Source organism: Stenotrophomonas sp. YJH_SMC_119 (genome assembly GCF_059368315.1).
In genome coordinates this window covers 171,461-277,404 of sequence record NZ_JCAFRP010000006.1, presented here as the reverse complement: position 1 = coordinate 277,404, position 105,944 = coordinate 171,461, and the positions used below count along the sequence as shown (strand labels likewise).

The window sequence follows — 105,944 nt, the reverse complement described above, 5'->3', positions numbered from 1 at the left end:
ATAATAGCACCTGATAAGGTCGCCATGCCTCCGACCCGCCTTGACCCCTTTGCGGGGCAAGGGGCTCTGACCGGGTTGCCGGGTAGTGCCGGCCGCTGGCCGCCACCCTCGCCTGCCGGCCAGCGCCCGCCATTACCGGCTCATGCGCCCTTGGCATTACGCCGCCATCGGCAAACCCGGCGGCGGCATAATGCGCGTCCACCCGTGTGGACCATCGTATTGGCCAGCCACTCGCTGCTGTTTCCCGCCCTGCCGCTGCACAGCGCGCGGTTGGTGCTGAGCCCGATCCGCCGTGACGACGCGGCCGCGCTGTTCGCGCTGCAATCCAATCCGGACGTGATGCGCTGGTGGAACCATCCGGCCTGGACACGACCGGCCGAAGCCCGCGAACAGATCGACGACGACCTTGCCGCGCACGCGATCGGCACCCAGTTGAAGCTGGCCTTGCGCGAATCACCCAACGGCCCACTGCTGGGCGTCTGCGTCGCATTCGCCATTGATCGTGAGGCCATGCGGGCCGAGATCGGCTATCTGCTGGCGCCCGACCGCCAGGGCCAGGGCTACATGCATGAGGCCCTGCAGCAGATGCTGGGCTATCTGTTCCACACCCTGCACCTGCACCGCATCGAAGCCGAGATCGATCCACGCAACGTACCCTCGGCACATGTGCTTGACCGCCTCGGCTTCCACCGCGAGGGGGTGCTGCGCCAGCGCTGGCGCATCCAGGGCGAGCTTTCGGACTCGGCCGTCTATGGCCTGCTGGCCAACGACGAAGCGGCAGCCACCCTGCCCGTTTGATCCAATCTGGCCGCAAGCCGCTGCAGAACGTGGCCATGCCTTTGGACACATACGGCATGGCACTCCACCGGCCTAGCATCGGAACCCCCTTCCGCTGCCGATCCGGTGCCATGAAGTCCCTGCTGCACACTGCCGCGCTCTGCGTCGGCCTGCTCATCGCCCCCACCAGCGTGCTGGCCGCGCCCGCCGCTGACACCAAGCCCGATTCGAAAGACGACAGGACCGACGCGCCTGCGCTGCCCGCCGATGCGTCGGCGCGCCAGAGCATGCGCCTGGCCGGCCGCACCCTGGACTACACCGCCACCGTCGGCACCCTGCCGGTGCGCGATGAGAAGGGCAAGGTCATCGCCGATGTGGTGTTCACTGCGTACACGATGCCGGGCAAGGACCGGCCGGTGACGTTCGCGCTCAATGGCGGCCCTGGTGCCTCGTCGGTGTACCTCAACATGGGCGCGATCGGGCCCAAGGTGGTCACCTTCGGTTCGGAAGGCGACAGCGCCTCGGCGCCCGCGACCCTGCATGACAACCCGGGCACCTGGCTGGATTTCACCGACCTGGTATTCATCGACCCGGTCGGCACCGGTTTCAGCCGCGCGCGCATCGGCGATGACGAGGCGAAGAAGCAGCTGTACAACCCCGGCGCCGACATCGAGTACCTGTCGCGCTCGATCTACGACTGGCTGCTGCGCAACCAGCGCATGGCGTCACGCAAGTACCTGACCGGCGAGAGCTACGGCGGCTATCGCGGCCCGCGCATCACCCATTTCCTGCAGACCCGGCTGGGCGTGGCGATGAACGGCCTGGTACTGGTCTCGCCGTACCTGAGCCCGACGCTGGAAGACAACGCCGACGTCTCGCCGATGGCATGGATGCAGACGCTGCCGTCGATCGCCGCGGCGCACCTGGAGCGCCAGGGCAGGCTCACCGACGCGGCAATGCGCGAGGTGGTGGAGTACACCCGTGGCGATTACGCCACCGCGTTGATGAAGGGCCGCAGCGATCCGCAGGCCACCGAGGCGATGCTGCGCCGGGTGACCGAGCTGACCGGGCTTGACCCGCAGTTCGTGCGCCGTGCCGGTGGCCGTCTTGAAACCCAGGCCTACCTGCGCGAAGTATTCCGCGACAAGGGCACGCTGGGCAGCCGCTACGACTCCAATGTGACCGCGTTCGATCCATTCCCGAATGACCCGGAGCAGCGCGCCAATGATCCGCTGCTGGACAGCATCATCGCGCCAACCACCACGGCGATGGTCGACTTCGTGACGCGCGTGGTTGGCTGGAAGGTGGATGCACGCTACCAGGCGCTGAACTACGACGTGAATCGTATGTGGGACCGCAACGGCGAGCTGCGCCAGGGTGCGGTGACCCAGCTGCGCCAGGCGGTGGCGATCGATCCGCATCTGCAGGTGCTGATCGTGCATGGCTGGAACGACCTGTCGTGCCCGTTCATGGGCTCGATCCTGACGGTGGACCAGATGCCGGCGATGGGCAGCAACCCGGACCGGGTGCAGGTGCGGAGCTATCCGGGCGGGCACATGTTCTACAGCCGGACGGACAGCCAGGCGGCGTTCCGCAAGGATGTGCAGGCGCTGTTCCAGCGTAATTGAGGGGTTCGGCCGGGCCTGCGGCCCGGCACCCGCTGACTGCCACGGCCACTGCCACTGCAAAAGCGGGCTTCCTGGGGGCTGGCAAGGTGGGGTGGATATGCAGGACACGCCGTAAACCCGTCCATGGGGGCTCGATGGCGCCATCCATGGCGCCAACGGTCCTGCATATCCACCCCACCCCGCCGCTGACAGGTTCCTGCTGCTGTTGGTGGGTGCCGACCGTTGGTCGGCACGGGATCGGATCCCTGCTTCTGCTCTGGTAGGTGTCGACCTTGGTCGACACGATGTGTGCGGAAAATTCTTTGCCCATGAAAAAAGCCCGCCGGATACCGGCGGGCTTTTTCGTTTGCAACCCTGGCGTGGCGATCAGGTCCAGCCGAACAGCTCGAACAGCTTCAGGATCAGGTACGCACAGCCGCCGGCTGCCGGGATGGTCAGGATCCAGGCCCAGACGATGCGTTCGATCACGCCGAACTTCAGCGAGCGCGGGTTCTTGGCGAAGCCGACGCCCATGATCGCGGTGGAGATGCTGTGCGTGGTCGAGACCGGCATGCCGAAGTGGGCGGCCAGGGTCAGGATGGTGGCCGAGCTGGTCTCCGCGGCGAAGCCGTGGATCGGGTGCAGCTTGACCATCTTGTGGCCCAGGGTCTTGATGATCTTCCAGCCGCCCGAGGCGGTACCGGCAGCCATCACTACCGCACAGGTCAGCACGATCCACATCGCGATGCCGTCACCGGCGTGCGCGTCCGGGTGCATGAAGGCCAGCCAGGACGGCAGGTCATCCAGTGCGCCGGTGGCCTCGGCACCGATCAGGGTCATGGCGATGATGCCCATGGTCTTCTGCGCATCATTGTGGCCGTGGGCGAAGCCCATGTAGGCCGCCGAGGCGATCTGGGCCTTGCCGAAGAAGGCATTGACGATGCGCGGGCGGGCCAGGCGACCGATGGCGCCACCGATCCTGGCCAGGCCGGCGATCAGGCCCCACAGCAGCACCATCACCACGATGCCGAGCAGGAAACCGGCGATCGGCGAGGTGATCATCGGCACGAACACCTTCCACAGCAGGCCCTTGTTCTGCGCCCAGCTGCCCAGGCGCTCGGACCAGATCAGCGCGTCCCAGTTGTTGTGGGCGGCCGCCAGGCCGGCGCCGCAGAGGCCACCGATCAGCGCATGCGAGGACGAGGACGGCAGGCCCTTCCACCAGGTGATCAGGTTCCAGATGATGCCGCCCAGCAGCGCGCACAGGATCACCTGCGGGGTGACCTCGACCACGTTGGTGTTGAGCAGGCCCGAAGCGATGGTCAGCGCCACCGCGGTGCCGGTCAGCGCACCGATGAGGTTCATGAAGGCGGCCAGCATCACCGCCCAGCCGGGCGAGAGCACCTTGGTCGCGACCACGGTGGCAATGGAATTGGCGGTGTCGTGGAAGCCGTTGATGAACTCGAAGACGAGTGCGGCCAGGATCACCACCAGGACAAGGGTCAACATGCGGCGGCGTCCGTCAGCTGTTCTTCAACACGATCTGATACGCAACCACGCCGGCCTCGCGGCAACGGTCGATGGCCTTTTCCAGGATCTCGAAGAATTCCTTCAGCAGGAACATCTGCAGGTTGTCCAGGCGGCCGGAATAGATGTCGCGGTACAGCTCGAGCATCAGGCGGTCGGCCTCGTTTTCCAGCGAGCGCAGCTTCTCGTTCAGCGCGGTCATCCGGTCCAGGTTCATGTGGCGCAGGTCGGCCACCATCTCCACCACCACGCCGGCGGCCTGTTCCAGCATCGCCGCGCGCGGCGCGAAGTCGATGTGCTCCAGGTGGGTCGTGGCCAGCGAATAGCGATCGGCGAACTTCTCGATCTGCTTGGGGATCTTGTACAGGGCCGAGCCCAGCGCTTCGATGTCTTCGCGCTCGATCGGGGTCATGAAGCTGTCCACCAGCGCCTGGCTGATCTTGTCCGAGGCCGCGCGCTCGCGCAGGCGGGCCAGCTTGAAGGCGTCCAGCGCGGGCTGGCGGTCGGCCTCGCGCAGCATGGAATGCAGCGCCTTGGCGGCGTCGGAGGCCGCGACGGCGGCCTCATCGAGCAGGGTGTAGAACTGTTTGCCGGAACCGAAAATGGTCTGCAGAGAGAACATTGAGAAACCTGTCAGCCGTCGCGGGAAGGACGGCACCAGACGGAATTATGACGGCTAGATGACCATCTCGGGTATCCCCGCCCCCTTTCCGGGGCTTGGAACCCCGAACCTGAACAGGCGGTTGCCACCCTGCCACGCCCCTTTGCTAAGATGCCAGCGCGCCTTCGGGCGCATCCTATGGACGACGACCCTTATCCCCCAGCGCCGCGCCGGACCCCGTTCCTGAGCGCCTGCCGCCATCGCAAGCACCCGCCCTCCCTGCCACCAACCGGGGACGACGCCCGTGTTTGAAATGATCCTGATTGTCTTCGCGCTTGTTCTGCTGAACGGCTTCTTCGCCATGTCCGAGATGTCGGTCATGACCTCGCGCAAGAGCCGCCTGAAGCAGATGGCCGCCACCTCCAAGCGCGCGGCCAAGGCGCTGGAGCTGTCCGAGAAGCCGGAGAGCTTCCTGTCCACCGTGCAGATCGGCATCACTGTGATCGGCGTGCTGACCGGCTACCTCGGCGGCGAAGCGCTGGGCGAAGCCTTCGCCGGCTGGATCCAGGGCCTGATGCCGGGCTTCGCCTATGCCGGCAACATCGGTACCGCGCTGGCGGTCAGCCTGATCACCTTCATTACGCTGATCTTCGGCGAACTGGTGCCCAAGCGCCTGGCGCTGACCCGTTCGGAGGCCATTGCGGGCCTGGTCGCGATGCCGATGAGCTGGCTGGCCAAGCTCGCCCTGCCCTTCGTCTGGCTGCTGTCCAGGACCACCCAGCTGGTGCTGCGCCTGTTCGGCCTGGGCAAGGATGAAGTCGCCTCGGTGACCGAAGAAGAGATCCGCATGCTGGTCGCCGAAAGCCACGAGGCCGGCGTGATCGATGCCCACGAGCGCGACATGATGAACCGCGTCATGCGCCTGGGCGACCGCACCGCCGACAGCCTGATGACCCCGCGCAACCGCATCGCGTGGCTGGATACCCAGGCCGGGCTGGAGCGCAACCTGGAAATCATGGCCGAACACGAGTTCTCCCGGTACCCAGTGTACCGCGACAACGACATGGACGTGGTCGGCGTGCTCGAACTGAAATCGCTGGCCACGCGCATGGCGCGCGGTGACAACGCGCTGTTCCAGACCCTGCGCGAACCCCTGTACGTCTCCGAATCGACCCACGCGATGAAGCTGCTGGAAATCTTCCGCGAGGAACAGCAGTCGATGGCACTGGTGGTGGACGAGTACGGCGAGATCCAGGGCCTGGTGACCATCAGCGACCTGATGGGCGCGGTGGTCGGCCGCCTGCAGGCGGTGGAGAACGCCGACGAGGACGCGCTGGTGGTGACCCGCGAAGACGGCTCGCTGCTGGTGGACGGCTCGCTGCCGATCGAAGACGTGCGCGAACTGATCGGCAGCAACGACCTGCCCGACGCCGAGGACGGCGACTACTACACGCTGGCCGGCATGTGCATCCATTACTTCGGCCGCATTCCGCACGCAGGCGAGTACTTCGACTGGGCGGGCTGGCGCTTCGAAGTGGTTGACCTGGATGGTGCGCGCGTGGACAAGCTGCTGCTGCGCACGTTGTCAGACGAGCAGGCCGATGAGCTCACCGCCTGAGCCCGGCAAGGGTCCGGGCGACGAGCGCCCGGCCTACCGTAACGAGGGCATCCGTACCCTGCTGGAGATGTTCGCCTCTGGCGATCCCGCCGAGCACATGCCGCTGGGCCAGATCCTCGGCAACCTGCAGCAGAGCGCGTTCGGCGTGTTCCTGTTCGTGGCGATCCTGCCGTCGTTCATCCCGATCCCGGGCATGGGCGGCGCGGTCAGCGGCCCACTGGTGGTCCTGATCGGCCTGCAGATGCTGTTCTGCCTGCGCCGGCCCTGGCTGCCCGGCTTCATTGCCCGCCGCGGGCCGAAGCGCGGCACCATGCATCGTTTCCTGGACCGCATCGACCGCCCGCTGCGGCGCCTGGACAAGATGCTGAAACCCCGCCTGCCGCAACTGCTGACACCGCTGATGGCGCACGCCTTCACCGGCCTGCTGCTGGTGCTGCTGGGCCTGCTGCTGTCGTTGCCGATTCCCTTCACCAATTTCCTGTTCGGCTTCCAGCTGCTGCTGTTCTCGCTGGCGCTGCTGGAACGCGATGGCGCGCTGATGCTGTTCAACTGGATTGCCGCCGTGGCAGCGATCGCGTTCTTCGGTTTCAGTTCGGGGCAGCTGGTGGGTTATACGGTGGAGCTGTTCCAGCGCTGGTTCTGATCCGGAATCCGGTAGAGCCGGCCGCTGGCCGGCTGCCACGTTTCCAGGGCTGCCGGCCAGCGGCCGGCACTACCAATACCGGACATCGGTCATCACCGAAGATCAATGAAACCGTTGTCGGCCAGCGCCGCCGGTTCGTCCTGCACCGCCGACAGCACGAACGTCAACGCCTTGCCCAGCAGCGTGCCCGGACCGTCCCAGTACTCGGCACTGTCGGCGCGCACATGGATCAGGCGAAGGTTGGGGTCATCCTTGCCACCGGGGAAGAACAGCTTCATCGCCGGTGACCACAGCTCCTCGATCTTCGCGCGATCATCGACCACGCGTGCCCGCCCCGCCACCGACACATAGGTGTTCTTCGAGGGCGAGGCATACGCCACGTTGACCCGCGGGTCGAGCGCGATCTCGGCCACCTTGGGGCTGTCGCCGGTGATCACGAACCACAGGTCACCGTCGAAGGCGACCTGCTGGGTGGCCAACGGCCGGCTGTAGAGGCGGCCATCGACGCCGGTGGTGGTGAACATCGCCACCTCCACGTCCTTGATCAGTTCGGCCAGCTGGGCGATGTGTTCGGCACGGGTGTCGGCCATGTGGGGGCTCCTTCGATATGAGCCCCCATCAGACGCGGTTCGGCCGCAATGGGCCGTGACGCAATTGTTCAGCCCGCGTGGCGGGCGTGCCAGGCCTGCATGGTCAGTTCGAACGAGCGCAGGCGCGCGCGGTGGTCGTACAGGTTGGCGGTGAGCATCAGCTCGTCGGGCTTGTGCCGTTCGACGAACGCGGCGATGCCCTCCGCCACCTGCTGCGGATCGCCCAGCACGGTGCAGGCCAGCGCCCGCTCCACGCCCGGTTTTTCGTGCGGCTCCCAGAAGGACTCGATGTCGTCGATCGGTGCCGGAATCTTGCCCGGTCGGCCGCGACGCAGGTTCACGAAACTCTGCTGCTGGCTGGTGAACAGGCGCCGCGATTCGGTTTCGCTGTCGCTGGCAACGACGTTCAGGGCCAGCATCGCGTGCGGCTGCTTCAGCGTGGCCGAGGGGCGGAACTCGCGCCGGTATACAGCAACGGCTTCATCCATCGCGTCGGGTGCGAAGTGCGAGGCGAACGCATACGGCAGGCCCATCGAGGCGGCCATGCGCGCACCGAACAGGCTCGAACCGAGGATCCAGGTCGGCACCCGCAGGCCGCCACCCGGAACCGCCTGCACCGCCTGTCCGGGTTGTACCGGCTCGAAGTAATGCAGCAGCTCGCGCACGTCCTGCGGGAACTGGTCGGCGCTGTCGAAGTAGCGGCGCAGCGCACGCGCGGTCGGCTGGTCGGTACCGGGTGCACGGCCCAGGCCGAGGTCGATGCGGTCCGGATACAGCGAAGCCAGCGTGCCGAACTGCTCGGCCACCTGCAGCGGGGCATGGTTGGGCAGCATGATGCCGCCGGCACCAACGCGGATGCGCTTTGTGCCACCCGCCACGTGGCCGATCAGCACGGCGGTGGCCGCGCTGGCAATGCCCGGCATGTTGTGGTGTTCGGCCAGCCAGTAGCGGCGGTAGCCCAGCGCATCGGCGTGCTGGGCCAGTTCCAGCATGTTGGCGAAAGCGGCGGTGGTGTCACTGCCCTCGCAGACCGGGGCCAGGTCAAGGATCGACAACGGGATCATCAGGCGTTTTTCCGTCACAGGATCCCCCATGCATGGGGTCGGCCAGGCGCCGCGGCCAGTGACGGTGGCGGGATGCTGATTCCCGTGTGGCGGGTTCAGGGCTGACCGGGCCGATCCGGGGTGCCCTGGTCCGCGCCAAGCGCGATTGGTAGTGCCGGCCGCTGGCCGGCATACAGGTAGATGGCTTCGCAGCCGGCCAGCGGCCGGCTCTACCGCGGAAGCGTCAGAACGCGCTGGGGCGCGGCTCCGGCAGCGGCTGGTCGACCATCGGCTTCAGCTCGGCATCCAGCGCCACGCGCTCATCGAACACGAAGCAGCGGCCTTCGTAGCCTTCGCCGCCCACCTCCTCGAAGTAGCCGAGGATGCCACCGTCCAGCTGCAGCACGTTGTCCATGCCGTCGTTGACCATCCACAGCGCCGCCTTCTCGCAGCGGATGCCGCCGGTGCAGAAACTGACCACGGTGCTGTCTTTCAGCGCCTCGCGGTGCGGCGCCAGCGCCTCGGGCAGGTCGGTGAACTTGTGAATCGGCAGCACCAGCGCATCCTTGAAGGTGCCGTACTCCACTTCCTGCAGGTTGCGGGTATCGAGCATCACCACCGGCTTGCCGGCGTCGTCATGCCCCTGCCGCAACCAGCGTTGCACCGTGGCCGGATCGACCGCCGGCGCGCGCGGATAGTCCAGCGGCTGACCGTCGTCACGGCGGAAGCTGATGATCTCGTCCTTCACCTTGGCCTTCAGCCGCGCGAACGGCTGATGTTCACTGAAGCTGGTTTTGACCCGCATATCGGCAAACCGCACGTCAGAACGCAGCGCCGCGTAGAAACCCTCGACCGCCTCCGGCGCACCCGCCAGGAACAGGTTCAGCCCCTCGCCCGCCACCAGGATCGTGCCCCGCAACTGCGCCGCCTCGGCACGCGCCAGCAACTGGTCGCACAGGGCCTGGGGAGCGTCGATGACGGCGAAATGATAGGCAGCGGTATTGGCGATCATCCTGGCATTTTAGCGCCTCCCGCCCCTCCGGGCAGATTCAGGGGTCAGAGCCCTCTGCACGGCAGAGGGACCCGACCCCAAGCCCGGCAAACAACCGGAATCTGTCATGGGTGGGGCGGTGTGGGCAGGCGGGGGCGCAGAGCGCCATGGATGGCGCTCTACGAGGCACGCAGGAGCAGCTTTTGCCGTCCCCCGCCTGTCCACACCGCCCCGCCCTCCCACTGAAGCCCGGCTTTTGACGTTGCTGTTGCCGTTGCGTCTGCGGGTGCCGGGTGCAACCCGGCCAGAAGCCCCATTACCCCCGCAACAGCACGAACGGCAGCAGCACCAGCGCCGCCGCACCGGCCATCCCCAGCAGCACCAGCACCACGTAGACCGGCCGCCGCCGGAACAGGCTGCCGAAGGTCTCCGCCGTGCCATCACGCAATGCCTGCTCACGCTCGGCACGGATGCGCGGCCCGCGTTCGGCCTGGTATTCCGCCATCAGCGCCTTCGCTCGTGGATGATCAGCGTCCTCGCGCAGCCACAGGCCACCATTGGAGATGCCCCAGGGGCTGGGTTCGGTGCGATACCAGGCGATGTCGTGCTGGTCGAGCAGCGTGCAGACATCGGCATATTCGTCGTCGCCGACATTGCGCAGATTGAGCAGGAGTTTTGCCATGCCCCCATGATACCCGGCGCCGATGCGCTACCCTTGCCGCCCTCGCCCTGCGCCCTTCCGGAGACGCCCGATGCGCCGCCTGCTGCTTCCCCTGCTGCTGTCCCTCGCCGCCGCTGGCTGCACAACCGAACCGTCCGGCCCACCGCCCGGCGGCACCCTGACCACCTTCGAGCGCATCGATACCGTGCCCGGCACCGGCACCGAAGCCGTTGCCGGCAGCAAGGTCACCGTGCACTACACCGGCTGGATCTACGACAACCGCACCGAAACCAAGCACGGCAAGACCTTCGACAGCTCCTTCAAGCACGGCGAACCGTTCACCTTCGCACTCGGCGCCGGCCAGGTCATCCGCGGCTGGGATGAGGGCGTGGCCGGCATGAAGGTCGGCGGCAAGCGCACCCTGATGATCCCGCCGGATTACGGCTACGGCGACCACCGGGTTGGCCCGATTCCGGCCGGCTCGTCGCTGGTGTTCGATGTCGAGCTGCTCGATGTCAAACCGTAATGCCGCACCGCTTCCGCGGGTCGCCGTCATCGGCGGCGGCCCGGCCGGCCTGTTCGCCGCCGAGCGCCTGCGCGCCGCCGGTCTGGAGGTGGACCTGTACGAGGCCAAAGGTTCGCCCGGCCGCAAGTTCCTGATCGCCGGCAAGGGCGGGCTCAACCTCACCCATTCCGATCCGCGTCCGCTGTTCGACAGCCGCTACCGCGAGCAGTCCACGACCGTGGGCCGCTGGCTGGATGGCTTCGATGCGCAGGCATTGCGCGACTGGGCCGGCGGTTTTGGCGTGGAGACCTATGTGGGCAGCTCCGGCCGCGTGTTCCCGGTCGACCGCAAGGCCGCGCCGCTGCTGCGTGGCTGGGTGCGCCGGCTGAAGGAACAGGGCGTGCGCCTGCATGCCAACCACCGTTGGATCGGCTGGAGCAACGACGGCGCGCTGCGCTTCGCCACCGAAGCCGGCGAGATCGATGTCCACGCCGATGCCACCGTGTTGGCGATGGGCGGCGGCAGCTGGCCGCAGCTGGGCAGCGACGGCGCCTGGGTTGCCCCGCTGCAGGCCCGTGGCGTGGACATCACGCCACTGCAGTCAGCCAACTGCGGCTTCGACGTGGACTGGACCCCGTTCTTCGCCCAGCGCAATGCCGGTGCACCGTTGAAGCCGGTGGTCGCGCACTGGATCGACCTGGCCGGACAGCCACAGTCGCTGCAGGGCGAATGCGTGGCCAGCGAGTACGGCATCGAAGGCAGCCTGATCTATGCGTTGGCGGCGGACCTGCGCGAGACCATCAACCGCGATGGCCACGCGATGCTGTGGCTGGATCTGGTGCCGGGCCGCGACGAAGCGCGCCTGCTGGCCGATCTGTCACGCCCGCGCAAGGGCCGCAGCTTCGGCGAGCACCTGCGTCGCCAGGCGGGCCTTGATGCGGTGAAGGCCGCACTGGTGTTCGAGATTCTGGGTAAGGAAGCCGGCAACGACCTGCCTGCCGTGGCGGCTACGCTCAAGCGCCTGCCGCTGCGCCTGCTGCGTCCCCGGCCGATGGCCGAGGTGATCAGCACCGCCGGTGGCGTGCGCCTGGATGCGCTGGATGATGGCCTGATGCTGCGGGCCGTGCCCGGCGTGTTCTGCGCCGGCGAGATGCTGGACTGGGAGGCGCCAACAGGTGGCTACCTGTTGACCGCGTGCTACGCCAGTGGCCTGCGCGCCGCCGAGGGCGTGATCAGGTGGCTGGCCGGGCGGTGACGCCTGCATTGTAGAGTCGAGCCATCCTCGACTGCCTTACAGTCCCCGGGCGCTCACCATGGCCTGCGCATGCTCACCGAAGCCAGCGCCACGCCGCTGGGATGCGGGTAGACCTCTTCGCGCACGCTGATGAATCCCTGCCGTTGGTAGAACGGCACCGCGTTGAGCGAGGCCGACAGCACCACCTCGCGCTCACGATCGGCCATTGCCAGCAGGCGCTGCATCAGCGCCTGGCCAATTCCCTGGCCGCCACGATCAGGATCAACGAACAACGCGTCGACTTCATTGGCATCGGCATCGAACACACCGAAGCCAAGAAGGCCACCCCGCCCATCCTCGGCCACCACGCAGCCGCCCTGCCCCAGCAACCGCGCGTACTGCGACGGCGGCGGCGAGGCCGACCAGGGCGCAATCACTTCGGGCGGATAATGGCTGCTGCAGGTCTCGCGCACGCAACGCGTGCGCAACGCCCACAGCGTGGCCACGTCATCCGTGGTGCCGATCCGGAACCGCATGGCATCTCCTTGCAGCGTCGAGCCATGCTCGACGGTTCTTCGTTCCAACATCGCGATGAGAGAAGCAGCCGAGCATGGGCTCGGTTCTACAGCAACACGTTATCGCGACTTGCTGGCCCGCAGCGCCTGGATCTTCGGCGGCGGCTGGAAGGAATCGCTGCGCGCATCGGCCCAGAACGCATGGAACACGGCGTGGTCCGGCACCTTGTGCAGCAGCTCGCCCGGTTCCAGGTAGCGGTACAGCGAGGCCAGCGAACGGATCTCAACAGGCGAAACCCGACGCAGGATATGCTCCGGACCCAGTTCCGCCGGGTCGTTCAGGCCCGCGGCACACAGCAGTTCCTTCAAGGCATGCAGCGTGTGCTCGTGGTAGCTGTACACACGGGTGGCCTTGTCCGGTGCATCCAGATGCTTCCAGCGCGCCGGGTCCTGGGTCGCGATGCCGGTGGGGCACTTGTCGGTATGGCAGCTCAACGACTGGATGCAGCCCAGCGCGAACATGAAGCCGCGGCCGGCATTGCACCAGTCGGCACCCAGCGCGATGGTGCGCGCGATGTCGAACGCACTGGTGATCTTGCCGGCTGCACCGATGCGGATGCGCTCGCGCAGATCGAGGCCGACCAGGGTGTTGTGCACCAGCAGCAGCGCTTCGTGCATCGGCACGCCGACATGATCGACGAACTCGGCCGGCGCCGCGCCGGTGCCCCCTTCGGCACCATCCACCACGATGAAATCCGGCAGCAACCCGGTTTCCTGCATCGCCTTGGCAATGCCGAACCACTCCCACGGGTGGCCGATCGCCAGCTTGAAACCGACCGGCTTGCCCCCGGACAGCTCGCGCAGGCGGGCGACGAACTGCAGCAGCTCGACCGGTGTCGAGAACGCCGAGTGACGCGACGGCGACACGCAGTCCACGCCCATCGGCACGCCCCGGGTCACCGAGATCTCGGCAGTCACCTTCGGCGCTGGCAGCACGCCGCCATGACCCGGCTTGGCACCCTGCGACAGCTTGATCTCGATCATCCTGACCTGTTCATGGGTGGCATTGGCAACGAAGCGTTCCTCGCTGAAACCACCCTTCTCGTCGCGGCAACCGAAGTAGCCCGAGCCGATCTCCCAGACCAGATCGCCGCCCATCTCACGGTGATAGGGCGAGATCGAGCCTTCGCCGGTGTCGTGGTAGAAACCACCACGCCGCGCGCCTTCGTTCAGTGCGCGGATGGCATTGGCCGACAGTGAACCGAAGCTCATCGCCGAGATGTTGAACACGCTGGCCGAATAGGGCTTGGCACAGTTCGGGCCGATCAACACGCGGAAGTCATGCTTGGCGATGGCGGTTGGCGCCAGCGAATGGTTGATCCACTCGTAGTCCACCGCATAGGTGCTGCGCAGGGTACCGAACGGCACCGTGTCCATCTCGTTCTTGGCGCGCTGGTAGATCAGTGCACGTTGCTGGCGCGAGAACGGCACATCCTCCAGGTCACTCTGCACGAAGTACTGGCGGATCTCCGGGCCGATCGATTCCAGCCCGTAGCGGAAGTGCGCCATCACCGGATAGTTGCGGCGCAGCGTGCTGCGTTTCTGCAGCAGGTCCCAGGTCCCCAATGCCACCATCGCGGCAGTCAGGCCGACGCCCCAGTACCAGGCCGGCCAGATCGTGGCCAGCCACAGGCATATCGGGAACATCAGGATGGCGAGCAGGTAGACGATGTACCGGTGCATGGCTTTCCTCGGTTGCAACTGTTCCCGAGTCTACCGCGCCGCTCGCTGCCAAGGCTTACAAACGATCGTCAACCACGTTGCGCGGCCAGGCCGATTTGACGTCGTAGACCAGGCCGCCTGGCGCCAGCAGCGCCCGGATTGCGTCTTCATCCATTGCCTTGAAACGGGCGTGGGCCACCGCCAGCACCACCGCGTCATAGCGCCCTGCCCCGGGTTCGGCCAGCCAATCCAGGCCCTCGCCGGTCAATGCCGCCGGGCCGACCCACGGGTCGCTCACCTCCACCTGCGCACCCGCATCGCGCAGGCGCTGGGCCAGTTCCAGCGCGCGGCTGTTGCGCAGGTCGGGGCAATCCTCCTTGAAGGTCACGCCCAGCACCAGGATGCGTGCCTCCGCCGGTGCACGGCCACGCTCGGCCAGCATCGCCAGCACGCGCGCCGCCACGTGCTCGCCGACGCGGTTGTTGACCTGCCGCGCGGTGTGGATCAGGTCCGGGTGGTAGCCCACGCTTTCGGACTTGTGCAGCAGATAGTACGGATCGACGCCGATGCAGTGACCGCCAACCAGGCCTGGCCGGAACGGCAGGAAATTCCACTTGCTGCCGGCGGCGTCCAGTACGTCCTGGGTATCAATGCCGAGCCGGTCGAAGATCAGCGCCAGCTCGTTGACCAGCGCGATGTTGACGTCGCGCTGGATGTTCTCGACCACCTTGGCTGCTTCGGCCACGCGCATCGACGGCGCCGGGAACGTACCGGCGTCGATGATGCGCTGGTAGAGACCATCGATCACCGCAGCGACTTCCGGGGTCGAACCAGACGTGATCTTGCGGATGTCGGCCAGGCGCCGCTGGCGGTCACCGGGACTGACCCGTTCCGGGCTGTAGCCGCAATAGAAGTCTTCGTTGAAGCCCAGGCCCGAACCCTGTTCCAGCAGCGGCACGCACACTTCCTCGGTGGTGCCGGGGTACACCGTGGACTCGTAGATCACCAGATCGCCGGCGCGAAGATGACTGGCAATCAGCCGTGTCGCCGAACGCAGGGGCTCCAGGTCGGGCTGCTCGTATGCATCGATCGGGGTCGGCACGGTGACGATATAGACGTTGCAGGCATCGAGCAGCGAAGGATCGCTGCCGTACTGCAGATGCGTGGCTTCGGCCAGCTCGTCGGCCTCCATCTCCAGCGTGTGATCGCGGCCACCGCGCAGCTCCGCGATGCGGCCGGCATCGATGTCAAAGCCCAGTGTCGGCCAGTGCCGGCCAAACGCCACCGCCAATGGCAGGCCGACGTAACCCAGGCCGATCACGGCGAAACGCGGCGTCACCGCCGCCGCAACGGGCACGCTCATCGGCATATCCCGTGCGCCGGGTGAAACCGGATGCGTGCCGCCATGGCTTGGGCCAACCCACTCATTCGCTGTACCACTCCGGGAAACCCGCACCAGAAAGGCTACAGCCTACCGGCCCCGATACCCCGCCGCCAAGGCGGGCTCAGGAACCCAGCGCGACCGCGGCGGGTTCCAGCTCGCCGTCGGCACCGGTCCAGGCCTGCAGCAGGCGCTCGAAACCACCGCTGCCAAGCAGGAAACCCGGCCACGCCGCGTCAACGATCTGGGTCAGCAGGTCCGCATCGATCCGCCGCGTCCCCATCGACCAGCGCGGGAACGCACGCTGCACCACCGGCGCGCGGCACAACAGCCTCATCTGCGCGTGGCTGCGTGCATTGAAGATGCGCTGGAACACCGAATCGATGCCATCTTCGGGGCCTTCCAGATACTGCAGGAAGCGGCTGCCGTCGAACATCAGGACACCGGTGACACCGGCTACACGATTGAATGCCGTGGCGTCGGCCAGCAGGCGATCAAGATCGGTTGTCCGCAGATCGGCGCGGGCCTCACTGGCATAGGCAATCGCGTGCAGCGACATCGGGTGGCTCCCCCCCTGGGAACGGTGGCTGGGACTATGACATGAACAGGGATAACAGTTAAGCACGTCGCTCCCGCGCAATCCGGCTGCAGCGACACGGGTAGGCTACAATCGGCGCCGCGCTGCAGGCCCGGATGGCGAAACTGGTAGACGCATCGGACTTAAAATCCGCCGGGGGCAACCCCATGCCGGTTCGATTCCGGCTCCGGGCACCACACGCACGCAGCACATCCCGCTTTCAGATCGCCCGCGAGTAACGTGGCTGCTCATGTGCGGCACGCAGATACGGGTCGAAGCACATTGCCAGCAACCGCAGCAACGGTCGCCCGGGCTCGCTCGCACGCACCACGCCATCGCGGTATTCGGCCAGGCCATCTTCCTGCAGCCGCTGTACCGAACGCAGGTCCTCGGCGAAGTACTGCTGGAAATCCACGCCGTGGCGCTGCCCCAGCACCGCACCATCCACCTCGCCCTGGCACATCAGCTGCTGGATCAGCTCCGCGCGCAGCTGGTCGTCGGCACTCAGCGCGACACCGCGCCAGACCGGCAACTGCCCCTGGTCCACCGCGTCCTCCCAGGACGCCAGGTCACGTGGATTCTGGCTGTAGGTGGCGCCGATATGGCTGATCGCACTTACACCCAGGCCGAGCAGATCGGTATCGGCGTGGGTGGTGTAACCCATGAAGTTGCGATGCAGCTGGCCGGCACGCTGCGCGCGTGACAGATCCTCTTCCGGCAATGCGAAATGATCCATGCCGATGTACTGGTAGCCAGCCGCGGAGAGCTTCTCCACCGCCAGGCCCAGCAGCGCCAGCTTGTCTTCCGGCGACGGCAACCGGCTTTCGTCGATCTGCTTCTGTGCCCGGAACAGATGCGGCAGGTGCGCGTAGCCATACACCGCCAGGCGGTCCGGGCGCAGCGCCAGCACCCGTTCGAGGGTGCGGCCGAATCCTTCCAGGCTCTGCCCGGGCAGGCCGTAGATCAGGTCGACGTTGACCGAACGCATGCCGCTGTCGCGGCAGGCGCGCAGGATGTCCAGTGTCTGCTGCACGCCCTGTATGCGGTTGATCGATTCCTGCACCTGCGGGTCGAAATCCTGCACGCCCAGGCTGGCCCGGTTGAAGCCCAGGCGCGCCAGCATGGCGACGTCACGGGTGTCGATGAAGCGTGGATCGAGTTCGATCGAGAAATCGCGCTGCGGTGAATCGCTGAAATCGAAGCGCCGGCGCAACCCTTCCACCAGTGTGGTCATCGCCTCGGCATCGAGGAAGTTCGGCGTACCACCGCCCAGATGCAGCTGGATGACCTCGCGACCGTCCTCGAACTGTGGTGCCAGCAGATCGGCCTCGGCCAGCACGCGCGACACATAGCTGTGGCCACGGCCGCGATCGCGGGTGATCACCCGGTTGCAGCCGCAGTAGAAGCACGGGCTGGAACAGAACGGCACATGCACGTACAGCGACAGCGCGCGGGCCAGCTGGTTGCTGTCGGCGATCGCCTGGCGCAGCGCCGGCGCGTCGAACCCATCATGGAAATGCGGCGCGGTCGGGTACGAGGTGTAGCGCGGGCCCGGCCGGTCGTGCCGGCGCAGAAGGTCGGGGTCGAAGGTCCAGGCCAGGCCACCAGCGGCGGGAGAGAACGTGTCCATGGCGCCAGCATCGCGCCGGGCGGCCTGCGCCGCCTTGACCCAGATCAATCCTTGGCGGGCATCCCCAGCACCGGCAGGCCGACCTGCGGCCATCGCAGCATCTGGTAGCGCTTCCAGAAGGTGTCACCGATGCGCGCAGCCACGTCGTTGGCCAGCTCCTGCATCGGCGGGTTGTCGCATTCGGCGGTGGTGATCCGGAACAGCACCAGCCAGCGGTCGAACAGATCCTTGTCCAGCTCGATGGCCATGTGCTTGGACATCGGCGAACCCTTGAAGCGCCGGGTGCCGCGCAGCATCGCCGACCAGAAGTCGACCAGCTGGGCCAGATGCTCCGGCCAGTCGTGGACGTGGGCCTCGAACACCGGCCCCAATCGCTCCTCCCCGCGCACGCGGGCGTAGAAGTCGTGCACCAGGCGGGTCACTTCCTGCTCGGTGCACAGCTCGGGCGAGGCGACAGGAAGGACAGGCGGCGTTGCGTTCATCGGGGTACCCAAAGCGTGCCGGCAGTGTGCCGCAGCCGGCCGGCACCACCGTTGATCCAGATCAATGTCGGCGCAGTCCGCTGCACCTAGGCTGGCACGCTTGCAGGAAGCATGCCCTGCGGATGCCGCGCCAACCCAGGCGAGTATACGCGCCGCCCACTTTTCGATCCGGGACAGCATGAACAGACCCTCTCCCAACCGTCGCCAGCAGTTGATCCAGCAATGGGGCGCGATCCTCTGGCCCAGCTTCATCGCTGCCGGCCTGGCCAGCGTGGTGTTCTTCGCCTTCGTCGACCCGCTGCGGTTGCAGGCCATCAGTTTCCCGGGCACGCAGATCAGCCGTGAAATGGGCTACACGGCCGGCTTCTTCATGTTCTGGACGGTGACGGCGCTGTCCAGCGCGATCACCTGGTACCTGCAGCGACCGATGCCCAGCGGTGACGACGACGAGTTGCCGCTGGGATGAGTACGACCTGCACACCGAGACCACGGCACTGGCGCGGCACGCTCAGCGCCGCCTTGCTGGTGCTGTTCTACGCATTGCCATGGCTGCGCTGGGATGGCCGCCAGGCCTTGCTGCTGGATATCAACGCCCGCCGCTTCGATCTGTTCGGCTGGACGCTGTGGCCGGGAGACATCGGGGTGCTGGTCGGCCTGCTGGCGGTGCTCGCGGTGGGGCTGGCACTGCTCACCCACCTCGCCGGGCGCATCTGGTGCGGCCACGCCTGCCCGCAGACACTGTGGCGCCGTGCCTTCGACTGGATCGCCGACGGCATGGCCCGCACGCTTCCGGCACGCGTTGCGCGCGCGGCCACACAGCTGGCCTGGGGGCTGCTCTCGCTGTGGACTGGCATCACCTTCGTGGGCCTGTTCAGCCCGATCGCCGAGCTGGTGATCGCAGCGCCGCGTGCCGGCTGGAGCGGCTGGGAAACGTTCTGGGTGCTGTTCTATGCCGCCGCCACCTGGGCAAACGCCGGCTTCCTGCGCGAGCAGGTCTGCCGTTCGCTGTGCCCGTTCGCACGCATGCAGCCGCTGCTGACCGATCCACATACGCCGCGCATGCTGTACGACGCCCGCCGCGGCGAGCCACGCGGACCTCGCCCATCTGGCCTGGGCGGCGTGCTGGGCCGTGGCCGCGGCCTGCTCGACCCGACTACTGCACAGGACTACGTGTTCCGCGCCGCGCATCCGCTGCTGGCCGGACCAATGCCGACCTTCAGCGCCGACCGTCTTGGCGACTGCACCGATTGCGCGGCCTGCATCAGCGCCTGCCCGATGCAGTTGGACATCCGCCAAGGGCCGCAGGCAGACTGCCTGGCCTGCGGCGCCTGTCTGGAAGCCTGCGCACGGCAACAGCACCGGGCCGGGTTCGGTCCGGGGCTGGTGCGCTACTGCAGTCCGCAGGCGATGGCCGGGCAACCGAAGCGCTGGTGGCGACCCCGGACCCTGGCCCTGCTGTCTTTGCTGCTGGCGCTGCTTGCCTGCGGCGCCTGGCGCCTGCTCTGAATCAACGCGGCCCGTCGGCGTGCGGTGGTACCAGCTGCGCGCGTCGGACAATGCCCAGCTGCTCGATGATCAGCGCCATTTCGTTGGTGAACTCGGTACGCTCGGTCCCCTGCGGGACGAGCCGGTCCAGCACCTGCTGGTAGGTATCCCAGAACGCCGGACCGCATCCGTGTTTGTGATAGCTGGCTTCCAGTTCGCGGCGTACCCGTTCAGCCAAGCCATGCATGCCGTATTCCATACGACCTCCGTTGGACTTGTTCTGCATCGTTGACGGTCTACCGACTCACTTGCGTGCTACTGAAAGACTCCCAGGCTTCACGCCCGGTTGATCCAAATTAGTCACAGATTTCACGACAGGTCAATTACATGCAGCGACTTTCACGATTGAAATTATTAATCGTTCACGAAACCACATACGGGACCCCGCCCCTCCCGGATGGGGTGAAGCCGACAACGCGCCCCAGCCATCTGTCCGACAGCCGGTAGGCCTCGACAATAGGTACTGCCAGAACGATCAGTTTTTCCTATTTTGCTAAGTGTACTTAACAGAATGCGCTTAGCACGCTAAATGCGACAAAAGGCGGCGTAATTCAGGCGGATTCAACTTCGGCGGCGCCCGTTGCGGGGAACAGGTTCGGGTAGCGCTGATGCAGGATGTACTGCCGCAGAGCGGGGATCGGGAAGTCTTTCGGCCATTGCGATACCGCGGAACGGCTGATGCCGAAGAAGCGCGCCAGCTCCGCATCGGTCTGGAACCCCAGCCGCGCACGCACCTGCCGCTTGTTCCAGAATTCGGTCATGGTCTGCCCTTTTGTTAACCAGACTTATTCTTGCGGCAAGGATTCTTCGCATTCCACGCGTTAAGCTGGCTTGCATAGATGAATACTCTCGGCCAACGACTCGCCGCCGCCATGAAGAAAGCCGGGCACCCCCGCCCGGCCGATCTGGCCCGCGCCGCCAAATCCACCACGGCAACCATCAGCAACTGGCTCAACGACCATGTCAGTGCGTCCCATGTGAAAGCCGAGCAGCTGTTCCGCATCGCCGATGCGGCCAAGCTGGACGCACGCGAGCTGCTGTATGGAGTGAACGGGCGCGGCGTCGGGGAGCCGGGTAACGCCTACATTCCCAGTCAGGCCCACCTTGACGTCTGGCAGGACGCCTATGAGCTGGTCAGTCACCTGGTGGCCGAGAATGGCCTGGAGATCGACCACCGCCGCCACGCGGCGCTGGACCTGCTCGCATTCGAACTGCTGATGGATGGCTTCAGCCGCAGCAAGGTGGCCCGCGTGCTGACCACCTCGATGACGTGAATGCACCGCCGCTGGTAGCATGGACCGCGATGGGGATGGGGCTCCCCCGATAACCGCCTGAGAAGGCTGATGGCTCCTGCCAGGACGAACCCGGTGTTCGTCGACGGCAGGTCTTGCCTGCCCTCGGCGTTCGCCATTGACCCTGCGAACCCGCATTCGAGGCACGCCATGCAAGCATTGAACAACTATTTCCTGGTCTTCGTCGGCGGCGGCATCGGTGCCTGCCTGCGCCACGCCTGCAACCTGATCGGCGCCCGAGTGGCCGTCGGCAGCCCCTGGCCGTGGTCGACCTTCCTGATCAACATCAGTGGCGCCCTGCTGATGGGCGTGGTGGTCGAGGTCTTCGCGATGCGCAATGGTGCCTCGCCGCAGCTTCGCCTGTTGCTCGCCACCGGCATCCTTGGTGGCTACACCACGTTCTCTACCTATGCGCTGGAGATCGGCCTGCTGCTGCAGCGCGGGCAGCACGGACTGGCCGCGCTGTATGCCGGTGGCTCGGTGGCGCTGGGCCTGGCCGGCCTGTTCGGTGGCATGAAGCTGGCCCGGCTGGTGCTGGGCTGAGGCTCAGGCCGCGCCAGCACGCGCCTGTCCGCGCCATTCGCGTGGTGACTGCCCCGTGTGCGCCTTGAACGCGCGCGAGAGTGCCGCCTCGCTGCCATAGCCCACCTCGTCGGCAATCCGCTTCAGCGGCCGGCCCTGGCGCAGCGCCTGCTGTGCCAACCCGACCCGCCAGCCTTGCAGGTACTGGCCCGGGGTGGTCCCCATCGCTTCGCGGAAGCTGGCGGCGAACACGCTGCGTGACATGCCGGCCACCTCGGCCAGATCCTCCAGCGTCCACCCCTGCGCCGGGGCTTCGTGCATCGCCACCAGCGCCAGCCGCAATCGCGGGTGGCCAAGCCCAGCGAACAGACCGCCGCGCATTTCGCCACCTTCCATCAGCTGGCGCAGCACCTGGATCATCACCACCTCGAACAGGCGGTTGACCATCGCCGCGCGCCCGCAACGCTGCTCGAACGCTTCTTCGAACAACAACTCCAGCGCTGCGTTGCCGCCATACAGCCCAGCCAGCGGCAGGCAGATGAAATCCGGCAACGCGGCGCTGATCGGATTGAGCCGGCCGCCTTCGAAATGCAGGTTCGCGCAGGCCATGTCGGCGCCCTGCTGTGGGTCGGTACTGAAGCGGTGCGGCATCGGCCGCGGATACAGCAGCAGGCTGGGCACATCCACCTGTACGGTCTGCTGGGCATGACTGACCTGCAGCGGGCCACGTCGCACCAGGTGCAGCTGCCCGGCTTCATCCTCACCCTCCAGCGTGTTGATGCCGCACAGCGCACCGGCATGGAACACCGAGGCGGTGACCGCGAAGCGTTCAAGCAGAATGGCGAGACGGTCGACCATGACGGGACTCCGGGTCAAGCGAGACAAGCTCAATGTGACAGATCGTATCGGAATCGGCACTGGAAAGGACGGCACTGGCCGCATGATCTGGCGGGCGCTATACAGGCCGCACATTCCCGCGCATGGAGGCACCGATGTCACTCCGCATCGCCCTGGCCCTGTTGCCGCTGCTGCTCGCGGCCCCGCACGCGCTATCCGCCTCACCCTCGAAGATCGAACACCTGGCCTGGCTGGCCGGTTGCTGGCAGCTTGATGGGCAGCCACCCGGTGCCGGCGAGCAATGGACCAGCCTGGCTGGAAACACCCTGTTCGGCAGCAGCCGCAGCCTGCGCGACGGGCGAACCGTCGGCTTCGAGTTCATGCAACTGCGCCAGCACGATGATGGGCGCCTGGTGCTGACTGCCCTGCCCTCTGGCCAGAACGCCACGGACTTCAACGCCACCCGGGTCGATGCCAACGAGGCGGTCTTCGAGAATCCTGCCAACGACTTCCCACAACGTATCCACTACCGGCGCCTCGACGACCAGCGCGCACATGCGCGCATCGAGATCGCGCAGGACAATCCGAAGCAGGCAATGGACTTTCCCATGCATCGCGTCGCCTGCGGTGCACCGACGCCCGCACCCTGACACGCAGACGCCCCGGACCGGCCGGGGCGCCTGCATGCGGTCAACGCCACACGGGCATTCACCCGGCCAGCGTGGTTTCCAGGGCCTTCAGGCCATCGCGATAGATGCCCTCGAACAGCGCGGACGCTTCTTCGTTGCTGACGCCCACCGGAGTGAACTCACCGGACCAGTCGATCCGCGAACCGTCGCCCTGCTCGACCACACGCAGGGTGGATCGATAGCCGCTGACCGGGAACGGGGCCTGCAGGATCGAGTAGGTGTAGCTGCGATCGGCCTGGTCGAAGGCTTCCAGGCGCTCGACGATGGCATCGCCATCGGGATTGGCCAGATGGCGCACGCGACCGCCTTCGCTGAGCGTGCTCTGGGGAATGTACGGAAGCCAGTCGGGCAATGAATCGAAGCCGCCGATGAGGTTCCAGACCTGGTCGGCCGGGGTCGGCACGGTGATGGATACAGAAGCAGTTGCCATGGGAATGTCTCCTTCGGGACTCAGATGTTGTCAATCGGCAGCGGGGCGTTGGCCGCGACCAGGCCCTGGGCGCGCAGCGCCTGCCAGAACCCGGCCGGGATGATTTCCTTCAGTGCGGCGTAGTCTTCGGCGATGCGCTCGGGACGGCTGGCGCCCGGGATCACCGCAGCCACTGCCGGGTTGGCCAGCGAGAACTGCAACGCGGCCGCCTTGATGCTGATGCCGTACTCGGCCGCGATGGCCTTGATGCGCTCGACCTTGGCCAGGATCTCCGGCGACGCCTTCTGGTACTCGAAGTGGCTGCCACCGGCCAGCACGCCGGAGCTGTACGGACCGCCGACCACGATGCCGGTGTTGCGCTCGGCCGCCTTGGGCATCACCCGCTGCAGCGCACGCTCGTGGTCGAGCAGCGAGTAGCGGCCTGCCAGCAGGAAGCCATCCGGACGGGCTTCGTCCAGGTCCAGGGTCAGCTCGATCGGCTCGACACGGTTGACGCCCAGGCCCCAGGCCTTGATCACGCCCTCCTCGCGCAGGCGGGTCAGCACCTTGAAGGCACCGCGGCGTGCGGTCTCGAAGTACGACAGCCACTCATCGCCATAGAAGTCCTGTGCGATGTCGTGCACCCAGACGATATCCAGGCGATCGGTCTTCAGGCGCTTGAGGCTGTCGTCGATCGAACGCAGGGTGGCATCGGCCGAGTAGTCGTTGACCAGCTTGTTGGGGCGGCCGGCGACGAACAGGCCGCCCTTCTCGCCAAGGTCGCGGGCGCTGGTGTCTTCCACTTCGTCCAGGATCAGGCGGCCGACCTTGGTGCTGAGCACGAAGTCATCGCGGTTGCGCTTGGCCAGCGCGTCGCCAAGGCGGATCTCGGCCAGGCCTGCGCCATAGAACGGGGCGGTATCGAAGTAGCGGGTGCCCTGTTCCCAGGCCGCGTCCACCGTGGCCTGGGCCTCGGCTTCCGGGATGTCACGGAACATGTTGCCCAGCGGCGCGGTACCGAAGCCGAGGGTCTTGCCAGCCAGCAGCGTGTTGATGCTCATGGATTCCCCCTTGGGGAGGTTGTTAAAGTTGAGGCACAGGCTAGGCTTGCCCGATAAGACTGTCCAAGACATAATTTAATTATCTTGAGTCCTACAAGGTCTTATGCTCGACCTCCGCCAACTGCGCTACTTCGTGGCCGTCGCCGAAGATGAACACGTCGGCCGCGCTGCCGAGCGCCTTCACATCTCCCAATCCCCGCTCAGCCGGCAGATCGCCCAGCTGGAGGAACGGCTGGAACTGCAGCTGTTCGAACGCTCGCAGCAGCGCATCCGGCTGACCGCCGATGGCCGTACCTTCCTGGCCGAGGCGCGGGCCCTGCTGACCCATGCCAACCGGCTGGAATCGCTGGCACGCCGGCTCGGCCGCGGCGACGAAGGCGGCCTGTGCATCGGCTATCTGGAGTACGCGATGCACTCCGGCGTATTGCCCACCGCCCTGCGCGAACTGCGCGGCGATCGCCCGGCGGTGCATATCGCGCTCTACAACCAGCAGTCGGACGTGCAGCTGGAAGGCCTGCGACAACGCAGCCTGGACATCGCCCTGGTCTGCGAACCACCGGCGTTCGACGATCCGGACCTGGAGGCCACGCAGGTGCTGAACGACCCAATGCTGCTGGCCGTGCCGGCAGCGCACGCACTGGCCAGCGCAGAACTCATCACGCCCGCGGATCTGGCCAGCCAGCAGTGGATCGGCGTGATGCACAGGGAAAACGCACTGCGCCACGACACCTTCATCGCCGCGTGTGCGAAAGCCGGGTTCACCCCGACCATCGCCATGGAAGCGACCGAGCCACTGGCCGCGCTTGGCCTGGTTGCCGCCGGCCTGGGCCTGACCACCGTCCAGCAGAGCCTGGATCACCAGGCGCCGGACGGCGTGGTGCTGCGCGAGCTGCCGTGGTTCAGCTACCGCACACCGCTGTGGGCGGCCTGGCACCGCATCAACCTGCGCCCCCTGGTCGAGACCTTCCGCAGGACGCTCGTGCGCACCGCCACCGAAGGCAAGCCGGCATTCGGCGACTGAGCCGACCGCGCTATGCCGGGCCTGCCTCGGTGTAGCGCATCACCATGAAACCCTCTTCTGCGGCCGGTGCAACGAAGTGGCGGGTGATCTGCTTGAATTCCTCATCGCTGGCCTGGAAGGGATGCTCGCCGCATGCATTGCGTGCACGCAGCCGCGCCTTGCAGACCTCGTCGGCGATATCGAGGAAGTGCAGTTGATGCGCGGCGCCCACTGGCGAGAACACCTCACGTGCCCACCCGCGGGTGGCGGGCGTGTTGAAGGGGAAATCGAGCACCACCGAGACGCCGGCCCGCAGCAGCGTACGCAGATGATCGGTCAGCACGCTGCGCAGCGTGGCTGCGCGCTGCAGATAATCGGCGACGGAGTGGATTTCGCCCGGGTGCAGCGTGGCCAACCAGGCATCTTCGCTGATCAATACGTGGCGAGGCTTGGCCGCCAGCTGTTGCGACAACGTCGATTTTCCTGCGCCGATCTTGCCGCACAGCAGGTGCAGGGTTGCGCCGCCATCGGCGGATGAAGGGTGTTGCATCTGCGATCTCCTCGGTGGATTCCAGTTCCCGGGAGAGCGCTGCATGCAATCCGCCTTCCCGGGCGGGTTGCAGGGCCGTGACGACCGCGCGCTACCCCGCCTTCCCGTGGGGAATGCGGATAATCAACGCGGTGACGTGCGGGACCATGTCGCCAGCGTAGAGCGCCGCCTGTTCGGCCCGCAATCCCCTGCGGCAGTGCAGCGCGCGCAACATTCCGCTGGCATCTATGCTCTGCGCCATTCCCGCATGGAATGACCACGATGCGCCCCTTGCTTCGATGTGCCCTCGCCCTTGGCCTGCTGCATGCTTCGACGGCATCGCTGGCAGCACCAACCACGGCACCACGCACGCTCAGCGGCGAGCTGCAGGGCGCCCCCTGGCGGCTGGATGTACCGGCAGACTGGAACGGCGACCTGGTGATGCTGGCCCATGGCTATGAGCCCGTGGGCGTGCCACGCACCACGCCGATGGCCGCCGGTGACAGCACCGCAGCACTGCTGGGCGCGGGCTACGCCGTCGCGCAGAGCGCGTATTCCAGCCAAGGCTGGGCGGTGGCCGAGGCGATCACCGACATGGAACACCTGCGACAGCATGCCCTGGGTGAACTCAAGCGCGTGCGACACACCTGGATGCTGGGCTTCTCGATGGGTGGTGCCGTAACCATTGGCAGCCTCGAGCGTTTCCCGCAGCACTATGCCGGTGGTGTGTCGCTGTGCGGCGCCAATCTCAGTGGCGAACAGATCGCGGCCGACCTGCTGACCACACTGGTCGCGTTCGATTATTTCTTCCCCAAAGCTGAGGGGCTGCCGGTCACCGGGTTGGCGTCGCGCGAAGCAGCCATGCTGCCCCAGAGCGAGCTTTACCAGGGCATCGTCACCGCGCTGCAACGCGACCCGGCGCATGCCGCGTTGCTGGCGCAGCGGCTGCAGGTTTCCCCCGATGAAGTGGCCGGCACGATCAGCCTGCACGCCCTGGTCCTGCACGAGCTGGCCACACGCAGCGGTGGCATGCCGGTCGGCAACAGGGGCATGGTCTACAGCGGCTTCGGCGATGACGCCGCATTCAACGCCGGGGTGCGGCGCATCGATGCTGTACCTGCCGCGCAGGCCAGGGTGCGCGCGACGCTGGCGCTGACCGGCGCACTGCAGCGCCCGCTGGTGATCCAGTTCAACCACAACGACCCGACCATCGTGCCGCACATGCAGACGGTGTATCCGCAGTTGGCCGCACACGCAGGTGCGCGGCCAGCGCCACGGGTACTGCCATCGGTGGGCGAAGGACATTGTGGCTTCTCTGAAGCACAGGTTGTCGATGCCTTGAAGACAGTGCAACGCTGAGTCCATCGCGTAGCGAAACGCGTCCGCCACGCTGGTAACGCTTACGGTGCAGGGACCCGCGCAGCATGTGCCGCCTCCCCTCGATCTGACCGCGCACCTGTTCGGCATGCCCGAAGGCGAGTGGCTGGGCTTCGACATGTCGGTGCCGTTTGGCCACCCGGGTGTCGGCCGACCAGCACAGTGCCGTTCGATGCGCGCGGTCAGATCGGCGCGCTCGGCCAGGTCTTGGCCGTGCGCCCGTGGCCGCGGCAGGCGGGGATCAGCCGCCCAGCGTGCCCATCGTGAAGGTGTAGCCCGAGCTCATCAGGAATTCGCGCATGCGCATTTCCGCGCGCCGCGGTGAGGCCAGGTTGGCCGGCGCATACAGGGCATACACCAGGCCCGATCCCTCGATATGTTCGCGGCGGACCTCGCAGCGGGCGGTTTCCGAGGCTATCACCCATCCGTCCTTCAGCCGCTCCGGCCCGATGGATTGCCCGTTCTTCAACCGAAAGGTCAGCCAACGCACATCTGCCATGATTTTGCTCATTTCCGATTCGCTCCGTGCCCGAAGCGACCCGTGATGTCCTTGCTCGCCATTGCAGCTCCCTGAGACGTGGAACTCGACCATAACGCCTTGCCATGTCGCGGGTGACTGAGACTGGCCGCGCCGCTCAGGTCGCCAGGTTGAAGAGCCGCCACAACGCCTCGCGCCCGGGTGGCGTCAGCCGTAGTTCGCGCCGGCCCTCGACGCGCCGCAGCCAATCGTTGTTCACGAAACTATCCAGCATCGCCTCACCGACCAGCCCTGCCAGGTGTGGCCGCCGTTCGGTGCAGTCCAGGCAGCCACGGCAGTAGCGCGCCGGGTTGGCCGCCACCGGCTGCTGCAGGAGCTCGCGCAACGGCAGGCCCAGTCCGGCAAGGAATGCGGCGCCTCCAGCGCTGATCTGCCAATGCCCTTCGCATGGCAGTACATGCCCCGCCTGCAGCAGGCGATCGGTGATGGCGACCGCGTGCACGCCGGCCAGGTGCCGATAGCAGGAACGCGCCTCGCGCAGTGCAGGCATGCTGCGCGTGGCCGCAGCGGTACACGAAGGGGTACGGTCGGCCACGCGCAGGATGCCTTCGAGCATCTCTGCCACCTCGCTCGATGCCAGCCGGTGGTAGCGATGACGCCCCTGCGCCACCGCCACCAGCAGGTCGCCCTCGACCAGCCTGCGCAGGTGCGTGCTCGCCGTCTGCGGCGTTACCCCGGCCACGCGCGCCAGCTCCATCGCGGTGTAGGCCCGTCCATCCATCAACTGCAGCAGCATGGCGGCACGCGCCTGGTCCCCGACCAGGGCACCGACACTGACAAGGGAACCGGAGGTGTGGACCATGCCCCATTGTGGCATGCCGTCATCTGCCAACAGTTCGATGCAGGCCGAAGCGTCAGCAGCCGACTGCGCGGCACAGTGCTCGCCCGCAACCGCGAGACCTGCCGTGAAGACCGCTTCGATCCATCGCCGCCGCATCACCCCTTCGGTCCTGTACCCAGGCACGCCCGTGCTGCTGATGACCACGTTGAATGACGACGGCAGCAGCAACATCAGCCCGCTTTCTTCGTTCTGGGCGCTGGGCAACCGGGTAGTGCTGGGTCTCGGTACGCAGGGCCAGGGCTATCGCAACCTGCAGCTGCGCAGCGAGTGCGTGCTGAACTTCCCCTCATCCGCGCAGGCCGCACAGGTCGAGGCGATCGCGCGGGCAACCGGCTGTAACCCGGTGCCGACCGCCAAGCAGGCGATGGGCTACGTGCACGTGCGCGACAAGTTCGCACTGGGCGGATTCACTGCCGCCGTGTCGACGCATGTTGCTCCGATGGCCATTGCCGAGTGCCCGCTGCAGGTGGAGGCCACCGTCATGGCGATGCATCCACCCGGCGAGGATGATGGCCAGGGCTTCGTGATCGTCGAAGGCCGCATCCGCTGCGTGCATGCGCACGAAGACATCACTGTGGGCGGCACCCAGCACATCGATGTGGCGCGCTGGAAACCGCTGATCTACCTGTTCCGGCACTACCTGGGCGTGAGCGCGCCGGTTGGGCGCAACTTCCGTGCGGAGACACCCATGCGCCTTCCCGCCTAGCGGGAACGACTCATGGCGTACCCGCGGGTACGTTGCTGAACTTGTCGCGCACCGAGCGCTCGCGTTCACGCCGGGTCGAGGCGCACTGTTCGCGCGCACTCGCCATCTGTGTATCCGCCGCCATCCGCTCGGCACTCAACGATTGCTGCAGGCTGGCAATCTGCGTGCGGATGCCCGAGTCACGGGTTGCGCCGGCCAGATTGTTGCTCGACGCGGCCATCTGCCGGTTCAACTCGGCGATCTGCCGACCGATCTGCTGGCTGCGCGACTCCAGCGGACCGTAGATGCGCGAGCGCTCGCCCTGCACGCAGTTGCGCTCGGCGATACCGGCGTCGGCCAGTTCGGTGTTCTGGTACACCGCCGCGCGGTTCGATGCCTCCCCCGCCGTTTCCGTGGAGGAACGGCTGGAACGCAGCTTCATGGGTTCAGCGCCGGCAGCACAGGGATTCTGGCTGTATACCGTTTCACCGGAAGCGCCCTTGCACTTGTAGACCTGGGCCGATGCCAGCGGGAAACACCCCAGCAGCAGCATCGCCATCACTACCTTCCCCTTCATCCTGCACCGCTCCCTGGTTCATTGGACAACCGCCACGATACGGTGGTTTGGTGGTGACTGCACGCTGGCGCCGTTCAGACCGTTTCGCCCTGCAGATCGAGCAAGACCGTGGCCCAGCGGCGCGCTCCCAGCGTGGCCACCATGCCGCCGCGGTAGACGAACCTGCGTACGTGGCCGTCTTCAATGAAGCAGGTCTCGTTCTGCATCGGCACATAGCCCACAGAGGCATAGTGCCGATGATCCAGGGCGAACAGCACGGCGAAATCGATACCGTGCCGGCGCAGCTCTGCATGGGCCGCTTCAATCAACCGCGAGGCAACGCCCTGCCGGCGAACGTCGGCACGCACCACCACGCCGCCAATCAAGCCCATGCGTTCCGGCTCGCCGTCCAGCAGTACGTTGCGTTCGTACAGCGCGAGATGTGCGACAACGTGATCACCTCCCATCGCCAGGACCAGAGCGACCGGCCCCGGGATGGCGTAGCCCTCGCCCTGCATGTCCGGGAAAGCCTGGCGGAGCAGATCCACCGCCTGCTGACGGTGTTGCGGCGCTACGCTTTGCCAGCGGCATACCTGAACGCGCATTGCCCTATCTTCGTCGAATGAATGTGTGTCCAGGCCCATCGTGCCACGGAAACATGACCGGGCTCGCAGTAACGTTTCACTGTCAGTGCAATGTGATCCAGTACGAGACGATATCCGTGTAGATGCCCTCGCGCTTGACTGCGCGCGGCTCCCTGCCGAGTACGCTGAAACCCAGCGATTCATACAGCCCGCGCGCAGCAGCATTGTCCTCCAGCACCGTGAGGGTGAGCGATTCAATGCCCTCGGCGCGCGCAGATGCAAACGCAGCAAGAAGAAGCTGGCGGGCGATACCCTGGCCACGGTGGCCGGTGCCCACGTGGACACTGTGCACTTCCGCCGTATGCCGTCGCGCCATCCGCATCGGGCGTACGTAGCGCAGGAAGCCCGCAAGCTTGCCGTCGATGAAAGCGCCGAAATAGCGCGTGCCGGGATCAGCAAGCTGGGCGCGCATCACGTCTGCTGTCTCATTCTGCGCCTCGGCCAGCGTGGACAGGAACGCAGCGGGCGACTCGCGAAGCGCCTGCAACCGCGCCTGCCAGAGACTGTCGGCGTCGTCAGCACCAAGTTGCCGGATGACCATGCGACACACCCGCGAGGTTGTTGATGCACAGGTGCCCAGCCTAGCGCGAGTTCGCCCGGTGCGGCGTGCATGCAAGAATGAAAACCGTCCCTTCTTCATTCACCGCCATGACTGAACTACAGATTCCCCGCGTTGGATGCGGCGCCGTCGTCCGTGATGCCGACGGCCGCATCCTGCTGATCCAGCGCGGACGCGATCCGGAGCGCGGGCATTGGGGCCTGCCCGGCGGCAAAGTCGACTGGATGGAAACGGTGGAGGCTGCCGTGGTCCGCGAAGTCCGCGAGGAGACCGCCTTGGAAGTGCAGCTGCTGCGCCTGCTGTGCGTGGCCGATCATTTCGAGCCGGCGCTTGTGCAGCACTGGGTCGCGCCCATCTACGAGGCACGGGCACTTGCGGGTGCCGAGGCTTCCATCCAGGAGCCGGGCGTGCAGACCGGGCTGGGCTGGTTTGCCGTGGATGCTCTGCCCCAGCCGCTGACGCAGGCCACGGTGCAGGCGCTGGCCAGGCTGTAGCCCATCAGGCCACGACCAAGGCGGCACGGATGCCGCCCGGCCTTGCGGCTCACTCGATCGGAAGACCGTGCATCTTCAGGAACGAGAGTTTGTCCCAGTAGCCGCGCTGGAACGTGATCAATCCTCCGTCAACCGTGAAGAAGCCGCATCCACGCAGGCCAAGAGGGTCGCGCCATTCCAGCGCAGCGACATTGCCGGCCTCATGGATGACTTCGGGAATGCAGACCATTTCAGCAGTGCTGAATTCACGCTCGAAGGTGGCACGGATCGCATCGCGGCCCTTGATCGGGTCCTGGGTGACCTGGTGATTGATCGCGTCGGGGTGATACAGCTCCGCCAGGCCAGCAGCATCGCCTGCGTTGAAGCGCTCGATCCAGGTTTCCACGATGTGTCGGGGAGTCATCCGCATGAAGTCCGCTAAGGTCCAGACCCGATCATAGCGCTCGAGCGACCCATTCCAGACCGCAAAAAAAGCCCTGGCCGGAGTCAGGGCTCTTCAAATGGAGGCCTCAAGCGGAATCGAACCGCTGTAAACGGATTTGCAATCCGCACCTTATCTTTTCATTTCAAATGATTACTCAATCCCTCCACCCGGACTGCCACCTTGGATGAGCTTGCGCAAGAGCAACATGTTCGACCCGACTACCGCGTGCCAGCCGGTCCGAACTGCGAGGGAGACCGAAGCAAACAGCACGGCCGCCATCGCGCCTTCCACCGGCGCCCGTGTCTGGCAGGGAAGCAAGTACGGCAAATTCAGTAGAGGGACACACCAAGCGGAGATGACGGAAATGTTGATAAGAATGCACAACTGAAACGTGTAAACATACTCCAGCGGCCCACCCTTCTCGTTCAAGAATTTCTGCACCTCTTCGGTCTGCATGATCGAATTAACGTTACCGGCCCAAGAAAAGGTCAGGCCGACCAGAATCGCCATCAGAGGTAGCAGTGCACCCTTCGCAAGCTCCTGGAAGTCAACTTCGACCACGAACGCGACAATGCCCCCCAAGGCAAGATGAAGAAATCCCCAAGCATTAGCCACGCGCCTATAGCCAGGCCTTTTGGCAACACCGTGGAAGAACCAATGCCAGAACGTGGGGATGGGCTCGTCACTCATGTCTTATCTTTAAGTACTCTTCTCTCATACGTCGTACTATGAGGTCCGCAATTCTCAGTGGCTGAGATTGTTCGACGTACGCCACATCCTGCCCTGAGACAGACGAGTCCTCTGTGACGATATCCTGCTCAAGGATCACAGGATTGTTCTTCTGCTTGACGGTCACAACTCTATCGCCGGCAGACTTCTTCACCCAAGCGACAGCTGCCTTGCCAATTGCGGACGATGCCTTTGCGAGGCGAACTAGCGGCCCTCTTCGAAGATCATCACCCTTGAAGACCGCAGCTCCCTCATCGGCACCCAGAATGCGAGTTGTTTCCTGCATTGGCTTCTGGAAATCATCGGCGTCCCAAACGTTCGGCAGCCCGTAGGTGACCTTGAACTTCACCACCGCCTGAGCCGTCTCCAAGACCCGAATGAAATCTGTAGGGTCATTAACGGCTGCTACAGAAACTTTGCATTCCGTCTCACGGACACTCTGACTTGACGCAAGCAAAGTGCGAATCCTGCTCGCGACCGCGTAAACACTCTGAGAGAGCTGCACCCGGTGAGCAATGGCTAAAAGCTGATATTTGAGATCCACAACAACCAGAGTATTCGGAGCCACTACTGCCTCCGCTTCATGGAAATCGCCATCCGCGCCGACTGTGCCAAACGTCGTCGGCTGCTCTTTTCCTATGAAGAAAACCATCGCATCGCCGGAGACCTCGCTGACATTGCCAACTCTCCAAATGTGCCCTCGGACCTCGTCCCAAGGCTTTTCGAGCAATGCAGCTCTGAGGATTTGCGCTTCTGTCGCCTCCACCCCAAGCAGAGGCATCTGTTGAGGCTTGTGTAGCTGAACGCGAAAAAGAGTAAATGAATGGGTAAGTCTCTGCATGCGCCTCCCCCTGAGGCTTCCTTGCCAATCTTGGAGCTTCGCACGGAGGGACGACGAGAGCTATAGGGAGGAACCTTACCTACTGCTTCGCGTTACTTCGGTGCGCCCAGCTCTCACCCATGCCTTCATCGGGTCCTTCGCCCTGGGCTTGGTCTCCTCCGGCGATCGGCGCGGCTCCAGTGCCTCCCTGACCCTCGCTGTGGCAGCTGACGTGGCCTCGGCCAGCCGCCGGGCCTGTTGCTGCTGCTCTCGGGTCGGCGGCAGGCCGGGCACCGGCGGCTCGGGCTGAATCGGGGTGCTGTCGGTCAGCCGGGCAACCGCTTGGCGCAGAGGCAGATCGGGATAGAGCCTGGCAGCACACCATCGCTCGGCGTATCGCTTCGCCTGCCGGACGTTTGCCGCGCGCACTTCCTTCACCTGCCACATCTTCTGGCCTTCCATCCATAGCCGGCCCCTGGGACCACCATCGGGCGTGACGCCAGCCGTCTCGCGGCCGTTATACCAGAGCGCCCAGCGCTCACCGGTCTGGGCCCAACCAGAGGGAATTGGCGCGGTGCGGAAGCCTTGGTAGGTGGAGGAGATCATGGCCGGAAGGATACGACCGGCCGTCTCAATCGCTGCGATTCGCTCAACCGCAAGTCTTAACCGCTCAGGACGCCCTGCTACACCTCTATCAGCGCCGCCCCCTAGGCTTTTCCCTACATGCCAGTGAGCGGTTTTCCTATTGCGAGCATCCAAGTCCGTTGAGACCTTCCAGTTGCCCACCGGGCATTCATCAACTTGACAACCATAGGACCACCTTCCATTCAGACCTAGAGAGCGATAGCTCTACTGCCTAAGGAGAAGCGCTTGTGAAAGCAATACTCGTATCTCTGTTGCTTGCGACCCTTACCGCGATTAGCTTCGGCGCCAGTGCCGCTCGAAACAGCTCGGTCAACTACGTTTACTTTGATGTCAATGGCACGCCTGTCGGTCAACGCGCATACTTCTGCAACGGCAGAAGGCTGGAGGGCGGCGACACCACCACCCCGTACTACCTGAAGGTCACTGATGGCTGCGATGGGAGAGTAATCTGCACCCCTAAGGGTCAATGCCATATCGGCGACGACCCATCGCACGCAGTCCTCCTGCTCGGTAACCCGCCGTTCACCAAGGAAGAAGCTTGTCAATTGGCGGGCGAGATGGTCTGCCTGTCCATGGAACCATGGATCTTGTACGAGTTCGGTTGGACACCTAGCTGATTCCTAGCACTGCCGGTGCAGCCCGTTCGCGGGCCGCACCTGCGCTTCACTTCACTTTGCTGGAGGGGTCTGTTTCGGCCTTCTGATCGTTTTGATCTGCATCGCTTGCCGGTATCGTATCCGCAGCTGGGCGGGCCACGAACTCATCCCCATGGAGCGCATTTTGCATTGCGCCGAAGGTTTGGCGGTTGGCCTGCGCGCGGTACTCGCGGTCAACCCGCCCCATTTCCGCTACGGCTAGGACAACGCCGACGATAATCACGACGGCAATGGTGCTCTTCCAAGGGAAGCCGTCTTTGCGGCTGGGCTTCTTATTCCGCTTTGGCAATTCTTCCATGATCCAGTCCGGCCATATCGGTCAAGGGCTTCAGGGCCATGCTAGCGTCATGGCCCCCCATTGGCACCAGCTACGCGGCAACAGCATAAAATTCGACCGGCCAGGCAGGAGATACGTTGCCATATTGAGCCGACGAGGCGCTGCTCACGCGCCCCCCGGGTTGGCTGCCTGCGGCCCCGGATCCGGCATTACATTACTTACTCGCGAGTCACACCGATCTCAAGTCCTTGCTTAGAAACACACGACGCGTCCCAGGGGGATCACACGGCACTTCGCCGAATACTATCCAGCCCCGCTTCCGGACCGAATCGACACCCTACCAGCGCATAGCGGTACATTTGTAGGGGTCGCGTGCAGAAGCGCTGCACACCTTGTGGTTCCCGCATCTCGGATGCACCGCGCTTAGCTCTTCCTCGATGCGCAGGAGGGTTCAGCCGCGGACCTCCAGCCGTGACCACACCGAACGATTGACCCTGCACCTTCCCTCCTAAGGCCAGCTTCTGCAGGTAGTAGAAGCGCGCAGCACGCTGAATGTCGGTCAACGTCTCCGGCCGCTCCATCTGCGCCCACTCGAACATCTGCCGCGATACCAGAGACCAGCGGAACATGCGTACGAACTCGTCCAGGTGATGCCGCACGCAGCGGTACAGGGAGACCAGCTCACCGTTGATGTCGTTGAGCACTTCCATCTGGGCTGGATACGGCCGCATCAGCAGTGAGGCGGCGCCACCAGCAAACGCCTCGACGTAGCAATCGTGGATCGGGAAGTGGGGATACAGGTGCTTCAGCAGGCGGCGCTTGCCGCCCGGCCACGAAATGATGGGCTTGGACATGGTTTCTCAGTATTTGCGATAGAGGAAGCCGACAATCCCGTCGCTCTCGCGAGGGCGACGGGGCCACGGCCAATGCCAGGTGCTGAGATCACCTGTGTTGCGGCGCTGTCTGGATGCTTGCAGGCATCTAGGCAGCGCCCTGTCTTGCTAGATGGTGACTTCCATCACCGGAAGGTTGGGAGCCGCCTCGACCAAGCGAGCACCACGAACCCAGACGTTGTATGGGATGGCCTGCTGCAGCTGGCCGAACGCCCGCATCTGTACACCGTCATACGTCGTCAGCGTGCTGCTGCCATCACTGTTGTGCGCGGTGACGGTCGCCAGCAATCGAGGATTGCTGCTGACCAGTTCGCCGAATTGATCCCGAAGGTCAGTTCGCATCGTTGTAGTGCCTTTCGAGGGCTGCGGCGTGCTCGATCACAACTGCCTGTTGATCGATCACAACATCAACGCGCAGCGACTCGCACTGCCCATGCCATCTCCCCGCAGCGCCAACCACTTCCACCAGGTCCAATGGCATGACTGGGCCGACCTCACCTGGCTTAATCGGCTTGGGGAACAGCGGCATAGTGAGGTCGACGGCGGCTTGCTCACTTCGTTTACCAAGGATGTTCCGCCCGCGCTCGGCGCCGACGGCAGCAACATGAATCAGTGGGCTGCTGACCTGCTGTGCGAAAAGCTGACCTGCCTGACCGTCCTTGCGTACTTTGCAGGTGATGCCCTTCCCCGGCAGCTCACCAGTGACCACCACCGCATCGTGCGGCGGTTCGCTACGCATCTGGAGGCTCTCGGCAAGGACGATGTCCTCCTGCACAACGTGATCAGGAGGTGATTCCCGCCAAAGCTACGGGCTGACCGGATAGCTGGCCCGAACCCGCAACACCGGCTGCGCCGGGTCGGACTGCACACCACCGCGACACTTGCCCCGGCCAAGCCGCTGATGGCATCGAGAGGCGTGTTCGCGTCGCAGATTCTTCGCTGCCGCCTCGGTGTTGGCTAGCTCCTCCGGCACCACGCCGCGATCAAGCAGCACGTCCAGACGACGTACATACTCGTTCCTCGGCTTCATAGGACCTGCTGACAACGGGTGGCAAACAGATGATTTCATGGCCGAATCAAGAGATTCTGCACAAAGGCGTCGAACGCCAGGCAAACAAAAAGCCCTGACCGGAGTCAGGGCTTTTCAATTGGAGGCCTCAAGCGGAATCGAACCGCTGTAAACGGATTTGCAATCCGGTGCATAGCCACTCTGCCATGAGGCCAACGTACTGCGCGCCAGGAACTGGGCCCTGACAAGACAAAACCCCATGATGGGGCCTGTCGGAACATGGAGCGGGAAACGAGACTCGAACTCGCGACCTCAACCTTGGCAAGGTTGCGCTCTACCAACTGAGCTATTCCCGCGTAAGCCGACATGCTACCGGAAATCCGGAAAACACACCAGCGATTTCACATTTCTGACTGCGCGCAAAGCCTTGTGGCCCAACGTGCCCCGCCTTGCCGTGGCGGGAGAAAAACAAGGCCCCTGCCGGGGCCCTGTAGAATCTGGAGCGGGAAACGAGACTCGAACTCGCGACCTCAACCTTGGCAAGGTTGCGCTCTACCAACTGAGCTATTCCCGCAGATTCCGTTCGACCTGCGTCGAAGGAGCGCTATTGTGTCCAAATTCCTTCACGCCGTCAACAGTCTTCACATCATGCAGTCACGGGCGTCCGCAGTGGGGTACGCTGCCCCGCCCGGCCCCGTTCGCCCATGCTCCTTCGCGGCACGCCTCTGTTGATCGCCCTGCTGCTGCATCTGCTGGTGGCCCTGCTGTACTGGGCGCTGATGCCGATGGGAATGAACTGGTATCGCGACCATTTCGGCTTTGCTTCACATCGTGACATCGGCCTGGGCATCGCCCAGTTCTATCTGTTCTGGATGTTCATTGGCGCCCAGCCGCTGATCGCGGTGCTGCGGCCACTGTTTGCCAAGCTGCTGGTGCTGGCGATTCCCCTGGCGTTCGCGAGTTGGACACTGATGCACAACCATCCGCTGCGCCTGCTGTACTTCACCCTCGGGCCCGGCCTGCTGGCACTGGCCGCGATCGTCACAACCGCGTGGTATGCATCACGCAAGCGCCTGCCTGCCACCACGGACACCGCCGATGCCTAGACGCTACGTCCGCCTGTTCTGGTTGCTGGTTGCGTTGACCTGGCTGGCGCTGATCGCCGCACTGGTCAATGCCGGCTTCACCCCAGACTACTGGCTGCTGCATCACCTGGAAGGCGCCGAGTCGCCCTACCCGACCAGCACTGTCATCGTGTTCGCGTTGCTGGGCACCGTCGAACTGGTGGTAGCCGCCTTGATCGTGCGGCCGTGGCGACTGAAACGACTGTGGCTGCGCCTGCTGATCGCCTTCGCCCTGCTGCTGGCATGGTCGGTGCCGTGGATGCTGTCAGCCATGCACCAGCCGCCGGTACACGGCATGCATCTGCTGTGGTTGTTGATGCTGGACGTGGGACTACTGCTGGCGCTGTGCTTGGTGTCGGCGGTGAGCGCGTGGCGGGCTTTCATAAGCTCACCGCATGGCTTCCGCAGGGAGAAGACGCGCAGAGATGGCCTACGCATTTCAGAATAGTTGCATGGACCCGCAGCGGACCGGCGAAGGACAGTACCTGACCCGAGGCCCACAGAGCCGGCAATACTTTCACTGTCGCTGCTCTGCATATGCCTCTGCCAAACCGGGATAATTCATGCAGCAGTCGAGCCAGCAGGCATCACAGCTCCCCGACGACGCGGATCCGCTTGAGGCAGCGTTACCAGCGATGGCTGGAGACCGGCCGATTACTCCCCTGGAACTTGCCACGCGACTTTCCGCAGCCTGCCCCTTTCAGGTCGTCCGATACGCCGACATCAAGGGTGAGGTACCGCAGGACTCAACATACGCACCAGAGCACTACGTCTGGGGTGATCCCGATGAGTTAGTTCTCTTGGTTGATGGCGACCTCAAGCTCGACACGCTGGACCTGGACGACCCGCTGGCCCCGTGGCGGGAAGAAGATCTTGGTGCGTACATCCGTTTCATCCTGGTTCGCGGCAATGCAGAGATAGCGCGCCATGTTCACAGCCTTGAAACCGACGGCGCATGCGGATTGCTTGTCTCGGGCGACCTGACGACAACCAATGCCATCGCCGGCGGACAGGAAATCCGCGTAGGCGGCAACCTGCTGATACGCGAGCTGTTCTGGGGCGACTACAACCACGGGGAACTGCACGTGGTCGGGAACACCCAGGCAGCGCTTCTCATTCAGACCGACTACTCCATGCAATTCGATGGCTCGGTTCACTGCATTCGCAGGATGGACGACGAAGCCATCATTGACGACGGAATTGAGCAGATCATCGAGCCCGATTGCCTCTCACGCGAATCCGAGGGTCCGGACAGCTTCTGGTCACTGGATGCAGGAGCCATGCTGCAAAGGCTCACTGCCGGGAAGAGCGTCATCCGTGCGGAGGGTCTGTCAGCGCCGGACCCGACGCTATGCACAGTGAACCTGTTTGGCGATGCAACTGTCAGCCCAGAAAGTCTGCTACGCGCCTGTGGAGAAGACATGCTTCCCATGGATACCCGGACCTATGAATTCCACCGCAGCGGCATCTCACTTCTAGCAAGTGCGGACAACACCGACGCCGACGCCCGCGCATACACCGTGCAGATGGAAGATCCATCGAAGAACATCGCTGCACGCCTCGTAATGCGGCGCACTGAAGCGACCGCCAGCACCACAGCCTCTCACATGGGAGGTGCTGGATCTGGTTGGAGCCTATTGAAATACGTCTGCAGCGATGCTGGACAAGTTCAGCCCGAATGGGACGAGGTGGAGTCACACGACATCCAGCCCCCCTTCATCGCACTTATCCTCGACGGGTGGCGATTTCTTAAGGAAGGCGCATCGAACCGCCAAAGGACCACGGAGACAATTTCAGCGGCCGAGATACGCGATCTCCTGGCGCTTCCGATCTGCCAGCCATACGACGACTACGGCGATGGTGAACGTTGCGGATTCTGGGTGGGTCACTGTCATGCTGCATTTCGCCAAGAGAAACGCGGGCCTGGCCGCGAGGAGCCCATGCTCCGCCTTTCACGGGAACTTCAACAGGTCGACGGTAGCAGCGTCATCGAAAGCTACTACTACTGCATTGAGACATGCATGGATGGAGGGGAGCGCGTTCACATTCGTTACAAGGCAGACCTGCGCACTGAAGACTCGCCGGTTCAGATAGATCCCGTCGGAGGGGAGGCGCTGGCCGACGCACTACACCTGTTCAAGCGTGGCGCAAGGGAAATGCGCGGCACAAATTCGGGCTTACTGAAAGGAAGAACACCCTACCTCGCGAAAGACCATGCGTTCGCGATGAACTTCTGGAAGCAGCAGGGATACCTGCCCGAGTAGATGCCAAACCTCTTTCAGAAACCGACGGCAATCCAGGTCTTCTGGCTATCCGCATCCGTTGTATGGCTGCTACTGGCGTTCGCACTCATCCATGCCGGCTTCAAGCCAGACTACTGGCAACTGCGTCACACCGAGTCTGGAACACTGCCTTACCCCACAAGTTCAGTCGTCACCTTAACGCTGATCATTCTGGTGGAGATTGTTGCCCTGGGCCTGATCGTGCAGCCATGGCGATTTCACCGTCTGTGGCTGCGAATGCTTGTCTGCGCCTTCCCCTGGCTGGGCTGGACAACACTCTGGGGCGTGACCGCCATGCATCAGTCTCCCGTGCGCGATGTGCACCTGTTCTGGTTGCTTGCAACCAGCGGCATCCTTCTTCTGGCGCTGCTGGTCGTGGTCCCGGCCTCCGTCTGCCCGCGCCTACGCCGCTGGCTCAACGGCTGACCGGACCTACTTCCGGAACTCCACCCGCACATGCTGGCCGAAGCGCGCCTTGGCCTCGCCATCGAACTCCAGTACACACTCCACTACCTTGGCCACGCCACGCCCTGCATCTTCAGGCAGGCGTGCCTGCGCGAACACAGGGCTGATGCGCACCACGCGTGCGGACGGCAGCGTGCCGGTGTTCTCGGCACCATCGCTGTCCGGCACCACGGTAGCCTTCATGCCCACCTGCACGGCATCGGCATAGGCGGCGCTGAGTTCGGCACGTACCTGCAGCGGGCGCGCGGGCAGCAGGGAGATCGCCGGCTTGCCCGCCTGCACGAAAGCTCCGAGGCCAGGCACCTGGCCGACCACGGTGCCGGCTTCCGGCGCGCTCAGCGACATCTGCTGCAGTTTCAGCCTGGCGTGTTCCAGCTTGTGCTGGGCCAGGTCGACCTGCGCACCGGCCACGTCAACATCGGCGCGCACACCCGCCAGCTGCTGCTTGGCCGCATCGGCCTGCTGGTTGGACGACACGCCTTCGCTGGCCCCCGTGGAAAGGCGAGTAGCGTTGCGCTCCAGTTCGCGCAGCTGCGCCTGACTGCCCTTCAGGCGGTCATTGGCCAGGGCGAGATCGGCGCTGGCCATCGCCACCTCCTGCTGCAGCAAGGCACCATCCAGCGACAGCAGCAGCTGCCCCTTCTTCACCGTGGCGCCTTCCTTCACCGGTGCGGCGGTGATCGAGCCATCCACCGGCGGTGCCAGCGCGATCAGGCCACCCTCGACGTCGATGATGCCGCGCGCCACCGCGACCTTGCCGACGGCGGTTGCACCGGCCTTGCCCGAAGGCGACTGTGCAGGCGCAGGCGCGTCCCTGGAACAGGCGCCGAGCAGCAGTGCCGCGGACAGGGCCAGGCTGAGGGGAAGCAGGTGCGACGTCTTGGTCATGGGGCGGACTCTACAGTTTCGTTCTGGCGGCGGTCATCACGGACCATGCCGTCTTCCATGGCGATCACCCGATCGGCATGCCGGATCAGGCGCGGATCGTGGCTCACGCACAGCACGGTGGCGCCATGCGCACGTGCGTAGCGATGCAGGATGTCGATCACGCGCTGGCCGTTCTCGGCGTCCAGCGCGCTGGTGGGTTCGTCTGCGAAGATCAGCGTCGGCGACTTGGCGAAGGCGCGGGCAACGGCCACACGCTGCTTCTCGCCGCCGGACAGCTGCGCCGGGCGCATGTGACTGCGGTGGCTGAGGCCCACTTCTTCCAGCGCCTTGCGCGCCAGCGGTTCGCTTTCGCGATTGCGCATGCCGCGGTAGCCCAGCGGCAGCTGCACCTGCTCCAGCGCAGTCAGTGCCGGGAACAGATTGAAGCCCTGGAACACGAAACCGACATGGTGCAGGCGGAAGCGCTCCACCTCGCTTCGGGTCATGTGCCCCACATCCTGGCCAAGTGCGTGCACGCGGCCACCATCGGGCGCGGACAGGCCGGACAGCAGCGACAACAGCGTGCTCTTGCCGCAACCCGACGGGCCCGATACCAGGGTCAGCTCGCCAGGATAGATGTCCAGCGACAGGCCGCGCAGCACCGGCACCTGCACGTCGCCGGACATGAAGCCCTTTTCAAGTGCATCGGCCCGCAGGGTCGGGGCGACGGCGCGTGTGGAAGTCATCGGCCGGTCCTCAACGCAGCAGCAACGATGGATCGGAGCGGACGACACTGCGCACCGCCATGATGCTGGAGAGCATGGCCATCACCGCAACCAGTGCGACGCAGCCGAGGATCACCATCGGTGTCAGCTGCACCGGCACGCGCTGGGTCTGCGCGATCAACAGCACCACGGTGCTGAAGGCCGCCGCCAGCAACATGCCCACGCCACCGATCAGCAACGCCTGCTCGAACACCACCCGTGCCAGCGCATAGCGGCCTGCACCGAGTGCATTGAGCGTGGCGTACTCGCGAACCGAGCCAGCCACCACCGACGCGAACGACTGGTTGGTGATCACCGCGCCGACGAAGCAGACGATGACGGCCATGAACAACACCGCGATGCCGGCACCGGTGTCGAACAGCCAGTACTGCTGCGAGCGGCTGGCGAACTCCGGCGCGGTCCAGAACTCGACCGGCGTAGCTTGGCCCATCGACGCGGCCAGGCGATCGCGCACGCGGTCGGCCAGGTCCGGCGAGCGCAGGCCCGCCACGAAGTAGGTACTGCCCTCATGTGGGTCGGTACCGGCGATGGCGCGCGCGGTATCCAGCGAAGCCAGTACGTTGACACCACCAAGGCCACGCAGGCCCGGCTGCGCGGCAACCACGCGCACGGCCTTGCCATTGATCCAGGCACGGTTGTTCTGCAGGTCCACGCCCAGCGTATCCAGGTCAGCGCTGTCGACGATCACCGCACCCGGTTCGCGCAACTGCGCGCGCAGGTCGATGGGCAGGATGCGCGCGAACATCATCGCGTCGTCCTGGGTGGAGATGCCGGACAGATACACCGACACGTTGCCGGTGCCCTGCGCGCTGGAGCGCCATTCGCCATCCACCCACTCGTAAGGTTCGACGCGGGTGACATCCGGATCCATGCGCAGGTGGCTTTCCACATCGGCGCTGATCGCGTGGCCGTAGTTGACGCTCTGGGTGCCGGGGAAACCGGCCCAGATATCGGCCGAGGATGCCTTCACATAGATCGCGGCGGTGCCGAAGATGCCCAGCACCAGTGCGGCCTGCACGATCAACAGCACGCCGGCGAAACACATCGCCAGCACCACCGGCAGGAACCGGCGCCACTCATAGGCCAGGGTCTTGCGGGCCAGCGCGATCATTGCGGTTCGCCCTCAGCCTCGACCGGCAGCGGTGCGCCACCAAGGGCGCGGTACAGCGACGCAAACGCCAGCACGCGCGCGCCCTGCGCACCGATCAGGTCGGCCTGCGAGGCCAATGCGGCACGCTGCGTATCCAGCCCATCGAACTCGCTGGACAGGCCCAGCTGCACCTGCCGCACCTGGCGCTTGACCTGCTGGTTGGCGGCATCATTGGCCGCACGGAGCGATTGGATGCTGCTGTCCTGGCGCGCCAGGCTGCCCAGTGCGCCTTCCACTTCGCTCACGCCTTCCAGCACGGCCTTGCGATACCCGAGCAGCGCGGCGTCCAGTTGCTTCTCATCGGCATGGAAACGCGCACGGCGTTGGCCCCAGTCCCACAGCGGAATATCGACGTATGGACCGATCGACGGACTGGAGTCGGAATTGGAGCGCGCGTTCTGGGTGAGGTTGTAGGCATACAGAATGGAGCCGCCGAGGCTGATCCGCGGGTACATCGCGGCGCGCGCCGAGCCCTTGCTGGCGGCGGCCTGCATCACCTCCGATTCGGCCAGCAGGATCTGCGGACGATGGCGCAACAGGTCCGCTGGGACCTGCTGCAACGAGAACGTGCCCAGCTTCGGCGGCGTGCGATAGGCGCGCCAGGCCGGGTCCGGGCCGTCACGGCCCAGCAGCAATGCCAGCGCGCGGGCCGCGTTGTCAGCATTTTCGCGGGCCTGCGCCGTGGCTGCGCGGGTCGCCGCCTGGCGCGCACGCAGGCGGTCCAGCTCGCCGGGTTCATCCAGGCGCAGGCGCTGGCGGACCAGGGCCAACTGTTCACCGCGGTCGTCCACAGTCTGCTGCCGGGCCAGCAGGTCCTGCTGGGCCTGTGCCACGGTGAGGTCAAGATAGCTACGCACCACGTCGGCGATCACCGCGACCTGCGCGGCATTGCGCAGCGCCTCGGCATTGCCAGCCGAAGCCTGCGCGCTCAGCTGCACACTCTCGGCGGCGCCGAACAGGCCCAGGTCCCAGATCGCTTCAATGCCGGCATGGAAGTAGGTATCGACAGCGGCGGCGTCCTGCACCTGCTTGGCGCTGGCGGAGATTTCCGGCAGGAAACGCGAGTCGGACGTGCCAGCGACGATCCGAACGGCCTGCAGGCGCAAGGTGGCCTGCTGCAGGTCGAGATTGCCGGCGACCGCCTGATCGACCAGGCCATCCAGCGCCGGGTCGGCCAGCACCTTCCACCACTGCCTGGCGTCCACCGCCACGCCCTGGCCCTGCGGTACCTGGGTCCAGGCGCTGGGTGTGCGATCAGGCAGGTCCGGGACGGGCACCGACATGCAGCCGGCAAGGGCCAGGGTTGCCAACAACGCACCGGGGCGCAGCACTGCCTGCAGGGAGAGTCCGCGCCCTGTCCTGGGCACTGCCACTGAAGTGATACGCCTGACCACCAGCCCGCCAACGTGTAGAAGGAGCATGAAGGCTACCGTGCGATTGTGGAGCGAACATGGAGAAATGGTCCGAAAAAGGTCACAGCACGCATGCGGTTCAGGCAACGATGGCGTTGGCCTTTCGCCAGCCTTTCACTGCATGCGACGCACGGAACGCTGGTGCGACATCCGGGCCATTGCGTCTTGTTGCCACCTTCCCCGAGCCCCGCCCCTGCGGTCATCCCCACGACCGATACGCCCCGCCATTCCGATTGCGACACTAACGCTGGAATCGTCCCGCCAGGCCGCCGATATCACGCCCGCCATGACAATGCCATGGCGCGAATGTAGCGCCCCGTGCCGCCAACGTCATGACAAACGAAAAACGCCCCCTTTCGGGAGCGTTCTTCTTGAATCTGGAGCGGGAAACGAGACTCGAACTCGCGACCTCAACCTTGGCAAGGTTGCGCTCTACCAACTGAGCTATTCCCGCAGATTTCGTTCGACCTGCGTCGAAGGAGCGCTATTGTGTCGATATTGCTGCACGGCGTCAACAGGAATTTTCGCCTGCATTGCGGGGAGGCGTTCAGGCCCCCAGGACCGATACCTCAGGTTCGCAGGCCACGGCGGTGGAAGTAGACCTGCTCGGCGATGCGCCGCGTGGCCGCCGTGTGCAGCAGTGCATTGAGCGGCCAGTCGGCCTGCAGATGGTCCATCGCCCAGCGCAGCAGGCGCTTGCCATGGAATGCCGGCGCCACCCGCCGCGCCACCCGTTCCGCTTCCGGCCCTTGCCCACGCAGATGGCGGGCAATCGCCTCGCCGACCGCCCAGCCATGCCGCCACGAGGAGTGGATGCCCCCGGCGGACAGCGGCGAGACGATGCCTGCCGCGTCGCCGGTCAGGATCACGCGTTGGCCGGTGAACGGCCCATCCGGCCGGCCGCACGGGACCAAGCCGGCGCGGGTGGCCGAGGGACGCGCCGAAGGCGGAATGCCGACCACATCGCGCACGTGGTCGAGGAAGCCATCGATATCCGGCGGCCGCACCTGTTGCGGGTCATGACGCAGCGCCAATCCCACCTGCAGCCCGGTCGGATTCTGTGCGACCCAGCCGATGTAGCCCGGCGCGTAGCGCTTGCTGACAAAGCAATGCAGCGCATTGCCTTGCGCCACCTGCAGGCCGGCGAACTCGCGCTCGACGCCGTAGAGGGTGTCGCGCACCTGGCCAAGGCCGGTGCGCTGGGCCACGCGTGAGCGTGCGCCATCAGCACCAACCAGATAGGCGCATCGCCCTGCCCCATCCACCTGCCAGCCATCACCACTGCGATGGGCATCGGTGAAAGACCGTTGCAGGCGCAGGTCGACACCATTCGCGCGCAGCTCGCTGGCCAGCCAGCGCATCAGGTTCGGTGTATCGGTGGTGAGGAAGTAATAGCCCGGCGCGGCCAGCAACACGTTGCGCAGGTTCGGCGCATACAGGCGCACGTTTGCGACCCGCTGCACCAGATGCTCGGGCATGCGCCCCAGCCAGGTCTGCTCCATCGCTTCCTTCACCACGATGCCGGTGGTGTGCAGGCGCTCGCCGGGGTCGGCCTTGCGTTCAAGCACGCAGACGCGCAGACCGTACTGGGCGGCAGCCAGTGCGCAGGCGGCACCGGCGAAGCTGGCGCCGACGATGACGACGTCGTGGTCGTAGGCGGAGAGAGTGTGAGGCATTGCGGCATCGCCGTGGAGAGTCGGAGATGCAGCTTCGAACTGCCGCGTGGTGAGGCGAAGGAGTGGCGGTGAAGTGAGGATGAAGCGTGGAACACGCAAACGAAAAACGCTCCCTTGCGGGAGCGTTTCTCTTGAATCTGGAGCGGGAAACGAGACTCGAACTCGCGACCTCAACCTTGGCAAGGTTGCGCTCTACCAACTGAGCTATTCCCGCTTGGGAGGCGAAATTTTACCTATTCCAAGGATGGCGTCAAGCGCTTTTTTCAGGGTCTGTGAGGCGCCTTGCACCGCCTATCCACGCATGGCGTGGATCTACTACAGCGTCTCCGCAAACTGATGGATCCGCCCCCTCCGTGGATGCGGCATTTCCAATAGATCCACGCCATGCGTGGATGGCAGCAACCGTGGGGTCAGAGCCCTTTCCTGCAGAAAGGGATCCGACCCCGGGCTCAGTTGCCCAGCTTCTTCTGCCGCGCACGCTCGCGCGCAGCGCGCTCGTCATCGCGCAGGCTCGGCCAGGCGGCGTGCAGGTACTGCAGTCCCGACCACAGGGTCAGCACCGCGGCAATCGCCAGGGTCCAGTCGCCGATATGGAACACCGGCCAGCCCATCCAGATGTCTTCCACCGGCACGTTCGGGGCCACCGAGTACAGCAGGCACAGCAGCGCGACCATCTGCGCGGTGGTCTTGACCTTGCCGATCATCGCCACGCGCACCTTCGCACGCTGGCCCAGCTCGGCCATCCATTCGCGCAGCGCCGATACCGCGATCTCGCGGCCGACGATCACCGCCGCCCAGAACGCCATCCACGGCGTCGGATGGCCCTGCACGATCAGGAACAGTGCCACTGCCACCATCAGCTTGTCCGCGACCGGGTCGAGGAAGGCACCGAAGGCCGACTCCAGCTGGTAACGGCGTGCGATCCAGCCATCGAGCCAGTCGGTGATCGCGGCCAGGCCGAAGATCGCCGCCGAAGCGAAGTTGGTCCAGGTGTAGGGCAGGTAGAACACCAGCACCAGCACCGGGATCATCACGATCCGCAACAACGTCAGCCAGGTGGGCAGGGTCAACTTCATGCTTGCGTGCTTCTCTCTCTACTCGGCCGCATCAGGCGTGGCCAACCCGTGCAGGTTAGCGTAGATACGTGCCGCGAGGGCGTCATTGATGCCTTCCACCTTGGCGATTTCCGCTTCGCCAGCGGCTTTCAGCCCCACCAGGCCCCCGAAATGCTTGAGCAGGCTGGCGCGGCGGCGCGGCCCGATACCGGGAATGTCCTCCAGCTTGCTGGTCATCCGCGCCTTCTGCCGGCGGCCGCGGTGGCCGGTGATGGCGAAGCGGTGCGCCTCGTCGCGCACCTGCTGGATGAACTGCAGCGCCGGGTTGGCCGCGCCGGGGCGCAGCTCGCGGCCGTCGGGCATCACCAGCGCTTCATGGCCGGCGCGGCGCTCCACGCCCTTGGCCACACCCACCAGCAGCACGCCTTCCACGCCCAGGTCGGCCAGTGCGGCCTGGGCCTGCGCCAGCTGCCCGGCGCCGCCGTCGATCAGCAGCACGTCCGGCAGCACGCCCTGCTCTTCCACCGCACGGCGGAAGCGGCGGTCGATGGCCTGGCGCATGGCGGCGTAGTCATCGCCCGGCTCGATGCCGCTGATGTTGAAGCGGCGATACTGCGCGCGCACCGGACCGGCAGCGTCGAACACCACGCACGAGGCCACGGTAGCCTCGCCCAGGGTGTGGCTGATATCGAAACACTCGACCCGCTTGACCGGCTCGGCCAGACCCAGCATCTCGCGCAGTGCGTCGCTGCGCGCATGCTGCGCGTTGCGGCTGTTGAGTTCGGTGGCCAGGGTCAGCTGCGCGTTGCGGCTGGCCAGTTCCACGTAGCCGGCGCGCTCGCCGCGCACGTTCCACTTCAGCTGCACCTTGCGCTCGGCCGAGGCCGACAGCGCGGCGACCAGCAGGTCGGCATCGGGGATCTCGCGGTCCAGCAGGATCTCGCGCGGCGGCTCGAATTCGATGTAGTACTGCGAGACGAACGCGGCCAGCACTTCCTCCGGGCTTTCTTCACCATTGGTGCGCGGGAAGAACGGGCGGGTGCCGAGGTTGCGGCCATCGCGGAACGCCAGCAGCAGCACGCAGGCCTGCGAGCCCTGCATGGCCACCGCCAGCACGTCCAGGTCGGCAGCACGGCCATCCACGTACTGGCGGGTCTGCATGCTGCGCAGCGAGGAAATCAGGTCACGCAGGCGCGCGGCCTGCTCGAATTCCAGTGCCTCGCTGGCGGCCTGCATCTGCTCGCCCAGCTCGCGGGTCAGTTCGTCGCTCTTGCCTTCCAGGAACAATGCAGCGCGACGCACCGATTCGGCGTACTCGGCAGGCGCCACCAGCTCCACGCAGGGCGCGCTGCAACGCCCGATCTGGTATTGCAGGCACGGCCGCGAGCGGTTGCGGAACACGCTGTCCTCGCAGCTGCGCAGCTTGAACAGCTTGTGCATCAGGTTCAGCGTTTCGCGCACCGCAGTGACGCCGGGATACGGCCCGAAATAGCGGCCGGGAATGGCGCGCGGGCCGCGATGCAGCGCGATGCGCGGCCAGTCCTCGCGGGTCAGCAGCACATGCGGATAGGTCTTGTCGTCGCGCAGCGAGACGTTGTAACGCGGCGACAGCGACTTGATCAGCTGGTTTTCCAGCAGCAGCGCCTCGGCTTCCGAGCGCGTCACCGTCACGTCCATGCGCACGATCTGCGAGATCATCGACATGATCCGCGCATTCTTCGGGCTGCCGTTGAAATAGCTGCCGACTCGGTTACGCAGCGCACGCGCCTTGCCGACATACAGCAGGGTGTCGTCGGCCGCGTACATGCGGTACACACCGGGGGCGGTACTGAGCTGGGCCGCGAAGGCCTTGCCGTCGAAGGCCGGGGCGGGAACGTCGGTCATTCGCTGATCGGCACTTCGCTGAGCACGCCGCTTTCGGGGTCGAATCGCAGCACGGCGTGGGCATCGGTCTCGGCGATCCACACCGCACCGGCACCCACGGCCAACCCGGCCGGGCCGTGCAGGCGGCGCGGCAGCGGCTGGGTGGTCAGTTCGCCACCGCCCAGCCGCAGCGTGCGCAGGCGACCATTGCCAGTATCGGCAATCCACAGCAGCGGCGCATCCGGACTCAGCGCGATCGCCTGTGGGAACTGCAGGCTGGCCTGCGCGCGCGGGCCATCTTCGTCACCGAAACGCCAGGGGCCCTGCCCGACCAGCGTCTGCACCAGATCCCCGCGCAGCTGCAGTGCACGGATCGAGGAGCCCAGCGCATCGGCCACGTACAGCACCTGCTGCACCACGGCCAGCGCAGTCGGTTGGGCAAAGGCAGCCAGGTGGCCGCTGCCGTCACGCTCGTCGATGGCACCGCTGCCGGCGCGCCACTGCAGGCTGCGCTGACCCAGGTGGTAGCTCCAGATGCGGTTGTCGCCGGCCATGGCGATGTGCAGCTGGTTATCGGCGATGGCGAGGCCGACCGGGTGGTCCAGCGAGACCTGCCGCGCCTGTGCTACCGGGCCCTCCACCGGCGCACCGGGGCGGCCATTGCCGCACAGCGTGTCGACGATGCCGGTCAGCAGGTTGATGCGGCGCACGGCATGGTTGCCGGTGTCGGCCACGTACAGCGCGTCGCGCTCCAGCACCAGCGCCTGCGGGCGATGGAACGCCGCTTCGGCGAGGTTGCCGTCCATGAAATCGGCCGTCCCCAGCCCGAACTGGCGCAGGATGCGGCCGCCGTGGCTGCATTCGAGGATGCGGTGATGGCCACTGTCGGCGATGTACAGGCGTTCGGTGCTGACCGCCAGGCCCAGCGGAAAACGCAGGGCCTGCCGCGGCTCCGGATGCAGCTCGGTACCGCCGCGCGGCGGTGCCGACGGCGCACCGTGGCACAGCGCATTCAACGCACGCTCAAGCTCTCCCGGAGCCCCCAGCCCGACCAGCCGCTGCTGCTCGCGACCCTGCGCGTCCAGCAGCACCACGGTCGGCCACGATGTGATGCCGAAGCGACGCCAGCCATCCCAGTCGGCATCGAGCAGGACCGGCATTGACAGCCCCTGGCGGCGCAGCAGTTTGAGTGCGGCGCCGGCGTCACGCTCGAAATCGAAGCGGGGTACCTGCAGGACCAGCGGCTGCAGCATGCCAGGGTGACGCGACAGCCATTGACTGAATTCGGCCAGGCGCTGCGCGCTCCAGGCAGAAGCGGCGTTGACGAACAACAGCGCCACCGGCCGACCGCGCAGTTCGGTCAGGGTACAGGGAGCGGCATTGAGCCAGGTGGCGAACTCGGGCAGGTCCGGGACGGGCTGGACGTTCATGGCCCGATTATGCCGGAGTCGGCGTCATGCAACAGTCGTGCCACTGCACGTTTTGCAGCATTGTCGACCAGCGTCCAGACCTGTTCGAAGTGATCGCTGCCGCCGGTGTAAGGATCCGGGATGGCCGCCTGCCCCTCCCCGCCCGACCAGGGCAGGTACAGCGCCAGCCGCTCACGCTGGGCGGGTGCCACCAAGCGTCCCGCGTCCCGCAGGTTCGCCTCGTCGGCGCAGAGGATCCAGTCGAAGCGGTCGAAATCAGCGGCGTGCAGCTGGCGCGCACGCAGGCCGCCGATGTCCACGCCGTGCCCGGCCGCGCAGGCGATCGCACGCCGGCCCGGCGGCTCGCCCACATGCCAGTCGCCGGTGCCGGCCGAATCCACCTGCACCCGCCCCGCCAGCGGTGAAGCGTCCAGGCGTGCGCGGAGCGCACCTTCGGCCATCGGCGAACGGCAGATGTTGCCGAGGCAGACGACCAGCAGCCTCATCGCGCGGCCAGCGTCTGCAGCAGCGCTTCAGCGCGTTCCAGATCCTCGGGCGTATCGATGCCGGGCGGGAACGGCTCCGGCGAGATCGCCACGCTGATCGGGTAGCCGGCCTCGAGCACGCGCAGCTGCTCAAGCGATTCGACCTGCTCCAGCCGGCCCGGGGGCATCGCCGCGAACTGCTGCAGGAAACCGGCGCGGTAGCCATAGATGCCGATGTGGCGCAGCCAGGCATGCCCTTCCGGCAGCGTGTCGCGGCTGCGCGCGAAACCATCGCGGTGCCAGGCGATCGGCGCGCGGCTGAAGTACATCGCCTCGTTGCGCACGTTGCGCACCAGCTTGACCACGTTCGGATCGAACAGGGTTTCTGCATCCTCCACGGCGGTCGCCAGGGTCGACATCGGCGCATTGCCTTCAACCAGCGCCTGGGCCACCGCACGGATTCCCGCAGCCGGCGCGAACGGTTCATCACCCTGCAGGTTGACCACCACGGTGTCGTCGGCCCAGCCGGCGATGCGCGCGCACTCGGCCAGGCGGTCGGTACCGGAGGCATGCGAGGTGGCGGTCATCGCCACCTTCACCTCGGCCAGCCCGGACAGCGCGTCGGCAATGCGTTGATCGTCGGTAGCGACCCAGACCTCGCCAGCGCCGGCCTGCAGCGCGCGGCGCGCCACGTGCAGCACCAGCGGCTCAGCGCCCAGCAGGCGCAGCGGCTTGCCCGGCAGCCGCGAGGCGGCATAGCGGGCCGGAATGGCGACGACGAATTCGGTCATGGGGCAATACTCGGCAGGCTCGTTACAACGGGGATGCGGCCGGCGGCACGTGAATGCAAGCGCCGCCGCGCCGCTCAGTTCGGTCGCAGCTTGTCCAGGCGGTCGGTCAGCGCCACCCAGAACGCGGCAGGCAACTCGGCACGCAACGGCACCGCGTAATGCCAATCGTTGCCGAACGCGCGGCATTTCACCGCATCCTTCTCGGTCATCAGCACCGGCAGCTGGCTGCCGAACGACAGGTCCTGCGGCTGGTAGGCCTGGTGGTCGGCAAAGGCGTGCGGCACCACGCCGATGCCACGCGCGCGCAGCATGTCGAAGAAGCGCTGCGGATGGGCGATGCCGGCCACCGCATGAACACGCTGGCCCTTGAAGTACGACAACGGGCGCGCGCGGCCACCGGCCAGCGGCTGCGCACTGTCGATGTGCAGGGCCATCGGCCACTGGCCGAAACCGCAGGCCTGTGCCGCGCTTTCCTCATCGGCCTGGCCCAGGTTGACCACGCGGAAATCGCATTCGCCGGCACGGCTGACCGGCTCGCGCAGCGGTCCGGCGGGAATCATGCGGCCGTTGCCGTAGCGCCGCTGGGCATCGACCACTTCGATCTCGATGTCGCGCGCCAGCCGGTAGTGCTGCAGGCCGTCATCGCAGACGATCACATCGCAGCCGGCCTGGACCAGTGCCCTGCCTGCGGCCACGCGGTCAGCGTCCACGCGCACCGGTACGCCGGTCTTCCAGGCGATCAGCACCGGTTCGTCACCGCCCTTGGCGGTCGGCGTGTCGGCCTGCACCCACAGCGGCTTGTCAGCGTCTTCACGGCCATAGCCACGGCTGGCGACGCCCGGCTTCCAGCCGGCCGCACGCAGGCGCTCGACCAGGGCGATGGTCAGCGGCGTCTTGCCGGTGCCGCCGGCGGTGATGTTGCCAACCACGATGACCGGCACCGGCAGCGCGTAGCGCTTGCGCCATCCACGCCGGTAGGCACGGCGGCGCAGCGCGGTGATGCCGGCATACAGCGGCGCCAGCAGGCGCATCGCCCACGGAACCGGGCTGCCGTCGTACCAGTACGGCGGGGTCTGGGTACCCTTGCCAGCCATCAGTCCTGCCTTTCGCGGAACTGCATGCTGTGCAGATGCTGGTACAGGCCACCCATGGCAAGCAGCTCCTTGTGGGTACCCCGTTCAACGATGCGGCCGTGGTCCATCACCAGCACCTGATCGGCATGCTCGATGGTCGACAGGCGGTGCGCGATGACCAGCGTGGTGCGTTCGGGCATCAGGCGCTGCAGCGCATCCTGCACCAGTCGCTCGGATTCGTTGTCCAGCGCGGCAGTGGCTTCGTCGAGGATCAGGATCGGGGCGTCACGCAGGATCGCGCGGGCGATCGCCAGGCGCTGGCGCTGGCCGCCGGACAGCAGCGCGCCGTTCTCGCCGACCGGGGTCTGCAGCTGCTGCGGCATGCGCGCGATGAACTCCCACGCATTGGCTGCTTCGGCCGCCGCACGGATCTGCTCCTCGCTCGCTTCCATGCCATAGGCGATGTTGGCCGCGATGGTGTCATCGAACAGCATGACCTTCTGCCCGACCATCGCCACCTGCCGACGCAGGTCGGCCAACGGATAGTCATCCAGCGCGACGCCATCGAGGGTGATGACACCACCGCTGGGCTCGTAGAAGCGCGGCACCAGCCGGATCAGGCTGGTCTTGCCACTGCCGGAACGACCCACGATGGCGGTGACCGTGCCGGGCTTGGCAACGAAACTGATGTCGTCCAAGGCAATGCCGCTGTCCTCGCGGTAGCGCAGCATGACGTGGTCGAAGGCCAGTTCGCCGCGTACGCGCTGCACGCTGTTGCGGCCCTCGTCACGCTCGACCTGCATGTCGAGGATGCCGAACAGGCGCTCTGCGGCGGCCACGCCGCGCGAGATCGAGGTCTGCACGCTGGTCAGGCGGCGCAGCGAAGGAATGATGGCCATCATCGAGGTCATCAGGCCCATGAACTGGCCGGCGTTGAGGCGGCCGGCCAGCGCTTCGCGGGTCGATACCCAGACGATCACCGCCAGCGCCAGTGCGGCCAGGAACTGCACCACGCTGGAGGCGGCAGCACGGGTGACTTCCACCTTCATGTTCAGCGACAGCATGCGGTTGGCCAGGCGCGAGTAGCGCGAGATCTCATGCTGCTGGGTGCCGTGCACCTTCACTTCCTGCTGCGCCGCCAGCGACTGTTCGGCGGTCTGCGCCATCGAACCCATACCATCCTGGATGCCACGGCTGATGCGGCGGTAGCGCTTGCCCACGTAGGACACGATCACGCCGATCAGCGGTACCACCACCAGCATCGCCACGGTGACCTTCACGCTCATCTGCAGCATTACCGCCAGCATGGCGATGATGGTCAGGGTGTCGGCCACCACGGTCTTGAGTGCGTCGGCACTGGCCTGAGTGACCTGTTCGGTATCGAAGTTCAGGCGGCTGACCATCACCGGCGTCGCTTCGGTATCAAAATGCGAGGACGGCAGGTGCAGGTACTTGGCCAGCACCTGTTCGCGCAGGTCGCGCACCACGCTGCGACCAGTCTTGGCCAGCGCGTAGTCGCTCACCCAGGTGGCGACGCTGCGCATCAGGAACAGGCCCAGGATGGTCAGCGGCAGGATCACCGCCATGCGCGGTTCCGGGTTGACGAAACCGCGGTTGACCAGCGGCTCCATCAACTTGGTGAAGTGGTAGCCCGCCAGGGCTTCGACCACCATGGCGATGACCGCGGCCACCATGAACACCCAATAGGCGCGGGTGTACCCCAGCAGACGTTTGTAGATCGGCCACACCGGCGCGTGATTGGAACTCATGGACGCACCTCGGGTGCTGTTGCAATGGCAATACGGCGGAAGCCGAGCTGACCCAGCGCGTCCTGCGCGGTCACCACGGCCTGGTAGGGAGTGCGTGCGTCGGCACGCAGCAGCACGGTCTGCTCGCGATCGCTGCCGGCCACGGCGGCGATGGTCTGCTTGACCGACTCTACGTCGCTGCGCAGCACTTCCTGGTCGTTGATGAAGTAACGGCCTTCGGCGTTGATCAGAACGCTGAGCGAGCGCGGCGGCTCGTTGGTCTGCTGCTGGCTGGCGGTCGGCAACTGCACCTGCAGCGTCGAACGCGCGTCGAAGGTGGTGGTGACCACGAAGAAGATGATCAGCACCAGGATGACGTCGATCAGCGGCACCAGGTCGATATGCGGCTCATCCTGGGATCGGTCGTTGCCGATACGCATCGATCAGGCCTTCGCCGTGGCGGCGCCGGACTGGCGCGCGGCCGGGGCCGGGTTCATCACCCCGGGGCGGCCGTCGAGCGTATCCAGCAGGGCGCTGGCTTCCTGCTCCATCTCCACCACGTAGCCGTGGATGCGGCCCTTGAAGTAGCGATGGAACATCAGCGCCGGAATCGCCACGATCATGCCGGTGGCGGTGCACACCAGCGCCTTGCCGATGCCGCCGGCCAGCTGGTTCACGTCGCCCACGCCGTGGTCGAGGATGCCCAGGAACATCTGGATCATGCCGATCACCGTGCCGAGCAGGCCCAGCAGCGGGCCCGCCGAGGCAATGGTGCCCAGTGCGTTCAGGAATCGCTCCATGCGGTGCACCAGGTGGCGGCCGGTGTCTTCGATGCGCTCGCGGATCTGGTCGCGCGGGCGGTTGCGGGCTTCCAGTGCGGCAGCCAGCAGCGCGCCCAGCGGCGAATTCGCCCGCAGGGTCTGCAGGTGGGCCGGGTCGAGCTTGCCGCGAGCGGCCCAGTTGCGCACTTCCTGGCCGAGGCCGGGCGGCAGCACTTCAGTCCGCCGAAGGGACCAGAAACGCTCCAGGATGATCGCCAAAGCCAGTACGCCCAACAGCAGCAGCGGCACCATCGGCCAGCCACCGGCCTTGACCAGTTCCCACACGTTTCAACCCTCCGGCCCAACGGCCGCTTGTTCGATCGGCGATAGGATAGCAGCCGACCGCGCCCGCCCAGCGGCATCCCACCACCGGGATGCATGGATGCGCTGTTCACGCAGCTGCAGGCCTTGTGCGCCAAGCCATACGCGGATCGCCCCGGAGTCGGCCGTGGCCAGCACCTCCGCGCCTTGCGCCTGCCAGCGCTGGACCACCTCCCGGCGCGGGTGGCCGAAGCGGTTCCGGTGCCCGGCCGAGACCACCGCCAGCCGCGGCGCCACCGCCGCAACCCACGGCGCACTGGAGCTGCCGCCGCTGCCATGGTGCGGCACCAGTACCACGTCCGCCCTCAGCGCGTGCGGGTACGCCTGCAGCAGCGCCCCCTCGGCCGGTCGACCGATGTCACCCGGCAGCAGGACCACGCCGTGACGGCTGGCAATGCGCAGCACGCAGCTGTCCTCGTTTTCGGCTTGCCGGCCGCCCGGCGCCGGGTGCAGGACCTGGAAATCAACCCCGTCCCACTCCCAGCGCATCCCCTGCTGGCAGGGCGTGGCGCCGCCGATGGTGCTGCCCGGTGGCGCCAGCAGCTGCAGCCCGGGCAACTGCCGTCGCAGGCTGGGCAGGCTGCCGGTGTGATCCAGGTGGTCATGGCTGAGCATCACCTGCCGGGGCGGCCCCTGGCCGAGCGCGCGCAGGGCGGGGACCAGGATGCGTTCGTTGCCCTCGCCGCCAGTCGGCGGCCCCACGTCGTACCAGAGCGCGTGCCGCGCCGTGCGCACCAGCACCGCCGTGCCCTGGCCGACATCGTGCACCAGCAGCTCCAGCTCCCCCGCGGCCGGTGCATGCCGGGCCGGCCACAGCAGCGGCAGGCACAGCAGCAGGCCCGCCAGGCCACCGCCGGCGCCGCGCGGCAGCAGCCACCAGAACACGCCCAGCAAGGCCACGGGTAGCGCCCAGCGCGGCGCCTCGGCCAGCCACCACATCGCCTGCGGATGCAGCGCCAACGGTTGCAGGGCCCCCCAGCTGAGCTCGAACAGCCAGGCCGCGGCACGCCAGGCCCAACGCCCCGCGCCGTCATGCAGCACGTGCAGGCCGGTACCGAGCAGCGACAGCGGAACAACCAGCATTGTCCACCACGGGATGACCGGCAGGTTAACCAGCGGCCCCAGCCGCGCGGTCCCGCCGAACAAGGCGATGCACATCGGCAGCAGCCCAAGGCTGGCAACACCCTGCGCGGCAAGGAACCCGCGCAGCCCGCCACCGATTCCCTCCGGCCCCGTCCTCGGCAGGCACCAGAGCAGCCACAGCACGCCACCGAAGCTCAGCCAGAATCCAGCCGAGAGCACCGACAGCGGCGCAGGCAACAGCATCACCATCGCGGCCAACGCCAGCCCCTGCCCTGCGCCCACCGGGCGACGCCCGGCCCTGGCCAGTGCGACCAGCCCGATCATCAGCGCTGCGCGCACCGTCGGCAGCGCACCACCCGCCGCCACGGCATAGGTGGCTGCGGCCAGCGCCGCTCCCCATGCGGCGGCCTGCGGCCGTGGCCAGTACCGTCCCAGCAACGGGCACAGCCACCACCACAAGCGGCACAGCAGTACACCGAAGCCAGCCACCACGCCCACGTGGAAACCGGAGATGGCGACCAGATGGGTCAGGCCCAGCGCGCGCAGGTGTTCCCAGTCGGCATCGGACAGGCCACGGGTATCGCCCAGTGCCAGCGCCTGCACGAACCGCGCGGCAGGATGTGCCACCTGCACGGCGATCGCCGCACTGCTGCGTTCCCGCCAGGCCTGCAGGCCCTGCGCCGGCAGCCACTCCCGCGCACGGGCCGGATCACGCACCGAGGCATTGCCGGAGATGCCCCGCAGCACGGCGTGGCGCTCGCCATCGAAGCCGCCGGGATTGATCCGCGAGCGTGGCGCGCGCACGCGCAACGACAACTGCCAATGCGATCCTGCGCGAACCGCATGGCGCCCGCCCTCCGCCTCGTGCGCCGGCGATCCGCGCCACGGGTCGCTCCAGGTCACCTGCAGGCGCTTGCCACGCAGCGATGGCAGCGCGCCGGCATCTTCGACATGCAGCACGAAACGCGTGTAGCCGGGCCCCTGCCGGGGAAGGTCGGCCACCCGGCCCCGCACCTGCACATCCTGCGGTGGCGCGCCGGGTGGCAGCTGGCCATGCAGGACCCAGTGCCCGTGCACCGTTGCCCAGGCCAGGCCGAGCAGGGACGCAGACCAGGCACGGCCGCGCCAGGGCAACAGCCAGCCGCCGGCGCCGGCGATCGCCATCGGCACACTCAGCCACAGCGGCAGCAACATCGGCATCTGCACGCAGGCCAGCGCCCCCAGCACCAGGCCTGCAGCGCAGCCAAAGCCAAACAGGGCCGGGGCGGATCGATCGGGAACCATTTCCCCAGCCTGCCGCTGGAGGCCGCAGGCTGCCTATCGGGCCTTTCCCCGTGCGCCTGTCAGCGCCGTACGGTACCGCGGTGGAAATTGACTCTGAAGCTGGCGCCGCCGCCAGCCGCTTCGCCAACGCTGACCGAGCCACCGTGGTGCTGCACGATTTCCTTCACCAGGTGCAGGCCCAGGCCACTGCCGCTGCCGGCTGCACGCAGGCGGTGGAAGGGCTCGAAGATCGCTTCGCGGTCGCCGACCGGAATGCCGGCGCCCTGGTCGCTGACCTCCAGCAGGCCGCGTGCATCGAGGCGCACGCAGATCGTGCCGCGCCCGCCGCCATGGACGATGGCGTTGTGCACCAGGTTGGCGATCACCCGCCCCAGCGCCAGGCTGTCGCCATGGATCCACACGGGCGACTCCGGCGCATCCACCTCGAAGCCATAACCGGCGCCGACCACCAGCGGCGCCAGATCGGCGGCCGCCTCGCGCACCAGCAACGCCAGGTCCAGCCGCTGCAGCGCGCCGACATTGCGATCGAGACGCTGCAGGTCGAGCAGGTGCTCAGCCACGTTGCCGAGGCGGGCGACGTCGGTCAGCAACTGCGATTTCAGTTCACCCTGCGGCAGCTGCGACAGGCGCGCCTGCACCACCGCGATCGGTACGCGCAGCTCATGCGCGGCATCGGCGAGGAACTTGTCGCGCGCTGCATAGCCCTGCTGCACCTTGTCGATCGCATCGTTGAACGCTTCCACCAGTGGTGCGACCTCGGTGGACACCAGCTGCGCATCCAGGCGCGCGCCCGGCTGGCCGATGTCCAGTTCCTTGGCCTGCTGCGCGGAGCGGCGCACGCCGCGCATCGCGCGATGGATCACCGTCGGCATCACCAGCAGCGTGACCACGATCAACGGCAGGAAGAACCACAGGCCGATCAGGCGCAGCACCATCAGCGCGCCATCCAGCAACCCACCCTTTGGAGCACCACCGACCATCACCGTGATGCGGCGTCCATCCTCGTTGCGGATCATCACCCGCGCCACGTCCAGATAGGGTGGCACCAGTGAACCCAGTTCGGTGGCGCCCACTGTCGGCAAGCGTGCCAGCAATGGCGCGTGGACCGCAGGAATCGTGCCGCGCTCCAGCCACGTGCCCCTGTCATCAACCGCCGCGAACCAGAGGTTGCCGCCGGCCCCGGCATTGAGCTTGTCCCAGCGCGCCTGGTCCAGTTCCAGCCGGCCGCCTTCGCTGTGCACGGCTTTGGCCACCGCCTCGGCCGTGACATGTCCATGCCCCAGGAGTCCTTGTCACCCCAGGTCAGGATCAGCGCGACCACCGCGAACAGCACGGTGAACGCCTGCGCAAGGAACAGGCGCCAGGCCAGGCCCAGGGTGATGGAACGGATCGGGCGTGCCATCTCAGGCCTCCGCCAGCAGGTAGCCGACGCCGCGGATCACATGGATCTCCACGCCGGCCCCGGCCTGTTGCAGCGCCTTGCGCAGCTTGGAGATGTGCGCGTCCAGTGCATTGGACTGGATCTCGTCATCGAAGCCGTACACCGCCGCCTCCAGTGCACTGCGGGTGACGGTGCGCCCCTGCCGCATCGCCAGCGCCTGCAGCACCAGCACCTGGCGCCGGGGCAGCGCCAGCAGCTGGCCATCGACCTGCGCCTGCAGCGATTCGAAATCGAACTCCAGCCGGCCCAGTCGCAAGCGTGGTGTCACCATTGCCGAGGGCCGTCGCGAGACCGCACGGATGCGCGCCATCAGTTCCTCGATCGCCACCGGCTTGACCAGATAGTCATCGGCGCCGACATCCAGGCCCTCGACCTTGTCCGACAGCGTGCCCTTGGCCGTCAGCATGATCACCGCCAGGTTCGGACGCAGGGCCCGCGCAACGGCAACGAAGCCAGCGCCATCGCCATCAGGCAACTGGCGGTCGAGCAGCATCAGCTGGTGCACCGGTTCGCGCAGCGCGATGGCCGCTTCGGCCAGGCAACCAACCACATCGGCGACCACGCCCTGCCGCTCCAGCCCCGATTGCAGGGCACGGGACAGGTCAGGATCGTCTTCGACCAGGAGGATGCGCATCGGGGGCTCGGCTACCGGAAACGGTGCCGATCATAGTGCCTGGCGCCCACTTTTTCCGCTTCGGCCTGGCGGATGCGCCGACGCAATGTTCTGACAATGTTGCGCCCCCATCATGCGCAGCCATCCTCCGCAACGTCGTTGACCGATGCCGCCACTGCCCTCGACCCTGCTGCGCCCGCTGCTGTTCTCCGCTGCCTTTGGCCTGCCGGTGTTCGCGCAGGCCGCCGACAGCAACCCGGGCATACAGGCCGGCATCAGTGCTGGCGCGACCTCGGGCGCGTATGCGCACTACGACGTCAAGCCACTGGTGGTCCCGTCCATTGCCTGGCAGGGCCAGCGCTTCTTCGCCAGCCCGGGCTCGCTGGGCATGTACCTGTACAAGCGCGAGGGCCTGCGCCTGTCGGCGGCGGTCACGCCCTACACGCTGCGCTTCAAGACCGACGACGTGAACGATCCTCAGCTGCGCCGCCTGCACAGCCGGCAGATGTCCGCCATGGCCGGCATCAATGGTGAATACAGCGCCGACTGGGGCATCGTCGAGGCCAGCGTGATGCGCGAGGTCACCGGGCACGGAGGTGGCATGGAGTCGCGCCTGCACTACAGCTATCCGATCCAGGCTGGTCGCTTCACCTGGGTCCCGAAGGTCGGCGTGGTCCACTCCAGCGCACGCTTGCTGGATTACTACTACGGCATCAGCGATGAGGAAGCGCTGCGCTCGGGACTTGCCGCCTACAACCCGGGCAGCGCGACATCACCGAGCCTGCAGATCGCGGTCAGCACGCCCCTGGGCACGAAGTGGCGCGCGACCGGCGTGGTCGCCAACCAGTGGCTCGGCGATGCAGTAAAGGACAGCCCGATGGCACGACGCGGCACTCAGTCATCGGCCTTCATTTCCCTGATGCGCTCGTTCTGAACGAGCACCCGCTACGGACAAGGACTCCCCATGGCCTCCGTCTCCCCCACCTCCGAAGCACACGCGATCCTGCGAGCCCCCGATCTGGACAGCGCCGAACGCGTCTACCTTGGCCTGATGCCCGACCTTGAGCACGTAAGCGCGCTTGCACGTCGCGCGCTCGGCCAGTCGCGCGTTGCCGACGCAGCCCGGGGATACGCGCTTTCGATGACCCTGGTCGGGCTGCGCCTGCAGGAACTGGAAATGGGCGAGGCCAGCGCGAAAGAGCACCGGCAGGCCACCCTGCGCAGCCTGCGCCAGGCCTTCAGCGCCTGAGCACCGGCCTGCCGCAACGCGGCGGCAGTGCCGCGCCCCCGCTCAGCGGAACGTGGTCCAGGCCAGCACAGCGGACAACAGGGCGACCCAGATCACTGCCTTGAACGTACCTTCCAGCATGTTGCCGCCGAACAGCAGTTCAAAGAACGGATTGGGCCTGGAAACCGGCACATGATCGCTCATCGTTGAAAGATCCTGGGGATGGGTGGAGGGCATGCACGCATGCCTGCGCGGGCACAACTCTAGTACATGCGCTCCGTCGGAGGATGTGCCGGGAACATCCGCTTAACAACCTGCGCGCCAGTTCGGGTATGTTCGACCCAACGCTGTGTTCAAGGATGATCGATGCTCAAGCGCGTCCTGTTCCCCGTTGTCGCCCTGCTGCTGTCCGTGCTGGTCATCGCGCTCGGATGGCAGAACCGCCAGCTGCGGCAGATCAATGAGCAGATGGCCACGCAGCTGCAGGACATGCGTCTTGCAGCACATGGCCTCGAACTGGGTAGTCGCCCGGATGCGCTGGCGCTGCGCACCACGCAGCAGACCTTCGTCGATATCGGCGGTGCCCGCGAGGTTCCGCAGATCCTCTATTTCTTCTCCACCGCATGCCGCTACTGCCTGGCCTCGGTACCGCAGCTGCAACAGATCGCTGCGGCCCGCGGCAACAGCGAACTGGTCGGTGTCGGCATGCCGCCATACGACCAGCTGGCGGACTACGCCGGCAAACATGCACTGCGCTTCCCGATCGCCATCGACAACGAAGCCGCCGCGTCCACGCGCTATCGCGCCACCGTCACGCCGATGCTGATGGTGCTGGCTGCCGATGGCCGCGTTGCCTACAAGCATGTCGGCCAGCTCGACGCCCAGGTCGTGCAGGCTGCCGTCGCGTCGCTCGCACCGAAGCCGGCGCTGCCCTGATCCCGCGTGCCGCGCATTGCGTCGCGGCCCCCTGTTACCGCATTCGCGCCACAACCGGCACTCCCGTGCCTTCGGCAACTGCAACTCCACAACGCCAACCAAGGAGATACACATGATCGGAAAGAAAGTGCTTTCGTCCGTCGCCGGTATCGTCGTTGTCGCGGCCATGGCCTTCGGCGCCAGCCAGGCCTTCGCCGTCTCGCCCAAGACCGGATATGCACCGGGCTGCGAACCACACCCGCAGTGCCCGTTCGGCAACGCGGGCAAGCACGGCCAGCTGCTGTGCTGCGATCCGTTGTAACCGGATCCGTGCATGGGGTCGGCATCGCTGACCTGCCACACCCGCCGCGGAGCTGAGCCAGCGCCGCGGCCATGACCGGGCCACCCCGCAGTGGCCCACCACGCCGGGCCGCCTTGAAGCGCGGCCCGGCACTTCCTGGCCCGGATTCATCCTTCCCGCAGCGACTTGGCGGGCGCTTTTCCGGCTTTCGTCGCATACCGGTTTCACAGCGCAGGGGGCAGTGCCACGCTGGACTCCCTTCTCCGGAGCACCGTGCCATGCCGATGCTTGCCCTGCTGCTGTTGTGCGCTGGCCTGTTCGGCCGCGATGCCGACGCCGGGGATGCCTCCCTGCGCAGCCAGATCCTGCAGGCCGACGCCGGGCATGCGGGCGTGCCCCCGGCACATGACCAGACACCGGAGCCGACGGCCCTGCAGTTGTACCGGCTACGCCAGGACCGCGTGCTGCGCGTGGGCAACCAGCGCCTGCCTGCAGGCGGCCAGCAGCATCAGGCCGGTTCAGCACGTTTCGCGCAGGTCTGGGAACGCGTGGACGGGCACTGGCGGCTGCAGCGCATGATCAGCATCGACGAATGGGTTGCCCAGCGCTGACGCTCGGCACCGGCACCGGCACCGGCACCGGCACCGGCAACCGTCGTAAACGAAAAAGCCGGCCCAGGGCCGGCTTTCATCGTGATCCACCGCTGCACCGGCAATGCCGGGAGCCAGGTGGTGGGCGGTACAGGGTTCGAACCTGTGACCCCTACCATGTCAAGGTAGTGCTCTACCGCTGAGCTAACCGCCCATCTTGTTCCTGCCGCCCGAAAGCTGGCCTTGCTACGTAAAAACCCGGCGCCAGGGCCGGGCTCTTCAGTTCACGACAGCCTCCTTCCGGAGACTTCGTGGTGGGCGGTACAGGGTTCGAACCTGTGACCCCTACCATGTCAAGGTAGTGCTCTACCGCTGAGCTAACCGCCCGTTTTTGCTTCTGAACGTCCGCGATTGCGTCGGTGCAGGCCGCGTATATTACGGATGCCGGCCGTGAAGCGCAACACTTTTGTGAAGAAGATGCTGCACCGCCGCGTTCAGCCCAGACTCGCTTCCTTCAGCTGCCGGATCTGGTCACGCACCCGTGCGGCATCCTCGAATTCCAGGTCCTTGGCGTGCTGGTACATCTGCTGTTCCAGCGCCTTGAGACGCGCCGCCAGCTGCGCCGGACCGAGCGAACGGTAATCGGCTCCGTCCTCGGCAACACCCGCCCTGCCCTTGCCCTTGCCCTTCTTGGCTTCCTTCTCCGCCGCATCCGAACGCGCACCTTCGAGGACGTCGACGATCGGGCGCGCCACCGAGCGCGGCACGATGCCATGTTCTTCGTTGTACTCGACCTGCTTGGCGCGGCGGCGGTCGGTCTCGTCGATCGCTGCCTGCATCGAGCGGGTCACCTTGTCCGCATACAGGATCGCCTTGCCGCGCACATTGCGGGCGGCGCGGCCGATGGTCTGGATCAGCGAACCGGTGGAGCGCAGGAAGCCTTCCTTGTCGGCGTCGAGGATCGCCACCAGCGACACCTCGGGCATGTCCAGGCCTTCGCGCAGCAGGTTGATGCCCACCAGCACATCGAACTTGCCCAGGCGCAGGTCGCGGATGATCTCCACGCGCTCGACCGTATCCACGTCCGAGTGCAGGTAACGCACGCGGATACCGTGTTCGGTCAGGTATTCGGTGAGGTTCTCGGCCATGCGCTTGGTCAGCGTGGTGACCAGCACTCGGTCACCGGCCTTGATGCGCGCGTTGGCCTCACTCATCAGGTCGTCGACCTGGGTGCCCACCGGGCGGATCTCCACCACCGGATCGATCAGGCCTGTCGGGCGCACCACCAGCTCGGTGATCTCGTCGCCGGCCTCGCGGTACTCATACGGGCCCGGCGTGGCGGACACGTAGATCGCGCGCGGGCAACGCGCCTCCCATTCCTCGAAACGCAGCGGTCGGTTGTCCAGTGCCGACGGCAGGCGGAATCCGAACTCGACCAGGGTCTCCTTGCGCGAGCGATCGCCCTTGAACATGGCGCCGATCTGCGGAATGGTCACGTGCGATTCGTCGATGACCAGCAGCGCGTCCGGCGGCAGGTAGTCGAACAGCGTCGGTGGCGGCTCGCCGGCGTTCTTGCCGGTCAGGTGCCGCGAGTAGTTCTCGATACCGTTGCAGAACCCGACCTCGGCCATCATCTCGATGTCGAACTGCGTGCGCTGTGCCAGGCGCTGCGCCTCCACCAGCTTGTTTTCCGCGTACAGCTGCTCAAGCCGCTCCTTCAACTCCACCTTGATCGTTTCCACCGCGGCCAGCACGCGCTCGCGGGTAGTGGCGTAGTGGGTCTTGGGGTAGACGGTGAAACGCTGCATGTTGCGCATCGTCTCACCGGTGAGCGGGTCGAACAGGGTGATCTTCTCGACCTCGCCGTCGAACAGCTCGATGCGCAGCGCTTCGCTGTCCGACTCGGCCGGGAACACGTCGATCACTTCGCCACGCACGCGGAACGTGCCGCGCTGAAGCTCGTACTCATTGCGCGTGTACTGCAGCTGGGTCAGGTGATTGATCAGGTCGCGCTGGTCGATGCGCTCACCCTTGGACAGGATCAGGCGCAGCGACAGGTAGTCCTCCGGCGCACCCAGGCCATAGATCGCCGACACCGTGGCCACCACGATCGCATCCGGGCGCGACAGCAGGGTCTTGGTCGCGGCCAGCCGCATCTGCTCGATGTGCTCGTTGATCGAACTGTCCTTCTCGATGAAGGTGTCCGACGAAGGCACGTAGGCCTCCGGCTGGTAGTAGTCGTAGTAGCTGACGAAATACTCGACCGCGTTGTGCGGGAAGAACGCCTTGAACTCACCATACAGCTGCGCCGCCAGCGTCTTGTTCGGCGCCATGATCAGCGTCGGCTTCTGCACGTTCTGGATGACGTTGGCGATGGTGTAGGTCTTGCCCGAGCCGGTGACGCCCAGCAGGGTCTGCTTGGCGATGCCCGCCTCGAAGTTGCTGGTCAGCTTCGCGATGGCATCAGGCTGGTCGCCCGCCGGCGAATACGGCGAGACGAGTTCGAAACGGTCGCTCATGGTGTTGCCAGTTCCCGGGAAGGACAAGTATACGGGGCAAGGGGTGACGGCCGGCTGAGGGCTTTCCGGGCAGGCGGGCGCGGCAGTGCCTGATGGCGGCCGTCCCGCTGCGGCGCGAGGCTTGATGCCATGCATCGCACTCCCGCCCACTGTCGTTCAGCATCACCCGGCATGCATCTGGTTGAGATGCTGGTGGTGATCGCCATCCTTTCCGTTCTGCTGGCCGTGGGCTGGCCGGCCCTGCGCCCGGTGCTGTTGCGGCAACGCGCCGACGCCCTGCAGCTGACCCTGCATGCCAGTCTTTCCAGCGCCAGAAGCGAGGCCCTGAAGCGCCGCGAACTGATCGGGCTGTGCGCCAGCGACGACGGTGAGCAGTGCTCCCGCGACTGGAGCGCAGGGTGGATCATCTATCGCAGCGGCAGGCACCGGGGGACACCAGCATCCGCCCAGGACATCCTGATCCACCATCAAGGCCGGACCGACATCGCCATCGTCGCCCAGGCCAGCGGTGGACGGCCGCTGCTGTTCTTCCAGCCTGACGGGCGCAGTCCCGGTGCCAATCTGACGCTGCGCATCTGCGCAGGAGACCGGCTGCATGGCAGGTTGGTCATCAACAACGGCGGCCGCATCCGCAGCGAGCGTGTCGACCGCACCCTTCCCTGCTGACGGGCCAAAACGACAAAAGCCGCGATTTCTCGCGGCTTTTGCAGTATCTGGCGCCCGAAGTTGGACTCGAACCAACGACCCCCTGATTAACAGTCAAGTGCTCTAACCGGCTGAGCTATTCGGGCGGGGAGGCGCATTGTACTGGGCGTTCAGAGGAAGATCAACACCTGATTTACCAGCAATCGGAAACCGTGCCGCTGGCCGTTTTGCGGTTGGCCTGGTCCACGCTCAGCGTCCCGCAGCTGTCCTTGGTCTGGTTGCCCTGGGGCGTCGCAGTCAGCGTGAACGAGGACGCCTTGCCATCGAACGTGATCGCGTACCGTGTGGTCCCGCCCTCGCGCGGCGACACCTTGCTGGGCAGCGCGAAGCCCGAGTAGGTGTTGTTCACCGAGTAGTAGCGCTCAGCACGCTGCGCGTATTCCACCAGGTCCGCCTTGGCCACGCCCCGGTGCGACTGGCGGATGTACTGCTGGTACGACGGAACGACAATCGCGGCCAGGATGCCGAGCACGATCACCACGATCATCAGTTCGATGAGGGAGAAACCGTGCTGTTTGCCGGGACGACGCAGGGTACGGGAAAGAGTGTTCAGGCTCATGGGCATGTCTTCGTTACTGGATCTGGCGCCAGGATTGGCGACCGCAGGGATAAGGCACGTACATCGTCGGAGCACCCGCCACATTGACCGCCATCCAGCAGGCACGTCCGCCTCGATCGGCACCCTTTGCCAGGCGCGGCATCACCGAGACATTGACGTCCTTCACCGGTGCGGTGCCGCCGGTGTCGAGACTCACGCCAGCCGTGCCCGCTCCGTAGGGCGTGCCGGTAATGGACCCGACCCGCGCCTGCTCCAGCGATGCAACACCCGAGATCGGATTGAGGCCAAACAGCCAGTTGCTTCCCTCGGTCGAACAGCCACGGCCACCCGCGGTAGGCATGTAGGTCGGCATGAACACCGTTCCCGACGCCACGGCAGGATTACCAACAAAGCGTTCACCTGCGCCGGGCAGTGCAATGCTCCATCCGCGCGCCGCCCCGGAGAAGGGCGTGGCCGTGACCGTGCGCAACTTGTTGGTGGTGGTCACCGTATAGGCCACCAGATTGGCGGGCACGATCGTGGCCTCCGGCTGATCCTTGCTGGTGTCGTTGACACCGTACAGCGACTGCGCGGTGAGATCCTGAGGGTCATTGTCGAAGGAGAAGCTGCCGGTACCCAGCACCAGCATCACGCCACCACCGGGTCCGGTCACGGCGGTCATGCCACCGGTAATCGGCTGGCGATACACCTGGTTGTTGTTGTTGGTCTGGCGCGCCGTGGTGAACACCGGCGTGGTGACCGAGGTCGCCGTGCTTTCCAGGTCGAACTTCCACAGCGCGCCGCGCTGGTCGGCCGCATAGATCGTGTCCGCCAGGCCGTCACGGCCACGTACACGCCCGGTCCCACCGGCGCTGTCGGCGCGCCAACGGTCGACAGCTACGATGTTGCCCAGGCCATTGTCACCGGCAGGTGCGGTTGCTGCGGCCTCGGTAGCAGTGATCATCCGCACCGCGCCCGATCCCAGGTCGACCACGAACAGCACGGCCTTGCGGCTGAGGCTGTTGTAACCGTTGCCGAAGATCGCTTTCCACGCCACCCCGGTCCCTTCCTTCACCGGCACGATCACCGGCTTGCCAAGGACATGACCGATATTCGCCTTCACGGTGCTGTCGAGCCCCGGCGCCACGTCACTGATTTCCCACAGGCGATTGCCGGTACCGAAGCTGGACGGCGTGGTCACATCCAGCGCGAACACCGAGCGCCCACCGGCGCCGGCCGTACCGACCAGTGCCGTGGCCCAGTTGCCACCGATCTGCGCGTCCGCCACCGCGATCGGTCCATCCACGTAGTAGCGATGACGGAAGCGCTGGTCGGACTTGTTGGCCGCCACGTAGGGATACAGCAGGTTGGCCATGTGGCCCAGCGCGGTTCCAGGGATGTAGGCGAAGGTCTCGCTGCCACCGGCACCGTCACTTACGCCATTGCCGTTCATGCCACCGTCGAAGGCATGCAGCATGCCGTCATTGGCACCGACATAGACCATGTAGCGGCCATTGTTGCGCTTGCGGGTCAGGTACGTCGCATACGAGGTCGCCATCGCGGTGCTGATGCGCTGGTAGCCATAGTCGTCGCGGGGCGAACTGATCACCGGGCTGGAATTGACAATGTCACCCAGCACGGTGGTACGGGTGCGATAGATGCCCCCCGAGTTGCGCACTTCGCGTGATGCGTCGCCGCGCAGATAAGCCATGGCCGTGGCGATGTCGCCGCCCAGCTTTTCAGCCTCGGTCGCAGAACAGCGCGCAATACCCGGATACTGCTTCTCGTCCTTGTTGCAGAGATCGGTGAAGGCGATGTTGGTGCTGCTGAAGTCAACTGCAGCATTGCCCTTGGTGGCGACGATGGTGCGCGAACGCTGCGCGCCCAGTTTCTCGGCCGCTTCCCACACCTGCGTGTACTCGGTCTGCTGCGTCTTGTCGTTCACCGCAAGCTTGGATGCCTTCAGGCGGCTGAACCAATCGGTTTCCTCGTTGGCCACTTCGAACTGGGGCGTGACCGCCAGCGACCCGGTACCGATACGCGCGCCGGTCAGGCCCTGGCTGCCCGAAGGCGCTGGCCCGGAGGTGACCGACGAGAGCACCCGGCGCATGGCCGTGGTGATGTCTGCCGGAGTACGCGCGTTGATGTACTCACCGCGGGTATTGGTCGCGGCGTGCCAGATGTCATCCACGGTGCTGGGGTTGTCGTTCTGGCGACTTGGCCAGTTGCTGTAGACCGCCGAATCGGTATACGGGTTCTGTTGCTTGTTCGGATCGAACAGATTGCCACGCGCGCCCAGCGTGATCCCGTAGAAGTTGATATGCAGGTCCTTGTTGCAGTCCAGCGACTTGTCTGTACTGGTCGCGCACTGCTCCGGCACCGGCACATTGCCCTTGGGCATCGCGGTATCGGTGCGCAACGGATTGACGTAATAGTACGCCGCGATATCAGCCATCGTATCCGAGTTGCTGTCCTTGAACGGGGCACCCATGGCACCGTCAATGTTCCCTGGGGTGGGGATCGAACTCGATGGGAACCCGTTGCCGTTGTTGCTGTAGCCATCGGTGAACAGCATCACCGCGTTTTTCTGGCAGGAAAGCTTGATGGGGGCCGCATCGTCGGTTCGCATGAACTGCAGGCCGGCCGCATTTACCGCATTGCGGTTTGGCGTGCCACCGCTGGCCGTCAGTGCGATCATGTCGTTATACAGCTGAGTCTTCTGACCAATCAGGCTCATGTCCTGGATCGTTAGACGCTTCGCAGCATCCGTCGAGCTGTTGTACTTCAGGAAATCGTTGATCCTGAAATAGCCGACATACATATCGTTGACATTCAACGCATGCGTCATGCCCGCGATCATCGCGCGGTTGCGGTTTCCGTAGTAGGTAAACCAGTTGGCGAAGTTCTGCATTGCCGCCGCATCACTTGCCGTGAGCACGTACTTCCACATGTGGCAACCCTTGCCGCAGGCATCCAGGACCTTGGTCCGATTGTTGCCCGCGTTGGCATAGGCATTGGGCGTTCCCGCCAACTGCGGGTAGGGGTCGCCATCGCTCTTGAAGGGCATATAGAACGTCGCAGGCGTGTACTCCAACGACGCGTTGGCCGCGGACGACCATGAGGTCCCAGATTTGTTCTCCTGCACGGAACTGAACCGTCCGGAGTCGGATACGGTCATGTATCGCTGGCCCGGCGGGGCATACATGCCGTCCTGCATGCGCTGCACATCCCAGGATCGAGTTCCCAGGTAGCTGCTCGATACATTTACGACATAGTTGCTGTCATTCTGGTTACGCGGATCAATGAGCGCGGCACTGGCGACCGATGCCGGGTAGGATTCAACAGCCTCATTGACGATACGGAGCCAGGGTTGATACTGGATCGAGGGATCGTAGTAGGCTGGATTGTAGGCAGCGGATCGGGCAAACCCGAACACGTCCAACGCAGGGATTCCGAGATAACTGGTGTTGATCCGCGGCCCCGGCAACAGGTAGAAATAGTTGCACTGCCCATCGTTGTAGGGCCTGTTCCACGCATCGTAAGCAATGATGTCATCCGGTTTGTTCAGGACCCCGGCCGACTTGAAGAAGCTCTTGCGCGCGTTGCTCCAGCACGCCGTTCCATCCTGCCCCGGGAACTGGGTCTGGAAGGTCATCGAACCCGAATCGTCCACCGCCATGATGAATGACGGCGGCGCGGAGACCTTCAGGTTCATCGGGTGCTGCGACAATGTGCCCTGCGCCTGCGCGGCGAACAGGTTCATCGCAAGCCAGGTGCCGCCAGCCACCGCCAGCAACAGCCCGGAGCCGGCCAGGATCTTGATCTTTCGGGTCGCCATGACCGGGTTCCTCAAAGCTTGAAAACAGTGTCGACAGCCGCCGAGGAAGTACCCTCGTTGCTGGTGGCGGCATCGCGATCGGAGCCGAACGCGGTGATCTGGTAGACGCGGGTGGGCTCTTCGCTTTCCGGCGTGCCCATGCCCAGCGTCGATTCGCCCTGGATGCAGGCGTCGATGCGGCGCACGCTGACCACCGGCGCCGCCGACAGTTTCTGCTCTCCCACCCAGCGGGTGGGATCGAAGCCGTCATCGCAGATGCGCTTGATGGCGTCAGCCTTCAACGAGCCGCCGTCGCCGGTATTGTTGTCGATCTCCTCGATCGACCGCTCGGCGTCACGGACCGCCCGCTCGCTGGCCTGGAACGCCACGTTGGCGGCCCGGTAGTTGGAGGACATGCGCTCCTGCATGCTCGCCACCTGCATGCCGACCACGCCGATCAGCGACAGCAGGATCAACAGCATCAGAGCCACGTACAGCACCGCACCGCGCTGCTGCGTACGCCCCTGGAATCGACGGGAGACGGAGGGCTTCATGGGTCAGTTCCCGAACAGTCGGTTGCGCAGTGCCACGGACACCTCGTAGGAGGCGCGGTAGCGATCGTCGTAGGTCGTGGGCGGATTGAAGCCAACGCCGAGCACGCCCAGCTGGGCCACGGCCGTATTGGCCTGCTCGGCCGCGGCGCGCTGCGGGCTGCGCACCAGCAGTCCAAACTGCACCAGGCCAACCCGTCGCCACGCAGCGACAGCGGCGGCATCGGTACCGGTACTGACCCCGCTGGCAGTCTTCTGGAAGGCGATTACCCCGGTCGGCGGCGCGGTGCTGCTGATCGCCGTCTCGGTATCCTGGCCGTAGAGGAACTGCAGGCTCTCAATGCCCTCCACCAGCTCCTCACCGGTGGCGAACGTGTTGTCGCCAGCGCCACGCGCGCGGTACAGCGCGGGTTCGCCGGCGGTATTCGTTGCCACGTAGTACGCCATCGATTCCACCCGATAGACCATGGTCACCGCGTTGTTGGCCGAATACGCCGAGAGATCGGCTTTGCTGGCCGTGATCGTGCTGCCGGCGATTTTTCCGGCAAACACGTCCACTTTGCTGCAATCGGCCACGGCAAACGCCGAGGGCGTGGTGACGGCACCGGCCGACAGGCGGGCCGCCGCGTCACTGGCGATCGTGATGTCCGGCGAAGTACCGGAGCCGATGGACAGCACCGGCGAGCCTTCCGGCGCAAGGTAGCGCATCACGATGATGTCGCTGCCGCCAAGCGGTTTGGGCTTCAGATTGGTGATCGCCGACGGCGTGCTGCCGGCAGCCCCCCAGCTTGCGCCGAGGGTCAGCTTGTTGCCAGGCGCGGTGCCCTGTGCCTCGTAACCCTGGATCGGCACCGAGAAGTCCATCGGGCTGCCATCACCCGACTTCACGCCGGCAATGTTGACCTTGACACTGTCCTGGGCGCGCACCAGGTGCGCCTGGTCATTCACGCAGCCCATGTGCCCGGCCATCCGGATGTCGCGCTCGAGGAACTCCAACGCGAATCGGGCGTTCTCCTGGGTGCGCGCGACACCTTCGGACAGCTGCGAGGCCGCCCGCGAAGCCATGAAGATCTGGGTCACGCCCAGCATCAGCACCAGGCCGATGACCAGCGAGATCAGCAGTTCAACCAGCGAGAGGCCAGCCGCATGGCTGGCAGCGGAAGGCGCGCGCTTCATAGACGGGTAACCAGGGTGAACGTGGTGATGCTGTCGGGATTGGCTGCGTTCCATCGCTCGTCTCCCCAGCCGATGCCCACCGTGACCAGACCATCATTGACGGTCACGTTGGCGCTGGCCTTGCCTCCCAGCACCTTGACGACCTGGCATTGCCAGCGCGCCACGTTCGCCTTGGAGGCTGTCACGTCGGCACTGTTGGGCCAGGTGCAGGGGCCAGCCGGCGCGGTGACCGAGCCGGCAGTGAAGGAGGCCTTGGTGTATTCGCCACCGTTGAGGGTTTCGCTGCGCTGTACGCGCATCAGCTCGATCAGATCGTAGGCCAGGCTGGTGGCCTGGGTGCGCTGGCTGGCGCTCTGCACGAACCGCACGTTCATGGTCTGCAGCAGCGCAAAGCCAAGCAGGCCGAACGCCAGCACCAGCAGCGCGATCAGCACCTCGATCAGGCTGAAGCCACGACTGCGGGCAGGCCCGCCCATGCCGGAACGACGACGTTTCATTTGCAGGTTCCTGCGGTGGAGCGGACCTGGCCGGAGAATAGGACGGTCAGGGTCCGCATGGGGTCACCCGTCTTGCAGCCTTGCGGCACCAGGCTCACGACCTGGTCGGCGGACGCGCGGCGGCGTCCCTGGGAATCGAAGGTGATGACGGTTGGGCTGGGAGCCTCGACCGCCAGGCTGCTGCTGCCCTTGGAGAAGCGCAGCACGCTTTCGCTGCCGCTGACGGAGCCATCGCCATCGGCGTCGCCCCAGGCCAGCATGCCCTTGCTCCACTCACCATCGCAGGACGTGCCGTTGCTGCTGCCGCACACCCCGCCACCATGGCGGTTGCGGATGGCCTCGCTGCGAGCGAGCGACAACAGACCGATCACCTCGTTGTTGGTGGTGGTCAGCCGGTTCGAGCGCATCGCGGTGCGGAAGCTGGGATAGGAGATGCTGGCCAGAATGACCAGGATGACCAGCGTGATCATCAACTCGACCAGCGTGAAGCCGTTTTGCCGGCGCAAAGACATTGGACGCTCCCCAGCGTGTTGATGGCCACGATGGGCCATCGTCCCGCCACCGGCAAGCGGCGGCAGGATGAACGGTCAATCCAGGGCGACGGGCGTCAAAGCCTTGACGACCCGCACCTTCCCACCCCGGCCGGCGCGATCCCCATCGCACCGGCCCGGGCTCAGGCCAGCACCTGGTAGCAGGGCTGGTATTCGCCGGAGATCTTCATCCGGCGCTGCTCGACGAAAGCGCGCAGCAACGCGTCCAGCGCCTGCATCATGTCCGGGTCGCCATGGATCTGGAACGGTCCGAACTGTTCGATGCGACGCATGCCGTCTTCCTTCACGTTGCCGGCGACGATGCCCGAGAACGCGCGGCGCAGGTCGGCCGCCAGCGCATGCGGCGCACGCCCGTGGTGCAGGTCCAATGCGGCCATCGCCTCGTGGGTGGGCACGAACGGCTGCTGGTACTCCCACGGAATCTCGATCGACCAGTTGAAGAAGAACGAGTCCTTCTGCGCCAGGCGGTGCTCGCGCACGCGCTTGATGCCGTTGGCCATCTTCTTCGCCACCGCCACCGGGTCGCCGACGATGATCTCGTAGCGCTCGGCGGCCGCGTCACCCAGGGTCAGGCGGATGAAGCGGTCGATCTGCTCGAAGTACGGCGCCGCCACGGTCGGTCCGGTCAGTATCAGCGGGAACGGCAGGTCCTTGTTTTCCTCGCGCAGCAGGATGCCGAGCAGGTACAGGATTTCCTCGGCGGTACCGACGCCACCGGCGAACACGATGATGCCGTGGCCGATGCGGACGAAGGCCTCCAGGCGCTTCTCGATGTCCGGCATGATCACCAGGTGGTTGACGATCGGGTTCGGCGACTCGGCGGCGATGATGCCCGGCTCGGTCAGGCCGATGTAGCGCGTCACGGTACGGCGCTGCTTGGCATGGGCGATCGTGGCCCCCTTCATCGGGCCCTTCATCGCGCCCGGGCCGCAGCCGGTGCAGATGTCCAGGCCGCGCAGGCCCAGTTCATAGCCCACCTGCTTGGTGTACAGATACTCGTCGCGCGAGATCGAGTGGCCGCCCCAGCACACCACCAGGTTCGGGTCACCCGGGTTGAGGATGCGCGCATTGCGCAGCAGGCCGAACACCGCGTTGGTGATGCCCTCGGACGACTCCAGCTCGGCCGCGTAGGCAGGGCCCATCTCGATGGCCATGTAGGCCAGGTCACGCACCACGGCGAACAGCAGTTCGGCAACACCGCGGATGATCTCGCCATCGACGAAGGCCATGGCCGGTGCGTTGACCAGGTCGATGCGCACGCCGCGATCCTGCTGCGCCACCTGGATGTCGAAATCGGGATACAGATCGCGCGCCGCGCGAGGATCGTCAGAGGCACTGCCGCTGGTCAGCACGGCCAGCGCGCAGCGGCGCAGCAGCTCGTGCATGCCGCCGGCAGAGGCATCGCGCAAGCGGGCCACTTCGGCCCGCGACAGCACATCCAGCCCACCGCGCGGGTAGATCCGCGCGTCCTGCACTGGCAGTGCGCGGGCTGATTTTTCGTTCGTGGTCATGTCCAATTTTTTGCTTCCTTCAAGGTTTCCGACTGTACTGCCGCCCCCTTAAAAAGCAAAACGGCCGGGAAGCCCGACCGTTGGATGTGTGCTCCCCGCGTTCGCCTTTCCGGGACCGCATCGGCGGCGTTGGCACCGCGCACATTTCTGGATGCTACGCCGATGCAGAGTGGCCTGCAAGGACTTTCGCCTGAACGGAAAACGGCCGGGTTTCCCCGGCCGTTTCCGTTTACATCATCAAGCTCTGACGGATCAGAACTTGTACTTCACAGTCAGCTGCATGGACCAACGCGACACGGCAGTGTTGCCCTTGTCATTGTTGTTTTCCTGGATCGAGGAATCATCCGCACCGGTGAACGAGTACACATACTTCCCGGTGGCCGGATCGATACCTGCGAAGTTGCCCACGCGGCGGGTTGCATAGAAGCCGTAGTCGTCAATGAGGCCCCACTTCTTGTTCAGCAGGTTGCCGACATTCATGATGTCCAGGGCGACTTCACCCTTGTGACCCTTCACGAAGCCTGGGAATTCCTGGCTGATACGAACGTCGAAGCTGTTGACCCACTTGGCGCGGTGCGAGTTGGCCGGGACCACGCTGCCACGGTAGGCCTCGAGTTCCGGGTTCTGCGCCAGCCAATCGAAGAACTTCTTCTCCATCGTTGCGCCGCCAGTGAACAGCACGTCGCCCACACCCTTCGGCACGTAGAACAGATCGTTGCCGATGGCGCTGTCGCCGTTGGCATCGTTGTAGAACACGTAGCTGTACGGACGGCCCGAGCGACCTTCGTAGAAGAGGCCGATACGGGTAGCGTTGTCACCGAAGAAGTTGTGCTTCCACTCCAGGGTGCCGGTGATACGGTCCTTGATTGCATAGCGCGAGTTGTACGCGATGTTCTCGTTGGCGTTCAGGATCTGGGTGTTGTTCCAGTTCGAGGTGTTCTGCGAGCTGGTCAGCGGGCTAACTTCCTTCGACTGGGTGTAGGTGTAACCCAGCGACCAGCCCCAGTTCTCGGTCAGCGGCTTGGCCAGCGAGAAGGTAGCCTGGCTGCCACGACCCTTGTCGGTGTTGCGCAGCAACATCACGTCACCGATGTTGTTCGGACGGTTGGCGCGGTTCAGCGCGCCGTTGGTGCCGTTCTCCATGCCCAGGTTGTCGCCGGAACGGCTGTCGATCTTGCTGTTGGCCTGATTCAGACCTGCCGGGTTCCAGTACAGCTCACGACCGTCCTGCGCCGAAACGAAGGTCGCACCCTTGCCCTTGCCGTCCGTCAGGTCCAGACGTTCGAAGTACAGACCATCCTTGACCTTGGTGAACAGCACTTCAGCCGACGCCACGATGCCGTACCACGGCAGCTCATGGTCGAACGCCAGGTTGGCCTTCCACACCGACGGCAGGCGGGTGCCCGGAGCGATAATGTCCACGTTCTGGCGAGCAATGATCTTCGACGGATCCGGAATGAACGGATTGTCGGCATCAGCACTGAAACCACCCGGGTTGCCACTGACGTTGTACTCGACGTAGTTCAGACCGGTGTTCTGGTAGGCACCTGCCAGCCACACGTTCGGTGCTGCACCGCCGAACAAGCCAACGCCACCGCGCAGCTGGGTCGGACGATCGCTGTCGAAGGTGTAGTTGAAGCCAACACGCGGCTGGAACAGGCTCTTGTCCACCAGTTTGGTGTTGTCGTAGCCGTAGCGCGACTGGATGTCGGTGTTGTACTTGTTCTGGCTGGTGAAGTCCGGGATATCAAGACGGACACCAAACATCAGGCTCAGGTTGTAGTTGATCGCCCAGGTGTCCTGGATGAACAGGCCAGTGTTCTTCAGATGGAACTTGGCCGGAATATCATCCAAGCTGCCACCCGGACGCGGCACGCGCAGCTGGTAGCCGTTGGCGGTACCCTTCAGGAACGACGCCAAGTCGCGGAAGTCGTACGCGCCGTACAGATTACGGCCGTAGAAGTTCATCAGGTTATTGTCGGTGTAATCGAAACCGAACTTGACGGTGTGGTCACCGATGTACCAGGTACCGGCACCGAAGGCGCTAAGTTCCTTCGACTCGACCAGATTGGTGTGAGTGTTCTGCTCGGTGCCCAGGTACAGCGAGTTGTTGCCGAAGCGCACGCGCATCTGCGGCAGGTGCGAAGCCGCGACACGATTGGACGAGTAGTCCTTGTGCGAAACCTTGAACTCGGTCGAGAAGTTCTCGGACCAGTCACTGAACAGTTCACCCATCCAGGTTTCGTACTGGGTCGGCTGGGTGTACCAGAAGTCACTCAGCGACAGCGCGCTGCTGCTGACCTGCGGGAAGCGGACGACGTCCTGCTTCATCTTGTTGTAGCGCAAGGCCGCACGGTGGTTCTCGTTGATGTTCCAGTCGAGCTTGACGGCGTACTCTTCGATCGTCGTCTTGTTGTTCAGACCGTCAACGCCGCCGACCGGATAGCCCAGATCACTCATGCGCTTCTGGACTGCCGAGATGTCGGCGTCACTGATGCCGCCCTTGGACGGATCCTTGTTGTACGGGCTGTCACTCAGGCTCACGCCGCCGCCGCTACGCTCGTACTTTTCATAGTTGGTGAAGAAGAACAGCTTGTCCTTGAGGATCGGACCGCCGAACGTCATGCCGTAGGTCTTCTCGTCCTTGAAACCATTGAAGTCCGACTTGTCACCTTCCAGGCGCGAACGGACCATGTCCTTGTCGCGGTACGAGCCGTACACGGTGCCGTGGAACTCATTGGTACCCGACTTGGTCACGGCGTTGATCACCGCACCGGTACCGCCGGCGATGGTGGTGTCGTAGTTGGCCAGGTCGATGTTGATTTCCTGGATGGCATCCATCGACACCGGCTGACGCTCGGTCGGCAGGTTGTTGGAGCCCAGGCCGAACGGATCGGAGGCGCTGATGCCGTCGATGCGGATGGCGTTGTAGCGGGTGTTCTGGCCACCGGCCGAGATCGCGCCGTCAGCCTTGCTGACCTGCGAGATGCGCGGGTCCAGGCGGATGTAGTCCTGGATGTTGCGGTTGGCCGACGGCAGCGCGTCCATCGTTTCGCGCGTCACGTTGCTGCCGGTGCCCATCTTGTTGGCGCTAAACAGGTCCAGGCCGCCGGCGGTCGCAACAACGTTCACCGCGTCCAGGTTGGTCGCAGCCAGGTCACCGCCCAGGTTGGCGTTGACGGTGTTGACCTGGTTCAGGTTCAGGTAGACACCCTCTTCGGTCTTGGTGCCTTCACCGGACTTGGTGATGGTGATGGTGTACGGACCACCCACGCGCAGGCCGCGCGCGTTGTATCGACCCGACGCATCGGTGGTGGCACGCGAAACGGTGCCCGACTCGGTGTGGGTGATGGTGACTTCAGCGCCGGCGACAGGCTGGCCTGCGGCGGACATCACCTGGCCGCCGACACCGGCAGAGGTGCTCTGGGCGAAGGCGGGAGCGGCGGCGAGCGCAGCCACGAGACCAAGGGTGAGCTTGGACATCCGGAGTGGGTGGGTCATTTTTCGGTAGCCTCGATGCGAGTTGGCGATGGCGGAAAAAAAGCGCATCCAAACAGCCCTGCGGGTGGCTGGTCGGAGATTTATCTGGGGTTCCCTACCGCTTGGCTGAAGGCAGCCACAACGGTTAACACTAGATTAACACGCTACGCCATCAATGTGACGGTTGTGCGACAAACGGCACCGGATCGCAACGCAATCGTGACGGGATCTTCACTCCGCCTTTCCCCCGGCCTCATTCCGGCAGGGGCGCCTCACTGGCGTCGAGAATCCGGCCCCGCCAGGCAAGCCCAGCGCTGGACAGCAGGGTCACGGCCGCCGCAGCGGCGGCCTCCGGGCCCCGGGCGGCCGGGTCCTGGTCGACGGAATAGGCCCTGGCGCGCAGCGCCGTGCGCAGGGGGCCCGGATACAGGCCGCTGACCCGCACCGGGCTGCGGCCGAGTTCGTCATGCAGGCTGGTGATCAGCCCGCGCAGGCCATGCTGGGCCACACCGTATCCCCCCCAATAGGCCTGCCCCACCCGTTCGGAGGCATCGACCGCAAACACCAGGGCCGCGTCCTCGCGCTGCCGCAGCAGCGGCAGACAGGCCTGGGCCAGCCACGCCGGGGCAGTGAGCGTGACATGCACCGCACGGGCGAAACTGGCCGGGTCGGCCAGTTCGAACGGGGTCAATCCGGGGAAATGGGCGGCACAGACCAGCACTCCATCCAGGCGCCCCAGCTCGCGCTGCAGGGCCTGGGCCAGTTCGGCATAGTCGTCGGGGCCCGCACCCTCCAGATCCAGCGGATACAGCAGCGGTTCCGGGCCGACGGCCTGGACCTGGGCGTAGACACGGTCCAGGCGGCGCGGCTTGCGGCCCAGCAGGACCACGGTGGCCCCGGCGGCGGCGGCGGCAACGGCCGCCGCACTGCCCAGCCCACCGCCGGCGCCGGCAACCAGCACCACGCGATCCTGCAACGGGCGGCCATCGAGCGCCCCGTTGGTCGGTGACGTCGATGGCCAGGCACTCATCCCTGGGTCGCCTCTTCGACGATGCGCTTGAGCTCGCCGGCTTCAAACAGTTCCAGGACGATGTCGCAGCCGCCGATCAGCTCTCCATTGATGAACAGCTGCGGGAAGGTCGGCAGGTTGGAGAACCGCGGCAGGTTGGCGCGGATCTCGGGTTCTTCCAGCACGTTGACGGTGCGCAGGGTGACCGCGCCGGCAGCCATCAACGCCTGTACGGCGCGGCTGGAGAAACCGCACATCGGGTATTGCGGGGTGCCCTTCATGAACAGCACGAGCGGGTAACGATCGACCTCGGCCTGGATTTGCTGCATTACCGCCACAACCTCACTCCTTGCTTCGCCGGACAAACCGACCGCGGTGGTCGGCTAGACTGCCCACGGTAGCCGCCATTGTAAGCGGATGGAACCGGCTGTCGCCGCCCCTCTGGCCACGAACCTGTCCATGCCTGTCGAATTGCCTGCCCTGCCCTACCTTTCCGGCTCCCTGCAGCCGCACCTGTCCGCACAGACCCTGGAGCTGCACCACGGCCGCCACCATCGCGCCTACGTGGATGCGGTCAATGCCGGCATCCTCGGCACCGAGTGGGAAGACGCGCCACTGGAAGAGATCGTCCGCCAGGCCCAGGGCAAGCTGTTCGATGCGGCCGCCCAGGCGTGGAACCACGGTTTCTACTGGCAGTGCCTGCGGCCCCGTGGCGGTGGCGAACCGCAGGGCCGCCTGGGCGAGCTGGTGAAGCGCCAGTTCGGCGACGTGCAGCGCCTGCGCGAGGAATTCAACCGCACCGCGCTGGGCCTGTTCGGCTCCGGCTGGGTGTGGCTGGTGCAGCATCCGGGCGGACAGCTGGGCATCCAGGCGACCCGCAATGCCGGCACGCCGCTGACGGGTGAAAGTACGCCGCTGCTGTGCTGCGATGTCTGGGAGCACGCCTACTACACCGACTACCAGAATGACCGCGCGCGTTATCTGGATGCGTTCTGGCAGATGGTCAACTGGGAATTCGCTGAGAGCCAGCTACGCTGAGGCAACGGCTCCGCCCCGGGGTAGTGCCGGCCGTTGGCCGGCATCCCCATCGGTGTACAAGAGATGGCGAATCTGCCGGCCAGCGGCCGGCACTACCGGAAAGCAGAGCGTGGCTTCACGCGTTCTCGTGCGCGGCCACCGCATCCATCACCCGCGCCGAGTACACCAGCGCCGCACCGGCATTGAGCGACACCGCCACACCCAGCGCCTCGGCGATTTCCTCGCGGTTGGCACCGTGCTTCAGCGCGGCATCCACGTGCACGGTGATGCAGCCGTCGCAGCGGGTGGTCACCGCCACCGCCAACGCGATCAGCTCGCGGGTCTTCGCATCGAGGTGGTTGGTCTGCGCGCCAGCGTTGGCCAGGGTGGCGTAGCCCTTGACCGTATCCGGTGAGAGCTTGCCGATCTCACCGATACGGCCCTTCAGTTCCTTGCGGTAGGCATTCCAGTCGAGCATGGGGGTGACTCCTGTGAAAGGAGCTCCACGCTACCACCGGGAATGTTGCGCCGATGCCTGCACCGGCGCTTCACAGCGTTGCACTGCCGGCCAGCGGCCGGCACTACCGGGCTCAGCGATTGCGCAGCGCGTGCACCGCCGGCGCCACCTGGGCCTGGCGATCCAGCTCCAGGCCGACCTGCTCCAGCGCATCGGCCAACGCGGCAGCATCGTCATCGCGCAACGTGGCGTGGCCGACCTTGCGGCCTTCGCGCGGCTCCTTGCCATAGTCGTGCCAATGGCCGCTGGCCTGGCCCAGCACCGGTGCCGGGCCAGGCATCGCGCCCAGCCAGTTCAGCATGCAGGCGTGGCCGAGCATGCGGGTGCTGCCCAGCGGCAGGCCCAGCACGGCACGCAGATGGTTCTCGAACTGCGAGGTCTCGCTGCCCTCGATGGTCCAGTGGCCGGAGTTGTGTACGCGCGGCGCCATCTCGTTGGCCAACAGCTCGCCATCGCGACAGAACAGCTCCAGCGCGAACACGCCGACGTACTGCAGGTGCTCGGCGACACGGCGGGCATAGCCGATCGCGGCCTGCTGCTCGGCATCGGACAGCACAGCCGGTGCCACGCTGGCCGACAGCACGCCGTCGACATGCCAGTTGCCGGTGACCGGCCAGGCTTCGAAGCTGCCATCGCGGCCACGCACGGCGACCACGCTGACCTCGCGCTGGAACGCCACGAAGCCTTCCAGGATCAGGCCGGTACGCTCGACCTGCGCGCCCAGTGCATCCCACGCGGCGTCGATGTCGGCCTCGCTGCGCAGGCGGAACTGGCCCTTTCCGTCATAACCAAGGCGGCGGGTCTTGAGGATGCACGGCAGGCCGAACTCAGCCGCCTTCGCAGCCAGCTCGTCACGGCTGCGGATATCAGCGAAGGCCGGCAGCGGGATGCCCAACTGCTGGAACAGGGTCTTCTCGCTCAACCGGTCCTGGGCCACCGCCAGCGCGGCCGGCGGCGGATAGACCGGCACGCGGTCGGCCAGGAACTGCGCGCTGTCTGCGGGCACGTTCTCGAAATCGAAAGTGACCACATCGACCTTGGCGGCGAAGTCCGCCAGCGCGTGGCGGTCATCGAAGGCACCGACGGTGAGCGGCGCCAGCGGGCCACTGCAGGCGTCGGCCGCCGGGTCGTACAGCTGGAAGCGCAGTCCCAGCGGCGCACCGGCCAGAACCATCATGCGGGCGAGCTGGCCGCCGCCCAGGATGCCGACGGTCAGGCTCATTGGCGCGGATCGTCGTGGGCCATCACGTCTTCGGTCTGGCGTGCACGGAAGGCGTCGAGCGCCTGGCCGATCGCCGGCTGGTCGCTGGCCAGCATCGCAGCAGCGAACAGCGCCGCGTTGGACGCGCCGGCATTGCCGATGGCGAAGGTGGCAACCGGAATGCCGGCCGGCATCTGCACGATCGACAGCAGCGAATCCATGCCGTTGAGGGCCTTGGACTGCACCGGCACGCCCAGCACCGGCACGGCGGTCTTGGCGGCGATCATGCCCGGCAGGTGGGCGGCCCCGCCGGCGCCGGCGATGATCGCGCGCAGGCCACGCGGGCCCGCCTGCTCGGCGTAACTGAACAACACATCCGGCGTCCGATGCGCGGACACCACCTTCACTTCGAACGGAACACCCAGGGCTTCAAGCTTCTGGGCGGCGTGCTGCATGGTTTCCCAGTCGGAACGGGAACCCATGACGATGCCGACAAGCGGCGCGATCGGGTTGGGGGTCATTGGCCGTCACCTGCCTTAAAGACGTATTCTAGCCATCTTCCACGCAAGACGAAGAACCATGGATCGCAAGCTGCTCGACCTGCTGGTGTCGCCGGACACCCGCCAGCCCCTGTCCCTGCTGGATGGCAAGGGCCTGGAAGCCCTCAACAAGGCCATTTCGGCCGGCGCGGTGAACAAGGCCGATGGCAACCCGCTGGCGCAGCCGCTGCGCGAAGCGCTGGTCACCCGCGACCGCAAGCAGGTGTTCCGCGTTGACGACGGCATCCCGGTGCTGCTGGCCGAAGAAGCCATCCCGACCGCCCAGATCGCCGACTTCCCGGCCGCATGAGCGCGCTGCCGACGCCGGATGCGGCCGTTGTCGCCGCCGATGTCGCGCGGGCGCTGGCCGAGGACCTGGGCAGCGGCGACGTCACCGCCGCCCTGCTGCCCGACCAGGCCGACAGCGCTTACCTGCTGTGCAAGCAGGACGGGGTGATTGCCGGCCGTCCGTGGTTCGACGCCACCCACCGCGCACTCGACCCGGACGTGCGCATCGAATGGCGTGTCTCCGAAGGTGACGCGGTCACCGCAGGCACCGTGCTGGCCCTGCTGCACGGGCGCAGCCGCAGCCTGGTCAGCGCCGAACGCACCTCGCTGAACTTCCTGCAGACGCTGTCTGGCACCGCCACCACCACTGCCCGCTACGTGGCGGCGGTGGCCGGTACCGGCACGCGCATCCTCGACACCCGCAAGACTCTGCCTGGCCTGCGCCTGGCGCAGAAGTACGCAGTGCGCTGTGGCGGCGGCGACAACCACCGCTTCGGCCTCTATGACACGGTGATGCTGAAGGAAAACCACATCCGTGCCGCCGGTTCGCTGGCCGCGGCGGTGGCCGCCGCGCGCCGGCAATGGCCCGCGCTGCCGCTGGTGGTCGAGGTCGAGGACCTGGCCCAGCTGCGCCAGGCGCTGGAAGCCGGTTGCGAACGCATCCTGCTGGATGACTTCAGCCCCGACCTGCGCCGCGAGGCAGTGCGCATCACGGCCGGCCGCATTCCGCTGGAAGTGTCAGGCAGCGTGGGCCTGGGCGGCCTGCGTTCGATCGCCGAGGACGGCGTTGACTGCATCTCCATCGGTGGACTGACCAAGCACGTGCAGGCCATCGATCTGTCGCTGAAGCTGGGCCCGCCGCCGGGTTGAGGCCTGGCCGGGGTCAGATCCCTTTTCCCGTGGAAAAGGGATCTGACCCCGTTCTCACACCCGGCGTTCACGACAGCGCTGCGACGCTGAGGTATCCCCCACAGGAGCCGCGCATGCGCCGGATGCTCTTGCCTGCCTGCCTGCTGCTGGCCGCGGCACCGTTGTCCGCAGCGGCCGCCGAAGCCTGCGATGTTCCGCCCCGCTTCGGCCTGAGTCCGTTGGCGGTGGCCATCCGCAACACCGCCTGCAATGAGCACCGGCTCTGGTACCGGCCCTTCATCGATCGTGAAGGCCGTGCCGCCAGCCTCAGCGTCACCGAGGCCGAAAGCGATCACCTGGCAGACAATGGCCTGATCGCCTGGCAGCGCGTGGCCGGCTACTGGCGCAACAGCGGCACGCTCAATGCGATGGGCAGCATCGCGGGCGCCAGCAGCTGCCTGGCGCCGTTGGGCACGCGCTACACCGACAGCGACTGCCGCGCCTTCCTGATCGACAACCCGTGGTCGGCCGCGTTCATTTCCTGGGTGATGGTCCAGTCCGGCGTTCCTGGCTTCAATACGTCGCCACGCCACATCGACTACATCCGTGCCGCCTACCAGGGCGGCCCCTCGGGCGTGCCGTACCGGCTGGTCGACCCGGCCACGGCCAAACCCGCACCGGGCGACCTGCTGTGCTTCCTGCGCGACCGCAGCACCACGCTCAGCTACAGCGGGCTGGTGCAGGCACTGGGCAATGGCTCGGTGGGCCACTGGAAATCGCATTGCGAAGTGGTGGTGGCGGCCAACCTCGGCGGCGACCAGACCCTGTACCTGGTCGGTGGCAACGTGATGAACACCGTAGCGATGCGGTTGCTGCAGCTGGATCGTACGGGGCTGATCAAGCTGCCTCCGGCACGCGAACGCAACAGCACCGGCATCGACCCCGGCTGCACACCAGGTCGCGAGGACGAATGCAGCTTCAACCGGCAGGACTGGGCAGCGCTGCTGCAGCTCACTGCAACCTCACCGCTGGTGATGCCCTCGCCCACTGCGACGCCGATGCAGCCCACTCCGGCACCGCAACCGGTCATCGTGCCCGCGCAGCCGATGTCCAGCGAACCGCAGCCGCGGCGGTGAGTGCAGCGCTTGATCCCGCGCGCGTTCGCCGCCATCTTTGCGGGATCGACCCCTGACGGCTGACGCCATGCCCACCCTGCTGCTGTTGCTGATTGCCGGCGGAATCATCTATTTCTTCTGGAACGCGGCGCGTTCGGCCGCCGAGCGCGCGGTCGAACTGGGGCGCAATGCCTGCCGTGCTGCCGACGTGCAATGGCTGGATCAGGCGGTGCACGCCACCGGCCTGCGCCTGTCGCGCGGCGAAGATGGCCGGCTCGGCTTCGAACGTACCTTCAAGTTCGAGTATTCCTACGACGGCATCGATCGCCACGTGGGCCGCATGGTGCTGCGCGGCGACCAGCTGATCTCATTCACTGGTCCGGGCGCGGCGCGGATCAGCCAGATCCGCGCGGATGTGGACGATGCCGAGGATGTGTAAGGGCTGAAGGCGTGCCGACCAATGGTCGGCACCCACCGTTACCTGGTTACTTGACCACGCGCAGGTTCGGGCGCCCCTTAGGCGGCGGGCTGGCTGGCGGCGTATCGTCCGGCGGCGTGCCTTCCTCGTGCAGCAGCTCATCGCTGGTCGGAGCGGTCTCGTTGCCCGGGATGTCATCCGGTAGCGCCATGCCCTGCCCGGTCTCGCGGGCGTAGACGGCCAGCACGGCGCTGATCGGCACCTGCACCGGGTAGCTGGTACCGGAGAAGCGCGCCGAGAAGCTCACCATCTCGTTGTCGATCATCAGCCGCACGACAGCACGTTCGGCGATGTTGAGCACGACCCGGCCATCCTTGACCGCCGAAGGCGGGACCTGCACGCCGGGAACGCCGGCGTCGACCAGGATGTGCGGGGTCAGCTGGTTGTCGTTGATCCATTCCACCAGCGCCCGCAGCAGGTACGGGCGGTGGCTGGTCATGTGGAAGAAGTCTTCGGTCATGCGTGAAGTGTACGCGCCCGGCGCCCCGCCGGGGCGGATCACCTGCACGCCGGTCGGCGTGCAGACGGGTAACGCAGGCCCGGATCAGACCGGCAGATCGCGCAGCTTCTTTTCCTGATCGGTCAGGCTGCGGACGAAACCGGGGTGGCGGAAGATGCGGTTGCCGTAGTCCTCGATCGCCTTGCCGTCCTTCGGCAGCGGTACGTCCAGCGACTGCAGGCGCCAGATGATCGGCGCCATCGCGCAGTCGGCCAGGCTCATTTCCGGGTTGAGGAAGAACTTGCTGGCCTTGAACAGCGGCAGCGAGGCGGTCAGCAGCTCCTTCAGGCGCTTGCGGCCAGCCTCGGCCTGGGTCTTGTTGCCGAGCTGGATGGCCTGCACCTGTGGCACCCAGTCGTGCTCGATGCGCAGCATCGCCAGGCGGATGCGCGCACGCGAGAGCGGATCGACCGGCATCAGCGGCGGATGCGGATAACGTTCGTCCAGGTACTCGCTGACCACTGATGCGGCGTACAGCACCAGCTCGCGTTCGACCAGGGTCGGCACCGAGTGATACGGATTGAGGTCGATCAGGTCTTCAGGCGGGTTCTGCGGATCGACCGGAACGAAGTCGAAGGTCACACCCTTGGCCGCCAGCACCAGGCGTACACGGTGGCACAGTACATCGTCGTTCGAGGAAAACAGCGTCAGTGTATTGCGCATGCGTACGCTCGCCGCCATCAAAGGCTCTCCCACGACAGGAGACCGCCTGCCGCATCGGCGCCGCCGGCACCGTGCCGGCGGTCGACTCCTCCCCGAGTGTGCAACCGACCATCACAAAAGCCAATAGGCCCGTGCGATGGCCGGCGGCAGATTCAGTGAACGTCCTTCCAGTATTCCTTCTTCAGCAGGTACAGCAGGAAGGTGAGCAGGGCCAGGAACAGGATCACCCACACGCCCAGCTGCTGGCGCTTGAGCGCGGCCGGTTCGCCGGCATACTCGAGGAAGTTGGTGATGTCCCGCACCGCCTGGTCGTACTGCCCGGCATCGACCGACCCCGGCGTTTCGATCTTCAGGCCGGTCACCGGCGGGTCCATGCCGGGCGCTTCCGCCTTGCCATGGACCGCATGCTGCAGGCCCTGCATCTCCCACAGCGGGTTGGGCATGGAGGCATTGGCGAACAGCGCGTTGTTCCAGCCCAGCGGCCGGCTGCTGTCCAGGTAGAACGACTTGAGGTACGTGTAGACCCAGTCACTGCCCCGCACGCGCGCGATCAGGCTGAGATCGGGCGGCATCTTGCCGAACCACTTCTCCGCGTTCTCCTTGGGCATCGCCACCGGGATCGGGTCGCCGATCGCCGAGCCGGTGAAGTTGAGGTTGTTCATCACCTCTTCCTCGGTCAGGCCCAGGTCCTGCGCCATCCGCGAATAGCGCAGGTACTTCAGCGCGTGGCAGCCGGAGCAGTAGTTCATGTACAGCTGCGCGCCGCGCTGCAGCGAAGCGCGGTCGCCCAGATCGTTGCCGGCCTGCAGCAGCTTGGTGCCACCTTCGGCGGCGGAGGCCAGGAAACTGCCCAGCATCAGGGTGGCCGTCAGGGCCAACCGGACCATCCAGCGATCAGTCATGGGTGGTCACCCTCTCCGGTACCGGCTTGGTCTTGTCCAACCGTGTCCATAGCGGCATGGTGATGAAGAACGCGAAGTACAGGAAGGTCAGCACCCGCCCGATGTAGGTCTCGTGCACGTCGGTGCCCGGGCCGGAACCAATCACGCCCAGCCACACGAAGCACACCGCCAGCACGCCCAGCATCACCTTCGATATCCAGCCGCGGTAGCGCACCGACTTCACCCTGGCCTTGTCCAGCCACGGCACCAGGAACAGGATCGCAATGGCCGAGAACATCACCAGCACGCCACCGAGCTTGTTCGGCACCACGCGCAACATCGCGTAGTAAGGCGTGTAGTACCAGACCGGCTTGATGTGTTCCGGGGTCACCAGGCGGTTGGCCTCGGTGAAGTTGTCGTGCTCCAGGAACAGGCCGCCGAAACCGGGCGCGAAGAAGATGATGAAGGCGGCGATGATCAGCAGGAAACCGGCGCCGACGCCATCCTTGAGCGTGTAGTACGGGTGGAACGGAATGCCATCGGCCGGTGCGTTCGGCGACCAGCGGTTGCCCTTCGGCCCCTTCTTGATCTCCACGCCATCGGGGTTGTTCGAACCCACTTCGTGCAGCGCGCCCAGGTGCAGTACCACCAGCAGCAACAGCACCAGCGGCAGAGCGATGACATGCAGCGCGAAGAAACGGTTGAGCGTGGCGTCACTGGGCAGGTAATCGCCCATGATCCATTCGGTCAGGCCGTTGCCGATCACCGGTATCGCGCCGAACAGCGAGATGATCACCTTGGCGCCCCAGAACGACATCTGGCCCCACGGCAGCACGTAGCCCATGAAGGCTTCGGCCATCAACACCAGGTAGATCAGCATGCCGAGGATCCACACCAGCTCGCGCGGCTTCTGGTAACTGCCGTACAGCAGGCCACGGAACATGTGCAGGTAGACCACGATGAAGAACAGCGAGGCACCGGTGGAGTGCATGTAGCGGATCAGCCAGCCCCACTCCACATCGCGCATGATGTATTCGATGGAGCCGAACGCCTCGGCGGCGCTGGTCTTGTAGTGCATCGTCAGGAAGATGCCGGTGACGATCTGGTTGACCAGCACCAGCAGCGCCAGCGAACCGAAGTAGTACCAGATGTTGAAGTTCTTCGGTGCGTAGTACTCGCTGACGTGCTTCCGGTAGACCGGCATCAGGCCGGGCGCGCGGGCGTTGACCCAGTCGGCCACGCCGCTGGCGGTACGGCTGAGGATATTGGCCATCAGGCAGCCCCCTGCGGATCGACACCGATGATGATGGTGTTGTCGTCCTGGTAATGGTGCGCGGGCACCTTCAGGTTGATCGGCGCCGGCACGTCCTTGAAGACGCGTCCGGACATGTCGAAGCGCGACTTGTGGCACGGGCAGAAGTAACCGCCCTTCCACTGCGGGTCGTAGGGCTCAGGCCGGATTTCGGCGACCATTTCCGGCGAGCAGCCCAGGTGCGTGCACAGGCCGACCAGTACGGAGATATCCGGCTTGATCGAGCGCAGTTCGGGGTTCTGCTTCAGCACGTAGTCCGGCTGCTGGTCCTTCTCGCCGGACTCGGGGTCCTTGAGCCGGCCGTCCAGCCCGTGCAGCGCATCGAGGATGGCCTTGGACCGCTTGACGATCCAGATCGGCTGGCCACGCCATTCCACGATCAGGCGTTGGCCTTCCTGCAGGGCGCTGATGTCGGCCACCACCGGTGCGCCGGCAAGCTTGGCGCGGGCACTGGGGTTCCAGGATTTGATGAAAGGAACTGCGGTGAATCCGACGCCGACGGCGCCCACCACGGCTGTGGTGGCAGAAAGAAAACGCCGACGTCCGGTGTTGACTGGATCGTGTACCCCATCGTTGGCCATCCGGCACTCCGATATTGATTAGGTAGCTTTAAGGCTGCCAGCGGATCCGGTGGGGGCCAGAGCCGCATTGAATCACGGTCGAGTGTAGCGGAACCGTCGCGCGCCACACAACGCATTGCAACAACATTGATTGCGGGGTTGCCGGCCAGCGGCCGGCACGACCTTTCAAAGGAGTGCCGACCAACGGTCGACACCTACCGTTCAAGGAGTACCGGCCAACGGTCGGCACCTACTGGTGACTCAGGGCGGTGCGGTAACGCTCGGCCAGCTGCCCGACCCGGCGCACGTAGTACTGGGTCTCGCTGTAGGGCGGCACGCCACCGTGGCGGTCGACCGCGCCTTCGCCAGCGTTGTAGCCGGCTGCGGCAAGGGTCAGGTCGCCATTGAAGCGTTTCAGCAACCACGCAAGATACTGCACGCCGCCACGGATGTTCTGCCCGGCGTCATAGGAATCGCTTACACCGAAGCGCGCGGCGGTCGGCGGCATCAGCTGCATCAGGCCCTGCGCGCCAGCACGGCTGAGCGCGGTCGGGTTGTAGGCCGACTCGGCATGGATGATGGCGCGCACCACCGCCTCCTCCACACCGAACTCGCGCGCGGCCGAGGTGATCTCGGCCTGGAAGGCCGAGGTGTTCAGTCGCACGGTGCCGAAGTCCACGCGTGGATTGACCCCACAGGCATAGCAGCGCTCCATGAAGCTGTAGCGGATGGTCCGGACCGGGCCGAGGTTGGCCACCTGTGTCGGGCGCGCACTGGTGTAGTGGCGCACGCCATCCTTCATGAAGGAATACACCTGGCCACTGACCATGCGCCCGCTGCGCGAGGCGACCGGCTGTGCGGGACCGGATGCCGGCACGGACGCAGGCGCGACCGTTGCCGGCGCTGCGGCACTCGCGGCAACGGCCACCGGATTGCGTTCGATGCTGGCCACCGTGGTCGGTGCCGGCCTGGGCGCGGCCACCACCGGTCGAGGTGCCGGGCGGGTGTCACGGGTGTAGCTGATGGTGCTGCAGCGCGCACCCGCCACCCGCTTGCTCACATAACTGGTAACGCCATCAGGCCCCTGGCACTTGTACAGGGTTCCAGCGCTGGCCGGCGCAGCGGTCAGCGCAGCGATGATGATCGCCGTTGTCCCCAGTATCCCCTTCATGGCGGCGAGTGTCCCAGCTTCGCCGGGGCTTGCCAAGCGACGTGGCTCAGCCTGTGACCGGCGGCACAGCCAGCAGCTGGCCGAGGCCCGCCAGGCGCTGTGCCAGTTCGTCGCGCAGGCCCGGCGGGGTGGTCCAAAGCGCCACGGGCAGGCGGTCCAGGCTGAGAATCTGCGCCAGCATCATGCCGCGGCTCTCGGCGCCCATGCGCAGCAGGCAGTGGTCGGGGCCATCCGCTTCCAGTACTCCACACCACGGCGGGATGCGGCCTTCCAGCTCGGAATGGCTGCCGGACAGGCGGAGGATGGCCTGCAGCGCGAACGGCGCCTGGCTGACCGCCTGCCGCACCATCACATCAGGCGGCGCCGGGGCGCGCCGGTGCAGGCCCGGCCCGGCGCACTCACGTACGGCGCCCATGCGGTCCACGCGCAAGGTGCGCCAGTCCTGCCGCCCCAGGTCCCAGGCAAGCAGATACCAGCGTCGCCCGTAATTGACCAGGTGCTGGGCCTCGACCTCGCGCTGGGTGACGGCTTCCTGCGCGCTGCGGTACTCGAAGGCCAGCCGTGACGCCTGTCGGCAGTGCTGGGCCAGCCGCCCGAGCAGGCGTGCGTCGGTGGACGGAAGGTCGGACAGGGTGGCCGTCGCTGCATGCACCTCGCCGGCCTGCTGGCGACGACGGGTCGGCACCAGCGGATCGAGCTTGGACAACAGGCCACGCGCGGTGTCGTCGATCCCGGCAACGGTGGCCGAGGCTGCGCGCAGGGCGATGGCCAGGGTGGTCGCCTCCTCCTCGTCCAGCAGCATCGGCAGCACCGGGGCCCCGGCCCCCAACTGGTAGCCGCCGCCGACCCCGGACGAGGCCTGCACCGGATAGCCCAGCTCGCGCAGGCGCTCGATATCACGGCGGATGCTGCGCCGGTCCACGCCCATGCGCTCGGCCAGCTCGGCCCCGGACCACTGGCGGCGGGCCTGCAGCAGGGCGATCAGGCGCAGCAGACGATGGGCGGTATGGCGCATGAAGGATCGAGGACAGAAGTCGTCCGCAATAGTGCCCCAGGATGGCCTCCAGTTCACCACCCACCGCAAGGAGCAATGCCATGAATTCACGCCAGATCACCCTTTACCACGCCGCCCGTTCCCGCTCGAGCGGCGCCGTGGCCCTGCTCGAAGCGCTGGGTGCCGACTACCGCATGCAGGTGCTGGACCTGAAAGCCGGCGCCAACCTGGCCCCGGCCTACCTGGCCATCAACCCGATGGGCAAGGTGCCGGCCATCGTCCACAACGGCGCACTGGTGACCGAGCAGGTGGCGATCTATCTGTACCTGGCCGACCTTTACCCGGAAGCCGGGCTGGCACCGCCGATCGGCGACGCCCTGCGCGGCCCCTACCTGCGCTGGATGGCCTTCTATGGCGCCTGTTTCGAGCCGGCGATGATCGACAAGGCGATGCACCGCGAGCCGCCGCCGCGCCTGATGTCGCCGTACAACGATGCCGAGACCGTGCTGCAGGTGGTCGAGGCCCAGCTGGCGCAGGGCCCGTACCTGCTGGGCGAGGTCATGAGCGCCGCCGACGTGCTGTGGGGCAATGCACTGGCGTGGACCACGGCCTTTGGCCTGGTACAGCCGGCGCCGGCCACGGCTGACTACATCGCACGGATGAGCGCGATGACCGCGTTCGACCGTTCGCGGCAGATCGATGCGGAGCTGGCGGCGGCGTAAGGGCGCCCGCCGGGCACCGCCCGGCGCTACCGGGGCCGGCGGGATGCGGGTAGCGCGGGGCCGTGCCCCGCGAGCGCACAGCGCGGCGTACGCGCCGGGATGCAGGTAGAATTGCCGGCTTTCCCGCCACCCGAATGGATTAAGCGCCATGACCGGGACGCCAGACGTCTTTCCGCCCGCCCCGCCGGGCGGTGCCCCGCTCGTTGCCCTGCCCGCCGGTCCGCGCAAGCCCGACCAGGTGAAAGGCAAGCTGTACATCAAGACCCACGGTTGCCAGATGAACGAGTACGACTCGGCCAAGATGGCCGACGTGCTCGCCGCCAGCGATGGCCTGGAACTGACCGATACCCCGGAAGACGCCGACGTCATCCTGGTCAACACCTGTTCCATCCGCGAGAAGGCGCAGGAGAAGGTGTTCAGCCAGCTGGGCGTCTGGAAGGGCCTGAAGAACAAGGGCCGCGAGGTCATCATCGGCGTGGGCGGCTGCGTTGCCTCGCAGGAAGGCGAGGCGATCATCAAGCGTGCGCCGTTCGTGGACCTTGTGTTCGGCCCGCAGACCCTGCACCGGCTGCCGGAGCTGATCCGCGCCCGACGCGAGCAGAAGCGCCCGCAGGTGGACATCAGCTTCCCCGAGATCGAGAAGTTCGACCGTCTGCCGGAACCGCGTGCCGAAGGCGCTTCGGCGTTCGTGTCGATCATGGAAGGCTGCTCGAAGTACTGCTCGTTCTGCGTGGTGCCCTACACCCGCGGCACCGAAGTCAGCCGCCCGTTCGAGGACGTGGTGGTGGAAGTGGCGCAGCTGGCCGCGCAGGGCGTGCGCGAAATCAACCTGCTCGGGCAGAACGTCAATGCCTATCGCGGCCCCTATGGAGATGGCGAGTTCGCCGATCTCGGCCTGCTGATCCGGACCATCGCCGAGATCGACGGCGTCGGCCGCATCCGCTTCACCACCTCGCACCCGCTGGAGTTCAGCGACTCGCTGATCGATGCGTTCCGCGACGTGCCGCAGCTGGCCAACTTCCTGCACCTGCCGGTGCAGGCCGGCAGCGACCGCGTACTGTCGGCGATGAAGCGCGGCTATACCGCGCTGGAATTCAAGTCGAAGATCCGCAAGCTGCGCGCGGTGCGCCCGGACATCTCGATCAGCTCGGACTTCATCGTCGGCTTCCCCGGCGAAACCGATGCCGATTTCGAGAAGACCATGAAGCTGATCGAGGACATCGGCTTCGACCACAGCTTCTCCTTCATCTATTCGCGCCGCCCGGGTACCCCGGCGGCCGACCTGGAGGACACGATCAGCGATGCCGAGAAGCACGCGCGCCTGTCGCGCCTGCAGGCGCGCATCAATGCGCACGCTGCCGGCATCTCCGAGAAGATGGTCGGTACCGTGCAGACCGTGCTGGTGGAAGGCCCTTCGCGCAAGAACCCGAACGAACTGACCGGCAAGACCGAGAACATGCGTTCGGTGAACTTCCCGGCGCCGGCGCGGCTGATCGGCCAGTTCGTGGATGTGGTGATCACCGAGGCGCTGACCAATTCGCTGCGCGCCCGCGTGGTGGCGGAATAAGGTGCGCCGACCAACGGTCGGCACCCACCGAATTGATGCCGGCCAACGGTCGGCACCCACCGAATTGATGCCGGCCAGTGGCCGGCACCTGCCGGAGTTGATGCCGGCAGGCGGCCGGCACCTACCAGGGTGGATGCCGACCGTTGGTCGGCATGCCTCAATCCAAACGCTTGCGGAAACGCAGGATCGCCAGGGTCATCATCACCGCGATGAAGCCCAGCAGCGCCAGCGCGTCGTGCCACAGCTCCCACAGCGAGGCGCCGCGCAGCATGATGCCGCGCACCAGGCGCAGGAAGTGGGTCAGCGGCAGTACTTCGGCCAGCCATTGCACCGGCCGCGGCATGCCCGCGAACGGGAACATGAAGCCCGACAGCAGGATCGACGGCAGGAACAGGAACAACGTCATCTGCATCGCCTGGAACTGCGAGCGAGCGCGCGTGGAAATCAGCAGGCCCAGCGCCAGGTTGGCCAGCACCAGCAGCACCGCGGCTAGGTAGATATCGAGCAGGCTGCCGCGGATCGGCACCTGGAACAGCCAGGTGCCCAGCGCCAGCACCAGCGTGGTCTGCAGCAGGCCGATGGCTGCATAGGGCAGCACCTTGCCGACCATCAGTTCGCTGCTTGACACCGGCGTGGCGATCAGCAGCTCCATGTTGCCGCGCTCGCGTTCACGCACCACCGCCACCGCCGTGAACATCACCAGGGTCATGGTCAGGATCACCCCGATCAGGCCTGGCACGATGTTCACCGCCGAACGCCGCTGCGGGTTGTAGAAGCTGGTCACGCTGATTGGACCCCCGGCGATGCTGCCTTCGCGCAGCGGCCGCGTGTTGCTGGTCGGTCGCGTCTCCAGCGGCACCTGCGCCAGCTGGATCGCCGCGCTCTGCACCACGGTGTCGCTGCCATCAACCAGCACCTGCACCGCCTCGCGTCCATCGAAGCGACGGCGCTCGAAGTCGGCCGGCACCACGATGCCGACACTGATCTCGCCACGCCGCAGCGCCTGCATCAACTGGTCGGGCGTATAGGCTTCGCTGCGCGGCGTGATCACGCCGGTGGCGACCATGTCCTGCACCAGCGCGCGTGACGCCGCACTGTTGGCCTGGTCGGCGACACCGGCGTCGAGGTGGCGCAGATTGAGATTGATCGCGTAGCCGAACAGCAGCAGCTGCATCACCGGAATGCCGACGATCATCGCCAGCGTGATGCGGTCGCGGCGCAGCTGGCGCAATTCCTTGAGCATGATCGCCCACAGCCGGCGCAGGTTCATGCCGCTGGCTCCCGGCCACGGCCGCGGGTGGCGGCGACGAAGACGTCTTCCAGGTTCGGCGCCACCGCCTCGATGCGGGCCTGCGGGTCGGCGTTGGCCAGCGCGCGCCGCAACGCTGGCGTATCGGCGGCCGCCTCGCTGCACAGCACGCGCAGCTGCGTGCCGATCTGTGCCACGCTCAGCACGCCGGGCAGCTCAGACAATGCGCGGCTGGCCTGCCGCGGCTGCGCCGACGTGACCTGCAGCGTGCGGCCGTCCAGCCGTGCACACAGTTCGGCCGGCGTGCCATCGGCGACCAGCGCGCCTCGATCGAGGATCGCCAGCCGGTGGCAGCGCTCGGCTTCGTCCATGTAGTGGGTCGATACCAGCACGGTGGTACCGGCGTCGGCAAGTTCAAACAGGGCCTCCCAGAAATCGCGGCGTGACTCCGGGTCGACCGCGCTGGTCGGCTCGTCCAGGAACAACAGCTCGGGCGCGTGCACGACGGCGCCGGCCAGCGCCAGGCGCTGCTTCTGGCCACCACTGAGGGTGCCGGCCAGCTGCGGCTGCCGGTCCAGGAGACGGTACTGCTGCAGCAGTTCGTCGACCCGCTGCCGGGCCTGCATACGCGGCAGGTCCTGGATGGCGGCGAGGAATTCCAGGTTCTCGCGCACCGAAAGGTCTTCATACAACGAGAAGCGCTGGGTCATGTAGCCGATGCGCCGGCGCAGTGCCTCGGCCTGCTCCGGCACGGCCAGGCCGAGCACCTCGATCTGGCCGGCACTCGGTTCCAGCAGGCCGCACAGCATGCGGATGGTGGTCGACTTGCCCGACCCGTTCGGGCCCAGGAAGCCATAGACCTGGCCACGCGGCACGGTCAGGTCGACATTGTCCACGGCCAGCAGATCGCCGAAGCGGCGGGTCAGGCCCTGGGCATGCACCGCGATGTCGTTGCCGGTGTTCAGAAGCTCACCTGCACCGGCATTCCCGCCGGCAGCTTCTGCATGTCGGAGGGAGCGTCCACTTCGATCTCGGCGAGGTAGCTCAGGCGCGCGACGTCGTCACCGGTCAGTGCGTAGTACGGAGTAAATGAAGGCTCGCTGCGGATCGAGCGCACATGCCCCTTCAACGCAGTGCCTTGCCCTTCCAGGTGCACCTGCGCGACCTGCCCGACCTTGACCTGCAACCGCAATGGCTGCGGCAGGTAGACGCGCGCATAGGGGCGCTCGCCGACCAGCATCACCGCCAGCGGCGCGCCGACCGGCGCCTGGTCGCCCTGCCGGTAAGGCAAGGCATCGACCACGCCGTCGCGCGGCGCACGCAATTGCAGCTTCTGCAGGTTCACGGCCTGCACTGCCTGTTGCGCCTGCGCGGCATCGGCGACGGCCTGGCCCTGGGCGATATCCTGCACACGGCTGCCGTGCACCCGCTCCAGCCAGGCCTGCTCGGCAGCACGCACGCTGGCCTCGGCATTGCCGGCGGCGGCACGTGCACGATCCAGCTCAGCGGCGGCAATCAAGCGCTGCTGTGCCAACGGCTGGACCCGCCGGTAATAGGCACTTGCTTCGGCAGCCTGTGCGCGCAGCGCGGCCAGTTGCGCCTGGGCCTGCGCGATCTGCTCCTGGCGTGGGCCGATCTTCAGTTCTTCCAGCTGCGCCTGCGCACGCGCCGTATCAGCCTGCGCTGCGGCGAACTGCGCGTCGCCGCGGGCCGGGTCGAGCTGCATCAGCACGGCGCCGGCCTTGACCTGCTGTCCCTCGCGCACCTCCACCGTGGCGATCACTTCGGCCGCCGGCGCCGGCACCGTGATCCGGTCCCACTCCAGCGTGCCCAGTGCAGTCGGTGTTGACTGCACACACCCGGCCAGCAGGCCGATGCCCGCCAGTCCGACTCCTCGCATCCCGTTGCCGATGCCCATGCCATCCCCTCCTGCGACGGCGACACGGTGCCATGTGCCCCGTGCACCCTCAATGATTCCGATCAGCCCTGGCGGTTTTTTCGCCACACGCCGGCACGCCTTTTGCTGCAAGGCTCCGCACCACCTATCCACAGGTTGATTCGGCATCATTCCACAACCGTTGTGGAAATCCGCCAGCGCCCGGCTTTGTTGCTCACCCGGCAACGAAACCTGCACTGTCGTCACGATGAATGCCCCCGTGCAGGCCCCCGTGGCAGTGCTGCCGAAGCGACGAGCGACCATGACGTTTTTTTCACCAGGACCTCATGGGCCTTGTGGCACAAGCATTGCGAAGGTCTATCCACAGGTTTTCGCGCCCCCCGTCCACACCGGGTGTGGAAAACGCTGTATCGACCGTCTGCTGGCCGTGTGCCCCGCACGCGCGCTACCCTTGTCTCCCCTGAATACACTGCGGTGGAAGGCGTCCGCCCCACCCGAAGCAATGAAAAGCATCGAGCATCGAGACTTCACCCTGTCGCCGGAAGACAACGAACGGCTGGCCAACCTGTGTGGCCCGTTCGACGGGCACCTGCGGCAGATCGAACTGAAACTCGGCGTGGAAATCGCCAACCGTGGCTTCGTGTTCCGCATCAGCGGGCCGAACGAAGCCATCGTCGAGGCGCAGAAGCTGGTTGAAGCGCTGTACGCCGAAGCCGGCGAAACCACCTTCGACAACCACGCCATCCACCTGCGCCTGGCGCAGGCCAATGTCGAGCAGATCGCCGAACGCTCCTACGAAGCGCAGGAGGTGGCGATCAAGGTCAAGCGCGGCACGGTACGCGGGCGCGGTGCCAACCAGGCCCGCTACCTGCACCAGATCGCAACCCACGACATCAACTTCGGCATCGGGCCGGCCGGCACCGGCAAGACCTTCCTGGCCGTGGCCAGCGCAGTCGAAGCGCTGAACGAATCGCGGGTGCAGCGGCTGATCCTGGTCCGTCCCGCGGTGGAAGCCGGCGAGAAGCTGGGCTTCCTGCCCGGCGACCTGAGCCAGAAGGTCGATCCCTATCTGCGACCGCTGTACGACGCCTTGTACGAGATGATGGGCGTGGAGAAGGTGGTCAAGCTGCTGGAAAGGAACGTCATCGAGATCGCGCCGCTGGCCTATATGCGCGGCCGCACGCTCAACGATGCGTTCGTGATCCTGGACGAAGCACAGAACACCACCATCGAGCAGATGAAGATGTTCCTGACCCGCCTCGGCTACGGCTCCACCGCAGTGGTCACCGGTGACCTGACCCAGACCGACCTGCCCAAGCACGTGAAGTCGGGCCTGCGCGACGCCATCGATGTGCTGCGCGACGTGGAGGGTGTCAGCTTCACCTTCTTCGAATCCCGCGACGTGGTCCGCCACCCGCTGGTGGCGCGTATCGTCAGCGCCTACGACCGCCGCGACCTGCATCAGATCCAACCTGGAGCAACTCCATGACCCGTGGTCCCGTGCGACTGGACGTCGCCGTCAGTTATGCCCTGCCGCGTGCCGGTCTGCCGGCGGCAGTGAGCTTCCGCAGGTGGGTGGCTGCCGCGCTGAAGGGCCGCATCCGCGAGGCCGACCTGGCCATCCGCGTGGTCGACGCCAAGGAAGGCCAGTCGTTGAACCGCCACTACCGTGGCAAGGACTACGCCACCAACGTGCTCAGCTTCCCGGCCGAAGTGCCCGAAGGCCTGCCCAAGGGCGTCAAGTTCCCGCTGCTCGGCGATCTGGTGATCTGTGCACCTGTCGTAGCGCGGGAGGCCGACGAACAGGGCAAGGCGCTCAACGCCCACTACGCGCACCTGACCGTGCACGGCGTGCTGCACCTGCTCGGCTGGGACCACGAGGACGACAAGGAAGCCGAAGCGATGGAACAGCTGGAACGGGAGATCCTGGCCGAGCTGGGCATCGACGACCCCTACGCGGGCGAGCGCTGACACCGGGCCCTGTTCCGAGCCCACGCACTCACGGAAGAGGAGCGCAGCATGACCCTGCCCGCACTTGTGCTTGCCGCGCTACTGCAGTCCGGGGCAGGCCTGATGCCCGATCCTGACCGTCCCTCACCGTTCCCCGCCAGCGACAGCGAGGCCGACATCGCCGCAAAGATCGCCGAACTACGGGCGTTCTTCGGCAGCAGCGAGCGCGACACCCGCAACATCGTCGCCACTGCCCAGCAACGGGCACTGATCGAGCGCCTGGAAGCGCGGCACGCGGCACGTCTGGCCGGCATCTGGGTGGACAATGCGAGGGGCTGGAACGTTGTCGTGCGACTGACAGGCGCCGCACCCGAGGCCGATGAGACACATCCAGGGGCGGATGGCCCGCAACGTGTGCGCTACATCACCGGCGCCGCGATGACCGAAGCGGAGATGACGCGCCGCCTGCACGCACAGCAGGACTGGCTGCGGGCCCAGCTGCCCGACCTGTTCGGCCATGGCCTGGATGTCAAGACCGGGGAGCTGGAGGTGGAGCTGCGGGATACCCCAGCCAACCGCGCGACGGCGGCGGCCGTGCGTGACCACCTGCAGGCGCGACTGGGCTACCCGGTCAGGCTGCGCTGGTACCCAGCGGCCACGCGCTGGAGTCCGCCCTGACTGCGCCACGGCTGGAGTGCCCGCCATGCGCTGAGCTACTGTTCAACACCGGCCAGGACGCGGAAGGAAAAAGGATGAACCCAGGGAACAGCTTCACGACGTTTGCGATGGCCGCCGGCCTGCTCGCGGGCCTGCTGGTGCTGGGCGCTCACACCGTGCGCCGCATCAGCGCCCGCGACCCCGGCGGCAGGCACTGGCTGCTGCGCAGCCTGGCCCTGCTGTCGCCCGTGTGCCTGCTGGCCGGGCTGGCGATCGGCATGTTCGGCCCGCACCTCACAGGTAGAGCGGAACCCGCCCACCTGCCGGGGCTGTGGGAAACGTCGATGGTGCTGATACTGGTCGGTGCCTTGACCTTGCCAGTGCTGTGGCGAACGCTGCTGCAGCAGCGGTTTGGCAGGCCGGTCAATGCACTGCCGTTCTTCCACGCCAGCCGCACCTCGCTGCTGGTGCTGTTCGTGCTGGCCGTGATGTACATGAAAGTGGCCAGGACAGCCGCGGCGGAACTGATGCCCTGGCTGACCAGCCCGGGCCTGTGGCCGGCGGTGGCGCGCATCGCGGGGCAATCGATGCAGGTCGCCATGCTTGCGGTCGTGCTGACTCTCTCACTGATGGTCGTACGGCGGGCGATGACCGGTTTCCTGCGCCTTCTAAGCGGGCTGTTCCGACGCTCGCCGGGGCTATGATGGCGGCCCCTCGCCTGCGGAAACCGACCGTGTCACTGCGCTGCTGTCTGCCCCTGCTCTGTGCCCTCGCCGCTCCCTCCGCCTTCGCCACCCGCCTGGACCTGCCGGCCCTCATCGAATGCCGCCAGGGCGTGGCCGAGCAGGCCGCGCTGGCGCCGCTGCTGGCCGATCCGCTGAAGGCCGTGGCCCAGGGCCTGCAGCCGCTGCCGCAGGGCAACCAGTTCATGAGCGAGTTCCGGCTGGCCAGCCCGATCACCGTCTTCGGCCAACAGACCGATCGGGTGGCGGTGGCCGGCGCCAGCGTCATGGCCGTCCTCGACCAGGCCGACCCACGCCCGCTGGCCAAACGGCTGGAATTGGAGACCGGCTACGACCAGGACGGCAAGTTCATGGCCGGCCGCGAGCTGGTCAGCCGCGACGTGACCGACCCGAAGACCGGCGAGGCCCAGATCGAGTCGATCATCCTCAGCGTCTCCACCGTGGCCTCCCACCCGGGCAAGACCCTGGCCGGCTGCACCTACAGCCTGGACCTGCCCGAAGAGGCGCCGGCCGCGGCCGCCGCAGCCCCGGCCACCGGCAGTCACTGACAGGCCGTCACATCCTGCTAGACTTGGGTCAACGCCCGGCCTGCCGGGTGCCTTTTTTCCAGAGATGTCAGAAGACGACAGTAGTAGCTCCCCTGCGGAGCACAGTGAAAAGAAGCGCGGCTGGCTTGAACGCCTGACCTCCGCCTTCTCCGGCGAACCCCATACCCGCGACGAGCTGGTCGCTGTCCTGCACACCGCGCAGGAAGAGGGTCTGATCGCCGCCGATACCCTGAAGATGATGGAAGGCGCCATTTCGGTGTCCGAGCTGACCGTGGGCGACGTGATGATCTCGCGCTCGCAGATGGTCTCGCTGCCGGTTGAAGCGCCCTTCCTGGAACTGATGAAGCAGGTGGTCGAATCCGGCCATTCACGCTTCCCGGTACACGGCGAGAACAAGGACGACATCCTTGGCATCCTGCTGGCCAAGGACCTGCTGCGCGGCGTGGTCGCCGACAACGGTCCGGCCAACGTGCGTGAGCTGCTGCGCCCGGCGGTCCTGATCCCGGAAGCGAAGAAGCTCAACGTGCTGCTGAAGGAATTCCGCCTGTCGCGCAACCACATGGCCATCGTGGTGGACGAGTACGGCGGTGTCGCCGGCCTGGTCACCATCGAGGACGTGCTGGAACAGATCGTCGGCGAGATCGACGATGAGCATGACGAGGCCGAGGATCCCTCGGCGCAGATCGCGATCCAGTCCGACGGCCAGTACGTGGTCGACGCGCTGACCCCGATCGGCGACTTCAACGAGCGTTTCGGCGCGACGTTCTCCGACGAGGACTACGACACCATCGGCGGCCTGGTCACCGAGGCCGTGGGCCACCTGCCGGAAGTCGGTGACGAGCTGGCGCTGGACCGCTTCATGTTCCGCGTGGCCCGCGCCGATGCGCGCCGGGTACAGGCCTTCCACGTGACCGTGCTGCCGCCGGACGCGCAGGACGACGCTTGAAGCGCCGCGGCCTGATCCTCATGGTGTGGCTGGCACTCTACGTGCTGGCCTTGGCCCTGCCGCTGGCCGCCTTCGCGCAGCCGGCGCCGGCCACACCTGCCGTGCCCGCGGCCAGCGCTGAAGCCCCTGCTCCGCGCATCGGCGTGGTGACCATGCAGCCGGGCACGGTGTTCTTCGAACGCTTCGGCCATGACGCCATCGTGGTGGTCGATCCGCTCAGCGGTGAAGCGACCTCGTACAACTTCGGCTACTTCGATCCGTCCGAGGACGATTTCATCAGCCGCTTCGCGCGCGGCGACATGATGTACTACCTGGTGGCGCTGCCGCTGCAGCAGGACCTGTCGTACTACGACGAGACCGGCCGTGGCGCCAGCGTGCAATGGCTGGACCTGCGCCCGGACCAGGCGCGCTCGCTGGCCGCCGGCCTGGCCGAGCGGGCCAAGCCGGAAAACGCGCGCTACCACTACGATTACTACACCGCCAACTGCGCCACGATGGTGCGCGACACGCTGGACAAGGCGCTCGGCGGCGGCCTGCAGTCGCAGCTGTCGGGGCGCTCGCGTGGCAACACCTATCGCAGTGAATCGGTCCGTCTGGCCTCGCCGGCACCATGGATGTGGCTGGGCTTCGATGTGGGCCTCGGACCGTTCGCCGACCAGCCGCTGTCGCGCTGGCAGGAAGCGTTCGTCCCGATGCGCCTGGCCGATGCCCTGCGCCAGGCACGCAACAGCGATGGCCGGCCGCTGGTGCAGTCCGAACAGGAACTGTTGCCGCACCGCATCGATCCGGAGCCGAAGGAGTTCGCACGCCGCTGGTGGCCGTGGCTGCTGTGCGGCCTGGTGATCGCCGCTGGCGTGCTGGCGCTGCGCAACCGCCCGCGCCTGCTGGCCGGGCTGGCCCTGCCGTTCTGGCTGCTGTGCGCCCTGTTCGGTGGCGTGCTGGTGTTCCTGTGGGGCTTCAGCATCCACTACGCTGCATGGGCCAACCGCAACCTGCTGCTGCTTTCGCCACTGGCCGTGCTGCTGCTGCCGGGCGCGATCGCACTGCTGCGCCGGCGCGTGCCGGGACGCATGTTCAGGATCGTGCTGTGGCTGCTGGCGGTACAGGCGGTGGCCGCGCTGGTGCTGCACTGGCTGAGCCTGCAGGCGCAGTACAACGTGCAGTGGATCGTGCTGCTGCTGCCGGTGCACGTGGCACTGGCGTGGGTGCTGGCGCGTCGTCCTCACTTGTCCGAAACACGGCCCTGACGCACGATGGCGGGCATGTCATTGCCCGCCTCCGCTTCCGCCCCCGCTTCGGCCAACCCTACCTGCGTCATCAACTGCGTCCACTACGATGACGAGGGCAAGCGCCACGACATCAGCCTGGATGCCATCAGCGATGTCATTGCCAGCGGCAACGGCTTCGTCTGGGTCGGCCTGTACGACCCCAACGAAGACGTGCTGCTGAAACTGCAGGAAGAATTCTGCCTGCACGACCTGGCCATCGAGGATGCGCGCAATGCGCACCAACGGCCCAAGGTCGAGACCTATGGCAACTCGTTGTTCGTGGTGGTGACCACCGCGCAGATGGTCGACGAACGCATCCAGTATGGCGAAACCCATGCCTTCCTCGGCCCGCGCTTCCTGGTGACGGTCCGCCACGGCGCCTCGCTGTCCTACGCGCCGGTGCGCGCACGCGTCGAGCGCGAGCCGCAGCTGCTGAAGATGGGCCCGTCGTACTGCCTGTACGCGGTGACCGACTTCGTGGTCGACAACTACCTGCCGATCGTGCACCGCTTCCGCGACACCCTGGACCTGCTGGAAAAGGACATCTTCGCCGACACCTACAAGCGCAGCACGGTGGTGCGGCTGTACGAGCTCAAGCGCGAACTGAACAAGATGCGGATGGCGGTGGCGCCGTTGCAGGACGTTCTGGCGCAGCTGCGCCGCTACCAGGGCGAACTGATTCCCGATGAAGTGAAGCTCTACGTGCGTGACGTGCATGACCATGCGGTGCGCATCAGCGATGTGATCGACACCCTGCGCGAGATGCTGGGCACCGCGCTGAGCGTGAACCTTTCGCTGGTGACACTGGCGCAGGGCGAGACGGTCAAGCGGCTGGGCGCCTGGGCTGCCCTGCTCGCCGCGCCGACGCTGATCACCAGCTGGTACGGCATGAACTTCAGTCACATGCCGGAGCTGAGCGAACCCTGGTCGTACCCGCTGATGATTGTTGGCGTGGGCGGTGTGTGCGTGGGGCTGTACCGGTTGTTCAAGCGCGCGAAGTGGTTGTAGCGCGTATCGACCAACGGTCGATACCCACCAAGCACGTGGGCGTCGATACCCACCATGCACGGGGGGGCGTCGATACCCTGCAATCCGGTAGGCCACGACCGTTGGTCGTGGCGCATGGCCCGCTTCTGGTAGTGCCGGCCGCTGGCCGGCAACCCGGCAATGCCGGCCGGCGGCCGCCGGCCGGCGGCCGGCGGCCGGCACTACCGTTCGGGATCAAGCCACGTAGACGGTCTTGATGTTCATGAACTCATGGATGCCATGGTCGGCCAGCTCCCGACCGAAACCGGACTGTTTGCTGCCACCGAACGGAAGCCGCGCGTCGCTCTTGACGATGGCGTTGACGAACGCCGCACCGCATTCCATGCGCTGCGCGAAGCGCTCGCCGCGTACCGGATCGCCGGTCCACACGCTGCCGCCCAGGCCGAAGCGGGTGTCGTTGGCCACGCGCAGTGCCTCGGCCTCATCCTTGACCCGGATCACTGCGGCCACCGGCCCGAACAGCTCCTCGTCATACGCCGGCATGCCCGGGCCGACCTGGTCGAGCACCGTGGCCGGATAGCCGGCATGGGTGCCGGCAATCGGCTCACCACCGATCAGCACCCGCGCGCCCTTGGACACGCTGGCCTGCACCTGCTTGTGCAGTTCGTCACGCAGGTCGGCGCGAGCCATCGGCGCCAGCGTGGTACCGCGCTCATCGGGATCGCCGTACTGGCGCTCGCCCGCCGCCTGTACAAAGCGACGGGTGAATTCATCGGCCACCGCCTCGACCACGATGAAGCGCTTGGCCGCGATGCAGGTCTGCCCGCTGTTGTCGAAGCGCGACTTCACTGCCGCGGCCACGGTCTTGTCGAGGTCGGCATCGTCGAGCACCACGAAGGCATCGCTGCCACCCAGCTCCATCACCGACTTCTTCAGCTGGCTGCCGGCATTGGAGGCGATCGAGCGCCCTGCCCGCTCGCTGCCGGTCAGCGTCACCGCCTTCACCCGTGCGTCGCGCAGCACGTCGGCGGCCTGGTCGTTGTCGATGTGCAGCA

114 protein-coding genes, 9 tRNA genes, 2 pseudogenes and 1 riboswitch (1 of these 126 cut by a window edge) are annotated in these 105,944 nt (G+C 66.1%); of the genes and pseudogenes, 43 read left to right on the top strand and 82 right to left on the bottom strand.

Annotation, left to right across the window (positions count from 1 at the left end):
• Nucleotides 1-219 precede the first annotated feature (219 nt).
• Together AC5P6S_RS12070 and AC5P6S_RS12065 are read left to right on the top strand one after the other, a co-directional pair.
• Nucleotides 220-798, top strand: coding sequence for a GNAT family N-acetyltransferase (locus AC5P6S_RS12070; protein ID WP_012479721.1), 579 nt, complete (start codon nt 220-222; stop codon nt 796-798).
• Between the two features lie 110 nt (nt 799-908).
• Nucleotides 909-2,405 (top strand): S10 family peptidase, encoded by a 1,497-nt coding sequence (locus AC5P6S_RS12065; RefSeq protein WP_005412919.1) that lies wholly within the window; start codon nt 909-911, stop codon nt 2,403-2,405.
• A gap of 366 nt (nt 2,406-2,771) precedes the next feature.
• On the opposite strand, the gene AC5P6S_RS12060 is transcribed toward AC5P6S_RS12065, so the two are convergent.
• Nucleotides 2,772-3,893, bottom strand: coding sequence for an inorganic phosphate transporter (locus tag AC5P6S_RS12060; RefSeq protein ID WP_005408993.1), 1,122 nt, complete (start codon nt 3,891-3,893; stop codon nt 2,772-2,774).
• 13 nt (nt 3,894-3,906) lie between these two features.
• A complete protein-coding gene (locus AC5P6S_RS12055) occupies nt 3,907-4,533 on the bottom strand; it encodes a DUF47 domain-containing protein (protein ID WP_004152833.1) in 627 nt (208 codons plus the stop codon).
• 292 nt (nt 4,534-4,825) lie between these two features.
• On the opposite strand from AC5P6S_RS12055, the gene AC5P6S_RS12050 reads away from it, so the two are divergent.
• Together AC5P6S_RS12050 and AC5P6S_RS12045 are read left to right on the top strand one after the other, a co-directional pair.
• Nucleotides 4,826-6,130 carry a hemolysin family protein gene (locus tag AC5P6S_RS12050; RefSeq protein WP_032966609.1) on the top strand — a complete coding sequence of 435 codons (1,305 nt, stop codon included), beginning with the start codon at nt 4,826-4,828 and terminating at the stop codon, nt 6,128-6,130.
• Complete coding sequence (locus AC5P6S_RS12045) at nt 6,114-6,773, top strand: exopolysaccharide biosynthesis protein (RefSeq protein ID WP_049449166.1); 660 nt, start codon at nt 6,114-6,116, stop codon at nt 6,771-6,773. The genes AC5P6S_RS12050 and AC5P6S_RS12045 overlap by 17 nt, the downstream gene beginning before the upstream one ends.
• Before the next feature lie 92 nt (nt 6,774-6,865).
• On the opposite strand, the gene AC5P6S_RS12040 is transcribed toward AC5P6S_RS12045, so the two are convergent.
• The 4 genes from AC5P6S_RS12040 to AC5P6S_RS12025 all read right to left on the bottom strand — a co-directional run bounded on the left by AC5P6S_RS12040 (nt 6,866) and on the right by AC5P6S_RS12025 (nt 10,079).
• Nucleotides 6,866-7,363, bottom strand: a complete 498-nt coding sequence (locus AC5P6S_RS12040) for a pyridoxamine 5'-phosphate oxidase family protein (protein ID WP_005412916.1) — start codon at nt 7,361-7,363, stop codon at nt 6,866-6,868.
• Between the two features lie 68 nt (nt 7,364-7,431).
• Nucleotides 7,432-8,427, bottom strand: a complete 996-nt coding sequence (locus tag AC5P6S_RS12035) for an LLM class flavin-dependent oxidoreductase (protein WP_043034337.1) — start codon at nt 8,425-8,427, stop codon at nt 7,432-7,434.
• Between the two features lie 223 nt (nt 8,428-8,650).
• Complete coding sequence (locus tag AC5P6S_RS12030) at nt 8,651-9,418, bottom strand: sulfurtransferase (RefSeq protein WP_005408988.1); 768 nt, start codon at nt 9,416-9,418, stop codon at nt 8,651-8,653.
• A gap of 295 nt (nt 9,419-9,713) precedes the next feature.
• A complete protein-coding gene (locus tag AC5P6S_RS12025) occupies nt 9,714-10,079 on the bottom strand; it encodes a DUF6164 family protein (protein WP_005412913.1) in 366 nt (121 codons plus the stop codon).
• 70 nt (nt 10,080-10,149) lie between these two features.
• Between AC5P6S_RS12025 and AC5P6S_RS12020 the strand changes: the two genes are divergently transcribed.
• Together AC5P6S_RS12020 and AC5P6S_RS12015 are read left to right on the top strand one after the other, a co-directional pair.
• Entirely contained in the window at nt 10,150-10,584 is a 435-nt protein-coding gene (locus AC5P6S_RS12020; RefSeq protein ID WP_099497498.1) for an FKBP-type peptidyl-prolyl cis-trans isomerase, read from the top strand.
• On the top strand, nt 10,571-11,818 hold the full coding sequence (locus AC5P6S_RS12015) for a TIGR03862 family flavoprotein (protein ID WP_049459681.1): 1,248 nt from the start codon (nt 10,571-10,573) through the stop codon (nt 11,816-11,818). Before AC5P6S_RS12020 ends, AC5P6S_RS12015 begins: the two co-directional genes overlap by 14 nt.
• 53 nt (nt 11,819-11,871) lie before the next feature.
• Here AC5P6S_RS12015 and AC5P6S_RS12010 read toward each other — a convergent pair whose 3' ends face one another.
• The 4 genes from AC5P6S_RS12010 to AC5P6S_RS11995 form a co-directional block, all read right to left on the bottom strand.
• On the bottom strand, nt 11,872-12,333 hold the full coding sequence (locus AC5P6S_RS12010) for a GNAT family N-acetyltransferase (RefSeq protein WP_049459682.1): 462 nt from the start codon (nt 12,331-12,333) through the stop codon (nt 11,872-11,874).
• A 99-nt stretch (nt 12,334-12,432) separates the two neighbouring features.
• Nucleotides 12,433-14,055, bottom strand: coding sequence for an FMN-binding glutamate synthase family protein (locus tag AC5P6S_RS12005; protein ID WP_043034340.1), 1,623 nt, complete (start codon nt 14,053-14,055; stop codon nt 12,433-12,435).
• Nucleotides 14,056-14,110: 55 nt separating this feature from the next.
• Nucleotides 14,111-15,397: a nucleotide sugar dehydrogenase gene (locus AC5P6S_RS12000; RefSeq protein WP_005408982.1), complete on the bottom strand. Its 1,287-nt coding sequence runs from the start codon at nt 15,395-15,397 to the stop codon at nt 14,111-14,113.
• 142 nt (nt 15,398-15,539) lie between these two features.
• Entirely contained in the window at nt 15,540-15,974 is a 435-nt protein-coding gene (locus AC5P6S_RS11995) for a BLUF domain-containing protein (protein WP_005408981.1), read from the bottom strand.
• 128 nt (nt 15,975-16,102) lie between these two features.
• Between AC5P6S_RS11995 and AC5P6S_RS11990 the strand changes: the two genes are divergently transcribed.
• Nucleotides 16,103-16,189 (top strand) — tRNA-Leu (locus AC5P6S_RS11990).
• A gap of 23 nt (nt 16,190-16,212) precedes the next feature.
• Here the strand turns inward: AC5P6S_RS11990 and hemN are convergent.
• Together hemN and AC5P6S_RS11980 are read right to left on the bottom strand one after the other, a co-directional pair.
• The gene (gene hemN / locus AC5P6S_RS11985; RefSeq protein WP_043034401.1) at nt 16,213-17,622 is read right to left on the bottom strand and encodes an oxygen-independent coproporphyrinogen III oxidase; all 1,410 of its coding nucleotides are present in this window, start codon (nt 17,620-17,622) and stop codon (nt 16,213-16,215) included.
• 44 nt (nt 17,623-17,666) lie between these two features.
• Nucleotides 17,667-18,104, bottom strand: a complete 438-nt coding sequence (locus tag AC5P6S_RS11980) for a group III truncated hemoglobin (RefSeq protein WP_049396364.1) — start codon at nt 18,102-18,104, stop codon at nt 17,667-17,669.
• Between the two features lie 178 nt (nt 18,105-18,282).
• Between AC5P6S_RS11980 and AC5P6S_RS11975 the strand changes: the two genes are divergently transcribed.
• A complete protein-coding gene (locus AC5P6S_RS11975) occupies nt 18,283-18,570 on the top strand; it encodes a hypothetical protein (RefSeq protein ID WP_005408925.1) in 288 nt (95 codons plus the stop codon).
• The gene (locus tag AC5P6S_RS11970) at nt 18,567-19,610 is read left to right on the top strand and encodes a 4Fe-4S dicluster domain-containing protein (protein WP_076739968.1); all 1,044 of its coding nucleotides are present in this window, start codon (nt 18,567-18,569) and stop codon (nt 19,608-19,610) included. Before AC5P6S_RS11975 ends, AC5P6S_RS11970 begins: the two co-directional genes overlap by 4 nt.
• A 1-nt stretch (nt 19,611) precedes the next feature.
• On the opposite strand, the gene AC5P6S_RS11965 is transcribed toward AC5P6S_RS11970, so the two are convergent.
• Nucleotides 19,612-19,848 (bottom strand): hypothetical protein, encoded by a 237-nt coding sequence (locus AC5P6S_RS11965; RefSeq protein WP_005408923.1) that lies wholly within the window; start codon nt 19,846-19,848, stop codon nt 19,612-19,614.
• A 352-nt stretch (nt 19,849-20,200) separates the two neighbouring features.
• Nucleotides 20,201-20,410 carry a helix-turn-helix domain-containing protein gene (locus tag AC5P6S_RS11960; RefSeq protein WP_076739969.1) on the bottom strand — a complete coding sequence of 70 codons (210 nt, stop codon included), beginning with the start codon at nt 20,408-20,410 and terminating at the stop codon, nt 20,201-20,203.
• A 111-nt stretch (nt 20,411-20,521) separates the two neighbouring features.
• Between AC5P6S_RS11960 and AC5P6S_RS11955 the strand changes: the two genes are divergently transcribed.
• Nucleotides 20,522-20,923, top strand: coding sequence for a transcriptional regulator (locus AC5P6S_RS11955; protein ID WP_005408921.1), 402 nt, complete (start codon nt 20,522-20,524; stop codon nt 20,921-20,923).
• Between the two features lie 22 nt (nt 20,924-20,945).
• A riboswitch (Fluoride riboswitch) is annotated at nt 20,946-21,009 on the top strand.
• An 82-nt stretch (nt 21,010-21,091) separates the two neighbouring features.
• The gene (gene crcB, locus AC5P6S_RS11950) at nt 21,092-21,484 is read left to right on the top strand and encodes a fluoride efflux transporter CrcB (protein ID WP_005412844.1); all 393 of its coding nucleotides are present in this window, start codon (nt 21,092-21,094) and stop codon (nt 21,482-21,484) included.
• 3 nt (nt 21,485-21,487) lie between these two features.
• Here crcB and AC5P6S_RS11945 read toward each other — a convergent pair whose 3' ends face one another.
• A complete protein-coding gene (locus AC5P6S_RS11945) occupies nt 21,488-22,321 on the bottom strand; it encodes an AraC family transcriptional regulator (protein ID WP_005408919.1) in 834 nt (277 codons plus the stop codon).
• A gap of 134 nt (nt 22,322-22,455) precedes the next feature.
• Here AC5P6S_RS11945 and AC5P6S_RS11940 point away from each other — a divergent pair, with 134 nt between their 5' ends.
• Entirely contained in the window at nt 22,456-22,950 is a 495-nt protein-coding gene (locus AC5P6S_RS11940) for a DUF6265 family protein (protein ID WP_043034343.1), read from the top strand.
• 58 nt (nt 22,951-23,008) lie between these two features.
• On the opposite strand, the gene AC5P6S_RS11935 is transcribed toward AC5P6S_RS11940, so the two are convergent.
• Together AC5P6S_RS11935 and AC5P6S_RS11930 are read right to left on the bottom strand one after the other, a co-directional pair.
• Nucleotides 23,009-23,419: an SRPBCC family protein gene (locus tag AC5P6S_RS11935; RefSeq protein ID WP_005408917.1), complete on the bottom strand. Its 411-nt coding sequence runs from the start codon at nt 23,417-23,419 to the stop codon at nt 23,009-23,011.
• 20 nt (nt 23,420-23,439) lie between these two features.
• On the bottom strand, nt 23,440-24,459 hold the full coding sequence (locus tag AC5P6S_RS11930; RefSeq protein WP_049449138.1) for an aldo/keto reductase: 1,020 nt from the start codon (nt 24,457-24,459) through the stop codon (nt 23,440-23,442).
• Nucleotides 24,460-24,562: 103 nt separating this feature from the next.
• On the opposite strand from AC5P6S_RS11930, the gene AC5P6S_RS11925 reads away from it, so the two are divergent.
• Nucleotides 24,563-25,480, top strand: a complete 918-nt coding sequence (locus tag AC5P6S_RS11925) for a LysR family transcriptional regulator (protein ID WP_049459686.1) — start codon at nt 24,563-24,565, stop codon at nt 25,478-25,480.
• A 10-nt stretch (nt 25,481-25,490) separates the two neighbouring features.
• On the opposite strand, the gene AC5P6S_RS11920 is transcribed toward AC5P6S_RS11925, so the two are convergent.
• Entirely contained in the window at nt 25,491-26,009 is a 519-nt protein-coding gene (locus AC5P6S_RS11920; RefSeq protein WP_049459687.1) for a P-loop nucleotide/nucleoside kinase family protein, read from the bottom strand.
• Between the two features lie 261 nt (nt 26,010-26,270).
• Here AC5P6S_RS11920 and AC5P6S_RS11915 point away from each other — a divergent pair, with 261 nt between their 5' ends.
• On the top strand, nt 26,271-27,347 hold the full coding sequence (locus AC5P6S_RS11915; RefSeq protein WP_099497499.1) for an alpha/beta hydrolase family protein: 1,077 nt from the start codon (nt 26,271-26,273) through the stop codon (nt 27,345-27,347).
• 259 nt (nt 27,348-27,606) lie between these two features.
• On the opposite strand, the gene AC5P6S_RS11910 is transcribed toward AC5P6S_RS11915, so the two are convergent.
• Both AC5P6S_RS11910 and AC5P6S_RS11905 read right to left on the bottom strand, forming a co-directional pair.
• On the bottom strand, nt 27,607-27,876 hold the full coding sequence (locus AC5P6S_RS11910; RefSeq protein ID WP_005408911.1) for a hypothetical protein: 270 nt from the start codon (nt 27,874-27,876) through the stop codon (nt 27,607-27,609).
• Between the two features lie 124 nt (nt 27,877-28,000).
• Nucleotides 28,001-28,705, bottom strand: a complete 705-nt coding sequence (locus tag AC5P6S_RS11905; RefSeq protein ID WP_059033950.1) for an ArsR/SmtB family transcription factor — start codon at nt 28,703-28,705, stop codon at nt 28,001-28,003.
• A 103-nt stretch (nt 28,706-28,808) separates the two neighbouring features.
• On the opposite strand from AC5P6S_RS11905, the gene AC5P6S_RS11900 reads away from it, so the two are divergent.
• Entirely contained in the window at nt 28,809-29,450 is a 642-nt protein-coding gene (locus AC5P6S_RS11900) for a flavin reductase family protein (RefSeq protein WP_099497500.1), read from the top strand.
• Nucleotides 29,451-29,460: 10 nt separating this feature from the next.
• Here the strand turns inward: AC5P6S_RS11900 and AC5P6S_RS11895 are convergent, their stop codons facing one another.
• The 3 genes from AC5P6S_RS11895 to AC5P6S_RS11885 form a co-directional block, all read right to left on the bottom strand.
• Complete coding sequence (locus AC5P6S_RS11895) at nt 29,461-30,006, bottom strand: DUF4124 domain-containing protein (RefSeq protein ID WP_012479706.1); 546 nt, start codon at nt 30,004-30,006, stop codon at nt 29,461-29,463.
• 74 nt (nt 30,007-30,080) lie between these two features.
• Nucleotides 30,081-30,590, bottom strand: coding sequence for a GNAT family N-acetyltransferase (locus AC5P6S_RS11890; protein ID WP_241898556.1), 510 nt, complete (start codon nt 30,588-30,590; stop codon nt 30,081-30,083).
• An 82-nt stretch (nt 30,591-30,672) separates the two neighbouring features.
• Nucleotides 30,673-31,170: a GNAT family N-acetyltransferase gene (locus tag AC5P6S_RS11885; RefSeq protein WP_012479704.1), complete on the bottom strand. Its 498-nt coding sequence runs from the start codon at nt 31,168-31,170 to the stop codon at nt 30,673-30,675.
• Between the two features lie 107 nt (nt 31,171-31,277).
• On the opposite strand from AC5P6S_RS11885, the gene AC5P6S_RS11880 reads away from it, so the two are divergent.
• Entirely contained in the window at nt 31,278-31,682 is a 405-nt protein-coding gene (locus AC5P6S_RS11880) for an NUDIX hydrolase (protein WP_012479703.1), read from the top strand.
• 49 nt (nt 31,683-31,731) lie between these two features.
• Here AC5P6S_RS11880 and AC5P6S_RS11875 read toward each other — a convergent pair whose 3' ends face one another.
• The 4 genes from AC5P6S_RS11875 to AC5P6S_RS11860 all read right to left on the bottom strand — a co-directional run bounded on the left by AC5P6S_RS11875 (nt 31,732) and on the right by AC5P6S_RS11860 (nt 34,261).
• Nucleotides 31,732-32,085, bottom strand: coding sequence for a nuclear transport factor 2 family protein (locus AC5P6S_RS11875; RefSeq protein ID WP_005408904.1), 354 nt, complete (start codon nt 32,083-32,085; stop codon nt 31,732-31,734).
• A gap of 171 nt (nt 32,086-32,256) precedes the next feature.
• Nucleotides 32,257-32,796, bottom strand: coding sequence for a hypothetical protein (locus tag AC5P6S_RS11870; protein WP_043034352.1), 540 nt, complete (start codon nt 32,794-32,796; stop codon nt 32,257-32,259).
• The gene (locus AC5P6S_RS11865) at nt 32,789-33,676 is read right to left on the bottom strand and encodes a hypothetical protein (RefSeq protein ID WP_043034353.1); all 888 of its coding nucleotides are present in this window, start codon (nt 33,674-33,676) and stop codon (nt 32,789-32,791) included. The genes AC5P6S_RS11870 and AC5P6S_RS11865 overlap by 8 nt, the downstream gene beginning before the upstream one ends.
• Nucleotides 33,677-33,751: 75 nt before the next feature.
• Nucleotides 33,752-34,261, bottom strand: coding sequence for a hypothetical protein (locus AC5P6S_RS11860; RefSeq protein WP_173675993.1), 510 nt, complete (start codon nt 34,259-34,261; stop codon nt 33,752-33,754).
• Between the two features lie 266 nt (nt 34,262-34,527).
• Here AC5P6S_RS11860 and AC5P6S_RS11855 point away from each other — a divergent pair, with 266 nt between their 5' ends.
• Entirely contained in the window at nt 34,528-34,917 is a 390-nt protein-coding gene (locus tag AC5P6S_RS11855) for a hypothetical protein (RefSeq protein ID WP_043034354.1), read from the top strand.
• Between the two features lie 46 nt (nt 34,918-34,963).
• Here the strand turns inward: AC5P6S_RS11855 and AC5P6S_RS11850 are convergent, their stop codons facing one another.
• The 3 genes and pseudogenes from AC5P6S_RS11850 to AC5P6S_RS11840 all read right to left on the bottom strand — a co-directional run bounded on the left by AC5P6S_RS11850 (nt 34,964) and on the right by AC5P6S_RS11840 (nt 36,468).
• Nucleotides 34,964-35,254 (bottom strand): hypothetical protein, encoded by a 291-nt coding sequence (locus tag AC5P6S_RS11850; protein WP_012479698.1) that lies wholly within the window; start codon nt 35,252-35,254, stop codon nt 34,964-34,966.
• 376 nt (nt 35,255-35,630) lie between these two features.
• Nucleotides 35,631-36,087, bottom strand: a pseudogene (locus AC5P6S_RS11845) (DNA adenine methylase); the annotation flags it as partial.
• Between the two features lie 147 nt (nt 36,088-36,234).
• A complete protein-coding gene (locus AC5P6S_RS11840) occupies nt 36,235-36,468 on the bottom strand; it encodes a hypothetical protein (protein ID WP_012479696.1) in 234 nt (77 codons plus the stop codon).
• Nucleotides 36,469-36,496: 28 nt separating this feature from the next.
• Between AC5P6S_RS11840 and AC5P6S_RS11835 the strand changes: the two genes are divergently transcribed.
• Nucleotides 36,497-36,919: a hypothetical protein gene (locus AC5P6S_RS11835; RefSeq protein WP_012479695.1), complete on the top strand. Its 423-nt coding sequence runs from the start codon at nt 36,497-36,499 to the stop codon at nt 36,917-36,919.
• 12 nt (nt 36,920-36,931) lie between these two features.
• Here AC5P6S_RS11835 and AC5P6S_RS11830 read toward each other — a convergent pair whose 3' ends face one another.
• From AC5P6S_RS11830 to AC5P6S_RS11815, 4 genes are all read right to left on the bottom strand, one after another.
• Nucleotides 36,932-37,156, bottom strand: a complete 225-nt coding sequence (locus tag AC5P6S_RS11830; RefSeq protein ID WP_231110281.1) for a hypothetical protein — start codon at nt 37,154-37,156, stop codon at nt 36,932-36,934.
• A 119-nt stretch (nt 37,157-37,275) separates the two neighbouring features.
• Nucleotides 37,276-37,349: transfer RNA gene (locus AC5P6S_RS11825), tRNA-Cys, on the bottom strand.
• 66 nt (nt 37,350-37,415) lie between these two features.
• Nucleotides 37,416-37,491: transfer RNA gene (locus tag AC5P6S_RS11820), tRNA-Gly, on the bottom strand.
• A gap of 142 nt (nt 37,492-37,633) precedes the next feature.
• A tRNA-Gly gene (locus AC5P6S_RS11815) sits at nt 37,634-37,709 on the bottom strand.
• A 130-nt stretch (nt 37,710-37,839) separates the two neighbouring features.
• On the opposite strand from AC5P6S_RS11815, the gene AC5P6S_RS11810 reads away from it, so the two are divergent.
• The 4 genes from AC5P6S_RS11810 to AC5P6S_RS11795 all read left to right on the top strand — a co-directional run bounded on the left by AC5P6S_RS11810 (nt 37,840) and on the right by AC5P6S_RS11795 (nt 40,967).
• Entirely contained in the window at nt 37,840-38,241 is a 402-nt protein-coding gene (locus tag AC5P6S_RS11810) for a hypothetical protein (RefSeq protein WP_043034356.1), read from the top strand.
• Nucleotides 38,234-38,707 (top strand): hypothetical protein, encoded by a 474-nt coding sequence (locus AC5P6S_RS11805; RefSeq protein ID WP_100443202.1) that lies wholly within the window; start codon nt 38,234-38,236, stop codon nt 38,705-38,707. Before AC5P6S_RS11810 ends, AC5P6S_RS11805 begins: the two co-directional genes overlap by 8 nt.
• A gap of 115 nt (nt 38,708-38,822) precedes the next feature.
• Nucleotides 38,823-40,523, top strand: coding sequence for a hypothetical protein (locus AC5P6S_RS11800; protein ID WP_138969715.1), 1,701 nt, complete (start codon nt 38,823-38,825; stop codon nt 40,521-40,523).
• Nucleotides 40,524-40,967 (top strand): hypothetical protein, encoded by a 444-nt coding sequence (locus AC5P6S_RS11795; RefSeq protein ID WP_043034359.1) that lies wholly within the window; start codon nt 40,524-40,526, stop codon nt 40,965-40,967.
• 6 nt (nt 40,968-40,973) lie between these two features.
• Here the strand turns inward: AC5P6S_RS11795 and AC5P6S_RS11790 are convergent, their stop codons facing one another.
• The 19 genes and pseudogenes from AC5P6S_RS11790 to AC5P6S_RS11700 all read right to left on the bottom strand — a co-directional run bounded on the left by AC5P6S_RS11790 (nt 40,974) and on the right by AC5P6S_RS11700 (nt 60,904).
• Nucleotides 40,974-41,894 (bottom strand): HlyD family secretion protein, encoded by a 921-nt coding sequence (locus tag AC5P6S_RS11790; protein WP_111118174.1) that lies wholly within the window; start codon nt 41,892-41,894, stop codon nt 40,974-40,976.
• A complete protein-coding gene (locus AC5P6S_RS11785; RefSeq protein WP_012479691.1) occupies nt 41,891-42,619 on the bottom strand; it encodes an ABC transporter ATP-binding protein in 729 nt (242 codons plus the stop codon). Before AC5P6S_RS11785 ends, AC5P6S_RS11790 begins: the two co-directional genes overlap by 4 nt.
• A 10-nt stretch (nt 42,620-42,629) precedes the next feature.
• A complete protein-coding gene (locus AC5P6S_RS11780; RefSeq protein WP_012479690.1) occupies nt 42,630-43,769 on the bottom strand; it encodes an ABC transporter permease in 1,140 nt (379 codons plus the stop codon).
• Nucleotides 43,766-45,229, bottom strand: coding sequence for an efflux transporter outer membrane subunit (locus AC5P6S_RS11775; protein ID WP_099497503.1), 1,464 nt, complete (start codon nt 45,227-45,229; stop codon nt 43,766-43,768). The genes AC5P6S_RS11780 and AC5P6S_RS11775 overlap by 4 nt, the downstream gene beginning before the upstream one ends.
• Before the next feature lie 369 nt (nt 45,230-45,598).
• A tRNA-Gly gene (locus AC5P6S_RS11770) sits at nt 45,599-45,674 on the bottom strand.
• 115 nt (nt 45,675-45,789) lie between these two features.
• Entirely contained in the window at nt 45,790-46,896 is a 1,107-nt protein-coding gene (locus AC5P6S_RS11765) for an NAD(P)/FAD-dependent oxidoreductase (RefSeq protein ID WP_049459966.1), read from the bottom strand.
• A 138-nt stretch (nt 46,897-47,034) separates the two neighbouring features.
• Nucleotides 47,035-47,110: transfer RNA gene (locus AC5P6S_RS11760), tRNA-Gly, on the bottom strand.
• A gap of 235 nt (nt 47,111-47,345) precedes the next feature.
• Complete coding sequence (gene pgsA, locus AC5P6S_RS11755) at nt 47,346-47,972, bottom strand: CDP-diacylglycerol--glycerol-3-phosphate 3-phosphatidyltransferase (protein WP_012510614.1); 627 nt, start codon at nt 47,970-47,972, stop codon at nt 47,346-47,348.
• Nucleotides 47,973-47,990: 18 nt separating this feature from the next.
• Nucleotides 47,991-49,835, bottom strand: coding sequence for an excinuclease ABC subunit UvrC (gene uvrC, locus AC5P6S_RS11750; RefSeq protein WP_005408879.1), 1,845 nt, complete (start codon nt 49,833-49,835; stop codon nt 47,991-47,993).
• Complete coding sequence (locus AC5P6S_RS11745) at nt 49,832-51,244, bottom strand: hypothetical protein (protein WP_005412824.1); 1,413 nt, start codon at nt 51,242-51,244, stop codon at nt 49,832-49,834. Before AC5P6S_RS11745 ends, uvrC begins: the two co-directional genes overlap by 4 nt.
• Nucleotides 51,241-51,729: a low molecular weight protein-tyrosine-phosphatase gene (locus AC5P6S_RS11740; protein ID WP_005412823.1), complete on the bottom strand. Its 489-nt coding sequence runs from the start codon at nt 51,727-51,729 to the stop codon at nt 51,241-51,243. Before AC5P6S_RS11740 ends, AC5P6S_RS11745 begins: the two co-directional genes overlap by 4 nt.
• Entirely contained in the window at nt 51,726-52,499 is a 774-nt protein-coding gene (gene kdsB / locus AC5P6S_RS11735; protein ID WP_005412822.1) for a 3-deoxy-manno-octulosonate cytidylyltransferase, read from the bottom strand. Before kdsB ends, AC5P6S_RS11740 begins: the two co-directional genes overlap by 4 nt.
• Before the next feature lie 74 nt (nt 52,500-52,573).
• Nucleotides 52,574-53,593 carry a tetraacyldisaccharide 4'-kinase gene (gene lpxK, locus AC5P6S_RS11730; protein WP_099497441.1) on the bottom strand — a complete coding sequence of 340 codons (1,020 nt, stop codon included), beginning with the start codon at nt 53,591-53,593 and terminating at the stop codon, nt 52,574-52,576.
• Entirely contained in the window at nt 53,593-55,341 is a 1,749-nt protein-coding gene (msbA, locus tag AC5P6S_RS11725; protein ID WP_005412820.1) for a lipid A export permease/ATP-binding protein MsbA, read from the bottom strand. The genes lpxK and msbA overlap by 1 nt, the downstream gene beginning before the upstream one ends.
• Nucleotides 55,338-55,760: an ExbD/TolR family protein gene (locus tag AC5P6S_RS11720; RefSeq protein WP_004152323.1), complete on the bottom strand. Its 423-nt coding sequence runs from the start codon at nt 55,758-55,760 to the stop codon at nt 55,338-55,340. The genes msbA and AC5P6S_RS11720 overlap by 4 nt, the downstream gene beginning before the upstream one ends.
• Nucleotides 55,761-55,763: 3 nt before the next feature.
• The gene (locus tag AC5P6S_RS11715) at nt 55,764-56,426 is read right to left on the bottom strand and encodes a MotA/TolQ/ExbB proton channel family protein (protein WP_005412819.1); all 663 of its coding nucleotides are present in this window, start codon (nt 56,424-56,426) and stop codon (nt 55,764-55,766) included.
• A gap of 3 nt (nt 56,427-56,429) precedes the next feature.
• A complete protein-coding gene (locus AC5P6S_RS11710; protein ID WP_099497442.1) occupies nt 56,430-58,829 on the bottom strand; it encodes a DNA internalization-related competence protein ComEC/Rec2 in 2,400 nt (799 codons plus the stop codon).
• A gap of 59 nt (nt 58,830-58,888) precedes the next feature.
• Nucleotides 58,889-60,231 (bottom strand): annotated as a pseudogene (locus AC5P6S_RS11705) (sensor histidine kinase).
• A gap of 1 nt (nt 60,232) precedes the next feature.
• Nucleotides 60,233-60,904, bottom strand: coding sequence for a response regulator transcription factor (locus tag AC5P6S_RS11700; protein ID WP_005408870.1), 672 nt, complete (start codon nt 60,902-60,904; stop codon nt 60,233-60,235).
• Nucleotides 60,905-61,049: 145 nt separating this feature from the next.
• On the opposite strand from AC5P6S_RS11700, the gene AC5P6S_RS11695 reads away from it, so the two are divergent.
• A complete protein-coding gene (locus tag AC5P6S_RS11695; protein ID WP_005412817.1) occupies nt 61,050-61,817 on the top strand; it encodes a MipA/OmpV family protein in 768 nt (255 codons plus the stop codon).
• A gap of 30 nt (nt 61,818-61,847) precedes the next feature.
• Complete coding sequence (locus AC5P6S_RS11690) at nt 61,848-62,132, top strand: hypothetical protein (RefSeq protein WP_005408868.1); 285 nt, start codon at nt 61,848-61,850, stop codon at nt 62,130-62,132.
• A 42-nt stretch (nt 62,133-62,174) separates the two neighbouring features.
• On the opposite strand, the gene AC5P6S_RS11685 is transcribed toward AC5P6S_RS11690, so the two are convergent.
• The gene (locus tag AC5P6S_RS11685; protein ID WP_005408867.1) at nt 62,175-62,315 is read right to left on the bottom strand and encodes a hypothetical protein; all 141 of its coding nucleotides are present in this window, start codon (nt 62,313-62,315) and stop codon (nt 62,175-62,177) included.
• Nucleotides 62,316-62,477: 162 nt separating this feature from the next.
• Between AC5P6S_RS11685 and AC5P6S_RS11680 the strand changes: the two genes are divergently transcribed.
• From AC5P6S_RS11680 to AC5P6S_RS11670, 3 genes are all read left to right on the top strand, one after another.
• The gene (locus AC5P6S_RS11680; protein ID WP_005408866.1) at nt 62,478-63,047 is read left to right on the top strand and encodes a TlpA family protein disulfide reductase; all 570 of its coding nucleotides are present in this window, start codon (nt 62,478-62,480) and stop codon (nt 63,045-63,047) included.
• Nucleotides 63,048-63,159: 112 nt separating this feature from the next.
• Nucleotides 63,160-63,348 carry a hypothetical protein gene (locus tag AC5P6S_RS11675; protein WP_005408865.1) on the top strand — a complete coding sequence of 63 codons (189 nt, stop codon included), beginning with the start codon at nt 63,160-63,162 and terminating at the stop codon, nt 63,346-63,348.
• A 257-nt stretch (nt 63,349-63,605) separates the two neighbouring features.
• On the top strand, nt 63,606-63,938 hold the full coding sequence (locus tag AC5P6S_RS11670) for a hypothetical protein (RefSeq protein WP_005412816.1): 333 nt from the start codon (nt 63,606-63,608) through the stop codon (nt 63,936-63,938).
• Nucleotides 63,939-64,056: 118 nt separating this feature from the next.
• Here AC5P6S_RS11670 and AC5P6S_RS11665 read toward each other — a convergent pair.
• The 3 genes from AC5P6S_RS11665 to uvrB all read right to left on the bottom strand — a co-directional run bounded on the left by AC5P6S_RS11665 (nt 64,057) and on the right by uvrB (nt 66,436).
• Nucleotides 64,057-64,131: transfer RNA gene (locus AC5P6S_RS11665), tRNA-Val, on the bottom strand.
• Nucleotides 64,132-64,229: 98 nt separating this feature from the next.
• Nucleotides 64,230-64,304 (bottom strand) — tRNA-Val (locus AC5P6S_RS11660).
• A gap of 107 nt (nt 64,305-64,411) precedes the next feature.
• Nucleotides 64,412-66,436: an excinuclease ABC subunit UvrB gene (uvrB, locus tag AC5P6S_RS11655; RefSeq protein ID WP_005408863.1), complete on the bottom strand. Its 2,025-nt coding sequence runs from the start codon at nt 66,434-66,436 to the stop codon at nt 64,412-64,414.
• 171 nt (nt 66,437-66,607) lie between these two features.
• Between uvrB and AC5P6S_RS11650 the strand changes: the two genes are divergently transcribed.
• Complete coding sequence (locus AC5P6S_RS11650; RefSeq protein WP_012479680.1) at nt 66,608-67,102, top strand: GspH/FimT family pseudopilin; 495 nt, start codon at nt 66,608-66,610, stop codon at nt 67,100-67,102.
• Nucleotides 67,103-67,150: 48 nt separating this feature from the next.
• On the opposite strand, the gene AC5P6S_RS11645 is transcribed toward AC5P6S_RS11650, so the two are convergent.
• The 11 genes from AC5P6S_RS11645 to grxD form a co-directional block, all read right to left on the bottom strand.
• Nucleotides 67,151-67,227, bottom strand: a tRNA-Asn gene (locus AC5P6S_RS11645).
• Between the two features lie 47 nt (nt 67,228-67,274).
• The gene (locus tag AC5P6S_RS11640; protein ID WP_005408861.1) at nt 67,275-67,700 is read right to left on the bottom strand and encodes a type IV pilin protein; all 426 of its coding nucleotides are present in this window, start codon (nt 67,698-67,700) and stop codon (nt 67,275-67,277) included.
• 13 nt (nt 67,701-67,713) lie between these two features.
• On the bottom strand, nt 67,714-71,517 hold the full coding sequence (locus AC5P6S_RS11635; RefSeq protein ID WP_164170802.1) for a pilus assembly protein: 3,804 nt from the start codon (nt 71,515-71,517) through the stop codon (nt 67,714-67,716).
• Nucleotides 71,518-71,528: 11 nt separating this feature from the next.
• Nucleotides 71,529-72,050, bottom strand: a complete 522-nt coding sequence (locus tag AC5P6S_RS11630) for a pilus assembly PilX family protein (RefSeq protein WP_005408859.1) — start codon at nt 72,048-72,050, stop codon at nt 71,529-71,531.
• 3 nt (nt 72,051-72,053) lie between these two features.
• A complete protein-coding gene (locus tag AC5P6S_RS11625; RefSeq protein ID WP_005408858.1) occupies nt 72,054-73,223 on the bottom strand; it encodes a PilW family protein in 1,170 nt (389 codons plus the stop codon).
• Nucleotides 73,220-73,720 (bottom strand): type IV pilus modification protein PilV, encoded by a 501-nt coding sequence (gene pilV, locus AC5P6S_RS11620; RefSeq protein WP_005408857.1) that lies wholly within the window; start codon nt 73,718-73,720, stop codon nt 73,220-73,222. The genes AC5P6S_RS11625 and pilV overlap by 4 nt, the downstream gene beginning before the upstream one ends.
• Nucleotides 73,717-74,232, bottom strand: a complete 516-nt coding sequence (locus tag AC5P6S_RS11615) for a GspH/FimT family pseudopilin (protein WP_005408856.1) — start codon at nt 74,230-74,232, stop codon at nt 73,717-73,719. The genes pilV and AC5P6S_RS11615 overlap by 4 nt, the downstream gene beginning before the upstream one ends.
• A gap of 161 nt (nt 74,233-74,393) precedes the next feature.
• Entirely contained in the window at nt 74,394-75,782 is a 1,389-nt protein-coding gene (ppnN, locus tag AC5P6S_RS11610; protein ID WP_032966556.1) for a nucleotide 5'-monophosphate nucleosidase PpnN, read from the bottom strand.
• A gap of 252 nt (nt 75,783-76,034) precedes the next feature.
• Complete coding sequence (locus AC5P6S_RS11605) at nt 76,035-79,283, bottom strand: TonB-dependent receptor (RefSeq protein WP_080101792.1); 3,249 nt, start codon at nt 79,281-79,283, stop codon at nt 76,035-76,037.
• A gap of 232 nt (nt 79,284-79,515) precedes the next feature.
• Complete coding sequence (locus tag AC5P6S_RS11600) at nt 79,516-80,292, bottom strand: SDR family NAD(P)-dependent oxidoreductase (protein WP_005412811.1); 777 nt, start codon at nt 80,290-80,292, stop codon at nt 79,516-79,518.
• Nucleotides 80,289-80,609: a Grx4 family monothiol glutaredoxin gene (gene grxD, locus AC5P6S_RS11595; RefSeq protein WP_005408852.1), complete on the bottom strand. Its 321-nt coding sequence runs from the start codon at nt 80,607-80,609 to the stop codon at nt 80,289-80,291. Before grxD ends, AC5P6S_RS11600 begins: the two co-directional genes overlap by 4 nt.
• Nucleotides 80,610-80,730: 121 nt before the next feature.
• On the opposite strand from grxD, the gene AC5P6S_RS11590 reads away from it, so the two are divergent.
• Nucleotides 80,731-81,309, top strand: a complete 579-nt coding sequence (locus AC5P6S_RS11590) for a superoxide dismutase (RefSeq protein ID WP_012479673.1) — start codon at nt 80,731-80,733, stop codon at nt 81,307-81,309.
• Between the two features lie 115 nt (nt 81,310-81,424).
• On the opposite strand, the gene AC5P6S_RS11585 is transcribed toward AC5P6S_RS11590, so the two are convergent.
• The 3 genes from AC5P6S_RS11585 to purE all read right to left on the bottom strand — a co-directional run bounded on the left by AC5P6S_RS11585 (nt 81,425) and on the right by purE (nt 83,527).
• Nucleotides 81,425-81,766 carry a carboxymuconolactone decarboxylase family protein gene (locus AC5P6S_RS11585; RefSeq protein ID WP_005408850.1) on the bottom strand — a complete coding sequence of 114 codons (342 nt, stop codon included), beginning with the start codon at nt 81,764-81,766 and terminating at the stop codon, nt 81,425-81,427.
• 112 nt (nt 81,767-81,878) lie between these two features.
• Nucleotides 81,879-83,027, bottom strand: a complete 1,149-nt coding sequence (locus AC5P6S_RS11580; RefSeq protein ID WP_005412809.1) for a 5-(carboxyamino)imidazole ribonucleotide synthase — start codon at nt 83,025-83,027, stop codon at nt 81,879-81,881.
• A complete protein-coding gene (purE, locus tag AC5P6S_RS11575; RefSeq protein ID WP_005412808.1) occupies nt 83,024-83,527 on the bottom strand; it encodes a 5-(carboxyamino)imidazole ribonucleotide mutase in 504 nt (167 codons plus the stop codon). The genes AC5P6S_RS11580 and purE overlap by 4 nt, the downstream gene beginning before the upstream one ends.
• Nucleotides 83,528-83,585: 58 nt before the next feature.
• Between purE and AC5P6S_RS11570 the strand changes: the two genes are divergently transcribed.
• From AC5P6S_RS11570 to AC5P6S_RS11555, 4 genes are all read left to right on the top strand, one after another.
• A complete protein-coding gene (locus tag AC5P6S_RS11570; protein ID WP_005408847.1) occupies nt 83,586-83,855 on the top strand; it encodes a Trm112 family protein in 270 nt (89 codons plus the stop codon).
• The gene (nadC, locus tag AC5P6S_RS11565; protein ID WP_005408846.1) at nt 83,852-84,703 is read left to right on the top strand and encodes a carboxylating nicotinate-nucleotide diphosphorylase; all 852 of its coding nucleotides are present in this window, start codon (nt 83,852-83,854) and stop codon (nt 84,701-84,703) included. The genes AC5P6S_RS11570 and nadC overlap by 4 nt, the downstream gene beginning before the upstream one ends.
• Before the next feature lie 113 nt (nt 84,704-84,816).
• Nucleotides 84,817-85,818: a DUF2272 domain-containing protein gene (locus AC5P6S_RS11560; RefSeq protein ID WP_005412807.1), complete on the top strand. Its 1,002-nt coding sequence runs from the start codon at nt 84,817-84,819 to the stop codon at nt 85,816-85,818.
• A 67-nt stretch (nt 85,819-85,885) separates the two neighbouring features.
• Nucleotides 85,886-86,236 (top strand): DUF3301 domain-containing protein, encoded by a 351-nt coding sequence (locus AC5P6S_RS11555; protein ID WP_005408844.1) that lies wholly within the window; start codon nt 85,886-85,888, stop codon nt 86,234-86,236.
• 46 nt (nt 86,237-86,282) lie between these two features.
• On the opposite strand, the gene AC5P6S_RS11550 is transcribed toward AC5P6S_RS11555, so the two are convergent.
• The 7 genes from AC5P6S_RS11550 to AC5P6S_RS11520 all read right to left on the bottom strand — a co-directional run bounded on the left by AC5P6S_RS11550 (nt 86,283) and on the right by AC5P6S_RS11520 (nt 92,376).
• Nucleotides 86,283-86,735: a ClpXP protease specificity-enhancing factor gene (locus AC5P6S_RS11550; RefSeq protein ID WP_005412806.1), complete on the bottom strand. Its 453-nt coding sequence runs from the start codon at nt 86,733-86,735 to the stop codon at nt 86,283-86,285.
• Between the two features lie 84 nt (nt 86,736-86,819).
• On the bottom strand, nt 86,820-87,455 hold the full coding sequence (locus AC5P6S_RS11545) for a glutathione S-transferase N-terminal domain-containing protein (protein WP_005408842.1): 636 nt from the start codon (nt 87,453-87,455) through the stop codon (nt 86,820-86,822).
• Nucleotides 87,456-87,589: 134 nt separating this feature from the next.
• On the bottom strand, nt 87,590-88,339 hold the full coding sequence (locus AC5P6S_RS11540) for a cytochrome c1 (RefSeq protein ID WP_005408841.1): 750 nt from the start codon (nt 88,337-88,339) through the stop codon (nt 87,590-87,592).
• Complete coding sequence (locus tag AC5P6S_RS11535; RefSeq protein WP_005408840.1) at nt 88,332-89,591, bottom strand: cytochrome b; 1,260 nt, start codon at nt 89,589-89,591, stop codon at nt 88,332-88,334. The genes AC5P6S_RS11540 and AC5P6S_RS11535 overlap by 8 nt, the downstream gene beginning before the upstream one ends.
• The gene (gene petA / locus AC5P6S_RS11530) at nt 89,591-90,211 is read right to left on the bottom strand and encodes a ubiquinol-cytochrome c reductase iron-sulfur subunit (RefSeq protein WP_004151998.1); all 621 of its coding nucleotides are present in this window, start codon (nt 90,209-90,211) and stop codon (nt 89,591-89,593) included. Before petA ends, AC5P6S_RS11535 begins: the two co-directional genes overlap by 1 nt.
• Before the next feature lie 229 nt (nt 90,212-90,440).
• Nucleotides 90,441-91,361, bottom strand: coding sequence for a lytic transglycosylase domain-containing protein (locus AC5P6S_RS11525; RefSeq protein ID WP_005412804.1), 921 nt, complete (start codon nt 91,359-91,361; stop codon nt 90,441-90,443).
• Nucleotides 91,362-91,407: 46 nt separating this feature from the next.
• Nucleotides 91,408-92,376 (bottom strand): helix-turn-helix transcriptional regulator, encoded by a 969-nt coding sequence (locus tag AC5P6S_RS11520; protein WP_005412803.1) that lies wholly within the window; start codon nt 92,374-92,376, stop codon nt 91,408-91,410.
• Between the two features lie 80 nt (nt 92,377-92,456).
• Here AC5P6S_RS11520 and AC5P6S_RS11515 point away from each other — a divergent pair, with 80 nt between their 5' ends.
• Complete coding sequence (locus tag AC5P6S_RS11515; RefSeq protein WP_005408837.1) at nt 92,457-93,077, top strand: glutathione S-transferase family protein; 621 nt, start codon at nt 92,457-92,459, stop codon at nt 93,075-93,077.
• Nucleotides 93,078-93,225: 148 nt separating this feature from the next.
• The gene (gene miaB / locus AC5P6S_RS11510) at nt 93,226-94,644 is read left to right on the top strand and encodes a tRNA (N6-isopentenyl adenosine(37)-C2)-methylthiotransferase MiaB (protein WP_005412802.1); all 1,419 of its coding nucleotides are present in this window, start codon (nt 93,226-93,228) and stop codon (nt 94,642-94,644) included.
• A gap of 157 nt (nt 94,645-94,801) precedes the next feature.
• Here miaB and AC5P6S_RS11505 read toward each other — a convergent pair whose 3' ends face one another.
• From AC5P6S_RS11505 to AC5P6S_RS11495, 3 genes are read right to left on the bottom strand one after another with little or no spacing between them, the layout of a single operon-like run.
• Nucleotides 94,802-95,914 carry an ABC transporter permease gene (locus AC5P6S_RS11505; protein WP_164173235.1) on the bottom strand — a complete coding sequence of 371 codons (1,113 nt, stop codon included), beginning with the start codon at nt 95,912-95,914 and terminating at the stop codon, nt 94,802-94,804.
• Complete coding sequence (locus tag AC5P6S_RS11500) at nt 95,911-96,834, bottom strand: ABC transporter ATP-binding protein (RefSeq protein ID WP_005412800.1); 924 nt, start codon at nt 96,832-96,834, stop codon at nt 95,911-95,913. The genes AC5P6S_RS11505 and AC5P6S_RS11500 overlap by 4 nt, the downstream gene beginning before the upstream one ends.
• A gap of 20 nt (nt 96,835-96,854) precedes the next feature.
• Nucleotides 96,855-97,811, bottom strand: coding sequence for an HlyD family secretion protein (locus AC5P6S_RS11495; protein ID WP_005412799.1), 957 nt, complete (start codon nt 97,809-97,811; stop codon nt 96,855-96,857).
• A gap of 481 nt (nt 97,812-98,292) precedes the next feature.
• On the opposite strand from AC5P6S_RS11495, the gene AC5P6S_RS11490 reads away from it, so the two are divergent.
• From AC5P6S_RS11490 to AC5P6S_RS11455, 8 genes are all read left to right on the top strand, one after another.
• Nucleotides 98,293-99,279 carry a PhoH family protein gene (locus AC5P6S_RS11490; RefSeq protein WP_033834734.1) on the top strand — a complete coding sequence of 329 codons (987 nt, stop codon included), beginning with the start codon at nt 98,293-98,295 and terminating at the stop codon, nt 99,277-99,279.
• Complete coding sequence (gene ybeY / locus AC5P6S_RS11485; protein WP_032966554.1) at nt 99,276-99,761, top strand: rRNA maturation RNase YbeY; 486 nt, start codon at nt 99,276-99,278, stop codon at nt 99,759-99,761. Before AC5P6S_RS11490 ends, ybeY begins: the two co-directional genes overlap by 4 nt.
• A 48-nt stretch (nt 99,762-99,809) precedes the next feature.
• On the top strand, nt 99,810-100,418 hold the full coding sequence (locus tag AC5P6S_RS11480; protein WP_005412797.1) for a hypothetical protein: 609 nt from the start codon (nt 99,810-99,812) through the stop codon (nt 100,416-100,418).
• A 74-nt stretch (nt 100,419-100,492) separates the two neighbouring features.
• Complete coding sequence (locus AC5P6S_RS11475; protein WP_005412796.1) at nt 100,493-101,101, top strand: hypothetical protein; 609 nt, start codon at nt 100,493-100,495, stop codon at nt 101,099-101,101.
• Nucleotides 101,101-101,688 carry a hypothetical protein gene (locus AC5P6S_RS11470; RefSeq protein WP_172798061.1) on the top strand — a complete coding sequence of 196 codons (588 nt, stop codon included), beginning with the start codon at nt 101,101-101,103 and terminating at the stop codon, nt 101,686-101,688. The genes AC5P6S_RS11475 and AC5P6S_RS11470 overlap by 1 nt, the downstream gene beginning before the upstream one ends.
• Nucleotides 101,689-101,752: 64 nt before the next feature.
• Entirely contained in the window at nt 101,753-102,634 is an 882-nt protein-coding gene (locus AC5P6S_RS11465; RefSeq protein ID WP_005412794.1) for a CorC family transporter, read from the top strand.
• On the top strand, nt 102,631-103,881 hold the full coding sequence (locus tag AC5P6S_RS11460; RefSeq protein ID WP_005412793.1) for a lipoprotein N-acyltransferase Lnb domain-containing protein: 1,251 nt from the start codon (nt 102,631-102,633) through the stop codon (nt 103,879-103,881). Before AC5P6S_RS11465 ends, AC5P6S_RS11460 begins: the two co-directional genes overlap by 4 nt.
• Nucleotides 103,882-103,887: 6 nt before the next feature.
• Complete coding sequence (locus AC5P6S_RS11455) at nt 103,888-104,910, top strand: magnesium and cobalt transport protein CorA (protein ID WP_005408825.1); 1,023 nt, start codon at nt 103,888-103,890, stop codon at nt 104,908-104,910.
• 213 nt (nt 104,911-105,123) lie between these two features.
• On the opposite strand, the gene AC5P6S_RS11450 is transcribed toward AC5P6S_RS11455, so the two are convergent.
• Nucleotides 105,124-105,944, bottom strand: partial view of an NAD-dependent succinate-semialdehyde dehydrogenase gene (locus AC5P6S_RS11450; protein WP_049417555.1) — the 3' portion only. Its footprint extends 544 nt past the window's final position; only the last 821 of its 1,365 coding nucleotides appear in the window; its start codon lies off the right edge, out of view; the stop codon is at nt 105,124-105,126.

Excerpts from the sequence above, each read along its gene's own strand:
- AC5P6S_RS11650 (WP_012479680.1), top strand. The coding sequence starts at position 66,608 with ATGCATCTGGTTGAGATGCTGGTGGTGATCGCCATCCTTTCCGTTCTG.
- AC5P6S_RS11740 (WP_005412823.1), bottom strand. The coding sequence starts at position 51,729 with ATGAGGCTGCTGGTCGTCTGCCTCGGCAACATCTGCCGTTCGCCGATG.
- AC5P6S_RS11490 (WP_033834734.1), top strand. The coding sequence starts at position 98,293 with ATGAAAAGCATCGAGCATCGAGACTTCACCCTGTCGCCGGAAGACAAC.
- AC5P6S_RS12000 (WP_005408982.1), bottom strand. The coding sequence starts at position 15,397 with ATGAGCGTGCCCGTTGCGGCGGCGGTGACGCCGCGTTTCGCCGTGATC.
- AC5P6S_RS11930 (WP_049449138.1), bottom strand. The coding sequence starts at position 24,459 with ATGAGCATCAACACGCTGCTGGCTGGCAAGACCCTCGGCTTCGGTACC.
- AC5P6S_RS11775 (WP_099497503.1), bottom strand. The coding sequence starts at position 45,229 with ATGCTCCTTCTACACGTTGGCGGGCTGGTGGTCAGGCGTATCACTTCA.
- uvrC (WP_005408879.1), bottom strand. The coding sequence starts at position 49,835 with ATGACCGACGTTCCCGCCCCGGCCTTCGACGGCAAGGCCTTCGCGGCC.
- AC5P6S_RS12055 (WP_004152833.1), bottom strand. The coding sequence starts at position 4,533 with ATGTTCTCTCTGCAGACCATTTTCGGTTCCGGCAAACAGTTCTACACC.
- petA (WP_004151998.1), bottom strand. The coding sequence starts at position 90,211 with ATGGCCAACGATGGGGTACACGATCCAGTCAACACCGGACGTCGGCGT.
- AC5P6S_RS11455 (WP_005408825.1), top strand. The coding sequence starts at position 103,888 with ATGGCGGGCATGTCATTGCCCGCCTCCGCTTCCGCCCCCGCTTCGGCC.
- AC5P6S_RS11850 (WP_012479698.1), bottom strand. The coding sequence starts at position 35,254 with ATGGAAGAATTGCCAAAGCGGAATAAGAAGCCCAGCCGCAAAGACGGC.
- AC5P6S_RS11580 (WP_005412809.1), bottom strand. The coding sequence starts at position 83,027 with ATGAGCCTGACCGTCGGCATCCTGGGCGGCGGCCAGCTCGCCCGCATG.
- AC5P6S_RS12045 (WP_049449166.1), top strand. The coding sequence starts at position 6,114 with ATGAGCTCACCGCCTGAGCCCGGCAAGGGTCCGGGCGACGAGCGCCCG.
- AC5P6S_RS11560 (WP_005412807.1), top strand. The coding sequence starts at position 84,817 with ATGCGCCGGATGCTCTTGCCTGCCTGCCTGCTGCTGGCCGCGGCACCG.
- AC5P6S_RS11940 (WP_043034343.1), top strand. The coding sequence starts at position 22,456 with ATGTCACTCCGCATCGCCCTGGCCCTGTTGCCGCTGCTGCTCGCGGCC.
- AC5P6S_RS12060 (WP_005408993.1), bottom strand. The coding sequence starts at position 3,893 with ATGTTGACCCTTGTCCTGGTGGTGATCCTGGCCGCACTCGTCTTCGAG.
- AC5P6S_RS11605 (WP_080101792.1), bottom strand. The coding sequence starts at position 79,283 with ATGACCCACCCACTCCGGATGTCCAAGCTCACCCTTGGTCTCGTGGCT.
- AC5P6S_RS11675 (WP_005408865.1), top strand. The coding sequence starts at position 63,160 with ATGATCGGAAAGAAAGTGCTTTCGTCCGTCGCCGGTATCGTCGTTGTC.
- AC5P6S_RS11630 (WP_005408859.1), bottom strand. The coding sequence starts at position 72,050 with ATGAAGCCCTCCGTCTCCCGTCGATTCCAGGGGCGTACGCAGCAGCGC.
- AC5P6S_RS11830 (WP_231110281.1), bottom strand. The coding sequence starts at position 37,156 with ATGAAGCCGAGGAACGAGTATGTACGTCGTCTGGACGTGCTGCTTGAT.
- AC5P6S_RS11870 (WP_043034352.1), bottom strand. The coding sequence starts at position 32,796 with ATGAGTGACGAGCCCATCCCCACGTTCTGGCATTGGTTCTTCCACGGT.
- ybeY (WP_032966554.1), top strand. The coding sequence starts at position 99,276 with ATGACCCGTGGTCCCGTGCGACTGGACGTCGCCGTCAGTTATGCCCTG.
- AC5P6S_RS11710 (WP_099497442.1), bottom strand. The coding sequence starts at position 58,829 with ATGGTTCCCGATCGATCCGCCCCGGCCCTGTTTGGCTTTGGCTGCGCT.
- AC5P6S_RS11515 (WP_005408837.1), top strand. The coding sequence starts at position 92,457 with ATGAATTCACGCCAGATCACCCTTTACCACGCCGCCCGTTCCCGCTCG.
- AC5P6S_RS11765 (WP_049459966.1), bottom strand. The coding sequence starts at position 46,896 with ATGCCTCACACTCTCTCCGCCTACGACCACGACGTCGTCATCGTCGGC.
- AC5P6S_RS11920 (WP_049459687.1), bottom strand. The coding sequence starts at position 26,009 with ATGCAACACCCTTCATCCGCCGATGGCGGCGCAACCCTGCACCTGCTG.
- AC5P6S_RS11615 (WP_005408856.1), bottom strand. The coding sequence starts at position 74,232 with ATGTCTTTGCGCCGGCAAAACGGCTTCACGCTGGTCGAGTTGATGATC.
- nadC (WP_005408846.1), top strand. The coding sequence starts at position 83,852 with ATGAGCGCGCTGCCGACGCCGGATGCGGCCGTTGTCGCCGCCGATGTC.
- AC5P6S_RS11890 (WP_241898556.1), bottom strand. The coding sequence starts at position 30,590 with ATGCGCGTTCAGGTATGCCGCTGGCAAAGCGTAGCGCCGCAACACCGT.
- AC5P6S_RS11800 (WP_138969715.1), top strand. The coding sequence starts at position 38,823 with ATGCAGCAGTCGAGCCAGCAGGCATCACAGCTCCCCGACGACGCGGAT.
- AC5P6S_RS11910 (WP_005408911.1), bottom strand. The coding sequence starts at position 27,876 with ATGAGCAAAATCATGGCAGATGTGCGTTGGCTGACCTTTCGGTTGAAG.
- AC5P6S_RS11915 (WP_099497499.1), top strand. The coding sequence starts at position 26,271 with ATGCGCCCCTTGCTTCGATGTGCCCTCGCCCTTGGCCTGCTGCATGCT.
- AC5P6S_RS12010 (WP_049459682.1), bottom strand. The coding sequence starts at position 12,333 with ATGCGGTTCCGGATCGGCACCACGGATGACGTGGCCACGCTGTGGGCG.
- AC5P6S_RS11545 (WP_005408842.1), bottom strand. The coding sequence starts at position 87,455 with ATGGCGGCGAGCGTACGCATGCGCAATACACTGACGCTGTTTTCCTCG.
- AC5P6S_RS11470 (WP_172798061.1), top strand. The coding sequence starts at position 101,101 with ATGGCGGCCCCTCGCCTGCGGAAACCGACCGTGTCACTGCGCTGCTGT.
- uvrB (WP_005408863.1), bottom strand. The coding sequence starts at position 66,436 with ATGAGCGACCGTTTCGAACTCGTCTCGCCGTATTCGCCGGCGGGCGAC.
- AC5P6S_RS12020 (WP_099497498.1), top strand. The coding sequence starts at position 10,150 with ATGCGCCGCCTGCTGCTTCCCCTGCTGCTGTCCCTCGCCGCCGCTGGC.
- AC5P6S_RS11895 (WP_012479706.1), bottom strand. The coding sequence starts at position 30,006 with ATGAAGGGGAAGGTAGTGATGGCGATGCTGCTGCTGGGGTGTTTCCCG.
- AC5P6S_RS11480 (WP_005412797.1), top strand. The coding sequence starts at position 99,810 with ATGACCCTGCCCGCACTTGTGCTTGCCGCGCTACTGCAGTCCGGGGCA.
- AC5P6S_RS11875 (WP_005408904.1), bottom strand. The coding sequence starts at position 32,085 with ATGACTCCCCGACACATCGTGGAAACCTGGATCGAGCGCTTCAACGCA.
- AC5P6S_RS11945 (WP_005408919.1), bottom strand. The coding sequence starts at position 22,321 with ATGGTCGACCGTCTCGCCATTCTGCTTGAACGCTTCGCGGTCACCGCC.
- AC5P6S_RS11790 (WP_111118174.1), bottom strand. The coding sequence starts at position 41,894 with ATGACCAAGACGTCGCACCTGCTTCCCCTCAGCCTGGCCCTGTCCGCG.
- AC5P6S_RS11745 (WP_005412824.1), bottom strand. The coding sequence starts at position 51,244 with ATGAACGTCCAGCCCGTCCCGGACCTGCCCGAGTTCGCCACCTGGCTC.
- AC5P6S_RS11625 (WP_005408858.1), bottom strand. The coding sequence starts at position 73,223 with ATGAAGCGCGCGCCTTCCGCTGCCAGCCATGCGGCTGGCCTCTCGCTG.
- purE (WP_005412808.1), bottom strand. The coding sequence starts at position 83,527 with ATGACCCCCAACCCGATCGCGCCGCTTGTCGGCATCGTCATGGGTTCC.
- AC5P6S_RS11495 (WP_005412799.1), bottom strand. The coding sequence starts at position 97,811 with ATGGGCATCGGCAACGGGATGCGAGGAGTCGGACTGGCGGGCATCGGC.
- AC5P6S_RS11635 (WP_164170802.1), bottom strand. The coding sequence starts at position 71,517 with ATGGCGACCCGAAAGATCAAGATCCTGGCCGGCTCCGGGCTGTTGCTG.
- AC5P6S_RS11555 (WP_005408844.1), top strand. The coding sequence starts at position 85,886 with ATGCCCACCCTGCTGCTGTTGCTGATTGCCGGCGGAATCATCTATTTC.
- AC5P6S_RS11980 (WP_049396364.1), bottom strand. The coding sequence starts at position 18,104 with ATGAACGCAACGCCGCCTGTCCTTCCTGTCGCCTCGCCCGAGCTGTGC.
- AC5P6S_RS11600 (WP_005412811.1), bottom strand. The coding sequence starts at position 80,292 with ATGAGTGCCTGGCCATCGACGTCACCGACCAACGGGGCGCTCGATGGC.
- AC5P6S_RS11640 (WP_005408861.1), bottom strand. The coding sequence starts at position 67,700 with ATGAGCCTGAACACTCTTTCCCGTACCCTGCGTCGTCCCGGCAAACAG.
- AC5P6S_RS11975 (WP_005408925.1), top strand. The coding sequence starts at position 18,283 with ATGAACAGACCCTCTCCCAACCGTCGCCAGCAGTTGATCCAGCAATGG.
- AC5P6S_RS11680 (WP_005408866.1), top strand. The coding sequence starts at position 62,478 with ATGCTCAAGCGCGTCCTGTTCCCCGTTGTCGCCCTGCTGCTGTCCGTG.
- AC5P6S_RS11690 (WP_005408868.1), top strand. The coding sequence starts at position 61,848 with ATGGCCTCCGTCTCCCCCACCTCCGAAGCACACGCGATCCTGCGAGCC.
- AC5P6S_RS12050 (WP_032966609.1), top strand. The coding sequence starts at position 4,826 with ATGATCCTGATTGTCTTCGCGCTTGTTCTGCTGAACGGCTTCTTCGCC.
- AC5P6S_RS12015 (WP_049459681.1), top strand. The coding sequence starts at position 10,571 with ATGTCAAACCGTAATGCCGCACCGCTTCCGCGGGTCGCCGTCATCGGC.
- AC5P6S_RS11995 (WP_005408981.1), bottom strand. The coding sequence starts at position 15,974 with ATGTCGCTGCACGCGATTGCCTATGCCAGTGAGGCCCGCGCCGATCTG.
- kdsB (WP_005412822.1), bottom strand. The coding sequence starts at position 52,499 with ATGACCGAATTCGTCGTCGCCATTCCGGCCCGCTATGCCGCCTCGCGG.
- hemN (WP_043034401.1), bottom strand. The coding sequence starts at position 17,622 with ATGGACACGTTCTCTCCCGCCGCTGGTGGCCTGGCCTGGACCTTCGAC.
- AC5P6S_RS11885 (WP_012479704.1), bottom strand. The coding sequence starts at position 31,170 with ATGGTCATCCGGCAACTTGGTGCTGACGACGCCGACAGTCTCTGGCAG.
- AC5P6S_RS11860 (WP_173675993.1), bottom strand. The coding sequence starts at position 34,261 with ATGATCTCCTCCACCTACCAAGGCTTCCGCACCGCGCCAATTCCCTCT.
- AC5P6S_RS12030 (WP_005408988.1), bottom strand. The coding sequence starts at position 9,418 with ATGATCGCCAATACCGCTGCCTATCATTTCGCCGTCATCGACGCTCCC.
- AC5P6S_RS12005 (WP_043034340.1), bottom strand. The coding sequence starts at position 14,055 with ATGCACCGGTACATCGTCTACCTGCTCGCCATCCTGATGTTCCCGATA.
- AC5P6S_RS11475 (WP_005412796.1), top strand. The coding sequence starts at position 100,493 with ATGAACCCAGGGAACAGCTTCACGACGTTTGCGATGGCCGCCGGCCTG.
- AC5P6S_RS11960 (WP_076739969.1), bottom strand. The coding sequence starts at position 20,410 with ATGACCGAATTCTGGAACAAGCGGCAGGTGCGTGCGCGGCTGGGGTTC.
- AC5P6S_RS11780 (WP_012479690.1), bottom strand. The coding sequence starts at position 43,769 with ATGATCGCGCTGGCCCGCAAGACCCTGGCCTATGAGTGGCGCCGGTTC.
- crcB (WP_005412844.1), top strand. The coding sequence starts at position 21,092 with ATGCAAGCATTGAACAACTATTTCCTGGTCTTCGTCGGCGGCGGCATC.
- AC5P6S_RS11585 (WP_005408850.1), bottom strand. The coding sequence starts at position 81,766 with ATGCTCGACTGGAATGCCTACCGCAAGGAACTGAAGGGCCGTATCGGT.
- AC5P6S_RS11525 (WP_005412804.1), bottom strand. The coding sequence starts at position 91,361 with ATGAAGGGGATACTGGGGACAACGGCGATCATCATCGCTGCGCTGACC.
- AC5P6S_RS11785 (WP_012479691.1), bottom strand. The coding sequence starts at position 42,619 with ATGACTTCCACACGCGCCGTCGCCCCGACCCTGCGGGCCGATGCACTT.
- AC5P6S_RS11590 (WP_012479673.1), top strand. The coding sequence starts at position 80,731 with ATGCCTGTCGAATTGCCTGCCCTGCCCTACCTTTCCGGCTCCCTGCAG.
- AC5P6S_RS12065 (WP_005412919.1), top strand. The coding sequence starts at position 909 with ATGAAGTCCCTGCTGCACACTGCCGCGCTCTGCGTCGGCCTGCTCATC.
- AC5P6S_RS11805 (WP_100443202.1), top strand. The coding sequence starts at position 38,234 with ATGCCTAGACGCTACGTCCGCCTGTTCTGGTTGCTGGTTGCGTTGACC.
- AC5P6S_RS11905 (WP_059033950.1), bottom strand. The coding sequence starts at position 28,705 with ATGGTCCACACCTCCGGTTCCCTTGTCAGTGTCGGTGCCCTGGTCGGG.
- AC5P6S_RS11465 (WP_005412794.1), top strand. The coding sequence starts at position 101,753 with ATGTCAGAAGACGACAGTAGTAGCTCCCCTGCGGAGCACAGTGAAAAG.
- AC5P6S_RS11865 (WP_043034353.1), bottom strand. The coding sequence starts at position 33,676 with ATGCAGAGACTTACCCATTCATTTACTCTTTTTCGCGTTCAGCTACAC.
- AC5P6S_RS11720 (WP_004152323.1), bottom strand. The coding sequence starts at position 55,760 with ATGCGTATCGGCAACGACCGATCCCAGGATGAGCCGCATATCGACCTG.
- AC5P6S_RS12025 (WP_005412913.1), bottom strand. The coding sequence starts at position 10,079 with ATGGCAAAACTCCTGCTCAATCTGCGCAATGTCGGCGACGACGAATAT.
- AC5P6S_RS11810 (WP_043034356.1), top strand. The coding sequence starts at position 37,840 with ATGCTCCTTCGCGGCACGCCTCTGTTGATCGCCCTGCTGCTGCATCTG.
- AC5P6S_RS11550 (WP_005412806.1), bottom strand. The coding sequence starts at position 86,735 with ATGACCGAAGACTTCTTCCACATGACCAGCCACCGCCCGTACCTGCTG.
- AC5P6S_RS11935 (WP_005408917.1), bottom strand. The coding sequence starts at position 23,419 with ATGGCAACTGCTTCTGTATCCATCACCGTGCCGACCCCGGCCGACCAG.
- AC5P6S_RS11880 (WP_012479703.1), top strand. The coding sequence starts at position 31,278 with ATGACTGAACTACAGATTCCCCGCGTTGGATGCGGCGCCGTCGTCCGT.
- AC5P6S_RS11840 (WP_012479696.1), bottom strand. The coding sequence starts at position 36,468 with ATGCGAACTGACCTTCGGGATCAATTCGGCGAACTGGTCAGCAGCAAT.
- AC5P6S_RS11520 (WP_005412803.1), bottom strand. The coding sequence starts at position 92,376 with ATGCGCCATACCGCCCATCGTCTGCTGCGCCTGATCGCCCTGCTGCAG.
- pgsA (WP_012510614.1), bottom strand. The coding sequence starts at position 47,972 with ATGAAGTTGACCCTGCCCACCTGGCTGACGTTGTTGCGGATCGTGATG.
- AC5P6S_RS11685 (WP_005408867.1), bottom strand. The coding sequence starts at position 62,315 with ATGAGCGATCATGTGCCGGTTTCCAGGCCCAATCCGTTCTTTGAACTG.
- AC5P6S_RS12035 (WP_043034337.1), bottom strand. The coding sequence starts at position 8,427 with ATGATCCCGTTGTCGATCCTTGACCTGGCCCCGGTCTGCGAGGGCAGT.
- AC5P6S_RS11695 (WP_005412817.1), top strand. The coding sequence starts at position 61,050 with ATGCCGCCACTGCCCTCGACCCTGCTGCGCCCGCTGCTGTTCTCCGCT.
- AC5P6S_RS12040 (WP_005412916.1), bottom strand. The coding sequence starts at position 7,363 with ATGGCCGACACCCGTGCCGAACACATCGCCCAGCTGGCCGAACTGATC.
- msbA (WP_005412820.1), bottom strand. The coding sequence starts at position 55,341 with ATGAGTTCCAATCACGCGCCGGTGTGGCCGATCTACAAACGTCTGCTG.
- AC5P6S_RS11965 (WP_005408923.1), bottom strand. The coding sequence starts at position 19,848 with ATGGAATACGGCATGCATGGCTTGGCTGAACGGGTACGCCGCGAACTG.
- AC5P6S_RS11505 (WP_164173235.1), bottom strand. The coding sequence starts at position 95,914 with ATGAACCTGCGCCGGCTGTGGGCGATCATGCTCAAGGAATTGCGCCAG.
- AC5P6S_RS11795 (WP_043034359.1), top strand. The coding sequence starts at position 40,524 with ATGCCAAACCTCTTTCAGAAACCGACGGCAATCCAGGTCTTCTGGCTA.
- pilV (WP_005408857.1), bottom strand. The coding sequence starts at position 73,720 with ATGAAACGTCGTCGTTCCGGCATGGGCGGGCCTGCCCGCAGTCGTGGC.
- AC5P6S_RS11955 (WP_005408921.1), top strand. The coding sequence starts at position 20,522 with ATGAAGAAAGCCGGGCACCCCCGCCCGGCCGATCTGGCCCGCGCCGCC.
- lpxK (WP_099497441.1), bottom strand. The coding sequence starts at position 53,593 with ATGGCTGGCAAGGGTACCCAGACCCCGCCGTACTGGTACGACGGCAGC.
- AC5P6S_RS11700 (WP_005408870.1), bottom strand. The coding sequence starts at position 60,904 with ATGCGCATCCTCCTGGTCGAAGACGATCCTGACCTGTCCCGTGCCCTG.
- AC5P6S_RS11925 (WP_049459686.1), top strand. The coding sequence starts at position 24,563 with ATGCTCGACCTCCGCCAACTGCGCTACTTCGTGGCCGTCGCCGAAGAT.
- AC5P6S_RS11540 (WP_005408841.1), bottom strand. The coding sequence starts at position 88,339 with ATGACTGATCGCTGGATGGTCCGGTTGGCCCTGACGGCCACCCTGATG.
- AC5P6S_RS11570 (WP_005408847.1), top strand. The coding sequence starts at position 83,586 with ATGGATCGCAAGCTGCTCGACCTGCTGGTGTCGCCGGACACCCGCCAG.
- miaB (WP_005412802.1), top strand. The coding sequence starts at position 93,226 with ATGACCGGGACGCCAGACGTCTTTCCGCCCGCCCCGCCGGGCGGTGCC.
- AC5P6S_RS11670 (WP_005412816.1), top strand. The coding sequence starts at position 63,606 with ATGCCGATGCTTGCCCTGCTGCTGTTGTGCGCTGGCCTGTTCGGCCGC.
- AC5P6S_RS11535 (WP_005408840.1), bottom strand. The coding sequence starts at position 89,591 with ATGGCCAATATCCTCAGCCGTACCGCCAGCGGCGTGGCCGACTGGGTC.
- ppnN (WP_032966556.1), bottom strand. The coding sequence starts at position 75,782 with ATGACCACGAACGAAAAATCAGCCCGCGCACTGCCAGTGCAGGACGCG.
- AC5P6S_RS11970 (WP_076739968.1), top strand. The coding sequence starts at position 18,567 with ATGAGTACGACCTGCACACCGAGACCACGGCACTGGCGCGGCACGCTC.